104 protein-coding genes, 3 tRNA genes and 2 pseudogenes (1 of these 109 running past the window's edge) are annotated in these 115,343 nt (G+C 68.5%); 53 read left to right on the forward strand and 56 right to left on the reverse strand.

Going from position 1 to position 115,343, the window contains the following annotated elements:
• Nucleotides 1–235: 235 nt before the first annotated feature.
• From ACWCO2_RS10975 to ACWCO2_RS11000, 6 genes are read right to left on the reverse strand one after another with little or no spacing between them, the layout of a single operon-like run.
• Nucleotides 236–673, reverse strand: coding sequence for a hypothetical protein (locus tag ACWCO2_RS10975; protein ID WP_450127548.1), 438 nt, complete (start codon nt 671–673; stop codon nt 236–238).
• A complete protein-coding gene (locus tag ACWCO2_RS10980; protein WP_450127549.1) occupies nt 670–1,932 on the reverse strand; it encodes an RAMP superfamily CRISPR-associated protein in 1,263 nt (420 codons plus the stop codon). The genes ACWCO2_RS10975 and ACWCO2_RS10980 overlap by 4 nt, the downstream gene beginning before the upstream one ends.
• Entirely contained in the window at nt 1,929–3,137 is a 1,209-nt protein-coding gene (locus ACWCO2_RS10985) for a type III-B CRISPR module-associated Cmr3 family protein (protein WP_450127550.1), read from the reverse strand. Before ACWCO2_RS10985 ends, ACWCO2_RS10980 begins: the two co-directional genes overlap by 4 nt.
• Complete coding sequence (locus tag ACWCO2_RS10990) at nt 3,134–3,709, reverse strand: RAMP superfamily CRISPR-associated protein (RefSeq protein WP_450127551.1); 576 nt, start codon at nt 3,707–3,709, stop codon at nt 3,134–3,136. The genes ACWCO2_RS10985 and ACWCO2_RS10990 overlap by 4 nt, the downstream gene beginning before the upstream one ends.
• A complete protein-coding gene (locus ACWCO2_RS10995) occupies nt 3,700–5,043 on the reverse strand; it encodes a Cas10/Cmr2 second palm domain-containing protein (protein WP_450127552.1) in 1,344 nt (447 codons plus the stop codon). Before ACWCO2_RS10995 ends, ACWCO2_RS10990 begins: the two co-directional genes overlap by 10 nt.
• Complete coding sequence (locus ACWCO2_RS11000) at nt 5,040–6,995, reverse strand: TIGR03986 family type III CRISPR-associated RAMP protein (protein WP_450127553.1); 1,956 nt, start codon at nt 6,993–6,995, stop codon at nt 5,040–5,042. Before ACWCO2_RS11000 ends, ACWCO2_RS10995 begins: the two co-directional genes overlap by 4 nt.
• A 111-nt stretch (nt 6,996–7,106) precedes the next feature.
• Between ACWCO2_RS11000 and ACWCO2_RS11005 the strand changes: the two genes are divergently transcribed.
• Both ACWCO2_RS11005 and csb2 read left to right on the forward strand, forming a co-directional pair.
• Nucleotides 7,107–8,141, forward strand: coding sequence for a hypothetical protein (locus tag ACWCO2_RS11005; RefSeq protein ID WP_450127554.1), 1,035 nt, complete (start codon nt 7,107–7,109; stop codon nt 8,139–8,141).
• The gene (gene csb2 / locus ACWCO2_RS11010; RefSeq protein ID WP_450127654.1) at nt 8,141–8,812 is read left to right on the forward strand and encodes a type I-G CRISPR-associated protein Csb2; all 672 of its coding nucleotides are present in this window, start codon (nt 8,141–8,143) and stop codon (nt 8,810–8,812) included. Before ACWCO2_RS11005 ends, csb2 begins: the two co-directional genes overlap by 1 nt.
• Nucleotides 8,813–8,932: 120 nt before the next feature.
• Here the strand turns inward: csb2 and ACWCO2_RS11015 are convergent, their stop codons facing one another.
• From ACWCO2_RS11015 to ACWCO2_RS11050, 8 genes are all read right to left on the reverse strand, one after another.
• Nucleotides 8,933–9,283, reverse strand: coding sequence for a hypothetical protein (locus tag ACWCO2_RS11015; protein ID WP_450127555.1), 351 nt, complete (start codon nt 9,281–9,283; stop codon nt 8,933–8,935).
• A gap of 35 nt (nt 9,284–9,318) precedes the next feature.
• On the reverse strand, nt 9,319–10,245 hold the full coding sequence (locus ACWCO2_RS11020) for a LysR substrate-binding domain-containing protein (RefSeq protein ID WP_450127556.1): 927 nt from the start codon (nt 10,243–10,245) through the stop codon (nt 9,319–9,321).
• 414 nt (nt 10,246–10,659) lie between these two features.
• On the reverse strand, nt 10,660–11,628 hold the full coding sequence (locus tag ACWCO2_RS11025) for a phosphatidylinositol-specific phospholipase C/glycerophosphodiester phosphodiesterase family protein (protein ID WP_450127557.1): 969 nt from the start codon (nt 11,626–11,628) through the stop codon (nt 10,660–10,662).
• Nucleotides 11,629–12,005: 377 nt separating this feature from the next.
• Nucleotides 12,006–12,797 (reverse strand): HpcH/HpaI aldolase/citrate lyase family protein, encoded by a 792-nt coding sequence (locus ACWCO2_RS11030; protein WP_450127558.1) that lies wholly within the window; start codon nt 12,795–12,797, stop codon nt 12,006–12,008.
• A complete protein-coding gene (locus tag ACWCO2_RS11035; protein ID WP_450127559.1) occupies nt 12,797–13,972 on the reverse strand; it encodes a CaiB/BaiF CoA transferase family protein in 1,176 nt (391 codons plus the stop codon). Before ACWCO2_RS11035 ends, ACWCO2_RS11030 begins: the two co-directional genes overlap by 1 nt.
• A 14-nt stretch (nt 13,973–13,986) precedes the next feature.
• Nucleotides 13,987–15,315 (reverse strand): 2-hydroxycarboxylate transporter family protein, encoded by a 1,329-nt coding sequence (locus tag ACWCO2_RS11040; protein WP_450127560.1) that lies wholly within the window; start codon nt 15,313–15,315, stop codon nt 13,987–13,989.
• A gap of 362 nt (nt 15,316–15,677) precedes the next feature.
• Nucleotides 15,678–15,751, reverse strand: a tRNA-Arg gene (locus ACWCO2_RS11045).
• A 150-nt stretch (nt 15,752–15,901) separates the two neighbouring features.
• Complete coding sequence (locus tag ACWCO2_RS11050) at nt 15,902–16,468, reverse strand: DUF3558 family protein (protein ID WP_450127561.1); 567 nt, start codon at nt 16,466–16,468, stop codon at nt 15,902–15,904.
• Between the two features lie 94 nt (nt 16,469–16,562).
• Between ACWCO2_RS11050 and ACWCO2_RS11055 the strand changes: the two genes are divergently transcribed.
• The 7 genes from ACWCO2_RS11055 (at nt 16,563) to ACWCO2_RS11085 (ending at nt 29,798) form a co-directional block, all read left to right on the forward strand.
• The gene (locus ACWCO2_RS11055) at nt 16,563–18,590 is read left to right on the forward strand and encodes a cytochrome c oxidase assembly protein (protein WP_450127562.1); all 2,028 of its coding nucleotides are present in this window, start codon (nt 16,563–16,565) and stop codon (nt 18,588–18,590) included.
• Nucleotides 18,591–18,662: 72 nt separating this feature from the next.
• Complete coding sequence (locus ACWCO2_RS11060; RefSeq protein ID WP_450127563.1) at nt 18,663–19,142, forward strand: single-stranded DNA-binding protein; 480 nt, start codon at nt 18,663–18,665, stop codon at nt 19,140–19,142.
• A 131-nt stretch (nt 19,143–19,273) separates the two neighbouring features.
• Nucleotides 19,274–20,947 (forward strand): energy-dependent translational throttle protein EttA, encoded by a 1,674-nt coding sequence (gene ettA, locus ACWCO2_RS11065; protein ID WP_450127564.1) that lies wholly within the window; start codon nt 19,274–19,276, stop codon nt 20,945–20,947.
• A 131-nt stretch (nt 20,948–21,078) separates the two neighbouring features.
• The gene (locus ACWCO2_RS11070; protein WP_450127565.1) at nt 21,079–23,565 is read left to right on the forward strand and encodes a hypothetical protein; all 2,487 of its coding nucleotides are present in this window, start codon (nt 21,079–21,081) and stop codon (nt 23,563–23,565) included.
• 140 nt (nt 23,566–23,705) lie between these two features.
• A complete protein-coding gene (locus tag ACWCO2_RS11075; protein WP_450127566.1) occupies nt 23,706–28,673 on the forward strand; it encodes an NAD-glutamate dehydrogenase in 4,968 nt (1,655 codons plus the stop codon).
• Nucleotides 28,674–28,732: 59 nt separating this feature from the next.
• Complete coding sequence (locus tag ACWCO2_RS11080; protein WP_450127567.1) at nt 28,733–29,164, forward strand: acyl-CoA thioesterase; 432 nt, start codon at nt 28,733–28,735, stop codon at nt 29,162–29,164.
• Nucleotides 29,157–29,798 (forward strand): hypothetical protein, encoded by a 642-nt coding sequence (locus tag ACWCO2_RS11085; RefSeq protein WP_450127568.1) that lies wholly within the window; start codon nt 29,157–29,159, stop codon nt 29,796–29,798. The genes ACWCO2_RS11080 and ACWCO2_RS11085 overlap by 8 nt, the downstream gene beginning before the upstream one ends.
• A 213-nt stretch (nt 29,799–30,011) precedes the next feature.
• On the opposite strand, the gene ACWCO2_RS11090 is transcribed toward ACWCO2_RS11085, so the two are convergent.
• A complete protein-coding gene (locus ACWCO2_RS11090) occupies nt 30,012–30,218 on the reverse strand; it encodes a hypothetical protein (protein ID WP_450127569.1) in 207 nt (68 codons plus the stop codon).
• A gap of 34 nt (nt 30,219–30,252) precedes the next feature.
• Entirely contained in the window at nt 30,253–30,477 is a 225-nt protein-coding gene (locus tag ACWCO2_RS11095) for a zinc finger protein (protein WP_450127570.1), read from the reverse strand.
• A 138-nt stretch (nt 30,478–30,615) separates the two neighbouring features.
• On the opposite strand from ACWCO2_RS11095, the gene ACWCO2_RS11100 reads away from it, so the two are divergent.
• Entirely contained in the window at nt 30,616–31,458 is an 843-nt protein-coding gene (locus tag ACWCO2_RS11100; RefSeq protein ID WP_450127571.1) for a helix-turn-helix domain-containing protein, read from the forward strand.
• A 17-nt stretch (nt 31,459–31,475) separates the two neighbouring features.
• Entirely contained in the window at nt 31,476–31,679 is a 204-nt protein-coding gene (locus ACWCO2_RS11105; RefSeq protein WP_450127572.1) for a DUF397 domain-containing protein, read from the forward strand.
• 60 nt (nt 31,680–31,739) lie between these two features.
• On the opposite strand, the gene ACWCO2_RS11110 is transcribed toward ACWCO2_RS11105, so the two are convergent.
• Nucleotides 31,740–32,168 (reverse strand): nitroreductase family protein, encoded by a 429-nt coding sequence (locus tag ACWCO2_RS11110; protein WP_450127573.1) that lies wholly within the window; start codon nt 32,166–32,168, stop codon nt 31,740–31,742.
• A gap of 8 nt (nt 32,169–32,176) precedes the next feature.
• Between ACWCO2_RS11110 and ACWCO2_RS11115 the strand changes: the two genes are divergently transcribed.
• Entirely contained in the window at nt 32,177–32,845 is a 669-nt protein-coding gene (locus ACWCO2_RS11115) for a sigma factor-like helix-turn-helix DNA-binding protein (protein WP_450127574.1), read from the forward strand.
• A gap of 42 nt (nt 32,846–32,887) precedes the next feature.
• Here the strand turns inward: ACWCO2_RS11115 and ACWCO2_RS11120 are convergent, their stop codons facing one another.
• A complete protein-coding gene (locus tag ACWCO2_RS11120) occupies nt 32,888–33,211 on the reverse strand; it encodes an antibiotic biosynthesis monooxygenase family protein (protein ID WP_450127575.1) in 324 nt (107 codons plus the stop codon).
• Between the two features lie 56 nt (nt 33,212–33,267).
• On the opposite strand from ACWCO2_RS11120, the gene ACWCO2_RS11125 reads away from it, so the two are divergent.
• Nucleotides 33,268–33,696, forward strand: a complete 429-nt coding sequence (locus tag ACWCO2_RS11125) for a MarR family winged helix-turn-helix transcriptional regulator (RefSeq protein WP_450127576.1) — start codon at nt 33,268–33,270, stop codon at nt 33,694–33,696.
• A 4-nt stretch (nt 33,697–33,700) separates the two neighbouring features.
• Here the strand turns inward: ACWCO2_RS11125 and ACWCO2_RS11130 are convergent, their stop codons facing one another.
• The 9 genes and pseudogenes from ACWCO2_RS11130 to ACWCO2_RS11170 all read right to left on the reverse strand — a co-directional run bounded on the left by ACWCO2_RS11130 (nt 33,701) and on the right by ACWCO2_RS11170 (nt 43,065).
• On the reverse strand, nt 33,701–34,948 hold the full coding sequence (locus ACWCO2_RS11130; RefSeq protein WP_450127655.1) for an RNA polymerase sigma factor: 1,248 nt from the start codon (nt 34,946–34,948) through the stop codon (nt 33,701–33,703).
• On the reverse strand, nt 34,945–35,364 hold the full coding sequence (locus ACWCO2_RS11135; protein ID WP_450127577.1) for a YciI family protein: 420 nt from the start codon (nt 35,362–35,364) through the stop codon (nt 34,945–34,947). Before ACWCO2_RS11135 ends, ACWCO2_RS11130 begins: the two co-directional genes overlap by 4 nt.
• Nucleotides 35,365–35,521: 157 nt before the next feature.
• Nucleotides 35,522–36,472 carry a hypothetical protein gene (locus tag ACWCO2_RS11140; RefSeq protein ID WP_450127578.1) on the reverse strand — a complete coding sequence of 317 codons (951 nt, stop codon included), beginning with the start codon at nt 36,470–36,472 and terminating at the stop codon, nt 35,522–35,524.
• Between the two features lie 4 nt (nt 36,473–36,476).
• On the reverse strand, nt 36,477–36,740 hold the full coding sequence (locus ACWCO2_RS11145; RefSeq protein WP_450127579.1) for a hypothetical protein: 264 nt from the start codon (nt 36,738–36,740) through the stop codon (nt 36,477–36,479).
• Nucleotides 36,741–36,842: 102 nt separating this feature from the next.
• Nucleotides 36,843–38,144 (reverse strand): heparan-alpha-glucosaminide N-acetyltransferase domain-containing protein, encoded by a 1,302-nt coding sequence (locus ACWCO2_RS11150; RefSeq protein WP_450127580.1) that lies wholly within the window; start codon nt 38,142–38,144, stop codon nt 36,843–36,845.
• A gap of 91 nt (nt 38,145–38,235) precedes the next feature.
• Nucleotides 38,236–38,694 (reverse strand): annotated as a pseudogene (locus ACWCO2_RS11155) (DUF3459 domain-containing protein); the annotation flags it as partial.
• A gap of 642 nt (nt 38,695–39,336) precedes the next feature.
• Nucleotides 39,337–39,720: a globin gene (locus tag ACWCO2_RS11160; protein ID WP_450127581.1), complete on the reverse strand. Its 384-nt coding sequence runs from the start codon at nt 39,718–39,720 to the stop codon at nt 39,337–39,339.
• 97 nt (nt 39,721–39,817) lie between these two features.
• Entirely contained in the window at nt 39,818–40,795 is a 978-nt protein-coding gene (locus tag ACWCO2_RS11165; protein ID WP_450127582.1) for a mechanosensitive ion channel family protein, read from the reverse strand.
• A 152-nt stretch (nt 40,796–40,947) separates the two neighbouring features.
• Nucleotides 40,948–43,065 (reverse strand): prolyl oligopeptidase family serine peptidase, encoded by a 2,118-nt coding sequence (locus ACWCO2_RS11170; RefSeq protein WP_450127583.1) that lies wholly within the window; start codon nt 43,063–43,065, stop codon nt 40,948–40,950.
• Nucleotides 43,066–43,287: 222 nt separating this feature from the next.
• Here ACWCO2_RS11170 and ACWCO2_RS11175 point away from each other — a divergent pair, with 222 nt between their 5' ends.
• Nucleotides 43,288–43,932: an HNH endonuclease gene (locus ACWCO2_RS11175; RefSeq protein WP_450127584.1), complete on the forward strand. Its 645-nt coding sequence runs from the start codon at nt 43,288–43,290 to the stop codon at nt 43,930–43,932.
• Nucleotides 43,933–43,983: 51 nt separating this feature from the next.
• Here the strand turns inward: ACWCO2_RS11175 and ACWCO2_RS11180 are convergent, their stop codons facing one another.
• Entirely contained in the window at nt 43,984–44,409 is a 426-nt protein-coding gene (locus ACWCO2_RS11180) for a hypothetical protein (protein ID WP_450127585.1), read from the reverse strand.
• A 266-nt stretch (nt 44,410–44,675) separates the two neighbouring features.
• Here ACWCO2_RS11180 and ctaJ point away from each other — a divergent pair, with 266 nt between their 5' ends.
• On the forward strand, nt 44,676–45,068 hold the full coding sequence (ctaJ, locus tag ACWCO2_RS11185; protein WP_450127586.1) for an aa3-type cytochrome oxidase subunit CtaJ: 393 nt from the start codon (nt 44,676–44,678) through the stop codon (nt 45,066–45,068).
• Complete coding sequence (locus ACWCO2_RS11190) at nt 45,055–45,555, forward strand: DUF5130 family protein (protein ID WP_450127587.1); 501 nt, start codon at nt 45,055–45,057, stop codon at nt 45,553–45,555. The genes ctaJ and ACWCO2_RS11190 overlap by 14 nt, the downstream gene beginning before the upstream one ends.
• 78 nt (nt 45,556–45,633) lie before the next feature.
• On the opposite strand, the gene ACWCO2_RS11195 is transcribed toward ACWCO2_RS11190, so the two are convergent.
• Both ACWCO2_RS11195 and pepN read right to left on the reverse strand, forming a co-directional pair.
• On the reverse strand, nt 45,634–46,446 hold the full coding sequence (locus tag ACWCO2_RS11195) for a response regulator (protein WP_450127588.1): 813 nt from the start codon (nt 46,444–46,446) through the stop codon (nt 45,634–45,636).
• A 384-nt stretch (nt 46,447–46,830) separates the two neighbouring features.
• A complete protein-coding gene (gene pepN, locus ACWCO2_RS11200) occupies nt 46,831–49,407 on the reverse strand; it encodes an aminopeptidase N (RefSeq protein WP_450127589.1) in 2,577 nt (858 codons plus the stop codon).
• Nucleotides 49,408–49,625: 218 nt separating this feature from the next.
• Between pepN and ACWCO2_RS11205 the strand changes: the two genes are divergently transcribed.
• The 3 genes and pseudogenes from ACWCO2_RS11205 (at nt 49,626) to ACWCO2_RS11215 (ending at nt 51,400) form a co-directional block, all read left to right on the forward strand.
• Nucleotides 49,626–50,240, forward strand: a complete 615-nt coding sequence (locus ACWCO2_RS11205) for a mycothiol-dependent nitroreductase Rv2466c family protein (RefSeq protein ID WP_450127590.1) — start codon at nt 49,626–49,628, stop codon at nt 50,238–50,240.
• 177 nt (nt 50,241–50,417) lie between these two features.
• Nucleotides 50,418–50,684: pseudogene (locus tag ACWCO2_RS11210) on the forward strand (aldehyde dehydrogenase family protein); the annotation flags it as partial.
• A gap of 62 nt (nt 50,685–50,746) precedes the next feature.
• Entirely contained in the window at nt 50,747–51,400 is a 654-nt protein-coding gene (locus tag ACWCO2_RS11215; RefSeq protein ID WP_450127591.1) for an endonuclease V, read from the forward strand.
• 25 nt (nt 51,401–51,425) lie between these two features.
• Here the strand turns inward: ACWCO2_RS11215 and ACWCO2_RS11220 are convergent, their stop codons facing one another.
• The 10 genes from ACWCO2_RS11220 to ACWCO2_RS11265 all read right to left on the reverse strand — a co-directional run bounded on the left by ACWCO2_RS11220 (nt 51,426) and on the right by ACWCO2_RS11265 (nt 60,957).
• On the reverse strand, nt 51,426–52,013 hold the full coding sequence (locus tag ACWCO2_RS11220; protein ID WP_450127592.1) for a hypothetical protein: 588 nt from the start codon (nt 52,011–52,013) through the stop codon (nt 51,426–51,428).
• 189 nt (nt 52,014–52,202) lie between these two features.
• The gene (locus tag ACWCO2_RS11225) at nt 52,203–52,400 is read right to left on the reverse strand and encodes a hypothetical protein (protein WP_450127593.1); all 198 of its coding nucleotides are present in this window, start codon (nt 52,398–52,400) and stop codon (nt 52,203–52,205) included.
• A gap of 72 nt (nt 52,401–52,472) precedes the next feature.
• Nucleotides 52,473–52,631 carry a hypothetical protein gene (locus ACWCO2_RS11230; protein ID WP_450127594.1) on the reverse strand — a complete coding sequence of 53 codons (159 nt, stop codon included), beginning with the start codon at nt 52,629–52,631 and terminating at the stop codon, nt 52,473–52,475.
• Between the two features lie 150 nt (nt 52,632–52,781).
• Complete coding sequence (locus ACWCO2_RS11235; protein ID WP_450127595.1) at nt 52,782–53,228, reverse strand: hypothetical protein; 447 nt, start codon at nt 53,226–53,228, stop codon at nt 52,782–52,784.
• 58 nt (nt 53,229–53,286) lie between these two features.
• A complete protein-coding gene (locus tag ACWCO2_RS11240) occupies nt 53,287–53,598 on the reverse strand; it encodes a hypothetical protein (RefSeq protein ID WP_450127596.1) in 312 nt (103 codons plus the stop codon).
• Nucleotides 53,599–53,704: 106 nt separating this feature from the next.
• Nucleotides 53,705–58,408 (reverse strand): WXG100-like domain-containing protein, encoded by a 4,704-nt coding sequence (locus tag ACWCO2_RS11245; protein ID WP_450127597.1) that lies wholly within the window; start codon nt 58,406–58,408, stop codon nt 53,705–53,707.
• A 14-nt stretch (nt 58,409–58,422) separates the two neighbouring features.
• Complete coding sequence (locus tag ACWCO2_RS11250) at nt 58,423–58,752, reverse strand: WXG100 family type VII secretion target (protein WP_450127598.1); 330 nt, start codon at nt 58,750–58,752, stop codon at nt 58,423–58,425.
• Complete coding sequence (locus ACWCO2_RS11255; RefSeq protein ID WP_450127599.1) at nt 58,749–59,324, reverse strand: YbaB/EbfC family nucleoid-associated protein; 576 nt, start codon at nt 59,322–59,324, stop codon at nt 58,749–58,751. Before ACWCO2_RS11255 ends, ACWCO2_RS11250 begins: the two co-directional genes overlap by 4 nt.
• Nucleotides 59,325–59,573: 249 nt before the next feature.
• Complete coding sequence (locus tag ACWCO2_RS11260; RefSeq protein WP_450127600.1) at nt 59,574–60,377, reverse strand: MBL fold metallo-hydrolase; 804 nt, start codon at nt 60,375–60,377, stop codon at nt 59,574–59,576.
• 112 nt (nt 60,378–60,489) lie between these two features.
• Nucleotides 60,490–60,957: a hypothetical protein gene (locus ACWCO2_RS11265; RefSeq protein ID WP_450127601.1), complete on the reverse strand. Its 468-nt coding sequence runs from the start codon at nt 60,955–60,957 to the stop codon at nt 60,490–60,492.
• Nucleotides 60,958–61,071: 114 nt separating this feature from the next.
• On the opposite strand from ACWCO2_RS11265, the gene ACWCO2_RS11270 reads away from it, so the two are divergent.
• The 3 genes from ACWCO2_RS11270 (at nt 61,072) to ACWCO2_RS11280 (ending at nt 62,937) form a co-directional block, all read left to right on the forward strand.
• Nucleotides 61,072–61,542 carry a ribose-5-phosphate isomerase gene (locus tag ACWCO2_RS11270; protein WP_450127602.1) on the forward strand — a complete coding sequence of 157 codons (471 nt, stop codon included), beginning with the start codon at nt 61,072–61,074 and terminating at the stop codon, nt 61,540–61,542.
• 3 nt (nt 61,543–61,545) lie between these two features.
• Nucleotides 61,546–61,860, forward strand: a complete 315-nt coding sequence (locus ACWCO2_RS11275; RefSeq protein ID WP_450127603.1) for a hypothetical protein — start codon at nt 61,546–61,548, stop codon at nt 61,858–61,860.
• Between the two features lie 267 nt (nt 61,861–62,127).
• Nucleotides 62,128–62,937, forward strand: a complete 810-nt coding sequence (locus ACWCO2_RS11280) for an Fpg/Nei family DNA glycosylase (RefSeq protein WP_450127604.1) — start codon at nt 62,128–62,130, stop codon at nt 62,935–62,937.
• Between the two features lie 234 nt (nt 62,938–63,171).
• Here the strand turns inward: ACWCO2_RS11280 and ACWCO2_RS11285 are convergent, their stop codons facing one another.
• The 4 genes from ACWCO2_RS11285 to ACWCO2_RS11300 form a co-directional block, all read right to left on the reverse strand.
• The gene (locus ACWCO2_RS11285) at nt 63,172–63,915 is read right to left on the reverse strand and encodes a hypothetical protein (RefSeq protein WP_450127605.1); all 744 of its coding nucleotides are present in this window, start codon (nt 63,913–63,915) and stop codon (nt 63,172–63,174) included.
• Nucleotides 63,916–63,982: 67 nt separating this feature from the next.
• Nucleotides 63,983–65,197 carry a GNAT family N-acetyltransferase gene (locus ACWCO2_RS11290; protein WP_450127606.1) on the reverse strand — a complete coding sequence of 405 codons (1,215 nt, stop codon included), beginning with the start codon at nt 65,195–65,197 and terminating at the stop codon, nt 63,983–63,985.
• 156 nt (nt 65,198–65,353) lie between these two features.
• A complete protein-coding gene (locus ACWCO2_RS11295) occupies nt 65,354–65,980 on the reverse strand; it encodes a 2'-5' RNA ligase family protein (RefSeq protein ID WP_450127656.1) in 627 nt (208 codons plus the stop codon).
• A gap of 55 nt (nt 65,981–66,035) precedes the next feature.
• A complete protein-coding gene (locus ACWCO2_RS11300; RefSeq protein WP_450127607.1) occupies nt 66,036–67,499 on the reverse strand; it encodes an MDR family MFS transporter in 1,464 nt (487 codons plus the stop codon).
• Nucleotides 67,500–68,348: 849 nt separating this feature from the next.
• Between ACWCO2_RS11300 and ACWCO2_RS11305 the strand changes: the two genes are divergently transcribed.
• Nucleotides 68,349–68,777: a hypothetical protein gene (locus tag ACWCO2_RS11305; RefSeq protein WP_450127608.1), complete on the forward strand. Its 429-nt coding sequence runs from the start codon at nt 68,349–68,351 to the stop codon at nt 68,775–68,777.
• Between the two features lie 452 nt (nt 68,778–69,229).
• Nucleotides 69,230–69,793, forward strand: a complete 564-nt coding sequence (locus ACWCO2_RS11310) for a tyrosine-type recombinase/integrase (protein ID WP_450127657.1) — start codon at nt 69,230–69,232, stop codon at nt 69,791–69,793.
• Between the two features lie 50 nt (nt 69,794–69,843).
• Here ACWCO2_RS11310 and ACWCO2_RS11315 read toward each other — a convergent pair.
• Nucleotides 69,844–69,917, reverse strand: a tRNA-Gly gene (locus ACWCO2_RS11315).
• Nucleotides 69,918–70,044: 127 nt separating this feature from the next.
• Between ACWCO2_RS11315 and ACWCO2_RS11320 the strand changes: the two genes are divergently transcribed.
• Nucleotides 70,045–70,118, forward strand: a tRNA-Pro gene (locus ACWCO2_RS11320).
• Nucleotides 70,119–70,203: 85 nt separating this feature from the next.
• Nucleotides 70,204–70,461, forward strand: a complete 258-nt coding sequence (locus ACWCO2_RS11325) for a hypothetical protein (protein ID WP_450127609.1) — start codon at nt 70,204–70,206, stop codon at nt 70,459–70,461.
• Here ACWCO2_RS11325 and ACWCO2_RS11330 read toward each other — a convergent pair.
• Nucleotides 70,448–71,356 carry a sucrase ferredoxin gene (locus ACWCO2_RS11330; protein ID WP_450127610.1) on the reverse strand — a complete coding sequence of 303 codons (909 nt, stop codon included), beginning with the start codon at nt 71,354–71,356 and terminating at the stop codon, nt 70,448–70,450. The two genes, ACWCO2_RS11325 and ACWCO2_RS11330, sit on opposite strands and share 14 nt — an antisense overlap.
• Before the next feature lie 188 nt (nt 71,357–71,544).
• Here ACWCO2_RS11330 and tig point away from each other — a divergent pair, with 188 nt between their 5' ends.
• From tig to ACWCO2_RS11355, 5 genes are all read left to right on the forward strand, one after another.
• A complete protein-coding gene (gene tig, locus ACWCO2_RS11335) occupies nt 71,545–72,903 on the forward strand; it encodes a trigger factor (RefSeq protein ID WP_450127611.1) in 1,359 nt (452 codons plus the stop codon).
• A gap of 238 nt (nt 72,904–73,141) precedes the next feature.
• Nucleotides 73,142–73,765 (forward strand): ATP-dependent Clp protease proteolytic subunit, encoded by a 624-nt coding sequence (locus ACWCO2_RS11340; RefSeq protein ID WP_450127612.1) that lies wholly within the window; start codon nt 73,142–73,144, stop codon nt 73,763–73,765.
• Nucleotides 73,766–73,804: 39 nt separating this feature from the next.
• Nucleotides 73,805–74,437 (forward strand): ATP-dependent Clp protease proteolytic subunit, encoded by a 633-nt coding sequence (locus tag ACWCO2_RS11345; RefSeq protein WP_450127613.1) that lies wholly within the window; start codon nt 73,805–73,807, stop codon nt 74,435–74,437.
• A gap of 547 nt (nt 74,438–74,984) precedes the next feature.
• Nucleotides 74,985–76,265, forward strand: coding sequence for an ATP-dependent Clp protease ATP-binding subunit ClpX (gene clpX, locus ACWCO2_RS11350; protein WP_450127614.1), 1,281 nt, complete (start codon nt 74,985–74,987; stop codon nt 76,263–76,265).
• A 203-nt stretch (nt 76,266–76,468) separates the two neighbouring features.
• Nucleotides 76,469–77,101: an RBBP9/YdeN family alpha/beta hydrolase gene (locus ACWCO2_RS11355; protein WP_450127615.1), complete on the forward strand. Its 633-nt coding sequence runs from the start codon at nt 76,469–76,471 to the stop codon at nt 77,099–77,101.
• Between the two features lie 61 nt (nt 77,102–77,162).
• Here ACWCO2_RS11355 and ACWCO2_RS11360 read toward each other — a convergent pair whose 3' ends face one another.
• On the reverse strand, nt 77,163–78,041 hold the full coding sequence (locus tag ACWCO2_RS11360) for an alpha/beta hydrolase (RefSeq protein ID WP_450127616.1): 879 nt from the start codon (nt 78,039–78,041) through the stop codon (nt 77,163–77,165).
• 58 nt (nt 78,042–78,099) lie between these two features.
• Nucleotides 78,100–78,939 (reverse strand): formate dehydrogenase accessory sulfurtransferase FdhD, encoded by an 840-nt coding sequence (gene fdhD / locus ACWCO2_RS11365; protein WP_450127617.1) that lies wholly within the window; start codon nt 78,937–78,939, stop codon nt 78,100–78,102.
• A 108-nt stretch (nt 78,940–79,047) separates the two neighbouring features.
• On the opposite strand from fdhD, the gene ACWCO2_RS11370 reads away from it, so the two are divergent.
• The 3 genes from ACWCO2_RS11370 (at nt 79,048) to ACWCO2_RS11380 (ending at nt 80,948) form a co-directional block, all read left to right on the forward strand.
• Nucleotides 79,048–80,376 carry an OFA family MFS transporter gene (locus ACWCO2_RS11370; protein ID WP_450127618.1) on the forward strand — a complete coding sequence of 443 codons (1,329 nt, stop codon included), beginning with the start codon at nt 79,048–79,050 and terminating at the stop codon, nt 80,374–80,376.
• A complete protein-coding gene (locus ACWCO2_RS11375; protein ID WP_450127619.1) occupies nt 80,373–80,480 on the forward strand; it encodes an MFS transporter small subunit in 108 nt (35 codons plus the stop codon). The genes ACWCO2_RS11370 and ACWCO2_RS11375 overlap by 4 nt, the downstream gene beginning before the upstream one ends.
• A 177-nt stretch (nt 80,481–80,657) precedes the next feature.
• The gene (locus tag ACWCO2_RS11380) at nt 80,658–80,948 is read left to right on the forward strand and encodes a hypothetical protein (protein WP_450127620.1); all 291 of its coding nucleotides are present in this window, start codon (nt 80,658–80,660) and stop codon (nt 80,946–80,948) included.
• 19 nt (nt 80,949–80,967) lie between these two features.
• Here ACWCO2_RS11380 and ACWCO2_RS11385 read toward each other — a convergent pair whose 3' ends face one another.
• A complete protein-coding gene (locus ACWCO2_RS11385; RefSeq protein ID WP_450127621.1) occupies nt 80,968–83,262 on the reverse strand; it encodes an FdhF/YdeP family oxidoreductase in 2,295 nt (764 codons plus the stop codon).
• Nucleotides 83,263–83,388: 126 nt separating this feature from the next.
• Between ACWCO2_RS11385 and ACWCO2_RS11390 the strand changes: the two genes are divergently transcribed.
• Entirely contained in the window at nt 83,389–86,022 is a 2,634-nt protein-coding gene (locus ACWCO2_RS11390) for a valine--tRNA ligase (protein ID WP_450127622.1), read from the forward strand.
• 74 nt (nt 86,023–86,096) lie between these two features.
• On the opposite strand, the gene ACWCO2_RS11395 is transcribed toward ACWCO2_RS11390, so the two are convergent.
• Nucleotides 86,097–86,723, reverse strand: a complete 627-nt coding sequence (locus ACWCO2_RS11395; RefSeq protein ID WP_450127658.1) for a methyltransferase domain-containing protein — start codon at nt 86,721–86,723, stop codon at nt 86,097–86,099.
• A 124-nt stretch (nt 86,724–86,847) separates the two neighbouring features.
• Here ACWCO2_RS11395 and folC point away from each other — a divergent pair, with 124 nt between their 5' ends.
• Together folC and ACWCO2_RS11405 are read left to right on the forward strand one after the other, a co-directional pair.
• Nucleotides 86,848–88,215, forward strand: a complete 1,368-nt coding sequence (gene folC, locus ACWCO2_RS11400) for a bifunctional tetrahydrofolate synthase/dihydrofolate synthase (protein ID WP_450127623.1) — start codon at nt 86,848–86,850, stop codon at nt 88,213–88,215.
• A gap of 168 nt (nt 88,216–88,383) precedes the next feature.
• Nucleotides 88,384–88,839, forward strand: coding sequence for a DUF4233 domain-containing protein (locus ACWCO2_RS11405; RefSeq protein WP_450127659.1), 456 nt, complete (start codon nt 88,384–88,386; stop codon nt 88,837–88,839).
• A gap of 95 nt (nt 88,840–88,934) precedes the next feature.
• On the opposite strand, the gene ACWCO2_RS11410 is transcribed toward ACWCO2_RS11405, so the two are convergent.
• Complete coding sequence (locus ACWCO2_RS11410) at nt 88,935–90,035, reverse strand: zinc-binding dehydrogenase (RefSeq protein ID WP_450127624.1); 1,101 nt, start codon at nt 90,033–90,035, stop codon at nt 88,935–88,937.
• 153 nt (nt 90,036–90,188) lie between these two features.
• Between ACWCO2_RS11410 and ACWCO2_RS11415 the strand changes: the two genes are divergently transcribed.
• From ACWCO2_RS11415 to ACWCO2_RS11450, 8 genes are all read left to right on the forward strand, one after another.
• Complete coding sequence (locus tag ACWCO2_RS11415; RefSeq protein WP_450127625.1) at nt 90,189–91,721, forward strand: alkaline phosphatase D family protein; 1,533 nt, start codon at nt 90,189–90,191, stop codon at nt 91,719–91,721.
• 60 nt (nt 91,722–91,781) lie between these two features.
• The gene (locus ACWCO2_RS11420) at nt 91,782–92,009 is read left to right on the forward strand and encodes an AbrB/MazE/SpoVT family DNA-binding domain-containing protein (RefSeq protein WP_450127626.1); all 228 of its coding nucleotides are present in this window, start codon (nt 91,782–91,784) and stop codon (nt 92,007–92,009) included.
• A complete protein-coding gene (locus ACWCO2_RS11425; protein ID WP_450127627.1) occupies nt 91,999–92,430 on the forward strand; it encodes a type II toxin-antitoxin system VapC family toxin in 432 nt (143 codons plus the stop codon). The genes ACWCO2_RS11420 and ACWCO2_RS11425 overlap by 11 nt, the downstream gene beginning before the upstream one ends.
• A 105-nt stretch (nt 92,431–92,535) precedes the next feature.
• Nucleotides 92,536–92,946 (forward strand): nucleoside-diphosphate kinase, encoded by a 411-nt coding sequence (gene ndk / locus ACWCO2_RS11430; RefSeq protein ID WP_450127628.1) that lies wholly within the window; start codon nt 92,536–92,538, stop codon nt 92,944–92,946.
• A 164-nt stretch (nt 92,947–93,110) separates the two neighbouring features.
• Entirely contained in the window at nt 93,111–93,488 is a 378-nt protein-coding gene (locus ACWCO2_RS11435; RefSeq protein WP_450127629.1) for a GNAT family N-acetyltransferase, read from the forward strand.
• A gap of 255 nt (nt 93,489–93,743) precedes the next feature.
• Nucleotides 93,744–95,708, forward strand: coding sequence for a TIGR03960 family B12-binding radical SAM protein (locus tag ACWCO2_RS11440; protein WP_450127630.1), 1,965 nt, complete (start codon nt 93,744–93,746; stop codon nt 95,706–95,708).
• Nucleotides 95,709–95,970: 262 nt separating this feature from the next.
• A complete protein-coding gene (locus tag ACWCO2_RS11445; RefSeq protein WP_450127631.1) occupies nt 95,971–96,765 on the forward strand; it encodes a TIGR03936 family radical SAM-associated protein in 795 nt (264 codons plus the stop codon).
• 167 nt (nt 96,766–96,932) lie between these two features.
• On the forward strand, nt 96,933–99,842 hold the full coding sequence (locus ACWCO2_RS11450; RefSeq protein ID WP_450127632.1) for a translation initiation factor IF-2 N-terminal domain-containing protein: 2,910 nt from the start codon (nt 96,933–96,935) through the stop codon (nt 99,840–99,842).
• A 557-nt stretch (nt 99,843–100,399) separates the two neighbouring features.
• Here ACWCO2_RS11450 and ACWCO2_RS11455 read toward each other — a convergent pair.
• From ACWCO2_RS11455 to ACWCO2_RS11465, 3 genes are all read right to left on the reverse strand, one after another.
• Complete coding sequence (locus ACWCO2_RS11455; protein ID WP_450127633.1) at nt 100,400–103,624, reverse strand: arabinosyltransferase domain-containing protein; 3,225 nt, start codon at nt 103,622–103,624, stop codon at nt 100,400–100,402.
• 277 nt (nt 103,625–103,901) lie between these two features.
• Complete coding sequence (locus ACWCO2_RS11460; protein WP_450127634.1) at nt 103,902–104,870, reverse strand: glycosyltransferase family 2 protein; 969 nt, start codon at nt 104,868–104,870, stop codon at nt 103,902–103,904.
• Nucleotides 104,867–106,573 carry a hypothetical protein gene (locus ACWCO2_RS11465; protein WP_450127635.1) on the reverse strand — a complete coding sequence of 569 codons (1,707 nt, stop codon included), beginning with the start codon at nt 106,571–106,573 and terminating at the stop codon, nt 104,867–104,869. The genes ACWCO2_RS11460 and ACWCO2_RS11465 overlap by 4 nt, the downstream gene beginning before the upstream one ends.
• Nucleotides 106,574–106,982: 409 nt before the next feature.
• Here ACWCO2_RS11465 and rplU point away from each other — a divergent pair, with 409 nt between their 5' ends.
• From rplU to proB, 4 genes are all read left to right on the forward strand, one after another.
• Complete coding sequence (gene rplU / locus ACWCO2_RS11470) at nt 106,983–107,291, forward strand: 50S ribosomal protein L21 (protein ID WP_270949341.1); 309 nt, start codon at nt 106,983–106,985, stop codon at nt 107,289–107,291.
• A 14-nt stretch (nt 107,292–107,305) separates the two neighbouring features.
• Nucleotides 107,306–107,563 carry a 50S ribosomal protein L27 gene (gene rpmA, locus ACWCO2_RS11475; protein ID WP_450127636.1) on the forward strand — a complete coding sequence of 86 codons (258 nt, stop codon included), beginning with the start codon at nt 107,306–107,308 and terminating at the stop codon, nt 107,561–107,563.
• 140 nt (nt 107,564–107,703) lie between these two features.
• Nucleotides 107,704–109,200, forward strand: coding sequence for a GTPase ObgE (gene obgE, locus ACWCO2_RS11480; protein ID WP_450127660.1), 1,497 nt, complete (start codon nt 107,704–107,706; stop codon nt 109,198–109,200).
• Entirely contained in the window at nt 109,197–110,318 is a 1,122-nt protein-coding gene (gene proB / locus ACWCO2_RS11485; protein WP_450127637.1) for a glutamate 5-kinase, read from the forward strand. The genes obgE and proB overlap by 4 nt, the downstream gene beginning before the upstream one ends.
• 125 nt (nt 110,319–110,443) lie before the next feature.
• Here proB and ACWCO2_RS11490 read toward each other — a convergent pair whose 3' ends face one another.
• Nucleotides 110,444–111,721: an MFS transporter gene (locus ACWCO2_RS11490; RefSeq protein WP_450127638.1), complete on the reverse strand. Its 1,278-nt coding sequence runs from the start codon at nt 111,719–111,721 to the stop codon at nt 110,444–110,446.
• A 240-nt stretch (nt 111,722–111,961) separates the two neighbouring features.
• A complete protein-coding gene (locus ACWCO2_RS11495; protein WP_450127639.1) occupies nt 111,962–112,180 on the reverse strand; it encodes a zinc finger protein in 219 nt (72 codons plus the stop codon).
• Between the two features lie 276 nt (nt 112,181–112,456).
• Here ACWCO2_RS11495 and ACWCO2_RS11500 point away from each other — a divergent pair, with 276 nt between their 5' ends.
• From ACWCO2_RS11500 to ACWCO2_RS11515, 4 genes are all read left to right on the forward strand, one after another.
• Entirely contained in the window at nt 112,457–113,308 is an 852-nt protein-coding gene (locus ACWCO2_RS11500) for a helix-turn-helix domain-containing protein (RefSeq protein WP_450127640.1), read from the forward strand.
• Nucleotides 113,305–113,502: a DUF397 domain-containing protein gene (locus ACWCO2_RS11505; protein WP_450127641.1), complete on the forward strand. Its 198-nt coding sequence runs from the start codon at nt 113,305–113,307 to the stop codon at nt 113,500–113,502. The genes ACWCO2_RS11500 and ACWCO2_RS11505 overlap by 4 nt, the downstream gene beginning before the upstream one ends.
• Nucleotides 113,503–113,617: 115 nt before the next feature.
• Nucleotides 113,618–115,249, forward strand: a complete 1,632-nt coding sequence (locus tag ACWCO2_RS11510; RefSeq protein WP_450127642.1) for a DUF885 domain-containing protein — start codon at nt 113,618–113,620, stop codon at nt 115,247–115,249.
• Between the two features lie 63 nt (nt 115,250–115,312).
• Nucleotides 115,313–115,343, forward strand: the 5' end (the start) of a protein-coding gene (locus ACWCO2_RS11515; protein WP_450127643.1) for a MerR family transcriptional regulator. 353 nt of this gene lie beyond the right edge of the window; only the first 31 of its 384 coding nucleotides appear in the window; the start codon lies at nt 115,313–115,315; the stop codon falls past the right edge of the window.

Raw genomic sequence — 115,343 nt, forward strand, 5'->3', positions numbered from 1 at the left:
TGAAAACTTCCGACGCCGTTGCGACACTCACTTACTCCGTTCCAGACAACCCCATTCTAGTGGGGCCACTGTCCGGAAACTCCGGGGCGGGCCAGTTCTCGTTGATCTTACATTTCGTTGATCTGGTTTTTGACCTGGGGTTTTGGGTTGCGAGCGGTTCGTGCCTGGAGGCGTTCGCATTGGACCGCTCGCATTTGGATGACCAGCACCAGCGGTGCTGGTGGTGTGCAAGTGGTCAGGTAAGTGTTGAGTTGTGGCCGATGAAGGCGGCCGTGGTGGGGCGTAGCGGGGTCAGTTGGATGAAGTCCTGTCGGTTCAGGATTTCCTTGTCTCCCTTGAACTGGTGGACTTGGCCTTCGTCCGGGTTCCAGTGCCGCAGCTTGGTGCTTGGCGGTTTCGGCACCCCTTCGTGCTTGGTCCACAGGTCTTCGACCGGTGCTTCGCCGCTGGTCAGCAGGGCTGCCCACCAGTTGGTGCCGTCGATGCGAACGCGTAGCCAGCGTTGCGCGGTCCATGCCCACAGGTGGGTTGCGACCGGTGGCCGGCCGGGCATGGGTTCGAGGTGGAAGCCGTTCATATCGGCCCAGCCCGCATCCCAGGCCGCCGCAACCGAATGGAGCCTTGGCCAGTTGTCGGCCGTTCGGCGGCCGGTGCCGTACAGGTGCCAGGTCATGCCGCATCCTTCCGGAGCGTCGAGGCGAGCGAGGCCAGGTTGGGCTCCTGCCAACCAGAATCGGCGACGCGGACCGTTCCGTAGCCGCGCGTGGTGCTCTGGCCGATGCCGATCAGCCCTTCGTCCAGGTCGGCGATGACAGCCTTGAGCAGCTGCACATCGCCGTCTTCCAGCTTCCCGATCTGCTCGACGTGCAGCCGGAACTGCCCGGCTACCACGACTTTGTCCTTGTACAGCGCGCCGTCCTTGTAGCCGCCGGAGAACCGGTCGATCGCCACGTGCGGACGCTCCTGCTCCACCGGGTTCTCGATGACGGCCGTGTGCACAACGATCGCCCCGCGCCGCGCGGACTCGTGGCCACCAGACCCGAAGATCCGGCACGGCCGGCACTCGTCGGGGCTCTGGCCGTCGCAGGCCGGAACACCGACCGCACGGCAGATGTACTCCGCGCGAGACCGCAAAACACCCTTGAGCGTCGAGCCTGGAATCGCTGGAACACCATCCAGGCGGAAGATCTCGCGCGGCGCCTCCTCGGGTTTGTCCTCGTCGCCGACGCCGCAGTGCAGTCCGTCCACAATGGTCATCTGCACGTTCAGCAGCGGCTCGGCATCAGGCGCCGGCACCGGCTGGTTGGTCGGGTCGGGGTAGGAGTCCAGGCCCGTGCGGCGGACCCAGGTGAGCAGGCCTTCGGGCGTGGTCAGGTCGTAGTCGGCGGCGCCCCAGCCGATGAGTCGGCACTGCCCGGCCCCGGTGGTGACACCTCGCCCCAGCCTCGGATGCCAGGACTTCAGCTTGGTCAGGAACTCCTCGCGCCGCCGATCCGGGTTGTTCCAGCGGAACATGATGTCGAACTCGGTCCCGCGCGGCAGCTGCTCCACCCTGTGCAAGGCGTTGTTCTTGGCCGCCCCGCGAGACCGGTCGATCGCAGTGCGAACGTGGTGCCCGGTCTCCTGCGTCTTGGGATCGTCGACTGCCGGACGATAGCGGGTGCCGAGGACCTGGATCGCGGACGGCGTCAGGGCAAAGTCGTCGGAATCCTGGGTTTTCCGCTCCTCCGGCTGGCTCCCGAACAGGTCATCCAGCTCCTCGCCGCAGTGCTCGCGCAGGCTGCCCGCGACGGTCGTGCCAGGCAAGTGGATTCCGCCAGCCGGGTCGCGGCGCAGCTGCAGGTCGCTGCCCCGTTCGGTCGGTACCTCGGTGCCGACCACGCCGCCCTCCGTTTCCAGGCGAATCCTGGCCGTCAGCAGCAGCACCTTCACTTTCCGCTCTCCAACCTCGCCACCAGGCGGCCGTAAAGCACCGGATCCGTGACGTCCAGCAGCTTCCGCAGCGCGATGGCGTACTCGTCGTCGCGGGCCAGCTGATCCTGGAACGGCGCGTCGTTCTCGATCCCGCTACGCAGCTCCCTGGTGCGTTCGTGCAGCTGAGGCAAGGTCTTTTCGACGGCGGCGATGTCTACCTGCAACCTCACGAGCACGTCGTCCCACTCGTAGAAGGAAAGCGGCGGAACCGGTCGGCACAGCGCGCCGAAACCCTCCCTCCGCCGCAACCCCACCCCGCGAACCATGAGCGCACGCCGGGCAGCTTCGCTCGGCGGCTCCGCGCAGCGGATGCGGTAGGTCGAACCTGCCTGAACAGCGCGCTCGGTTGGCTTCGGCAGGCCGCTGGCCAGGTGCCAGCCGCCGACTTCGGTCCAGCGCCCCCACGGCCCCTCAACCGGCGCGACCTCCACGCCCAGAACATCCGACAGCTCGCCCGGGTCCGGCTTGTCGGCGGGCAAGCCCAGCTTGTCGACGAAGATCCCCGGCGCGGCCAGCCGCAGGATCACGTCCTTGCCGACCATCTCCACCGGCTCCGGCTCGGCGTCGAAATCGATCGCGACCTCGGCATTGCCCTGAACGGTGCGTTTTCCACCCAGGGAGAGCGTTCGTACCGGTTCACCGTCGATGCGCAGCGAGCGCAACGCCGACCCGGACAGCCAGCCCTCGAACACGTTGCCCGCAGCGATGCTGCTCTGGTTGAACAGATTTCCGCTGCGCGCGCCGCCTTCTACGTCGAGCGCGTTGCGGGTGCGCGGCGTCCGCCGGACCTTGCCGACCGGGCCGCCCTTGCTGAATTCAAGCTTCTGCTCGCACCATTTGCACACGTCCACCTCTTCGCGGATCGCGTCCCACCAGAGGACTCGGCAGTCGTCGCCCGCCCGGTACTTGTGCACCTTGACGCTGAGCGGCACCGGCAGGCTCGCCGCGGAATGCAACGGGCCGAAAACACCGTCGCCCTCAAAGATTTCGAGGAAATCGTCATCGGGATCGCCGTGCGCGAGCAGCCACTGCGCGGCCAACGCGCCCCGCACGGCGGTGCCGGGGATGTGGTCGTAGGACTCCTGGCGGAAGTCGTTGCGCAGGTGGCGGACCACCGCTACGGGCTCGGTAAGGGTGACGGTCAGCTTCACGAAATCGGTCATGGCTGCTTCAACTCAAGGAATCGGCGGACGGTGGCTTCGTCGGGTTCGTGGCTCGTGCAGGCGATGCCGACCCAGCCCAGGCCGCGCCGCCGCAGCGCACCCAGCGACCGAGTCGCTTGCGCGGCGACGAGCAGCACGTCCTGGTGCTTGGCCAGATCATCGATGCGGGCAGTCTGCGTCACCGCGAAGGTCGCGCTCTCCGCGCCGGTCTGCTCGGCGATGGCGAGCATGTCCTCGGCCGCGGTGTGGGTCTCGCGGTCGATGCGCACACGTGCGGTCGGCATCGGCGCATACCAGGAGGCTCGTGCCTGATCGTCTTCCCGGATACTCGGCTGCGGCGAGCTCCAGTGCCACGGGCACGGTCGTCGGCTGGAGCCGAAGACCTCGGCTACCGCCGGGTTGTCCGGGCCGAGCAGGAGTGCGGCTGTGGCGCGCACGACTCCCTTGAGGCTGGAGGCTGGCAGCGCGTCCCGTCGGCTGATGGTGTTGTGCACGCCGGGACCACCCTGCCCGAGGGCGACGCGGAACGGGCCGTGGAAAAGGATCTCGAATTCGAGTCGGGTTACCGCCACCAGCGCACCATCCCCAGCGCGTCCGCCAACAGAATCGGGTCCTCCCGGAAGGGAGCGACCTTGCCCGCCAGATCGAGCCGCCGGAGGTGCTGCTCCACCGGCTTCGACCCGAGCTCGTGGGAGCGCAGCAGTTCGGCGAGCCGCTGCCGCGCGGCGTTGGGGAGCTCGGCGAGCTCTTTCAGCTTGGGGAACTCGTCCTCCAACTTGGAGTGGCGGAACGGAGTTCGGCCGATCGATTCCTGACCGTCGTGCGTCGCGTCCTGCCAGGCGATGGCGGCTTCGGCGCCGAGGTACTGTCTCTTAGCGCTGCGCAGCATCGAGGAGACGAGATCGTGCATCACGTGCAGCGGCTTGGTGTGGTGGTGGAAGACGATCCCGGCCGACAGCGACGGCGCATTGACTCCCGTTCCGTTCGTCTCGTGCTCGATCCGGCGCTTGAACTCCGATTGCAGCTTCCGGACGAAATCCCAGGCCCGGTCCGCCGGGACGCTGACCAGCACGTCATCGCCGCCGACCAGGTGCGGGATCACTGGCAGCACAGCGCCGGGGGCCCAGATCTCCCGGACGGCCGTGACCAGGGCACCCCAGGTGGAGTCGTCGATCGCTTTCGTGACCTTGTCAAGCAGGTTTCGGGCCGACTTGTTCTTCGGCATCCCGTGGAGGTCGGAGATGAACTTCCCGATGGCGTTGCCGTCGGCGTAGATCAACGCCACGTGCGTGCCGCCGCGATCCAGCTGCGCGAGGTCCTTCATCATGTCCGGAACCGGCGCGGCCGTGCCGAGCTTGTCCCGTAGCTTCTGCTCTTGGCGCGGGATCCGCTCGCCGTTCTCGTTATCGATCGCCGCTTTCTTGCGCAGCGCGCATTCGTGGCAGAGGCGGTTGTTCTCCTCGTCGGTATCGTTCGGCGTGGCCGGCCAGACGTGGCACCACCCGCACGGTTTGCCCGGCGGCCAGTCGCTCACCGCAGGTGCCCACGTGTTCTTCCACAGGGCGGGGTTCAGCTTGGCGTCGGCGTAGGTCTCGCCGACGTACTTTCCGGCGCTGAGGGTGGCGGTCGGCAGCTCTTGTCGAAGATGGCTGACCACGGTCTTTTCGACCTGCCTCGCGATTGCGTCGTCGTCAGTATGCAGCCGTAGCGCGACGACGCCGTCGATGTCGCCGACCTCGGAATTGGGCTCGACCTTATCCCGCAGTTCTTCGAGCACACCGGCGATGGCCTCGGGTAAGGTCGCATCGCTGATCATGGTCGAGCCGCCGCGTCGGCCGCGCAGCTTCGGCGTTCGGGTCAGCCAGGACTGGATGCGCACGACGCCGATGTCGAGATAGACGCTCACGAGCGGCCCTTCTGCTCAGAATTCTCGACGATGACTGGCAATTCGTGGCTCTGCTTCGACCCCGGGTCCACGTGCGGCAGCGACGTGAGCTGATGATCGCCGTAGCCCGAGGTCTGCTTCCAGAACTCGAAACCGGTGTCGAACTTCTCCGATTCGCGCTGCTTCCACAGCGCGCCCGGCGGGTACCAGACCTTCTCCGGATCGACGGAGTCCTGACGCAGCACCTCGGAGATCTGCGGCCAGATCGTCCCCCGCAGCCGCTCGGGCTGCGAGTCGCGGAAGCTGGTCAGCAGCGCGTCGACGGCGAAGGTCTGCTCCGCCGAGTCGCATCCGTAGCGGGAGCCGTTCGCCCACATCTTCCCCTCGACCAGCGTGATTCGGCTGCTGCCGAAGCCGAGCGGGCGACCGCCGCCGATGTGCTGCAGCGCCTTGTCCTCCCCCAGCGCCCGGCCCGGGAGCAGGGCCGCGAGCAGGCCGCCGAGCTGTGCGTGGTCGATGTCGGTGAAGGTGATCGTTGCGGTGAACTTCGACCCGCCTGGGAACGCCACCGCCTCCGAGACCATCTCGCTGTCCTTCTGGTGCGGGCGGGCCTTCTGGCGACCGTTGAACTCCGATGTGTGCCAGTAGTACTTGCGCCCGCGCAGCTCCCGTGGCTTCCGGTCCGCCCTGGAGCCCCACTCCCGAAGCGGCTGCTGCTTCCCGCGTGCGGCCTTCCCCTCGAAACCGTCGTTGTGCAGGTAGAACTGCCCGGAGCCCGGACGCGGCACGCCCAACGGCGGCAGGGTGTGCGATTCGGGCTCCACCGGCGCGTCTGCCAGTGCATCGCCGAACCGCACGTGACCTCGATAGGAGCGCTGCATCGCCAGGTCGGCCAGCTCCGGATCGTCCGGCTTGCCGGACAGGTCCGCCGAACCGAACAGGCGGCAGCTCGGGCACAACTCGCTGTCTGAGGTGCACGGACCGAACTCCCTGACGCGTTCGCCAGCGGGTGTCGCGCCGTGGTGCCGCCAGGCCATCGCCAGCCCCAGGTCCGTGATCTCATCCTGGTCGTTCAACTCGACCCAGACCGGCTGGTTCGGCAGCAGCACGGCGCTCGCGATGAACCGGTGACCGGTCATGAAGTCCTCGCCGGCGCCGTCCTTTTTCGGCCGGGGAACGGTTACGTCAATGACGGGCTTGCCGCAGGCTTCCCGCAGGCCCGTGCGGTCGTCATCGGTGTCCTCGACCAGTTTTCTGAAGCGGTCCCACACCGGTTGCGGCACGAGCTTTCCTTGGTCGCCCGCCTTCGCGTTCCTGAGCATGCGGAGGTGTCCGTGGTAGGCGTCGTCGTCTTCGCGCCTGTTGCTGAGGAACAGCACCCATTCGCCGTCGTTCTTCGGCTCGAATTGCCCGTTCTTCCTGGTGAACCGTGAGCCTGAGAGGAGGCGGCGGCGTTGGTATATCTCGTGCAGCTGCTTCGCGCTGAGCCGTTCCTTGGGCTTGGCCTTGCAAAGCCGCACCTGCGGCGGCTCGTCGCCCTGCGGTGGGACGGTCACGACCGCCAACACCCTGTCCTTGCTCCACTCGACGGGATCCCGGTAGCGCGGCACGAACTCGTCGTCGAACACCCGGAGGCAGCTGCCGGTCATCGTCTCGTGCAGCGACCGGATCGCGCCCTTCAGCGACGAGCCGGGAATGAACGGGGTGCCGTCCGGGCGCGTCGGCAGTTGGGGGCTGGTGTCGCTGCCGAAACCGCGGATGAGCAGCGGCGTCACCGTCTCGATCGAGACGGTGAGGGTTCCGGACAGCCGCTTGGCGTTGCCCAGGTGCCCATGCGGTGCCTCGCGTTGCGGCCGTCCCTTTGGGAGCGGGACGAACGTGTACGGGTTGACGAATGCATCGCCCAAAACACTGCCTCCTGGGTGACCCTGCCCTTGAGGTATAGAACACTGAGCGTAATCGTTCGGTGACACGGTAGGTTACATGCCGTCCCTCGATCGACGTGGAGCGACATGCGAGTCTTCTCGAATCTCCGACGTGGAAACGTCTCGAAGCGCGTACGAACAGCCTCGATAGGGGTAGGCGTGTTCAGTGCGGGTGCCACCGCGCTGCTGTCGTTGTTCCTCGAAGACCTGCTGCCGAAGGACGATCCGCAGGCCCGCTTCGATTTTTGGCGGGTGCTCTTCCTGTGCTTCTCGCTGTTCCTGGTCTGGTTCCTGGTGCGGCGGCGCTACAAGGTGCGCCAGGCGTCGGCGACGCTGTTCAGCGTGCAGGTCCTCGACGAGGCGATGCGCGATCGAACGCAGGAACAGGGCCAGAATTCCCGTGCTGTTGCGGCAGAACAACACATGTCGATCCGCGTGCTGCACCGGTGGCTCGACCTCGAAACGAGCACTTCGAACGACGTCATCGACGTGGAAGAAGCCTGCCGCGAGGCCGGCGCGCAGTTGCAGCTGCTGGTCAACACCACCCCGGACGACGGCAAGCACTCCGTCGCGCCGAACATGCCGTGGCCGATCGCGATGGCCATCGGTGGTTATCTCCCGGCGCGCACCCACGACTTCCAGATGGTCGAGTTGGCGACCCAGAAGGGAAAGCCGGAGCGGAAGTTCGATCTGCAGTACCTGTCGGAAGTCGGTTTGGCGAAGTTGGACATCCAGGAGGAATCCATCGAGGACCCGTTGGGGGAACGCATCGGCGTGCACATCGGTTTGGCCGGACATGCGCACGAGTTCCACAAACACCGGATCCGGCATTTCCGGGCCGCGGGGGTTTCGTCCTGCTACACGACTGGACCGGAGGAGGTCCTCAACGGCGAGGACCGGAGCTCCGACTACACGGGTGAGGAACTGAACGAGCTCAGCAAGATGGTTACGGCACAGTTGTTTCGCATCAAGGAGAAGCATCCCGACGACGAGCTCGTCGTGTTCGCCAACATGCCGAAAACCGTTTCGTTAGCCGTTGGTTGGCAGCTCATGCACTATCGCGGCTCCTTCTACCGGAAGACCTACCTGATGCACTACGGCACCGAGAACGAGACATACATCCCGATGCGGGTTCGCTCGTCGCAGCCGACGGCCGGGTTCAGCGTGCGGCAGATTCGAGGTGCCGACGCGTGATGCTCACATATGCCTTTCCGCGGGGCATTCGGATCAGCGGGAAGATGGCCGGTGCCGTTACCGGGTGCCTGCGCAAGACCGTCATGAGCAGGGTGCCCGATCCGATTCCGCCAGAGATCAACGGGCACGGCGCGGACAACCAGCCGCACCTCGCCTACCTGCCGCTGCTCGATTCTGGGCATCCCGATGCGGACGGCGATGTGATCGGTGTCGGGGTGCTGGTTCCCGACGGGCGGACGGATCTCGTTGCGGCCGTTGACATCGCGCTGGCGGAGAGCTTCGAGCTCCGCCTGCCGGGCGCGCACCTGCGCCTTCGTCGACGCGCCACCGCGGGGACGCCGCTGGAGCCGGAGTGGTGGAGCCGGCGGTCGCGTCGGTGGGCCACGGTGACGCCGATGGTGCTCGACCGGTTCTCCGGAAGAGACAACGAGGAAGCCGAAGTCAGCCGCGCTTGCCAGCGTGTAGGGCTACCCGAACCGACGGTCGTGACCACCGGGCGCGACCCGCTGGTGCGCGGTGGCGCGTTCCTCGGGCGCGGCGACCTCGCTCGCCAGGAGAAAGCACCGCGTCCCTTCCTGCATGTTCTCCTGGAGTTCCCGACCCCGGTGTCGGGCCCGGTTCTGCTCGGCGCCCAGCGGTATCTCGGTATGGGGCTCTGCGTGCCGCGCTAGGTGGGCCCGGCATTCCACAGTTTCAATTGAAACTGTGGGTCACCAGACGGCAGCATCACGCATCCCGCCAGGCTGGCGAAAATCGCCGCCGGGCACATCTGCCGGAAGGGACAAGCGTCGCTAGAAGAGCCAGGTGACGACGCCGAGCACGACCGACACGGCGAGTAGCACCAGGCCGGTGACCAGGACCATTCGGCGCGGCGACGCCGGCGATGGGGGCTCCCGACGCATCATCTGCTCGCCCGACCAGCCTCCGGGCGGGAGGTATTTCGACGGCGGCACCCAGTCCGCGCGTTCCGGGACCCCCAGCCGGGCCTGATCGGACTCGGCGAGACCGGTTGGCATCGGTGGAAGCTGGGCGGCCCGTGTCGCTCGGCGTTGCAGCCGCAGGCCGTACACGGTCAGGACCAGCCCGATGAGCCCGATCAGGGCCGACAGCACCGAGCCCAGCTTGTCCGCGATCTCCAGCACCCGAACAGAGTGCCAGAACACCGCCCGGAAAAGCGCTAGGCCAAAAGAATTCCGGGCCAGTCGCCGGCGGCGGCCATCTGCCTGGTCACCACCGAGATGCCCTCCCGCACCGCCGCCACCGCGTCCCGGGGCGGGTAGTACTCGACGGCGTCGCAGACCGCGACGCTCCGCGAGATGACCGGGTTGCGGATCCGCCGCACCCCGAGCTCCCGGTGGTTCGCCTGGTCCGCGACGCTGGACAGCGGCAGGATCGTGCACGCCTGTCCACCGGCCGCGATGCGGATCATGGCGCCCAGTGAGTCCACGTCCGCGACGATCGACGGCACCAGGCCTTGCGCGGCGAAGGCCTGATCGATCAGCGCCCGCAGGTTGCTGCGGCCGCCCGGCACCACCAGCGGCGTGTTCTGCAGGTCCACCAGCCCGATCTCGTCCTCGTCGGCCGCGGGCGGTTTCGGTTGCCCGATGAGGAAAAGGTCTTCCGAGTACAGCAGGGTCTCGGCCGGGCGGCCGGTGTCGCCGTCGCGGTAGAGCACGGCCAGATCGAGGCGGCCGAGGGCGAGCAACTCCTGGATGTAGCCGCTCATCGACTCGAAGAGCTGGAGGTGGATGCCGGGGTGGTTGGCCTTCGTCCAGGAGAACAGCGCCGGTGCCAGGCGCACCGCGACGGTCGTCGGCAGCCCGACGGCGACCGGGCCGTGGATGTGGTCGCCGCTGAGCACGTCACCCGCGATCCGGTCGAACTGCCGCACCAGCTGCTGGGCATCGCGGTAGAGGGCGCGGCCCGCCGCGGTGGGCGTCACGCCGCGCGGCCCGCGTTCGAGCAGCCGGACCCCGAGCTCGGCTTCCAGATTGGCAATCCGCTGGCTCAGGGCCGGTTGCGAGACGTACAGCTGGGCGGCGGCGCGGGTCAGGCTGCCGGAGTCGACGACGGTGATGAAGTCGCGCAGGTGGGCGATGTCCACGTCGACCCCGTTCTAGGTGCAGGTGCTTCGGCTAGGAACCTCGGTCGGGATTCAACCACGCATCGTCCGGGGTCCGGTTGGGCGATTTCGAGCGTTAATGGACACCGTAGGGCGCGACCTGGCGAAATGATCGTCATCGGCTGCTCACCAGCGGTGATGATGGCCTGAGCCTGTACCCACAGCCACACCACGGACCAGCCGGAAATTGGCGTGAGTACGGGCTAGTGAGCCAAGGGCGTCCGGATCCACGCGTCCAGGCGAAAGCTGTACCGTCCTTTTCGGACAGACCTACGCGGGCAAGCCGCCGGTGAGAACCCTTACAACCTCCAGACAACGTTGGTGCCTCAGTGCGGCACGCTCCCCGAGGCACCGTGCCGCACTGAGGCACCTCGGGGAGCATCCAGGGGAAGGGGATCAAGCCGCGTCGCGATCGTCCTGGCGCGGCGGCCACCACTCGACCGCTGGTGTCGAGGGCGTGCGGTTTTCGGTCAGCAGGAACTGCTGGAGATCGGCGAGGTGGTCGGTGTTGAAGAAGTCGACGCCTGCGTCGAGTTCCTCGCGCCAGACGTTGTCCCGCGCAGGTCCGGGCATGTCCGGGGTGGCCCAGAACCGCACCCGCTGGCCGTGCGCGTGCGCGGTGGCCACGATTCGGCGGAGATTGTCACGTTCGGCCGCAGGCATCGGGCCCACACCCTGCCAGGTGAACGTCTTGGTCCAGTTGTCACTGATCAGCGGGATCAGATCGGCACGCGCGCTGCTGCCGAGGTCGGCTAGCCGGCCGTCGTAAGCGGCGTGGCGCATGGGCTGCGAAGCCATCAGCGACAGGTTCCGGTTTCCGGAAATGGTGGCCGTGATGGCACCGCCGTGGACCTCATGCGGCGTGAACTGGGTGAGCATGTCCTGGTAGCGGCGCAACACGGCGTCGATCGCCTGGTAAGTCGGGGTGGCGTCCGACTTGACATCGATGAGCAGGTGGAAGGTGTGCGGCCATCCCGCGTAGACGCTGCCGTTGTTGGCCCGGACCCGGTCGAGCAACGGCTGGAGGTACAGGCTCTCCAGGGTGCGATCGGGCTTCACCTGGTCACGGTCATGGGCGATGAGCAGCTTGCCGTCCACCAGCCAGACGTCGGCCTCGACGCTCGTGAAGCCGTGGTCCAAGGCGTCGAAAAGCGGCCTGGGGTGTTCGTAGTCGTTGTGGGCGTGCGCCTGCGCCAGCGGTGTCGGTCCGGCTTCCGCACCGCTGGCCGAGGCGGTCTGCGGTGCGACCATGCCGCGCGCGAATGCGGGGGCGCCGGACAGGAACATGCCGGTGGCGGCGATTCCGGTGGCAGCGGCACCGCGAAGGAGGGCGCGCCGGTTGAGCTGGGAGGGTTCGGGACTCATACCGCCGGTTCTATCCAGGCCAGGAAGCTGCTGGCCCACCGCTGGTCGACGCCCAGGTGAAAAGTTCGCGCCGATCGGCCGCGAGTTATCGCCGGTACTTTTGCGCTCACGCCTGGTGTCAGGCGAGTCGGCGCGATAGCTTCACTGGCTGGCTGATCTGTGCGGTCATCCTTAGGGAAATCGCGCCGTGCCATCCGTCATACGGACATGCACGATCCGCAAGTGGGCAACAACCTGTTGATCTTGTGGGTATCAGCGACACCCACACCCCGCACAAATGGCCACAGTGGACCACCACCTCGCAAGGGCTGAACTGCACAAATGCTCTAGCTCAACCTAGCCCGGCCGTATGCCATCAACGCGCGAAATCGCCCACACTAGTCCGCCGCCCGTAGCAACCGCCTTGCGCGTTCGACCACGGGCCGGTCAATCATCGCACCGTCCAGCGACACCGCAGCTCCGCGCGCCTGCTCGTCCGCTTCGACCACGCGTCGCGACCACGCGACCTCCTCGGGGCTCGGTCGCATGGCGTCGCGGACGACCGGCAGCTGCGCGGGGTGGATGCACAGCTTCCCTCCGAAACCCCACTCCTTGGCGCGGCGCGAATCCCGCTCGATGGCTTCTGTGTCGTTGATCGACGGCGTGACACCGTCGAGCGGTGCGGGCAGCCCGCACGCCGCGGACCACCGGACCAGGTCGCTGCGCGAGGAATCCAACGCCGCGTCGGCTGTTACGCCGAGATCCAGTGCTAGGTCGATGCTGCCGAAAACCAGCCGGGCAAGCCCCGAGGCGGCACAGATCTCGCCGAGGTTGACGAATCCCCGCGCCGTTTCGACGAGACCGAGCACCGGGCGACAGGTACCGTCGGCCGTTACCTGGATTTCCTGCGCGCTTTCGGTTTTCGGCAGCATGACCGCGGCTGGGCTGAGTTCCCGGCAAAGCGCCACGTCGGCGTCGAATTCCGGGCTGCTGCGCGCATTGATGCGCACCGCCACGCTAGAACCGATCGGCCACGCGCCGCGCAGGTTCTCCCGCGCCGCTGCCTTGGCCTCCGCCGGGACGGCATCCTCCAGATCGACGATGACGGCATCCGCGCCCGCCCCGGCAGCCTTGGCGAACCGTTCCGGCCGGGAACCGGGAACGAACAGCCAGGTCACCGCGTCCCGCATCAGACCACTCCATCCGCGATCAGATCGTCCACATAGGACTCTGTATGACCGAGCTCGGCCAGGATCTTCCTGGTGTGCTCGCCGACGTCCGGGATCGGATCCATCCGCGGCTCGGGGTTGACCGGCCCGGGAGGAGCCAGCGCGGGCACCGGGCCACGCGGCGTCTGTACCTCGTGCCACCGGCCGCGCGCCGCCAGCTGCGGGTGTTCCCACACGTCGGCGAGGGTGTTGACGCGGGCGCAGGCGACCGGCACGGCGGTCAGCAGCGCGGTCGCTTCGTCGCCGGTCAGAGCTGCGAAGCGGGCGGCGATGATCCGGCCCAGGTCCTCGCGGTTGGCGTTGCGGTTCGCGTTGCCCGCATAGTCAGGGTGCTCGGCGAGCTCCGGCTGCCCCAGGAACCGGTCGCAGAACGCCCGCCATTCCCGCTCGTTCTGGATGCTCATCATGATGACCTTGCCGTCGCCCGCGGTGAACGGGCCGTACGGGTAGATCGTCGCGTGGGCCGCGCCCGCGCGCGGCGGCGGCTCGGCACCATCGTAGGTGTAGTAGAGCGGGAAACCCATCCACTCCACAGTGGACTCCAGCATCGAGACGTCGATGTGCGCGCCCTTGCCGGTGTTCGCGCGTTCCAGCAGCGCCGCGAGGATCGAGCTGTAGGCGTACATCCCGGCGGAGATGTCGGAGACGGAGATGCCGACCTTGGCCATGTCGTCGCCGGAGCCGGTGACCGACAGCAGGCCGGCCTCGCTCTGCACCATCAGGTCGTAGGCCTTCATCGACTCGTACGGGCCGCCCTGGCCGTAGCCGGAGATGTCGCATACAACCAGCCCGGGGTTGTCGGCCTGCAGCTCCTCGGCGCCCAGCCCCATGCGCGCTGCGGCACCGGGTGCGAGGTTCTGGATGAACACGTCCGCAGTGCTGAGCAGCTCGCGAAGCACCGCCATGCCGCGCGGGTCCTTGATGTCCAGCGTCAGCGACTCCTTGCTGCGGTTGACCCACACGAAGTGCGAGCTCAAGCCGTTGACGCGGGAGTCGTACTGACGCGCGAAGTCGCCGGAACCCGGTCTTTCCACCTTGATCACCCGCGCGCCCAGGTCCGCGAGCTGCCTGCTGGCATAAGGCGCGGCGATGGCCTGTTCGAGGGCCACCACGGTCACGCCGCGAAGCGGTTGCACTTGCTTTCCACCTCTCAGTACAGGTTGGCGTAAACGATGAGCGCGACGGTCACCGTGATCGCGCCGCCGATGCGGGTGGCGATCTGCGCGAACGGCATCAGGGCCATCCGGCGGGTGGCGCTGAGGATCGCGACGTCACCGGTGCCGCCCATGCCGGTGTGGGTGCCGACGACGATCGCGGTGTCCACCGGGTACATGCCGATCCAGCGGCCCGCCAGGAACGCGGTGGCCATCATGGTGACGACGGTGGCCACGATGGTGATCACGGTGCCGAAGGTGAACGCCTTGAGCAGCTCGTTCCACGGCGTGGACGACACCCCGATGGCGAACAGCAGCGGATAGGTCACGGCGGTGGACATGAAGTCGTAGACCAGGCCCGAGTGGTGCTCAAGGCTGCGCGGCAGCCACCGGCTCAGCTTCAGCGCAATCGCGGCCACCAGCATCACGATCGGCGCGGGCCACCCGAACAGCGCGTGCGTCGCCTCGCCGACCAGGTACAGCGCGACGGCCATGAAACCGGCTGCGGCCAGCTGGCGGATGTCGAAGGAAACCGGCCCGCGCTCGGCGAGGTCGAGCTCGTCGTCCGAAGCGGGCTGGATCTTGCCGTTGCCGGTGGTCTGCGGGAAGCGCTGCCCGATCATGGACAGCACGCTGGAGAACACGATCGCGCAAACATTGGCCAGCAGTACCACCGGAAGTACCTGTGCCAGCAGCGTTTCCGCCTGTCCGGCCCCGGACTGCGCGTACCCGAGGGTCAGCGGGATCGCGCCCTCGCCGAGGCCGCCGCCCATCACCGGCACGACGATGAAGAACACGGTCCGGTGCAGGTCGCCGGTGATCGCCCAGCCGACCAGCGAACCGACGACCAGCGCGGCCACCGAACCAGCGGCCAGCGGCACGAAGATCTTGAGGAAACCCCTGATCAGCACCGTGCGGTTCATGCTCAGGATGGATCCGACGATGATCCCGGCGATGAACACGTACAGGAAGTTCGTGGACTTGTAGAACGTCGTGATGTGCTCGGCGAGGTCGGCCGGAATCCACTCCGCGGCCACCAGGAACGCGGGCAGGAACGTCACCAGCACGACCGGCCCGCCGATCGACCGGAAGCCGGGAATCCGCCGCCCGACCTCGTAGCAGGTGTAGCTGCAGACGCCGAGTAGCGCGACCATCGTCGGGATGTCGGCCTTGAGATCGTCCTGCCAGGCCAGCGCGGCGAGCACGACGACCAGCAGCGCGTAGAACGGCAGCGGGATGACACCGACCCGAACCGACCAGATGGAGCGGGACCGCTCGGCGGAACCGAGCTGCTCAGCAGACGCCGCGTCCGGGACTGATTCCATCACTACCTCCTCGTAGAGATAGCAGGCATCAAACAACCACGGCCGCACCTCGAGAAGAGGCCGATTCCCGAGGTGGGCATAAGAAGCGCTTATATCCAGCAGGCCGAGGCCGACCGTAGGCTGGAACGCTATCTGCGCGACGCAATGCACATCCGGTGCCCAGCCGGGACCGCGGACATCCAGCGGAAGCGGCTGGCTCAGATCGGGCGCGGCGACTACCAGGGCCAGTGGTCGCAGCGACGGGCAGCTCGGCAGCCAAGGCGCTCGGAAAGGTGGAGCGGAGTGCTTGATACAAATGTGGGGATAAAGTGGGGGTTGATCTTGAACGAGATCAACCCCCACTTCGTTCACCAGGGCGTTTGCGCCCCCAGCAGGACTCGAACCTGCGACCTAAGGATTAGAAGTCCTTTGCTCTATCCAGCTGAGCTATGGGGGCTCTTTCGGCGCACAACTCCTCTGAGCTGCAAGCATGCAGGGTAGCGGCACGTGGCTGTCCCCGTGGCATCGACGCCGCACCGTTGCCTACCCGGTACCGAACGGCAAGCTGATCGACAGCTGCAACCGTAACGGTGCGCGTTGCTGCTGGTCAGGCAGGGGGCAGCTTGTGCAGGGCCGCAGTGGTGAGACCGAACAGGTGGTCGGTGGTGTCCGCGGCGGAGGCGTCCCGCAGGGACAGCATGGTCAGCAGGGAGCGGTCCGGGCCGAGCTCGGTGGCCGCCGTGCAGGTCTGGTGGGTGTCGACCAGCTCGCAGTACAACCAGGCCGAACGGCCCTCGACCTCCACTGCCACACCGTGCGGCTGGTGCTGGGCGACCACCGGCACCGGGTCGTAGAACCCCGCGCCGGCGGCGTTGTCCGGGCCGCTGGTCAGCAGGTGCGTGCACGCGCCCGGAACCGGTTGGTCCGGATGAGGCTGTCCGGCCGGGCCGCCGAGCGCCGCCAGGTCTTCGGGAACCAGCAGGCTGCACGGGTCGATCCCGGCGCCGTCACGCGGGGTGGGCGACTCGCTCTGCTGAACGGCGGTGGAGGTCTGCGGTTCGTCGCGGAACCCAGCAGCGGGCACCGGCTCGCCCGGAACCGGCGGGGTGCATGCGGTGGTTGCGCACAGGAGCAACATCGGCACCACGAGCGCACGGCGACGGACAACGGTCACTCGGTAACCGTAGCGGTCCGCCTGGGCGGAGATCACCTGCTGACCCGGCATCCTGCAAGTTGAATGATTCAAATCGACGGCTACGCTCGGTTTCGTGCCATCCGAGACCGTGCTGGAAAAAGAACCGGAACGGCGCGGCACGTCCAGCTCCGTGGGCGTGCTGATCGTCACCGCTGCTGTGCTCGCAGCCCTCGTCGCCGCTGCGCTGACCGCGCTTTCCGCAGGGGCGTCCTACGAGCTGCTGGGCCTGCCGGATCCGGGGCCGATCACGCAGTACGGGTTGCCGGTGGTCCGCGTGATCGCCGAGTCCGGCGCGGTCGTGTGCATCGGCTCACTGCTGTTCGCCGCCTTCGCCATCCCCGCCAAACGCTCGGGGGCGCTGGCTGCTGACGGTTACGCCGCGGTCCGCACGGCCGGCTGGGCTGCCGCCGTCTGGTGCGTGGGCGCGGTCCTGATGGTGCCGTTCATCGCCGCGGACGCCACCGGGCGCCCGGTGGGCGACGTGCTCAACGCCGAGGTCCTGTTCGGCCTGGTGGATGCCTTGGAGCAGGCCCAGGCGTGGCTGCTGACCGCGGTGATCGCGTTCGTGGTCGTGCTGGCCTGCCGGATCGTGCTGTCGTGGGGCTGGACGGTCGTCACCTTCGGGCTGAGCCTGCTGGCGCTGTTCCCGGTGATCGCCACCGGCCACTCCGCCAGCGGTGGTGCGCACGACATCGCCACCAACAGCCTGCTGTTCCACCTCTTCGGCGCGGCTCTGTGGGTGGGCGGCCTGGTAGCGCTGCTGGCACACGCCGCCCGCCGCGGTGCCCACCTGCCGCTGGTCGCGAGGCGGTACTCGCTGATCGCGCTGGTGTGCTGGGTGGCGCTGGCGCTGTCCGGCGTGATCAACGCGTTCGTGCGGATGACTCCGGAGCAGCTGTTCACCAGCACTTACGGGCTGCTGGTCATCGTCAAGACCGTCGGGCTCGTGGTGCTCGGCGTGTTCGGGTACTTCCAGCGGCGCAGTGCCGTGCGGCGCATCGAGGAGAGCGCTGGCGTGGCCGCGCTGCTGCGCCTCGGCGCGGTCGAGGTGCTGGTCATGTTCGCCACGGTCGGCGTCGCCGTCGCGCTCGGTCGCACCCCGCCGCCGGACGGTCTCGCGACCGTCCCGAACCGGGCCGAGCTGCTGATCGGCTACCCGCTCGACTCGCCGCCGACCGCGTTCCGGTTGATGTTCGACTGGCGGTTCGACCTGGTCTACGGCACTCTCGCGCTGGCCATGGCCGCGCTGTACCTGTTGGGTGTGCGGCGGTTGCGGCAGCGCGGCGACCGCTGGCCGATCGGGCGGACCGTCGTCTGGCTGTGCGGCTGCGCGACGCTGCTGGTGGCCACCTCGTCCGGCATCGGCAAGTACGCGCCCGCGGTGTTCAGCGTGCACATGGGCCAGCACATGTTGCTGTCCATGCTGGCCCCGGTGTTCCTGGTGATGGCCGGTCCGACGTCGCTTGCGCTGCGCGTCTTCAAGCCCGCAGGCAAGGAGCAGCCGCCGGGACCGCGGGAGTGGCTGCTGGCCTTCGTGCACTCGCCGATCACGCGGGTGCTGACCAACCCGATCGTCGCGCTGGTGCTGTTCGTCGGCTCGTTCTACGCGCTGTACTTCAGCGGCCTGTTCGACGTGGCGCTGACGCAGCACTGGGCGCACCTGGCGATGAACGCGCACTTCGTGCTGGTCGGCTACGTCTTCTACTGGCCGGTGATCGGCATCGACCCGGCGCCGCGCCCGCTGCCGCCGATGGGCAAGGTCGGGCTGGTCTTCGCGTCCATGCCGTTCCACGCCTTCTTCGGCATCGCGCTGATGATGTCCACGAACGTGATCGGCGGGGACTTCTACCGCGGCCTCGACCTGCCGTGGTTCACCGACCTGCTCGCCGACCAGCGGCTGGGCGGCGGTCTGGCGTGGGCGTCCGGCGAGATCCCGCTGGTGGTGGTGATGCTCGCGCTGCTGATCCAGTGGTCGCGGGCGGATGACCGAGCGGCGCGCCGAATCGACCGGAAGGCCGATGCGGACGGCGACGCGGATCTGGTGGCGTACAACGAAATGTTCAAGAGACTCGCCGAAAAGGACGACCAGCGGAGCAGCTGACCTGACCGATCGGCCGGAATCCGCACGGAGAGTGCTAAATCCGTCGCGCTGAGTGGTGATCCTCCGGCAGTCTTGGGTGGCGAGCCGGAGATCGGCCGCGAAATTCCCGAGACAGCAGCGCTGGCCGAGCGCTGCGCGGAGAGGAGCGCGACGGACATGTACGAGACCCAGGTGACCGTGGTCGGCTACGTCATCACCGAACCGGTCGTCCGCGAGACCGCGGGCGGCAACAAGCTGGTCAGCTTCCGTGTGGCGGCGAACTCGCGTCGGCTCGACCCGGGCACGGGTCAGTGGGTGGACGGTGATCGCGTCCTCGCCACGGTGAGTTGTTGGAAGCGCCTCGCCGAAGGCGTGGCCGGCGCGCTGACCAAGGGTGATCCTGTGGTGATCATCGGTCGATTGCGCACCCGCGACTACGAGTCGAGCGGGCAGTGGCGCACCACCGTCGAAGTGGAGGCGAGCGCGGTCGGGCTGGATCTCGCGCGCGCAACTCCACCATCCCGGGCCGAGGTGCGGGCGCTGGAAACGGTCGGCGCTCCGCCACCCGGCTGACCTTCGCGGACCAGGACGAACACCGATCGGGAGGAGGTGGTGGCAGCCGGTGCCGCGGGTGCGGAGGTCGGCCGCCGGATGCTGGGGGACCGCGTGCGCGGGCCGACACGGGGCGCAACTACGATTCGAGCATGGCCGAGTTCATTTACACCATGAAAAACGTGCGCAAGTCGCATGGTGACAAGGTCATCCTCGACAACGCGACGATCCAGTTCTACCCGGGCGCCAAGATCGGCGTCGTCGGGCCGAACGGCGCTGGCAAGTCGACCGTGCTGCGCATCATGGCGGGACTCGACCAGCCGAACAACGGTGAAGCGTTCCTGTCGCCCGGCTACACGGTCGGCATCATGCAGCAGGAGCCCCCGCTCAACGAGGAGAAGACGGTCCTCGGCAACGTCGAGGAGGGCGTCGGCGAGATCAAGGTGAAGCTCAACCGCTTCAACGAGATCGCTGAGCTGCTCGCGACCGACTACTCCGACGAGCTGATGGAGGAGATGGGCAAGCTCCAGGAGGACCTGGACCACGCCGACGCGTGGGAACTGGACTCGCAGCTGGAGCAGGCCATGGACGCGCTGCGGTGCCCGCCGCCGGACGCCGAGGTCAAGAACCTCTCCGGTGGTGAGCGGCGCCGGGTCGCCCTGTGCAAGCTGCTGCTGAGCAAGCCGGACCTGCTGCTGCTGGACGAGCCGACCAACCACCTGGACGCCGAGAGCGTGCTGTGGCTGGAGCAGTACCTGGCCAACTACCCGGGCGCTGTGCTCGCCGTGACCCACGACCGGTACTTCCTGGACAACGTCGCCGGCTGGATCCTGGAGCTGGACCGCGGTCGGACCTTCCCGTACGAGGGCAACTACTCGACCTACCTGGAGAAGAAGGCCGAGCGCCTGGCGGTCCAGGGCAAGCGGGACGTCAAGCTGCAGAAGCGCCTGAAGGACGAGCTGGACTGGGTCCGCTCCAACGCCAAGGCCCGTCAGACCAAGTCGCGGTCCCGTCTGAACCGCTACGAAGAAATGGCCGCCGAGGCGGAGAAGACCCGCAAGCTCGACTTCGAGGAGATCCAGATCCCGCCGGGCCCACGCTTGGGCAACGTCGTGGTCGACGTGGAGAACCTGAAGAAGGGCTTCGACGAGCTGCTCATCGACGACCTGTCGTTCACCCTGCCGCGCAACGGCATCGTGGGCGTCATCGGTCCGAACGGTGTCGGCAAGACGACGCTGTTCAAGACCATCGTGGGTCTGGAGGAGCCGGACTCCGGCACGGTCAAGGTCGGCGACACCGTCAAGCTGTCCTACGTGGACCAGAACCGGGCGAACATCGACCCGGCCAAGAACGTGTGGGAGGTCGTCTCCGACGGGCTGGACTACATCCAGGTCGGCCAGGTCGAGATGCCGTCGCGCGCCTACGTCAGCGCGTTCGGCTTCAAGGGCCCGGACCAGCAGAAGCCGGCGGGCGTGCTCTCCGGTGGTGAGCGCAACCGGCTGAACCTGGCGTTGACGCTCAAGCGGGGCGGCAACCTGATCCTGCTGGACGAGCCGACCAACGACCTGGACGTGGAGACCCTGAGCTCGCTGGAGAACGCGCTCGAGCAGTTCCCCGGCTGCGCCGTGGTGATCTCCCACGATCGCTGGTTCCTGGACCGCGTCGCCACCCACATCCTCGCGTGGGAGGGCGACGACGAGAATTCGGCGAAGTGGTTCTGGTTCGAGGGCAACTTCGAGGGCTACGAGCAGAACAAGATCGATAGGCTGGGCGCGGAAGCGGCTCGTCCGCACCGAGTGACGCACCGCAAACTGACCCGGGGCTGATGAACGGAGGCGCCTTGGCGAGCGTGTCCGGTCCACCTAACTCGAGCTCGGCGCAAGGGCTCCTCGAACCCGCGCACCAGATGCGGTGGAGGGTTCCCGAGCTCGCGTTGGTGCTCAGTGATCGTGCCAGCGTGCTCGCCAGGCACTCCGGTGATCAGGCGGCGCGACTGCGCGCAGAAGCGCTCGCCCTGTTCGCCTCGAACCGGTTGGGGCGAGGTGTCCCGGCCACCGGCCGGGCCCTCGCCGCGGTCCGCGATGCGGAAGCCGCAGGCGATGCCGAAGTGACGGCCGAGCTGCGCGTCGAGCTGGCGTGGTGCGCATGCGCCGCGGGCAGCTCGGAGGTCGCAGCTCGGATCCTGTTTCCCGTGCTGGAGCAGGAGCGGATCGAACCTTCGCTGCGGGCGCATGCGTTGCTGGCGTCGGCTGCCTCGATGCCGGTGCACCAGCAGGACGGCGCTCGGACCGAAGTTCTCGACGAGGCCGAGCGGCTGTGCGGGGTGGGGGAGAGCAACCGGGACACTGCCCGGCTGCTCAAGGCCCGTGTCTGTGCGGCTCGTGCTGGTCACCACCGCCGGATCGGTAAGTTCGCCGAGGCGACGACGGTCGCCGACGCGGGTTTGGAGCTGCTCGGCCGGCTCGGTGATCCGGCGGCCGACAGCGGTGAGATCCGGACCTGGCTGGTGCTGGAGCGGGTCCAGTCGCTGCTGGAGCTCGGTCACCGGCCAGAGGCCGTCCAGGCCGCTGAACGAGTGCTGGCCGAGCCGGTGCGCGCCGCGGCGGCGGGACCTGTCGGCTGGTTGGGTCTGGCGCTGGCCACGCGGGTGCACCTGCCCAACGGTGACCACGCGGCGGCGCTGCGGGTGCTCAGCGACACGGCAGCCATTTCCGAGCGGCACAAGCTCGACGGCCTGCTCGCCGAGTCCCTCAACACCCTGTCCCAGGTGCACGAACAAGGGGCGGAGATCGCCGAAGCGTTGCGCGCCGTGCGCGGCGCGTACGCGGCCGATCGGCGGTGGCGTGCTGCGGTGCACCACGCGCGGATGCGGCTGCTGGCCGAATACCCGGAGCTCACCGAGGACGTCGAAGTGTCCCGCCAGTCGCGGGGATCGCACTCGGCGGTGATCGAACCAGGTCTGGATGTTTTTCCGCCTGTCCCGCAGATCGGGTACGAGGAGCCGGAGATCCAGTTCCCGGAGGCCGACCCGGTGGACGAGCAACTGCTCGATGCGGAGCCATCTGAAGTCCCTCCCGTCGAGACTCAGTTCCCCGAGTCCGATGAGGCTCTTGGGGCTGAAGTTCAAGCTGCTGAGGTCGGACCGACTGAATCCGAGCCCGTCGCGGACTCGCTGCTGGACGCCGTTGCGCCGGAGATGCCGCGGCCTCGGTCGGACTCCGACGATGCGGCGGACGTGGCTCGCCGATTGATGGACTCGCTCACCATCCGGGCCGTTGAGCTGCGCGAAGAGCGCCGCCACCGGCAGGAGGCGAGCGAATCGCGGACGTCCGACGAGCCGACCGTGGTGCTCGACTCCGCGTTGCTCGACGATCTGAAGACCAGCGCGCGCCAGCCGGCCGAAGAACACCCACCTGTCACAGCGGACGTCACCGACCAGGCCTTCAGCGATCAAGAACCGGCTGAGGAGAGCCTCGGTCAGTCCGATTGGTGGCCCTCGGAGGGCTGGGACCAGCCAGCCGGCGGTGAAGCCACGATCCCGGGGGTGCGGTTCGTCCCGGAGACGTTGCTTGAGCGGCAGGACGAAGCGGAGCCGGAGTCGGACAGCGCGTTTGCGCTGGATCCGTCGGAGGCAGCGGCCATCCTGGACGCATGGCCCTCGCTCAGCGCGGACCGACCCGCCGCCGACGCCACGGCGATCCTGCCGGTGATCGAGCCGGAACCGACTCCGGAACCAGCTCCGGAACTCACCGACGACCGGCAGCCTGCCGCCCCCGCAGTGTCCAGGCACGGTGCCCCGGAGCCGGTCGCCACCGAAGCACGGGACGAAGATCACCAGCGCAGCGAGGCTGTACCGAGCCAGCCCACCGACGACGCGGACCAGGGCCGGAGCGAGACCGGCGGCCGACGCTCGCGAGGTCGGTCGTTGGCCGAGATCAGGGCGAGCCTGCAGCTGTCAGAGCGGCCCCGCGGCGGTCGCCGCCGGGCCCGCCACGCCGAGCCGGAGGAGCCAGCCCCGCTCGCAGCGGTGGTCGCACGGCACCGCCAACCGGACCAGACCGCTGAAGACCCCCAGCCAGAGCTCCCCGCCGAGTCCCAGCCGCCGCCGCAGGAGGAAGGTCCGAGCCAGGAGACCTGGCCGAACCTCCAGGTCGTGGAGCCGCCGCCCGAGCCCGCGGCTGATCCGGGACCAGCCGAGAAGGTCGGCCTGGCCGAGCTGCTCACCGAGGCGCTGCTGGCCTACGAGACCGGTCGCCGCGGTCAGGAGGAGGCCGAGACGGCCCGAGCCGGGCGGCACAGCGAAGCACGTGTGTCTGGTATCACCGAGCGTTCCCAGCTCGCCCAAACCGCCTTCGCGTCCACATCGGACGATTGCGGAACCGGTGCGGTGGCCAGGCATCGGAGGCCCGGAATCGATGCTGCGGCGAGAGATCCGCTGCTCTGAAACCTCCAGGTCATCGATCATTGTGCTGGTTTTCACGCACAAGACCCCGGCACCGCCCTCCGGCCGTCGCCGGAACTGGCAGTCTTATGGTGGAACCTGTGGGCACAAAGAGGTGCCGTCAAGCGTGGAGCTGCCTGAAGATGACCTCGAATCCCGGACAGTTGAAGACCGGACGACCGCAGACCGATGGGGACTCGGCTGGGGATCGATCCGAAAACCCCGAAATCGTCAAGACCCGCCTGCTCAACCGAGCAGCGGAGAGCGCGCCGGAGCTGGCTGAGCTGTTGCGCGCCTACTACCGGCACGTCCCGGCGGAGGAGCTCGTCGACGACGAGCCCGCCGACCTGGTCGGGGCGCTCCGGTCGCACCACCGGCTGGCCGCCTCGCGCGTCGCCGGCCGTCCGCTGGTGCAGATCTTCAACCCGGACCGAGCTAACGACGGCTGGCAGAGCCAGGCCACCGTGGTGCAGATCGTCACCGACGACTCCCCGTACCTCGTGGACTCGGTGATCGCCGAACTCGGCCGCGACGGCGCCGAGGTGCAGCGCATCATCCACCCGATCATCGCGGTCCGCCGCGACCTCGCCGGTGAGCTGCAGGGCGTGCTGCCCGGGGCCGACCCGGCCGCGCCGCCCGCCGACGCGATGTGCGAGAGCTGGATGTTCGTCGAGGTGGGTCGGGTCACCGACGAGGAGCGCCTGGACGCCATCAAGCACCACTTGACCGACGTGCTCAACGATGTGCGCGAGGTCGTCGAGGACACCGAGCGGATGCACGCCGCCGCCCGCGCGCTGGCCGACGAGCTGGAGAAGACCCCGCCGCCGCTGTCCGCCGCGGAAGTCCACGACGGAGCCAGTCTGCTGCGCTGGCTGGCCAACGGTCACTTCACCTTCCTCGGCTACCGGCACTACGAGCTGGTCGACGACAACGGCTCCGACCCCGCGCTGCAGGCCGTGCTGGCCTCCGGCCTCGGCGTTCTGCGCGGCGACAACGTCGCGGCCCGCAGCCTCGCCACCTGGCCGGACGGCCGCGCCAGCGCGCTGTCGCCGGACCTGCTGGTGCTGACCCAGGCCAGCGAACCGTCCACTGTGCACCGTCCGGTGCACCCGTTCTACGTCGGCGTCAAGACCTTCGACGAGTCGGGTTCGGTCACCGGCGAGCACCGCTTCCTCGGCCTGTTCACCACCACGGCGCTGCACGAGAACGTGCTGGACATCCCGTTCATCGAGCGCCGGGTGCACGACGTCATCCACCGCGCCGGATTCCCGCTTGAGTCCTACTCCGGTCAGCGGATGCTGGAGGAGATCCAGAACTACCCGCGCGCCGAGCTGTTCTCCACCGACTCGGACACGCTGCAGGAGACCATCACCGGCGTGCTGGCGCTGGCCGAGCGCCGCAAGCTCAAGCCGTTCCTGCGCCGCGACCCTTACGGCCGCTTCTACTCGGTCCTGGTCTACCTGCCGCGCGATCGCTACACGACGAGCTCGCGGCTGGCCATGCAGGAGGTCCTGCTGGCCGAGCTGGGCGGCACCAGCCTGGAGTACAGCACTCGAGTCGGCGAGTCCACCCTGGCCCGGGTGGCCTTCGTGGTGCACACCGACCCGGAGAACCAGGTCGAGCCGGACCTGGCGCGCATCCAGCGGCGGCTGGAAGAGGCCATCCACACCTGGGACGACCGGATGGTGGAGGAGGTCGACGCCGAGCAGTCCGGCGCCAGCCGCGACGGGCACGTGGCGCGCAGCCTCTCCGAGGCCATGAGCCAGCTCGGCCAGCGCTACGCGGCGAGCTTCCCGGAGGCCTACAAGGAGGACTTCACCGCCGCCGAGGGCCTTACTGACCTGCGGCGACTGGAGTCCCTGTCCGGCCCGAACGACCTGAAGATGTCGTTCTACGTGCCGCGCGACTCCAGCGGCGGGCAGCGCCGGTTCAAGATCTACGTCGGCGGCCGGGTCACCCTGTCCCGCGTGTTGCCGGTGCTGCAGAGCATGGGCGTCGAGGTCGTCGACGAGCGTCCGTACGAGATCTCGATCGACGGCGCCGACCGGCAGTACTGGATCTACGACTTCGGTCTGCGGCTCGACCCCGAGCTGCTGAGCGCAGTGGATTCGCGGTGGCTGGACACGCTCCGCGAGCGGTTCGAGGACGCCTTCCGCGCGTCCTGGCTGGGTGCTGCCGAGGTCGACCGGTTCAACGCGCTGGTGCTGCAGGCCGGGCTGACCTGGCGGCAGGCCTCGGTGCTGCGGGCCTACGCCAAGTACCTGCGCCAGGTCGGCATCGCCTACAGCCAGGACTACATCGAGGACGCGATCCTGGCGCACCGCACCACCACGACCACGCTGGTCCGGTTGTTCGAGGCGCGCTTCGACCCGGCGCTGGCGGGCGAGGACCGCGAGTCCCGCGAAGCGGACCTGGTGGACGAGGTCACCAAGCTGATCGACGAGGTCACCAGCCTCGACGCGGACAAGATCCTGCGCAACTACCTCAGCCTGATCCGGGCCACCCTGCGCACCAACTACTTCTCCGCCGACCCGGGCCGCGAGCGCCCGTACCTGGCGTTCAAGTTGGAGCCCAAGGAGATCCCGGGCCTGCCCGAGCCGCGGCCGCAGTTCGAGATCTTCGTGTACTCGCCGTGGGTGGAGGGCGTGCACCTGCGCTACGGCTCGGTCGCCCGCGGTGGCCTGCGCTGGTCGGACCGCAGGGAGGACTTCCGCACCGAGATCCTGGGCCTGGTCAAGGCGCAGGCGGTGAAGAACGCGGTGATCGTGCCGGTCGGCGCGAAGGGCGGGTTCGTCGTCAAGCGGCCGCCGGTGGCCATCGGTGACCCGGCCGCGGACCGCAAGGCGACCCTGGACGAGGGCATCGCCTGCTACCGGATGTTCATCTCCGGCCTGCTGGACCTGACCGACAACCTGGTTGGTGGCGAGGTCACCCCGCCGAGCGACGTGGTCCGCCACGACGGTGACGACAGCTACCTGGTGGTGGCCGCGGACAAGGGCACCGCGAGCTTCTCCGACATCGCCAACGACGTGGCCAAGTCCTACGGCTTCTGGCTGGGCGACGCGTTCGCCTCGGGCGGTTCGGTCGGCTACGACCACAAGGCGATGGGCATCACTGCCAGGGGTGCGTGGGAGAGCGTCAAGCGCCACTTCCGCGAGCTGGACGTGGACACCCAGAGCCAGGACTTCACCGTGGTCGGCATCGGCGACATGGCCGGTGACGTGTTCGGCAACGGCATGCTGCTCTCCGAGCACATCCGGCTGGTCGCCGCGTTCAACCACATGCACGTGTTCATCGACCCGGACCCGAACTCGGAGGTCTCCTTCGCGGAGCGCCGCCGGCTGTTCGAGCTGCCGCGGTCGACCTGGGACGACTACGACCGCAGCAAGATCAGCGCCGGTGGTGGCGTGTGGTCGCGTTCGCTGAAGTCGATCCCGCTGAACCCGCAGATCCGGCAGGCGCTGGGCATCGACGATTCGGTGCGGCAGCTGGCCCCGGCCGAGCTGATCAAGAAGATCCTGCAGGCCCCGACCGACCTGCTGTGGAACGGTGGCATCGGCACCTACGTCAAGGCCGCGAGCGAGACGCACGCCGCGGTCGGCGACAAGGCCAACGACGCGGTCCGCGTCAACGGCGGGGACCTGCGGGTCCAGGTCGTCGGCGAGGGCGGCAACCTGGGTATGACCCAGCTGGGCCGCATCGAGTTCGCCCGCGCGGGCGGCAAGGTCAACACCGACGCGCTGGACAACTCGGCCGGTGTGGACTGCTCCGACCACGAGGTCAACATCAAGATCCTGCTGGACCACCTGGTGGCCGACGGGAAGCTGACCGGCGAGCAGCGCAACGAGCTGCTGGCCGACATGACCGACGAGGTCGGCCAGCTGGTGCTGTCCGACAACCACCAGCAGAACGCGGTGCTGGGCATTTCCCGCTCGCACGCCGGGCCGATGCTGTCGGTGCACGCCCGCCAGGTCGCGGCGCTGGAGAAGAACGCCGGACTGGACCGCAAGCTGGAGTCGCTGCCCACCGCCAAGGAGTTCCGCGAGCGGGAGAAGAACGGCGAAGGCCTCAGCTCGCCCGAGCTGGCGACGCTGATGGCGCACGTCAAGCTGTCGCTGAAGCGGGACGTGCTGGCCAGCGGCCTGCCGGATACCGAGGCGTTCAGCAGCCGGCTGCCGGAGTACTTCCCGAAGCCGCTGCAGGAGCGCTACGGCGACGCGATCGCCTCGCACCCGCTGCGCCGCGAGATCATCACGACCTTGCTGGTCAACGAGATGGTCGATGGTGGCGGTGTTTCCTTCGCCTACCGCTTGGCCGAGGAGCTCAGCGCCTCCACCACCGATGCGGTGCGCGCCTTCGCGGTGGTCACCAGCGTCTACGACCTGCACTCGCTGTGGCAGCAGATCGACCAGATGGGCCGTTCGGTGCCGAGTTCGGTGGCCGACGAGCTGGTGCTGGAGAGCCGTCGCCTGCTGGACCGGGCGGCGCGCTGGATGCTGAACAACCGGCCGCAGCCGCTGGCCATCGGTGCCGAGATCACCCGCTTCAAGCCGGTGGTCGAGGAACTGTCCGGCTCGGTTCGCGGGCTGCTGCGCGGCCGCGCGGCCGAGGGTTCCAACGAGCTGATCGAGCGCTGGATGGCGGCCGGGGTTCCGGCGGAGCTGGCCGAACGGGTCGGCACGCTGCTGGATTCCTTCGCACTGCTGGACATCCGCGAGGTCGCCGAGCTGGCCGAGCGCGATGCCGGGGTGAGCGCCGAGCGCAGTCCGCGGGAGAGCGCGGACCTGTACTACGAGCTCGCCGAGCACCTCGACGTCGAGCGGATGCTGCTGGCCGTCAACGAGTTGGAGCGCGGGAACCGGTGGCACTCGCTGGCCCGGTTGGCGTTGCGGGATGATCTCTACGCAACGCTGCGCGCGATCACCATCGACGTCCTGCGGACCAGCGACCCGGGCGACGACGCGGAGCAGAAGATCGCTCACTGGGAGTCGGCCAACGAGTCGCGACTGGCTCGGGCCAACTCGTCGCTCGAGCAGATCGTGAGCTCCGGTCGGCTCGACCTGGCCACGCTGTCGGTGGCCGCGCGCCAGCTGCGCAGCATGGTCCGGTGAGTGCCGGGTGGCTCGCGGGCGACCGCGAGCCACCCGAACGGCAGGAAGGGAGCTCCCCAGTGGGCGCGTTCGTAGCAGAGGTTTCCCTGCGCTGGTCCGACATGGACGCGTTCGGGCACGTCAACCACGCCCGGACGATCACGCTGCTGGAGGAGGCGCGCGCCGACCTGCTGTTCACCGAAGCCGAGCGGCAGGGACTGCTCGGCATGGCCGACGGCATGGTGGTCGCGCGAGTCGTGATCGACTACCACAGCCCGCTGGTCTACGCGTCGAAGTCGCTGCAGGTCCAGATGTCGGTGCGCGATCTGAAGGCGGCGTCGTTCATCGTCGACTACACGGCCTACGCGCAGGAAGCGGTGGCGACCGCGGAAACCCTGATGGTGCCCTACGACCTGAGGGCCGGGCGCCCGCGGCGGCTGACCGCGGAGGAACGCGACTTCCTCGCCGAGTGGCAGCTCGACCCGGCGAAGTCGGAGTCCCACCGTGCCTGAACTGCGAATGCCCGATGCGGTCGAACGCGAGGACTTGGGCGCGTTCGTGGCCCGAGCGGTCCGCCTGGACGGCCAGGCTCTGGTGCGCCTGCGCAACCGCGCGGACACCGGCCGGGTGGACGTCTGGGCGGCAACGCCGTTCGACGCCCTGTGCACCAGATCCGTTGCGGCGGAAGTGGATCCGGCGGATCTGACGGTCTCCGGCAACGAACTGCTGGCAACCCTGACGGTCGCGGGCGGCCCGGTGATGGACCCGGGCCCGCCCCGCGACCTGATGTGGCGATCGGAACTGCCCCCGGCCACGGGCTGGCAGCGGGTGGATGACCTCCCGGCCAAGCTCGTCGGCGAGGTCGCGGAGCGAGGAATCGACGTGGCCAAGGACAACGTCGGTCCAAAGGGGACACCGCCGGCATCGCTGCTGGACCAGGAGGTCTTCACGGTGTCCGGCTCGGGCTACGAGGTGAAGGTCCCCCTCCGCTGCCTGTTCGTACTGTCCGGCATGGGTTTCCTGGTCACCAAACCCCAGGAATCCGAAATCGTCCGAGTAAGCGCCACAGACGCCTGGCTCCGCCTGGACTCCCGCTACGGCGCAGTAGTCCGCCGCCGCCACGCCCTGCTCCCCCTCCTCCTCTGACCCGCCACATCGCCGCGCTGCCAGCGCAGGGGATCGGGTTGGTGCGCGGGGAGAAGGCGTACCAACCCGACCTGGACAGCTCGGTGGAGGCCGGGGGAGCGGCACCGAGCTGCGCTTTACCGGGGTGGCCGGGCGCGAGGGAGGGGACACGCCCGACCACCGGGTGGACCGGTGCGGGGTCGGGGAATCACCGCACCGGTCCGGCTTCAAGGGCTAGGTCGGTTCGCGCAGGCGATGTCGACCGCCGCCGGAATCCTCTTGGTCTGCTTGGTTTTCTGCTTCTACCTGCGAGATCAGCTGCCACACCGTGTAGTCGCCTTCGCCGCCGCCGCTGTGACGTGCTCGCGGTAACCGGAAGAAGACCGCTGCGTAGATGAACACGTTGATCAGCACGAGCGTCGAGGCTTGAAGCCAGAACATGGTGAAACCTTTCGCCTCTGGTTCGGATTCGCCGTCACTGCTGGCGGGATTTGAGGATCTCCCAGCACTTCATGCACGTCTTCTCGCGTATCCAGTCGACTTCCGGTGCGATCTGTTGCAGCTCATCGCTGCTGACCTCGACCCCGCACAAGGTGTTGACGACCAGCCCCGGCTCGGCTCGCCGCGCAGCCATGTCGAAGGCGTGCCGCCCACCGGAAACCGGCTGCCACCGAACGATTTTCGCGCCACCAGGCAACATTCGCGTTCCTCCTGTCCGTCGGTTCCTGGCTTTAATGATCCACGTAGGAATTTACTGATGTCTATACTTCGATCAGGTGCAATGACTGAGAGTGCCTGCGTGCACACTGTTCGTGCTCGCGGCGAGAGGGGTGGAGCGATGGCCAAGTGGACTGATCCTGCTGCTCAGCGGTGGCTCATCGGGGTCGAGCTCCGGCACTACCGGCAGCTTGCGAATCAGGCCGCTGTTGCTGCAGCTGAAGCGATCGGGTGTACGCCGGGCAAGATCAACCATTTGGAGAGCGGCCGAAATCGCCAGCAGCCGAAAGAGGTTGCTGACCTGCTGAAGTTCTACGGCGCGCCGGACGATGTCGTGGATCGGCTATCAGAGCTGGCGGAACGCGATGACCAGCGCGCTTGGTGGTCACCGTGGGCCGATGTGGCGGCGAACTGGTTTCAGTCTTTTGTCGGCCTCGAAGGGCAAGCGGCGCACGAGTTCTTGTACGAGCCGGTGTTCGTGCCGGGCTTGCTCCAGACGGAGGCGTACGCGCGTGCGGTCACTGCGGCAACGCCTCGAGTGCGAACGGATCACGTCGAGAGGTTCGTGGAGTTTCGACAGGCCAGGTCGGCGCTGTTGATCGATCCGGATCCGCTCGTACTCGCTGTGGTGGTTGGTGAAGCAGCGCTCCGGCTCGATGTTGGTGATCCGGAGATCCTGCAAGATCAGTACTGGCACTTGGTCCGGCTTGCGGCGCTACCGAACGTGGAGCTCCAGGTCCTGAGGCCGGAGGATGGGATTCACAGTGGGTTCACCGGCGCTTTCGCGGTGCTGAGCTTCGAGCACGCGCATTCCGTTGGTTATGTCGAGCTGCAGGACGACGCCGTATACATTCATGATCAAGAACGTATGCGTGGATATAGCATGGCAGCCGACAACCTGCGGAAAGTCGCGCTGTCACCAGCTGAATCGGTGCGCTTCATCGAGTCGCTGGTGCGCGACTGATCGGAAGAGGGAGCGCCATGTCAGCGGCGGACTTAGCTGGGGCGAGCTGGACGACGAGCAGCTACAGCGGGGGTAACGGCAACTGCGTCGAGGTGGCTGTGGGAGTTGGCCGGACCGGCGTTCGGGACACGAAGGATCGCGCCGGTGGTGTTCTGGTTGTTTCTGCGTCGCGGTGGGAGGACTTCCTCGCTGCGGCCAAGTCCGGTTGCTACGACCGGTGACATGCTGAGGTCCGCAGTTTCCGGTGGAGCTGCGGACCTCAGCGCTCAGGGTGTCTGCGGTTAGTCCAGGAACGTGATGGTTTCCGCGAGGGCTGCGCGGGTGGTGCGGATGGGCTCGGCCGTCGTGTCTTCGAAGCCGATCGACACTCCGCAGAACAGCACGAGGTCGTCAGGTGGGGACACGACTTCCGCGACGGTTCTCCGGTACACCGACCACGCCATCTGCGGGCAGCTGTGCAGGTCCTCGGCGCGGAGCAGCAGCATGAGCGTTTGCAGGTAGAGGCCGACGTCGACCGATTGGGCCGACCCCATCTCCCGTGGGATGTAGCAGAACAGGGCGGCCGGCGCGCCGAAGCGGTCCCAGTTGGCGGCGACGGCTTCCCGGCGTCCCAGTTCGTCCTCGCGTGGAACTCCGAGCGCGGCGTAGCGCCGTTCGGCAGCGGCCGCTCGGCGCTCGCGGTACGGAGATCCCAGCGCGGACGGGTACATCTCTCGACATGCTGCGCTCTCGCCAGGCCAGGCGGGAGGAACTCGTCGGTCGGCAGATGCCGGAGATCGAGCACGACGTCGATCCGGAGCAGGAGGTGCTGCTCGCCGACGAGGTCGGGCGTGCGCTGCTCGTGGTGCTCGACGCGTTGGCTCCAGCGGAGCGAGTCGCGTTCGTGCTGCACGACTCGTCCGCCATGCCGTTCAACGAGATCGCGGCCATCTTGGGGCGATCGGTGGTCGTCACGAAGAAACTCGCCAGCCGCGCCCGCCAGAAGGTGCGGGGCACTGCCTCAGCAGGTGACGCGGACATGGCCCACCGCCGGCGGTTGGTCGAGGCGTTCCTCGCTGCTTCGCGCTCGGGCGATGTTGCTGCGGTTCTCGAGGTGTTGGCCCCCGATGTCGTTCGACTGGCCGACCGGGCTGCGCTGTCGGCGGGCAGGGCGACCGAGATCCGGGGTGCGCAGGCCGTGGCCGAGGAGATCGCCGGGTTCGGGCGCAATGCTCGATTCGCGGAGTTGGTGCTGGTCAACGGGGCTGTGGGCGTTGTGATCGCGCCGCGGGGGAGGCTGCTGCTGGCTATCGCGATCACCGTTGAGCACGGGAAGGTCGCCCAGTACGAACTCATCGCCGACCTCGTCCGCCTGCGGTCGCTCGACCTGTCCCTCCTCGCGGCGTGACCGACCTTGTCCACTTTGGACTCACTTTCCAGTGTTGAAAGTTCAGTGGTGGTGCACCGATTCCACTGTGTACAGGTGTGGCTCGTAGTGATCCGCTAGTTCGGCGGCTTGGTGCATGTGGACTTGGGCGGTCGGGTTGCTGAGCATGGCGTGGAAGTCTTCGGCCGACCTCCACTGGGCGTAGTTGACGACCTTGGTCCCGTCGGTGCTGGCGTGGATGTTGGCGGAGATGAAGCCGGGCAGGTGCTGCATGACTTCCTCGGTGGCGTGCGCCAGCAGGTCGGCCAGGGCTCGCTGTTCGTCGGGCTGGACGGTGAACACGTTGATCAGCGTGGCGATCGGGGCGTCGGTGGAGATGGTGGTCATGACTGCCTCTCGTTGTCAGGTTCCTTACATGAATGATTATGTGTAAGGTTCCTGACATGAGTCAAGGGGACGTGCGCGAGCGGGTCGGTTACCTGATCAAGCAGGCGCAGCAGTCGTTCCGCCGCTCGTGCGAGGAACGCCTCCGCCCGCTTGGCCTGTCGATGTCCCAGTACGCGGTGCTGCGCGCGTTGGCCGACGCACCAGGGGAGCCGGCCGCCGAGCTCGCCCGCCGCACCTTCGTCACCCGCCAGTCCCTGCGCGACGTGCTGAACGGACTCCGAGCAGCAGGGCTGGCCAGCGTCGCGGATCGACCCACTTCTGGTCGAGCCCGACCCGTGAGCCTCACCGACCGAGGCCGCGCTCTGCTGGACGAGGCGAACGGCATCGTGCTCGCCGTCGAAGACCGCATGACGGCCGATCTCGCGCCCGACGACGTGCGCCAACTCGCCGCGCTGCTGTCCACCTGCGTGGCGAGCCTGGACTGAACGCTCAGCCGAGGTCGGCGAGTTTGCGTTCGAGGACTGTCCGTTCGCGGTCGTTGGCGCACAGGTGGATGGCTCGTCGCAGTTCGGTGCGGGCTTGGTCGGTGTGGCCGAGGCGGGTGAGCAGTTCGGCTCGGACGCTGGGTAGTTGGTGGGAGTTCTGCAGGGCTTTGGTTGCTGCCGACTCGTCCACGATCTGCAGGGCGGCGGCTGGGCCGTGGGCCATGCAGACCGCGACCGCTCGGTTGAGGTCGACCACCGGTGACGGCGCGAGTCGGCTGAGTGCTTCGTAGACGAGCACGATTCGCTCCCAGTTCGTCTCGTCGACCGACGCTGCGACGGCGTGGCATTCGGCGATGGAGGCTTGCAGACCGTAGGCGCCCAGGCCTCGGCCGATCCCTGTCGCTCGGGCCAGTGCGGCTCGTCCTCGGCGGATTGCGGCGTGGTCCCAGCGGCGGCGGTCCTGGTGTTCCAGCAGCACCGGCTCGCCGTCGGGGCCGGTTCGGGCGGGGAAGCGCGCTGCGGTCAGCTCCAGCAGCGCCAGCAAGCCGTGGACCTCGGGTTCTCCCGGCATCAGACGGCTCAGCACCCGTGCGAGGCGCTGCGCTTCGCTTGCGAGGTCCATCCGGATCAGGTCTGCGCCGGAGCTGGCTGACGAGCCTTCGGTGAAGATCACGTAGACCGCGCTGAGCACCGAGGTGAGCCGCTCGGTCCGTTCCGCCGCTGAGGGCACGGCGAACGGCACCTGGGCCGCGGCGAGGGCCTTCTTCGCCCGGGTGATCCGGGCTTGCACGGTGGCGGTCGGGACCAGGAACGCCTTGGCGATCTCGTCGCTGGTCAGACCGCCGATCACCCGCAGCGTGAGCGCGATCCTCGCCTTCGGCGACAGCACGGGGTGGCAGGCGGTGAACATCAGCGCCAGCACGTCGTCGTCGATCTGGTCCGGATCCCACAGCGGGTCGCCGGAGCCGTCCTCGCCCATGTCGCGGGCGAGGACGGCGTAGCGCTCGTCGAGGGCGGCCCGTCGGCGAAACGCGTCGATCGCGCGACGGCGCCCGACGGCGAGCAACCACCCCGCCGGGTTGGTCGGGACGCCGTCGCGCGGCCAGGTCACCAGCGCTTCCGCGAACGCCTCCTGGGCGAGGTCCTCGGCGAGGGCGAAGTCGCCGGTGTAGCGGGCGAGGGCGCCGACGATCTTGGCGGACTCGATCCGCCACACCGCCGCGACCGCGTCACGACCGGTGCCGGGGTTCAGAGCTGACCCGTCGCCTCGCGCCAAGCCCGCTCCTTCTTGATCCACTCGTTGTCCTGCGGGAACTCGTCGATGCTGGTCACCCGGCGGATCTCGCACTTGGTGCCGGGCCCGGCCAGCGGCGCTCGCTTCGCCCACGCCACGGCCTCCTCCTTGGAGGCGACGTCGACGGTCCAGAAGCCGCCGAACAGCTCCTTGGTCTCCCCGTAGGGGCCGTCGGTGACCACCGGCGGCTGGGACGAGTAGTCGACGACCACGCTGTCCGCGGCGTCGTCCAGTCCTTCGGTGGCGACGAGGACTCCTGCCTGGATCATCTCCTCGGTGAACCGGCCCATCGACTCCATGATCACCTCGAAGTCGATGTTCTGGAACGCCTCGAACGACTCGTCGGTGGCCCGCATGATCAGCATGTACTTCACGGCTCCGCCTCCCTGGGCTGTCCGGGGTCCCGCTCGGACCCCCTCGCCCCTGGGTCGAACGGCATAGCCGCGGATCGACACACCCGCGGAAAAAGTTCCTGGCAGCTTACGACGCTCCACCCGCTTCAGCCGAGAGAAACCTTCCGCGATTTGCGGACTACGAGGTGCCGGTCTCCGGCGGGTTCGTCGTGGTGGGTTCCGTTGGTGATGTCACCGTGGTCGGAGCGGTTTCGGTTGGTGCGGTCTCCGTCGGTTCGCCGGTCGTGCTGGTTGGCGTCGGGGTTGTCGTGGGTGTTTGCGTTGCCGTTGTGGTCGGGTCCGTCGTCGTGGTCGGGACCGTTGTTGTTGTGGTCGGGACCGTTGTTGTTGTCGGGTCGGTGGTTGGCGGTGTTGTGGTCGTCACCGGTGGAGCCGTCGTGGTGGTCGTCGGGTCCTGCGTCGGTGGTGTCGAGGACTGGACCGGCGGGGGCGGGGACTGCGCTGGCGGTTGCGGCGAGGTTCCTCCGCCGGTGCCGCTGCTCTGCGGCACCGGGTGTGTCTGAGCGTCTAGAGAACCCGGTGTGCCCGCGGGTGTGCCCGGCTCTGGTGCCGGCGCGGGTGCGGCTGGAGCTGGGAGCCTCGCGACCACCGGGGAACCGGGCGCCGTTTCGACCTCCGGCGCGGGGCCGCCCGGGCCGTTGTCCATCGGGCGCTGCGAGATCGGGGGTAGCCGGTTGAAGATGTCCGGTGGGATCAGCCCGAAGAACGGGTCCGCCAGCGGCGCCGTCAGCACGTAGCAGCCTGCGGCCACCGAGGCGCCGAAGAACGCCGTGGCCAGCGCGACGCGGAACTGCTTGCGCAGCGGCAGCCGCTGGTCCGACGGTGGGACCGGCGAGCCCAGCGGCTCATCGGTCAACCAGCGCCGCACCGCCGGGCCGCCGCGCGCGTGGGACGACCACACCCGGCCCAGCCACGTCGTGGCGTTGTGCAGGCGGCTTCGCAGCGTTGCGATCGGCAGCGGGTGCACCGACAGCGGTGTGCGCACCCAGCCCGACTCGGTGTCTTGGGCGTCGCGGATGACGCTGCTGAGGCGCTCCTGCAGGAGCACCGGATCGGTCGGGGCGGACATGGCCTCACCCCTCGGCGTCGCTGAACCGGAGGCTGGACAGCGCCACGCCGTCGTAGCGCCACCACCGCTCGGTCGACAGGTCCAGGATCCAGGCATCCCGTTCGCGCAGGACCAACCCCACGCGCAGCGCCCGGTGCCGGAACGTCGATTCGTCGATGGTGCCGCGCTCCAGCTCGTCGAGCAGAGCCCGGTAGTCCGCCATCGCCTTGCCCAGCGCCGGCGGTATGTCGACCGCCCCATCCCCACCGGTCCGATGCCGGATGTTCATCGAGCCACCCCCCAGAGGCACATGGAATCCATCCGTCCACGCGACCCCAGGATGGCCCGGTTCGGGCAGGGGCGAAAGTCCTCGGAGCGGTAAAAAGACTGATCAGGAGCGTCGGGAGAAACGGTCCGCGAGCAAGCGGACCGACTCGCTGACCGCGCCTTCCAGCGGGCCGCGGCGGAAGAAGTACTTCCAGGCCAGCGGGAACAGGATCGCGAAGATCAGGAACACCTCGGGCATGAAGGTGCAGATGAACGCCACCACGCCGTCGGGCGTGTGGCCGTCGCGCGGGAACGCGGGCATGTCCGGTGTGTCGGGCAGGTCCGGACCCATCGTCGACAGCTGCGCCAGCGGCTCCGGCACCCCGCTGAGCGAGTAGCCGCCGACGACGATCAGCCAGGCCATCGTCGCCGCGTGGATCGCGTACAGGGTCAGCGCCATCGATCCGGCGGCGGCCAGCGGTTTGAACAGCTTGCCCACCCGGTCGGTCAGCATCAGGCAGACCGCCAGGATCACCAGCGAGATACCGCCGGAGTTGAGCAGCTCGAAGGTGGTGCCGCTGTGCGCGGTGGTGGCCAGCAGCCAGTGCGGGTGCTCGATCGGCACGGTGCCCTCGGTGGGCCCCGGCGGCTCGCCAACGATCGCCTGCAGCAGCCACTCCGACACCCGCCAGCTGGCGATCGACACGGCCAAACCGGCCGCCGCCAGCCCGCAGCGGACCTTCGTCGAGCGCAGGTCCAGGCGTCCGACGGCCATGCCGAGCAGCACCAGCGGCAGGTAGGAGAAGGCCGGGTAGAAGCCGAGCAGCAGCAGGTCGAAGACCCCTGCCTTGGCGATCAGGTGCCCCGGGTCGACGGTGTTGACCGCGGTGACCAGCCAGGCCATCGGGGTGTCCCCGGCGATCCAGGTGCGCAGCACGAACGACACCTGCGGACCCACCAGGGCCGTGACCGTCGCGGCGATCAGCAGACCTCGGGTGCGCAGCCGGACGAACGGCACCGCGAGCAGGAAGTATAGGCCGTAGAACGGGATGATCACGGTGAGCAGGAAGCCGGTCGCCTCGGTGGCCTTGGCCAGCAGGATGCCGAGCACCAGCAGCAGCACCGCGCGCAACGTGATCCGCAGGCGGGCTTGGCGCAGCGCATCGCCGGTCGGGGGAGTGCCGCGCCCGGACAGCAGCGCCAGCGACACCCCGGCCAGCAGCGTGAACAGCACCGTGGACCGGCCGCTGGAGAACTGCGCGACCCACACCTCCGCGTTACCGGTCAGGAACGGCACCCCGAAGTGGATGCAGAACATGCCGAACACGGCGAAGAACCGTGCGACGTCGACCCCGACCAGTCGGCCGGTGCGTGGTTGCGGCCGAGCAGTGCTCGTCTCGGGCGCAGTAGCCGCAATAGCAGTCATGGCATCCAGCGGGGTCTCGAGGTCAATTCCAACAACGTTACTCAGGTTAGAACGAGCTCCCGCACGGCCCGTGACGCCGGAGAGTGCAGGCTCACACCAGCCAGGCGGCGGTACCGGGCGGCAGCTCCTCGCCTTCCACCGGGCGGGAGGACAGCAGCACCTCGCCGGGCGGCAGCGGCACCGGGGCCGTCGAGGTGTTCAGCGCGCAGATCAGGTCGCTGCCGACCCGGCGGAATGCGAAGCAGCCCTCCGGTGCGCCGAACCACTCGACCTCGTCACCGGTGAACGCCGGGTGACTGATCCGGGTTTCCAGCGCGTGCCGGTACAGCGACAGGGTGGACTGCTCGTCCTCCAACTGCGCTTCGACGGTGAACGCGGCCCAGTCCGCCGGGATCGACGACCAGTCGCCGCTCGCTTCGGAGAACCCGAACGGCGGCTTCTCGCCCTCCCACGGCATCGGGATCCGCTCGGTGCCCGGCAACCCCAGCTCCTCGCCGTGCCGCAGGCACACCGCGCCGGGCAGCGCCAGCTGCACCAGGGCCATCGAGCGCACCGGGGTCAGCGCGGCGGCGTCCCGGCTGCGCTGGGTGTCGCGGCTGGCCATCGCCCACGCCGTGCGCCGCCCGGGCGTCGCCAGCGCGCCGGTGATGACCTTGCGCAGCGGTTCGGTGGCGAACCCGGCGATCGCCAGGTCGAGGTTGAACGACAGGTGCCAGTCGCCGGCCCCGATCACCACGCGGTCCGGGTACTCGGCCAGCACCGACTCGACCGCACGGGTCGGGTCCTCGCGGGGCGCCAGGTGGAACCCGTCCACGCCGTGCGCGAGCCAGGGCTCGAGCACCGCGGCGGGGTTGCCGCGCGCCGGATCCACGTCGAGCGCGAGCATCACCCGCATCCCGGATCTGCGCGCCTCGGCGAGCAGTTCGGCGAAGTCCTGCGCAGCTGGATCCAGCCCGGCGGCACCGGCCAGCACGACCGCGTCCACGCCGAGCAGCTCCAGGTAGCCGAGCCGACCGCGCAGCCCTTCGAAGTCGCCGACACCGTCACCGTCGGCATCGGCGAACGCGCCGACGTCGACCTGGTAGCACACCGCGTCCCACCACCACGGCCGTTCGCTGTGGCCCGCCCCCGCGTCCGCCGCCCGCATCACCGGATCCTTCTCTCGGAGCTGTTCACCGACCTATGAGTCCCGTCAGAACCACGAGTTGACCATGCTCTCGGCCGCCATCTCCATGTACTGCCAGAGCTGCTCGCGGTGCTGCGGCGCGAGCTGCGCCTCGTCCACCGCGATCCGCATGCAGCGCAGCCACGCGTCCCGCTCGGTCGGGCCGATCTTGAACGGGGCGTGGCGCATCCGCAACCGCGGGTGTCCGCGCCGGTCGGAGTAGGTGTGCGGGCCGCCCCAGTACTGGATGAGGAACAACCGGAGCCGCTCCTCGGCTGGTCCCAGGTCCTCCTCGGGGTAGAGCGGTCGCAGCAGCTCGTCCTTGGCCACCTCTTCGTAGAACTTCGCCACGATTCGGTGGAAGGTCGCTTCGCCGCCGACCTGCTCGTAAAAGCTCTCCACGGAAGTCACGGGCCCCATCCTCTCAAGAGCGGTCCGCCGAACTCCTCTTGCGTGGCGGTGCAGGCGGAACCTATGCGTCCGCCTGCACCGCGGTAAAGCGCCGGTGTCACAGCTCCACTGGGCTCGACGGCGGAATCGGCCGGCCGTAGGGGTATGGCGGCTCGATGTCCTTCTCGTCGTAGGCGCGCTTGATCTCCGCCCGCAGCCTGCGCTGCACCGACCACTGGCGGCCGGGGCGGACCTTGACGGTCAGCCGCAGCGTGATGGTATCGGCGGTGATCTTGTCGACGCCCAGCATCTCCGGTTTGTCCAGGACGTCCTTGGACAGCGGCTCGCGCGAGGTGGCGTCGGTGGCCACCTCGGTGGCGACCGCGATGGCCTTCTCCACCTCACTGGTGTGCGAGATCGGGAAGTCCACCACCGCGTAGGCGAAGCCCTGGCTGGAGTTGCCGACCCGCAGGATCTCGCCGTTGCGGACGTACCAGACGGTTCCGTTGATGTCGCGCAGCGTGGTCACGCGCAGGCCGACGGACTCCACGGTGCCGCTGGCCTCGCCGAGGTCGACCACGTCACCGACCCCGTACTGGTCCTCGACCAGCATGAACATGCCGGACAGGAAGTCCCGCACCAGGTTCTGAGCACCGAAGGCGACCGCGACACCGACCACACCGGCCGAGGCCAGCACCGGCCCTACCTGGATGCCCAGCTCCTGCAGCACGTAGACCGCGGCCAAGCTGAAGATCAGCAGCGAGGCGATCGACTTGAGCACCGAGCCGATCGTGCGGGCGCGCTGCAGCCGCCGCTCCGAGAGGAGCTCGGCGGTCAGCGCGTCCGCACGGCGTTCCCGCAGCGGGTTCAGCAACTTCGGGGGTTTGCCGTTGCCCTGGGTCAGCTTGGTGATCGTGCGGTGCACCAACCAGCGCAGGAAGAACGCGACGATCAGGATCATCACGATGTGCAGCGGTTTTGCGATGAGCAGGTCGGAGTACGAGGCCAGCCATTCGTTGCCGGTCCAGCGGTAGATCGTGCTGCACCAGCCCGGCTCGCTGGCACACTCCGGTTGGGGCAAAAGCGGCAGTTCCATGGGTTCGGGGGGTCTCCATGCTGTCGTTCAGATGCCGCGACGTCGGTGATCGCACCGTCGCGCGAGGGCGCGCCGGACCAACCTCGAGCATCGTGCGCGCCCCGCCGCGCACGAGACTCGACCAGCCGCGGCACCCGGACCGAGTTCGGGGCTCAGTCCAAGGGCAGCCCGGTGGCCTCCGCGAGGAAGGCGAGCTGGTCGGAAGCGAGCCCCACAGTACGTGAAACCGAGCGCGCGGCATGGCCCACCTCGGTCTCGCGGCGCAGCAAAATCGGACGTTTCGCCGGGTCAGAGGCCGTGGCGTGCTGCAATGCCGCGCACATCTTGCGAGCGTGATTCGGGTCAACCCGGGTGTCGGACTCGAAGACGGTGAACAGAACCGACGGGAAGTCGGTCTGCTCGGCCACGTTGTGGTACGGCGAGTAGGACAGCAGCCAACCCAGCTCCTCCGGGTCGTCGGCGGTGCCGTACTCGTCGTTCCAGGTGCGGCCCAGCAGGAACTGCTCGTAGCGGACCATGTCCAGCAGCGGCGCCGAGCACACGACGGCCTGGTAGAGGTCCGGGCGCTGGGTGAGCGCCGCGCCGACCAGCAGACCGCCGTTGGAGCCGCCGGAGATCGCCAGCTGGTCCGAGGTGGTCCAGCCCTGGTCGATCAGGTGCTGCGCGGCGGCGTGGAAGTCGTCGAAGGTGTGCTGCTTCTGCTCGCGCATGCCGGCTTCGTGCCACTGCTCGCCCTCTTCACCACCGCCGCGCAGCGACGGCAGCGCCCACACGCCACCGGCGGCCACCCAGGCCAGCGCGGACGGCGTGTAACCGGGCTCGCGGGACAGCGAGAACCCGCCGTAACCGGTCATGAACACCGGTCGCGGGCGGTCCGGCTCGGCCGCCGGGCTGAGCAGGAACATCCGCACCGAGGTGCCGTCCAGCGACTGGTAGGTGACCTGCTGGGTGTGCACCTCGGGCAGCTCGACGGCACCCGGCGCGCGCTGTTCCAGCGCGACCTGACCGGTGCTGTGCGCGTAGGCGTGCACGCACGGCGGGGTGGCGAAGTCGGTCCAGCCGATCCACAGCTTGTCGCGGTCGTGGTCGGTGTCCTCGTCGACCACGGTCAGCGCGGTGACCTGACCGGTGCCGGGCAGCGGCACCTCGCCGGTCCGGCGTCCGGTGGCCGGGTCGTGCAGCGTCACCTCCGACACCGCGTGCCGGGTGCGGAGCACGACCAGCTGCGGGTCGCCGTCGCCGGTGTCGAACCAGCGCACCGCCTCCAGCACCGAGTCCGGCTGCTCGCCGATCAGTTCCGTCCAGTGCTCCGGCTCCGGCTGCTGCGGGTCGGCCACGCACAGTCGCCAGCGCGGCGCGTTCAGCGTCGTCATCACGTACAGCCGACCGTCGCGCTCCACCCAGGCGCCGACCCGGTAGCCGTCGGTGGTGTCCACGATCTGCCGCAGTTCGGGCACGTCGCCGTCGGCGGTCAGGTCGGCGATCCACACCGAGTCCCGCCGGGCGGTGCCGGGGCTACCCTCGATCACCAGCCAGCGGCCGTCGCGGGAAACCCGGGTGCCGTAGTAGAAGGTGGGGTCCTGGCCCTCGCCGTGCACCAGCACGTCGCCCTGGTTCGGGTCGGTGCCCACGCGGTGCCGCCACACCCGCCGGTGGAACTGCTCCTCGCCCTCGGGCACCAGCTCCGGGGCCAGCCGCCGGACGTAGAAGTACTCCTCGCCGCCGGGCAGCCAGGAGATCGTCGAGTAGCGGCAGCGGTCGATCGGTCCCTCGACCAGCTCGCCGGTGGACACGTCCAGCACGTGCAGCAGCGACTCCTCGTCACCGCCGACCGAGATCTGGTACGCCAGCCGGTCGCCCTCCAGGCTCGGCGACCAGCTGTCCAGCGTGGTCAGCCCGGACGGGTCCAGCGCTGTGACGTCCAGCAGCACCCGCTCGCTGCCGTCGCGGTCGCGCACGTAGAGGACCGGGAACTCCTGGTCGGGTTCGCGGCGGGTGAAGAACGCACGCCCGGCGCGCCACGCGGGTGCCGACACCGAACCGGACGCCAGCAGCGAGCGCATCCGCTCGGCGACCGCTTCCCGCCCCGGCAGCGCATCCAGCCAGGTGCGGGCGAGCTGGTCCTGCGTCGCCGACCACGCCTCGGTGCGCGGATCGGTCGGGTCCTCCAACCACCGGTAGGGATCGGCCACCTGGCGGCCGTGCAGGTCTTCGACGATGTCGTCGCGGTCGGCGGTGGGGTAGCGCAGCTGGGCTTGAGCGTCTGTCACGCCCGCGACGATACGTGGCGGACGGGTGCCGGAGTTGATCTCGACATGCCGGTTTCACCGGAAACGAGCAGCGCCGACGGCGCGCATCGTTGCCGGACAGGGCCTTTGATCCAGAATGATTGAGGGCGGTTCACCGCCGCACCGACGCGGCGTGGCGAATCACACGTGCGTTCGGACGGGGTTCTGTGCTGAACTTTGCCCGACACCGGTGGAGGTGGTCGCGTGCCCGACCGACAACCGACCCGACAACCGGCGCTGAAGGCCACGAGCCTCGCGTCGCGGGCCTCGCTGTGCCCGCCGAACCGCGGCTCCACGCCGCAGGCGGACCGGCCACCTGGCCATGCGCCGTCCTGGCGCAAACGGCGGGTTCTGCTGCTCAACACCACGTTCGAGCCGCTGACGGCGCTCCCGCTGCGCCGCGCGATAGTGCTGCTCGTCTGCGGCAAGGCCGAAGTGGTGCACGGTGACTCGGCTGGCATGGTGCTGCACTCGGCAACCGCCGCCGTCGAAATCCCGTCCGTTATCCGGTTGAGCAACTTCGTGCGAGTCCCGTACCGCGGCCGGGTCCCGCTGACCCGAGCGGCCTTGATGCTGCGGGACAACTACCGGTGCGTGTACTGCGGATCTCGCGCCGAAACCATAGATCATGTCGTGCCGCGCAGTCGAAGCGGCCCCCACACCTGGGAGAACTGCGTCGCCTGCTGCACCAAGTGCAACCACCGGAAGGCGGACAAGATGCTGAGCGAGCTGGGCTGGCGCTTGCCGGTGGCGCCGTGCGCGCCGCGGGGTCGGCACTGGCGGCTGCTCGCGGGCCTGTCCGAGACGGACCCCCTCTGGTTGCCGTACCTGGGCGAACCGGCGGCCTGATGCCGACGTCGACGGCCGGGTGTGACGCCGTCCGAACTGCGCCACGCCCGGTCAGCTGATCCGAACACCGCGCTGTCCGCTGATCCGAACACCCCGGCTGATCCGAACACCGCTGGAGATCCGAACCCCGCTCCGGCCGCTGATCCGGACGCCCTGCCGTCCGCTGATCCGGACTCCGCTCTGCCCGCTGATGCGAACCCCGTGCTGTCCGCTGATCCGCACGCCCTGCTGGCCGCTGATGCGGACACCTCGCTCGCCACTTATGCGGACGCCGTGCTGCCGATCGCTGATCCGCACACCCTCCGCGAGGCCGCTGATCCGCACGCCGCTCCGGCCGCTGATCCGGACGCCCCGCTGGCCGCTGATGCGGACTCCGCTGGTCTGGCCGCTGATGCGGACGCCGTGTTCGCGCAGTGGTTGACGAATGCCCGGAAGAGTGACAACGCTGCTCTGATTGGCGGTTTCGAAGATCGACATTGTGTGCCTCCCGCATTCAAAAGACGTTTTGATTGCATGTGATCAAATATGCAAGACCCATACAGGTGAAAAACTAGGTTCAGAGATCGCCAGGAACAAGCCGCCAAGTCGCCGCGCATTGCAACCGTCTGGTGCGACTCCATTCGGTGGTAGCTATTACGCCAAACGAGTTACAGGATGTAATCTGCATCACGCTTGACTAGTGACCGAACGTAGTTTTTCGGATTGGCGGTCGGCCTCGACCAGCGGAAACCCGAACCGGGGAAATGCGGAACCCCGGCGTCGCGGCGGCAGGCCTGCGGGAAATGCGGGCGAGCGCGGCGGTGATCTTCGACGTCGATCATGCACCGTTCGAGGTCGTAGCGCATGAAGCGGTGGTCATCGGATACCGTACTGGCGTGACTGTCGTGGAGACTGTGCTCGCTCTGGCGGTGATCCCAGCGGCCATCTACGGCCTGATCGTGCTCATCGCGATGTGGCCGAAGCTCACCCGCCCGCGTTATCGCGCGGGCCAGAAGTGGGACTTCGCGCCGGTGCTGTGGGTGGCCAACCCGGCGGGTGTGAACAACTCCGTCCCGGTGACGGACGTGGAATCCGAGGTCGCGCCGGAGGGTGCGCGGCCCAGCACTGCTCGGGGAGGCGCACGTGGCAACTGGTGAGATCGCGGGGCAGGCTGCGGACGTGCGGGAGCTCGGCGAGGGTGAGGCGCTGACGGCCACCGGTCGGCTGTCCATCGCTCGCCGCGTGGAGCCCGACCACCCGGCGCTGCCGTTCAGCCCCAACCAGCTCGCGCGGCTCGACGAGGCGCTGACCCTGTCCAGCCGCAGCACCGGCCTGGAGTTCGGGGTCTACCTCGGCGACCTCGGCGAGGAGACCCGTGAGCAGGCCGAGGAGCTGCACGCCAACCTCGGTTCGGGCGCGGGCGAAGGCGTGCTGATCGCCGTTTCGCCGGGGCAGAAGAAGTTCGAGATCGTCACCGGTGAAGAGGCGTACCGGCGGATCCCGGACCGCAGCTGCCAGCTGGCCGCGATGAGCATGGTGGCTTCCTTCAAGGAAGGCGAGCTGATCGACGGACTGATCAGCGCGCTCCGCATGCTCTCCGATGCCGCCGGCAATTCCTACCAGGAGTCCCGCGCGCACCACTGACCTGTCCATCGCTTTGCAGCGAACGGCCCGTTTGTTTCGAGAGACGAGATGAACGGGCCGTTCGCCTTTGCCGGGCGTTCACAGCAGGCCGAAGCTCTGGAAGTTCTGGAACATCTCGTAGGTCGACGAGGTGGTGCCGACCGCGCCGGAGCGGCGGGCTTGATCGCCGTACTGCTGCTGGAGCTGCTGACTGCTGAACACGATCACCGGGGTGTCCACGCCGAGGTCGCGGAGTTCACGCAGCAGAGCGAGCCCGGCGTCGGGGCGCCACCGGCCGTTCTCCTTGCGCCCCATGTCCTCCACGATCAGCCGGTAGGGGCGTTGCGAGAGCTCGGCGAGCGCAGCGTCGGTGGTCGTCACCATCGTGACCCGCACTCCGTTCTCGCGGAGCTGCTCGGCCAGGATCGCGTGCGCCTGCGGTTTCTCGGCGACCCACAGCACGGCGAACGGCTCCGGGCCTACCGGTTCATCGAGCACCGGCTCCTCGACCAGCGGCATCTCGACGTGGCTGCCACCGTGGCCATCGCCGTTGCCGGATGGTTCGCCATTGGTGGGCAGATCGTCGTGTCCGCCGACGGGGAGGTCCAGTCCGTCGGGCAGTGCGGGGATCGGGGTGGGCGACTTCGCGGGTTCCTGGGTGATCGCCCCGCGCTCGCGTTCGGCCAGCTCCCTGCCGAGGATGCTGAGCTGCCGCTGCAGGTCTTGGATCATCTCGTTCTGCTGGTCGTTGACCTGGTGCATGGTGAGCTTCTGGCCGCCGATCTCGAACTCCAGCTCGCGCTTCTCAGCGGTGCGCAGCACGCGTCCGATGGCGCGCCGGAACACGATGATCGCCGCCAGGGCCATCAATGGCCACATCAACTCGGCGACCGCAGAGATCAACTCGGGCATCGCTGCTCTCACCCCTCACGCCGCGAATCACCAGCACCTAATGCGGTGCACCTGATTGATTACGATGCGTGTTCGAGCTGAGACTTGCAAAGAGCCCTCGCCCAGCCGGGTGGTCGGAGACGACGGTTCACCGAGGTTCCATCCCGCACAGGACCCGGTTGCAGGGTCGCCCGGCCTCGGCCTGCGGGACCACAGTTTCAATTGAAACTGTAAATCTCACCCACGGCCGATCACAGTTTCAATTGAAACTGTAGTTCCCGGCGGCTTGCGCCCGGAACGGCTGAAGGGCACCTCCGGCCGGTTCCACGCCATGGCGCGAAGCGCCTCCCTGAGGGGCGGTCAGGCGACGGGTGGGCGGTCGGAGGTGCCCTTCACCGGATCAGGTCAGGAGCGGTCGAACTCCCGGGCAGCCAAAGCCCGGACGATGCCCGCGCGGCCTTCCGAGACCAGACGGTGCAGCGCCGGGGCGTGCTCCTCTGCCAGCCATGCGTCCGCAGCCGAGACGGTTCCGTCCGTCACCGCCCACGACGGGAACAGGCCGATCACCGTCGGCTGCGCGCGCTCGCTGGACCGGCGCTGCCAAACCTCGTCGATCTCCTCGAAGTAGCGCTGCACGTAGGGCGCCAGCAGCTCTCGCTGGGCCGGGTGCTGGAAGCCCGCGATGATCGCGTCGCTGACCGCGTTCGGCAGCTGGTCGTCGTGGACCGCGCGCTGCCACGCCTTCTCCTTGGACTCCGCCGTCGGGATCAGCGCCCGAGCCCGCTCCGCGCGACGCCGACCGGTCGCGGTCTGGTCCTGCTCCAGCTCCGCGTCGATCTCGGCCTCGCCGGCCGCGCCGTGCGCGACCAGCGCCTGCAGCAGCGCCCAGCGCAGGTCGGTGTCGACGGTCAGACCGGCCAGCGGCGCCGACCCGTCCAGCCAGCCGCGCAGCTCGCCGACCTGATCCTCGGACAGCACCGAACCGGCCAGCGAGTTGACGAACGCCAGCTGGTGGTCCGAACCGGGCGCGGCGGCGCGGGCCAGTTCGAACAGCCGCGAGCTGAACCGGCGCCAGCCCTCCTCCTGCCACGACGGGTCCACATAGGACGCCAGCGCGGTCTGGGTCTGCAGCAGAACCCGCTGCACCACACCGATCTGGCTCTCCGCGCCGATGCCGCCCGCCACGGAGGCACCGAGCACCAGCGTCACGAAGTCGCGGGCCTTCAGCTCGGCCTCGCGGGTCATCTCCCACGCGGTCGACCAGCACAGCGCGCGCGGCAGCGACTCGTCGACGTCGCCGATCCGGTCGATCAGCGAGGCCAGCGACTCGGGGTCGAAGCGCAGCGAGCAGTAGGTCAGGTCGTCGTCGTTGACCAGAACCAGCTTGCCGCGGTGCACGCCGATCAGGTCCGGCACCTCGGTGACCTCACCGATCACGTCGAGCTCGACGCGGTGCTTGCGCACCAGCTTGCCGCCCTCGTCGTCGTAGATGCCGATGGCCAGCCGGTGCGTGCGCAGCTCCCCGGCACCGGGCCGGGCGCCGCTCTGCACCACCGAGAACGAGGTGAACCGGCCCCCGTCGTCGGTGCTGAACCGCGGCCGCAGCATGTTCAGGCCGGTGGTCTCCAGCCACTGCGCGCTCCACCACGACAGGTCGCGGCCGGAGGCCTCCTCCAGCGCCTTCAGCAGGTCGTCGAGGGTCGCGTTGCCCCAGGCGTGCCGGTCGAAGTAGACCCGCAGCCCGGCCAGGAAGTTCTCCAGCCCGACGTAGGCGACCAGCTGCTTGAGCACCGAGGCGCCCTTGGCGTAGGTGATGCCGTCGAAGTTGACCTCCACGGCCTGCAGGTCCGGGATGTCGGCGGCCACCGGGTGGGTGGAGGGCAGCTGGTCCTGCCGGTAGGCCCAGGACTTCTCGACGCTGGCGAACGTCGTCCACGCGCTGTCGTACTCGGTGGCGCCGACCTGCGCGAGCACGCTGGCCCAGGTCGCGAACGACTCGTTGAGCCACAGGTCGTTCCACCAGCGCATGGTCACCAGGTCGCCGAACCACATGTGCGCCATCTCGTGCAGCACCGTCTCGCAGCGCCGCTCGTAGAGGTAGCCGGTGACCTTCGATCGGAAGACGTAGTCCTCCAGGAACGTCACGCAGCCGGCGTTCTCCATCGCGCCCGCGTTGAACTCCGGCACGAAGCACTGGTCGTACTTGCCGAACGGGTATGCGACCCCGAACGCCTTGTGGAAGAAGCTGAAACCCTGCTTGGTCTCGGTGAACAGCCGCTCCGCGTCGAGGTGCTCGGCCAGCGAGGCGCGGCAGTAGATGCCCAGCGGGATCTCGGCCTGGCCGTCCCCGCCCGGGAAGACGTCGCGCCACTCGGCGTAGGGACCGGCCACCAGCGCGACCAGGTAGGTCGACATCTTCTCGGTGGTGGCGAAGGTGTGCCGTTTGACGCCGTCGGTCGCGTCGCCGACCTCGGCGGTGGCGTTGGAGATGACCTTCCAGGATTCCGGGGCGTCCACCGTGATCTGGTAGGTGGCCTTCAGGTCCGGCTGGTCGAAGCAGGTGAACATCCGCTTGGCGTCAGCGGTTTCGAACTGGCTGTAGAGGTAGACGCTGCCGTCGACCGGGTCGATGAAGCGGTGCAGGCCCTCTCCGGTGTTGGTGTAGGCGCAGTCGGCGCGCACCACGAGTTCGTTGTCGGCGGCCAGGTTCGGCAGTCGGATGCCGGTGGACTCGTCGTAGTCGGAGACGTCGAGTTCGACGCCGTTGAGCACGGCGCTGCGCACCCGGTCGGCGACCAGGTCGATCCAGCTGTCGACCCCCGCCTGCGTGCTGCGGAACCGCACCGTGGTGGTGGACCCGAACGTCTCCACGTCCGGCCCACCCGCGCCCGCGGACAGATCCAGTTCGATGTCGTATGACTGGACTTCCAGCAACGCCGCACGCTGCTCGGCCTGCTCGCGGGTGAGGTTCGGCGGGGCCACGGATCACCTCTTGCTCGTCGGGACTGGGTTGATCCAGGTTCGCCGGGCGGCGACCTGGCGCAGGGAATCAAATCACGTCCGCGCGCGGGCGCGCGTCCTGGTGGGTGCGGCGCGGGCGCTCGGCGTGTCGGGAAGATAATCGCTCTCACCGGGGTTCATACCCAAGGCGGGGCGCGTCCGAACGTGCCCGCGAACGAACCACCCGATCTGGAGGCTGGATGTCTTCCGCTTCTCGTCCCCGCGTCGACTTCTACTTCGACCCCGCGTGCCCGTTCGCCTGGGTTTCTTCGCGCTGGATCCTGGAGGTGGAGAAGGTCCGCGACATCGACCTGCACTTCCGCGTGATGAGCCTGTCCGTGCTCAACGAGGGCCGCGACCTGCCGGAGGACTACCGGGAGCTGATGAACAAGGCGTGGGGTCCGGTGCGGGTGGCGGTCGCCGCTGCCAAGCACCACGGCGACGAGGTGCTCTCGCCGCTCTACACGGCGATGGGCACCCGGCTGCACGACCGCGGCGAGACGGACTTCGCGCAGGTCATCCGCGGCTCGCTGGCCGAGGCGGGGTTGCCGGCATCGCTGGCCGAGGCGGCGGAGAGCACCGACTACGACGAGGAGTTGAAGGCCAGCCACCACGGGGGCATGGACCCGGTCGGAGACGAGGTCGGCACCCCGACCATCCACGTCGACGGGGTGGCGTTCTTCGGCCCGGTGATCACCCGCATTCCGCGAGGTGAGGATGCCGCGAAGCTGTTCGACGGTGCGGTGGCGATGGCCGGCTTCCCGTACTTCTTCGAGCTGAAGCGGGCCCGCACCGAGTCGCCCCAGTTCGACTGATCAGGCGGCCGAAAATCGGCCGATCGGGTTTTTCCCGGTGTTCCCAGAACTTCCGGTTTCGGCTGGTTCGATTCACCGGTTCGGGGTGCCCTGCGACGTGACAGGCTCGGTGCGACGTCTGCTGTGTCGGATCAGGGAGGGTTCATGACAGCACCGAACACCGGCCACGTCATCGCGGTGCTGTCGATCCTGCCGTACCGCGACGAGAACGAGGCGGTGCGCATCGCCAACGCCACCGACTACGGCCTGGCGGGCGCGGTGTTCGGCTCGGAGGAGCGCGCGCTGGCGGTGGCCAAGCGCCTCCGAACCGGCCAGGTCGACGTCAACGGCGGCCGCTTCAACCCGAACGCCCCGTTCGGCGGCTACAAGCAGTCCGGCAACGGCCGCGAGTTCGGCCGCCACGGCATCGAGGAGTTCCTCGAAACCAAGTCGATCCAGCGCTGAGAGGTCGTGAGTGCGAAAGCCGGTGGGAGCCGGTTTTCGCACTCACGACTACGATCGACGACGTGATCCGCGACCTGCACGAGTGGCCGAAGACGGAGGCCGAAGCCGTCGCGATCCAGGAGCGACTCCGCCCACTGGTCCGCCTCGACGAACCACCGGAGATCCGCAGGGCAGCGGGCCTGGACGTGGCGTACCGCGACGAGGACGAGATCGTCGCAACGGTGACGGTGCTGGACGTCGCGACGTTGTCTGTTGTGGACAGTTCGGTCGTGCGCGGCAAGGTGGATTTCCCTTACATTCCAGGCCTGTTCGCCTTCCGCGAGGCGCCATCCTTGTTGGCCGCATTGGCGGAGCTGTCGGTGCTACCGGACGTCCTGGTCTGCGACGGCCAAGGCCTGGCCCACCCGCGCCGCTTCGGCCTCGCCTGCCACTTGGGTGTCCTGACCGACCTCCCGTCGATCGGAGTGGGCAAGACGGCCATGGGCCGCTACGAACCCCCAGCCGAAGACCGAGGCGCCTGGTCACCCCTCCACCAAAACGACGAAGTCGTCGGCAGAGCCCTCCGCACGCAACGCGGGGTGAAACCGGTATTCGTCTCGGTAGGCCACCGCTACACCCTCAACGGCGCCTGTGACCTGGTCCTCCGCTTGACCCCCAAGTACCGCCTCCCAGAAACAACCAGAACAGCAGACCACCTCGGCCGAATGCAGCCCTGAGCCCACCAGGGAGCTGCGGCTGGCCTCACTGGACTCGGCGTTGCGCCTCGTACCGGTCGTAGATCGACTGCTGATGGTCGTCGATCTTCATCTGCAGCCACTCCGGGACGTGCGCTCGATCTCGTGGGAACGCGTCCAGGTCCTTGATGATCGCGATATCGGTGAACTCCGGACCGTAATCTGGTTCGAGATCGAAGTTGAAGCTGGCGGAGTACTCGCCAGGTGGGGCGATGGTGATCCGAGCGGACAGCCAGGTTCCCCGGCCTCTCTGGTACATCTCCGCCCGCAAATCGACGAGCGCGCGGTCCACTCCCGGTGGCAGCTCGATGTTCGGCGCCGACCTGTCTTGCACGGCGACGGTGAACCGGATGTCGACCGCGTCGGCGGCGATGACGGCTGCGAGCTCGAGACGACACCATTCAGCCGGAGCTGCCCCGATCAACTGTGCGCCGACCCATTCGGTGATCAGATCATCTCGCGAGACCCACCCAACCGCGGGGCTGGGGACGTCGCCGTGGTTGGTGGTCAGGCTGTACGCCGGTCGGATGGAGATCTCCTCGCTCGGCTCATCGACCTGAGCATGATCCGGCGGAATGTGATCCGGGGTGGACATCAGCGCTTCTCCTCACGTCGTCAATGCCTTCGAGGTGTGGCATCTCCGGTCATGCGGGTCGATCATCCCGCGGTTTCCCACGTCACGTTGCCGACGGCGTCGAAGCCGCGACGGCGGAGGATGCGGCGACGTCGCTGAAAATTCCCTTTGCCGGCCCGGCCATCGATGCGTTCCGGTCGTTTCGTTCCGCTAGCTGAGTTCTTCGCGGAACCACTCGGGGATGTCGTCTTCCGAGCGGGGGTACCGCTCCAAGTCCAGTTTGAAGTCCGCGGCGGGCGCTTCGCCCCAGTCGGGGAGGTTCCGGTAGTTGTACTGGACCTGGAAGTTGTGGGGCGGGTCGATGATGAACCGCATGGAGAACCAAGTGCCCCGTCCTTCGCTGTACATCCCGTGACGGAGCTTCTGGAAGAAGAACCACACATCCTGCGGCGGATCCCAGAGCTTGAGGGTGCCGTTCGGTTAGCGGACCCCGACCGCGACCAGGACGTGATCCCCGACCTGGCGGTAATCGATGATCAGCTGCTGCCAGCCCGTCGGCAGCACCTCGATCAAGAGCAGCGTCAGATCGCCCAACAGCGCGTTCTGCTCTTCCGGGCTGAGTTGTAGGCGAGCGGTCACGGTTCCAGATCTCCTGCCATCGCAGGGTCTTTCCGACAGCTGATCTCCATCAACACTGAAGGGGGCGCTTGGGAGGTTGACGTGGTTCGAGCCGATCGCTTTCGATGGTGTCTCATCCCTCGCATTGCGATCGGCCGCGACTGCGTGCGGTTAGCTCGACTTGGCTTGCGCGAGCTTTTCTTTGAACCACTCCGGCATGTGTTCGTCGTCGCGGGGGAAGAAGCGCTGTTCATCCGCGAATTCGGAAGCCGGGCGCGGCTGGAGCCAGTTCGGTTCCTGCTCGCGGTCGTACCTGATCGCGTACCGGTTCGGTTGGGCGAGCTGGTACGTGCACGAGAGCCAGGTGCCGAGATTCTCCTGGTACATGCCTCCGCGGAGTTTGATGAGGAGCTGCCAGATCGAGCCAGGGGTTTCCCACTGCTGATGGCTACCGTCGGGCAGGACGACAGCGGCACCACCCTCGATGTGGTTGCCAACGCCCATGTACTCGATGACGATCCGCTGCCAGTTCGCCGGTGGTGCAGCGAGGATGATGTTGGTGATTTCTTGCAGGATCTCTTCTTGCTCGACGGGGCCGAGCTGCTGGGGCTGAGTCATGGCTCGGTGGTTCCTCTGCTCGTTGGCGTTGGTCGGGGCGTCCTGCTGCCGGCGTAGCCTAACTGGCGCCCTGACCGCCGGAGTGCTCTCCGGTTTCCTGCTGGAGGATCCGTTCCGCTTCGGTGAGCTCGTCCCGAAGCCAGGGGCGGATGTACTCGTCGGATCGAGGGAACACGTTCAGGTCTGCCAGGAAAACGGTTGGTGGGACGCTCGGCCACCATTCGGGATCATCGTCGAAGTTGAACTCGATCTCAGCCGAGTTCGGCTTCGAAATGCTGAGTACGGCTGAGAACCAGGTTCCGCGGTCTTGTTCGTACATCATTTCCCGCAACTGCGTGAAGGCGCTGTCGACACCATTGGGGTTGGACATCCGGAGTCCCTTCCCGTCGGCGCCTCGCACGCTTATGTTGAACTGGTTCATCATCGTCGACATCAGCGCTTTTACCCGAATTGAAGCCCAGCCTTCGGGGGCGTTCTCAGCTAGCAGGTCGATTATCCGGGTGCAGATGCCTTCGGTCCTTGAATGGAGTTTGTTCCCCGTAGTTGATAGGTGGAACATTTGGGAACGTCCTTTCAAAGGTTTCCGAGGATCCGTCGGCCTTTTCGATGGTCCACTGGAAGGTTACCTTGTCGGGTACCCCGTGCCCGCCACGCTGCATTCCGACCTGGACTTGGCTGACGATGCTGTCTGGTGGGTTCTGGGCCTGTCCGAGTTCTCTCTCCACCCTGCGCCAAGACGCCGGGTAGGTGTAGCCGTCGCGAGCGTTCCCGCTGTTGGACGCTGCCATCTGCGGGAACATGTTGATGAACTCGCCGGGGCCGCCCATCTCGTTGGCGGCCAGGTGGCCGCCTGCCCACTTGACGTACTCGTACGGGCCGACCTCGCCGTCCTCGCCCTTGAACCGGGTGTACCCCTGTTCACGAGCTCGCTTCTGCGCGTCCTCGTGATCGGCACGGCTCGTGTCGTCTCGGCGATCATTAACGGACTTGAACTTCTCGTTCGGCGTGCCCGTCATGGACGTGGAGTAGCCGTCCTTGTCGGTGTTGAAGATCCACCGATTATCGACCTTGTATTGCGCATTCGGTGCAGGGTGGTTGAGGTCGGGGTTGAAACCGTCCGTCTTGTTCCCGGAATTGGCCTCGACCCATTTGATATTGCCATGGCCGTCGGTGTAGAAGTCACCTCGGCCAGGAATGCTGTAGTGCGCGTTCGCTGCGAGCGGCTGGCGGTTGACCAGGGGTTCCTTGTCGCCCAGCGGATCCCTTAGGTGTTCTGGTCCGCGAGGGTCTGGGAAGGGCGTGTCAGAGAACGGGCCGTGGTCATCGCGATCGAACCGGGCGAAGCTGTTCGGGTCCGTTCCAGCGTGGGTGGTGCGTTCTTCGACTGTTGGGCGAGTGAAGTCCTCGGGTGGGTCTACGTGCCGAACTTGCATCGCATTCGGCGTCGGATCGTATGGCGGCCCAACTCGCGGGCTTTGAGAGTCATCGGCCGTGTCCGGCTCGCCGTTTCCGTTGTTGTCGCCCCGTGCCTCGGCGTCGTCGGGGCGTTGGCCTGGGTCTTCTCCGTCTCGGGAGGGGTGGAAGCCGTCGTTGCTGGCTGGGGTTTGGGTTCCGTCGGGGTTGTGGGTGTCCCAGCCTCCGTTCGGGGGCCAGCCCGGGCGGCCGTCGGGGCCTCTGTCGGAGGAAAAGACCCGGCCGTTGCCGTCTGTCCAGGCCAGGCCCCGGGGGGCCGTTACCGGGACGCCGAGCTCTCGGGAGAGGTCTCGGGCGAGGCCGCTGGTCCCTGCGTCGCAGGAGAGGAGACGGATCGGCTTGCCGTCCCAGTTCGGGTCTCGGCGGAGCATGTCCGCGAATTCCTGGGGGCTGAACGTGCGGTCGCCGATTCGGACTCGGCCGTCGGGCAGGGCGTGCGCGTCGACCGTGTGGTGGACGCCGTCGTCCGGCACGCGCTGCGCGAGGTCGCGCATGTTCGGGTCGGTGTGGAACGACGAGCCGCCCGGGGTGGTGTCGCGGTGGGCTTCGGCTTCGTCGATCTGCTGCTGGCGTTCCGGCGTGCCGGGCTCGGCGTCGCCGTCGCGGTGCTGGTCGGTGTCCTGGTGCTTGTCCGGAGCGTCCGAGTCCGGCCGGTGCTCGGGGCTGTCCGGCCCGTCCTTCGGGCGCGTCGCTTCCGGGCCGTCCTGGTGGGGGCGCTTCGGGTCGTGAGTGCCACCTGGGGCGTCCGGGCGCGTGCCCGTCGGACGGGTGCTCTGCGGGTCGGGCGTGCGTTGGTTGCCCGCGGACGTTGCGTCGGGGCGGGACGTGGTGTCCGGTTTCGGAGTCGTGCCGTCTGGACGCGGCGTGGCCGAGTCGGGTCGAGGCGTGTTGGTGTCCGGTCGCGTGCCGTCCGGACGGGGTGTGGCCGAGTCCGGGCGCGTGCTGTCGGGGCGTGTTGATCCGTCCGGGCGGGGTGCTGCTCCGTCGGGACGTGTTGGGTCCGGTCGAGTGCTGGTCCCGTCGGGCCTCGACGTGCCTTCCGGCCGGGATCCGGGGCCGTCGCGGTGCGGCGGTCCGTCCGGACGTGCCGGGGCGCCATCAGGACGGGGAGTGGATCCGTCGGGCCGGGACGGGCCGTCTGGACGTGGTGCCGTTCCGTCCGGCCGTGTCGGACCGTCTGGACGGGGCGATGCGCCGTCGGGGCGTTGGGGGCCTGGGCGTGGTTGTCCGCCATCCGGTCGGGCGCCAGGGCCGTTCGGGTTTTGCGACGGGCCTGCGCCCGGGGTGCGCTGGGGCGGGACGCCCTGGCCTCCCGTTGGCGCGTCGTGCGGACGGGTCGGGGCGTTCTGCGGGGCCGCTCCGCCGCGGGGCGCTGCAGTGGTCGGACGCTCCGGGGTGCGGGAACCGTCGGGGCCCGTCGGGCGGCCTCCGTCCGGGCGGGAGCTCGGGCGACCGGAGTCCGGTCGTGCTCCGGTGTCGCCGCCGGCCGGGCGGCTTGGTGCGCCTGCTGCGCCGGGCGTGCCGGAGGTGCCGGTCCAGCCGCCTCCCGATCCTGGGCGGTTGCTTCCGCCGCCCGGTGCGCCGCCGGCTGCACCTCCAGCCATGCCGCCACCGCCCATGGCGCCGCCACCCATGGCTCCGCCGCCGCTGCCTGCGGAGCTCGACTGGTCGCCGCGCGGTGCGCCGCCCGTCGGCATCGGCCCGGCCATAGTGGGAGCTCCACCCGCCGGTGCATCCACATTGGACGAAGAAGTGCTGGCGGGTGTGCTTGGGGAACGTTCCGCGTCGAGGTGCGAGCCGGTTCCTCCGCCGCCTCCCTGCGGGATTCCGCTGCCTGCGCCGCCACCGCCGTGTGGGGCTCCGCCGCCTGCGCCGCCACCGCCTTGCGGGATACCGCCGGCTCCGCCGCCACCCTGGGGCGTTCCGCCGCCGCCCTGCGAGGTTCCGCTGTCCGTGCCGCCGTGCGTGGCTCCGCCGGCCGGCGTGGTGGAACCTCCGCCGTTGGGCGAGGAATCGCCCCCTCCGCCGCTCGAATGGCTGCTGCTCGGGGTCTCGCTGCTGGACGTGTGGCTCACGCCGCCGGTGTCCGGTGTGCTGCTGCGCGGCGTTGCGCCGCTGTCGCCGGATCCGTGGGAGCTGCCTCCGGAGTCCACATGGGACTGTCCGGAACCGACTGGTGTGCTGTGGGAATCCGGCGAACTGCTCGACACCGTGTCCGGTCGGGACGAACTGCCGTGCGAGGAGCCGGAATCGCCTCCGCCACCGGACGTGCTGTGCGACGAACTGGAATCGCCTCCGCCACCCGGGGATCCGTCGCCGTGCGAGCCCGATCCGCCGGATGCCGAGACGGGCGGACCGCCGTCGGAGTGCGAGCCCGAACCACCGGAGCCGCCGTCGCCTGACACAGCGCTGGAGCGACCGGACGGGCCGCCGTCCGAGCCGGTGCCGCCCTCGCTGGAATGCGTGCCCGACGGGTTCGTGCTGGTGGGCCCGCCTTCACTGCCGAAGCCACCGCCGCCGTCACCGCCGGATCCCGAGCCACCTTCGCCACCGGACCCGCTGCCGTCTTCGCCGCCGGAGCCGTGGCCGCCAGAACCACCACCGTCTCCGCCGCCCGACCCGGACCCGGAGCCGCCTTCGCCGCCGCCGGAGCCGGGCCCGCCGCCTTCACCGCCGCCACCGGAGCCATTTCCGCCGGACCCGCCGCCGCTGGTGTCGGGGACGTCGACGTCGCCTCCTCGGCCGAGGGCTTCGCCGCCCGCGCCCATCCCGGCGCCGGTCACGCCGCCGGAGAGCGCGCCCTTGCCGACGTCTCCCCAGTCGATCTTGCCCTCGGTGATCAGCTGCTCCGCCGCACTGCCGACCGCGCCTTCGGCGGCGCCGAGGGCGCCTTCCTTCAGCGCCGTCTTGCCGAGCGTCTTCGCGGCGCTCTCCGCCGCTTCGCCGGCGGCGTCGCCCACCGCGTCGCCCGCTGCGCGGCCCGCGGTGGTCGCCGCGTTGCCCGCGGCATCGCCGACGGCTTCGCCTGCCTGCTTGCCGACCGACTTGCCCACGCCCTCGAACACGCCGCCGACGGCGCCGCCGATGGCGCCGGAGATCGCCGCTTCCTTGAACTTGCCGCCGTCGAGGCCGTCGCGCTCGCCGGAGGCGATCTGCACGCCCTGCACCGCGAACTCGATCGCGACCGAGGTGGCGATCTCGATGGCGACGTTCTTCAGGATGCTCATGACGAGCTGCTTGAAGATCTGCATCACCACAGTGCGGGTGACCGCTTGCGCGGCGGCGACGCCCGCGGTCGAGGCGCCGAACGTGACCGGGGCGGCCGCGATCATCGCCGCGATCTGGATGGCCAGCGCGATCAGCGAGGCGATGATGGTCAGCTTGGTGTGCTCGACGTCCAGAGCCGCGTCGTCGCAGGCCTTTGCCAGCTTCTCGCAGGCTTCCTTCAGCTTCGGCAGCGCTGCTTCGCCGCCGTCGCCGATGTCCTTCCACAGCTCGGCGAACGCGTCGGAGGTCTGCCCCTCCATCGCGCCTTTGGCCTGCTCAGCGCCACGGTTGGCGGCGGTGTTGACGCCTTCGATCCCGTCTGCGGCGGCGCGCCAGGCGTCGGCCATGCGGCGCATCGCGTCTTCGTCGCCTTCCGGCCAGGACTCGCCGACCACGATCGGCAGCAGCCACTTGACCTCGTCGGGCATTTCGATGCTCACGAAACATCCACTCCCTACGAGGGCATGTTGGAGCCGGACTTGCCGATGTCCGCGGCCGAACCGGAATCGCTGGACTCGGTGTCATCGGCGGTGGCTTTGAGGTTGTCGTCGATGTCGCCGAGGGCTTTGACGACCTTCTTCAGACTTTCGAAAACGCTGTCGCGACCCTTGGTGTAGTCCCCGGCGAACTTCTGCCCGGCTTCGTCGTCGCCCCAGCACTCGCCTTCGCCGTCGAGCGCGGACCTGAGGGTGTTCACCACCTGCTCGAGGTCGTTGCCGGAGTCGCCGATCTTCTTGCCACCCGAGCGGATCTCCTCGGGCTCCATCCGCATCTGGTCGCTCATCGGCGGCCCCCTCGCCGGCTGTTCTCCCACTCCCAGTCGTCCCACTCGTCATCGGGCTTGGTGCGCACCTGCGGCGGCGGCGCACTGTTGCTCGCCGGGGTGGTGGAGTCCTCGGCGCGCCGCTGCTGGCGTTCGACGTCGGGGTTGGGCGGCTCGACCAGCGGTCCCTGGCGCAGCAGACCGGCCAGGGACGGGACGCCGGGGACTTCCGGAACGTTCGAAACGTCGGCCAGCGGCGCGAATTCGGACTGCAGCTGCCGCTGGGCGGTGCCCGCGGCCTCCCGGATCACGCTGGTGATGCTGCGCGCGAGCTTCTCGGGGGTGGTGCGTTCGAACGCCTTCGGTGACAGGGCCAGTTCCTGCACGGTTCCGGTCGCGTCCACCCGGACGGTGACCATGCCGTCATCTGAGGCGACCTCGAAGGTCTGCTGCGCGGCGCTGGACTGCTTCTCCTGGATCTCGGCGGTGCGGCGCCGCAGATCGGAGAGCATGTTGTCGATCTGGTCCCGAAGCACGGCGTTGCGCGCGGCCAGGTCCTGGCGACCCGCGTCGAAGTCGTCCCGTCCGGACATGCTCGATCTTCACCTGTCCTTCGCCCGTCGAACCCCCGCGAACCGGGGGAGCGGTTTGCTGGCGCGTTTAGAGAAGAATGACGTTCGCGTTATCGGATTCGTGCCCCGGGATCCCGAAATGACGCCGAATGGCCCAGCGAAATGTCCTGTTGGCCTAGCGTTTTCGGTGCTTCTGCGCGCTCTGCCGGTTCTTCGGCGGCCGCGAATGTGATCTATGGAACAGTCGTTTTGCGGGCGGACTGTCGCGTTTCAGGTTCGGCTCAGCGCAGTGCGCGTGGTGTCGGCAGGGTAGGGCGAGAGGCGGAGGGCCTGTTCCTCGGGGAGTTCGCCGGCTCGGTGCTCGCGGCAGAGCTCGGCGATGGTGGCGAGTTCGTCGCGTTGGGTGCGGACGAAGTCCGGGGCGACCGGATTTCCGTGGCCCGGCACGACCGCGGTGGGGGAGATCGCCAGGATCCCGTCCACTGTAGAGGGCCAGTGCTCTGGGTGGGCGTCGCCGAAGTCTGGCGGAGCGCCCTGCTCGACGAGATCTCCCGCGAACACGACTCCGGCGTCGGGAACTGCGATGACCAGGTCGTGATCGGTGTGCCCGAGGCCGAGGTAGCGCAGTTGCGCGGTTCGGCCGCCCAGGTCCAGGTCGGCCCGCTCGGACACCAGGTGGTCGGGCTCGGTCGGTGTCGATTCGGCGAGCGCATCGGCGATGTCGTCGGAGCCTTCGCCGCGGTAGTGCGCGACCCACTCGGCGCGCTGCTGGTTAGCGGTCGCGGCGAGGAAGCCGGGGCAGCGCTCATGAGCCCACACCGGGGCGGGCAGGAAAGCGCTGGTGCCGAAGCAGTGGTCGAAGTGGGCGTGCGTGATCGCCACCTGCCACGGCAGCGCGGTGATCTCGCGGACCGCAGCGGCCAGCTCGGAGCCCTGCGCGTGGTCCCCGCGGGTGTCGATCACCAGGACGGACTCGGCCCCGACCACCAGACCGATGGACAGATCGAGCTCGGCGTAGCGCCGCACGAACACGTCCGGGCCGACTTCTCGCAGTACCGCCTCTCCGCGATTCACAGCGGTGGTTCCGTGGGGGATTGATCTTGCGTTTTCGGGGTTTCTTGTGGCCGGTCTGCGTCACGGTCCCCTGAGGTGCGGTTGAGCACGGCTTGGGTTGTGACAGGACTGCTCATGCCGCCTCCAGAAAACCGTCGCGCAGCACCGGTGCGGTCCGGCTGCTGTTCACCGCCGCGGCCACGGCGTCAGCATTGCGCAGACAACCTGTGAAAACGGTCGCGCCCGTCGCGGATGCCTCGGCGCACAGCGTCTCACTGTTCGGCGACGGCAACCCCAGTTTGACGTCTGCGATGGTGCGCAGCGACGACAGGCTCAACGACCAGCGATCGCGGCTGCGCGGCCCGGCCAGCACTGTTCCTTCCGGAACCGCGGTGTCGTGCGAGCGAAGGGGCAGCACACGTGCCCCGTTGGCAGTGGCGACTTCGGCGGAAGTGGAGAACGAGAGCACGTCGACGACCACCAGAACCGGAAAACCGAACATTGCGCGCAGGCCTGGCAAACCCCAATCCATGTGCACATCAACGCTGGTCATAGCCGGAAGCGTAGCCAGTGTCACAACCCCAGCCGTGATCAACCGCACCTCAGGGGACCGTGATGCAACTCAGCCACAAGAAACCCCGAAAACGCAAGATCGATCCCCCCCACGGAACCACCACTGTGAATCGCGGGGAGGCGGGTCTGTCAGACTGCCGACGTGCGCGTCTACATCGGCTCCGATCACGCCGGATACGAACTCAAGAACCACCTCGTCAAGTGGCTGACCGACAAGGGTCACGAAGTGACCGACATCGGTCCCGCGGAATACGACGCCCTGGACGACTACCCGCCGTTCTGCGTCGAGACCGCCCGCCGCGTCGTCGCCGACGAGGGCAGCCTCGGACTGGTCCTCGGCGGCTCGGGCAACGGCGAGCAGATCGCTGCGAACAAGGTCCCCGGCGCCCGCGCCGCGCTGGCCTGGAGCGTCGAGACTGCCAAGCTCGCCCGTCAGCACAACAACGCGCTGCTGGCTGGCGTCGGTGCGCGGATGCACACCGTCGAGGAGGCCGAGCAGATCGTCGAGGCGTTCCTGACCACCGAGTTCGAGGGTGGCCGCCACCAGCGGCGCATCGACCTGCTCTCCGACTACGAGAAGACCGGCCAGCCCCCGGCCCTGCCCGGCAACTGACCGATGGCACCAGCACGTCCCGCAGTGCTGACACCCCTGGTGGCGGTGACAGCGACGGTGGTCGGCGTGCTGGTGCTCTTCTTCGGGCAGCAAGCGCTCTCGCCCAAGCTCGTGGCGGCGCTCTGCCCCGCGCCGGACTGCGTGCTCGGCGTCGGCCTGTGGCTGACCGCCGGAGCAGCCCTCGCGCCGCTCGTCTCCCTGTTCGCCGGATTCGCGTTCCCGCGCCGCGACCGACCGATTCTCCGGGGGCTGCACATCGCCCTGTGGTGCGTGGGGGCCTACCTCGTCGAGTCCCTCGCGCTGTGGATCATCGTCTGAACCGGTCTGGCGAACTCGTTTTGCGTGGCGGTGCAGGTGGCGGAACCTCAGCGCCCGCCTGGACTGCGGGTGGCCAATGCACGGCGGATGGGCCGTCCTCCCCAGGCGAACGCTGAGAACCCGCGGCGGTGCAAGCGCCGAGGGCAGGCTATGCGCATTCGGCGCATCAAAGACAAAAGACCAAAACCAGGTTCAAAGGCAGGCTCTGAGAACTGTCTCCGCGCGGGTGCGGAACCAGGATCGAAGACAAGCTCTGAGGACGTTCGAATGCCCGAAGGCCACACCCTGCACCGGCTCGCCGGAGTGCACGACGACCTGTTCGCCGGGATGAAGGTCCGGGTGGCCAGTCCGCAGGGGCGCTTCGCCTCGAGCGCTTCGCTGCTCGACGGCACCGTGCTGGAGCGCGCCGAGGCGCACGGAAAGCACCTGTTCCACCACTACGGCCCCGACCGGATCGTCCACGTGCACCTCGGGCTGTACGGGACGTTCAGCGAGTCCGAGCTCCCGGTGGCCGAACCGCGCGGCCAGGTGCGGATGCGCATCGTCGGCAAAACGCACTGGACCGATCTGCGCGGCCCGACCGCCTGCGAACTGCTCACCGGTGATGAAGTCGAGGCGGTGCGAGCCCGGCTCGGCCCGGATCCGTTGCGCGAGGACGCCGACCCGGAGCTGGCGTGGTTGAAGATCTCCCGGTCCCGCACGAGCATCGCGGCGCTGCTGCTGGACCAGAAGGTGCTGGCCGGGGTGGGCAACGTCTACCGGGCTGAAGTGCTGTTCCGGCACGGCATCCAGCCCTACACGCCGGGCCGCGCTCTCGCCCGCGAGCAGTGGGACCTGATCTGGGCGGACCTGGTCGAGCTGATGGCCGACGGGGTCCGGGTGGGGCGCATCGACACCGTGCGACCGGAGCACATGCCCGAGGCCACCGGCCGAGCCCCGCGCCAGGACCGCCACGGCGGCGAGGTCTACGTCTACCGCCGCGCGGCCATGCCCTGCCTGTTCTGCGGCACACCCGTCGCCATGGCGGACCTCTCCGGCCGCAAGCTCTACTGGTGCCCCACCTGCCAACCCGAGTAACCCGACACGCCGACGGTGTGTCGGGCATCGGACCCCCTCGGACTCCGATGCCCGGAGCGTCAACCGAGGCGAACACGACTCATCTGGACCGGTCGGGATGGGGGGCTTGGTGGGTCCGTGCCCGGCGTGTCGACCACAGTTTCAATTGAAACTGTAAATCCCAGGCACGGGTGACCACAGTTTCAATTGAAACTGTGGTTGGGCTGAACCGGATCGGGTGTGCGGTCGGTGGGGTCAGAAGTCGAAGTCTCCGAAGCCGCCGAAGTCCCCTCCGACGTCACCACCGAAGTCCCCTCCGACGTCGCCGCCTGCGTCGTCGGCTGCCATGCCGTCCTGGAAGCCGTCCGCGTAGGCCGCTTCGGCCGGGACTCCGGACATTCCGCTGAACAGGGCGCTCATCAGGACGAACGAGCCCACGCCCCAGGCACCCGCGACCAGCGCGGGCTTCCACCACGGCTCGCTGTACCAGCCCTGCGGCACCGGACGGCCTGCGACCGTTCCGCCGGGGTAGTAGTGCGGCGTCTGCTCGCTCGGGTCCGGCGAGGCCATCTGCTGGCGGCCTTCCACCTCGACCTCGCGCAGCTCGGTGACCTTGCCCGCGCCGCTCTGGCCGGACAGGTCGGGCAGCTCGGGGCCCGGGTCCATGTCCATGGCGATCCGCGCCGCCCGCACGTAGTAGAGCCCTTCGAGGGCGGATTCGGTGGTCAGCCGGGCCTGCTGCTCCGTGGTGGCCTGCTCCAGCTGGGAGACCGCGGCGGCGTGCCGCTCGGAGGCATCGGCCAGCGCCTGCTTGGCGGCTTCGTTGGTGCCGATCAGGTTGAGCACCTGGCCGCCCAGCCGTTCCACCCAGCGGCGCGCTTCGGCCTTGGCGTCGTCCAGTTGTTTCTGCTGGTGTTCCACGGCTTTCTTGCGCGACCACCAGACGGCGGCGCCGATCGCCACGAGTGCGACCACGATGATCAAGATGGCGGTGGACACCCAGGACCTCCCGAAGCGGACGAATCCGTCCTCATCGACAGTACCTGGATGCCGCACGAACGGGTGATCAGAATCCTTCCTGGCAGTGCGGCGCGAAGTCGGTCGCGAATGCCCGCGAGGCGGCGAGCAGCGCGCCCCGCTCGTGCTCGACGACCCGACCGCAGCGCGCCAGCGCGGCCAGCGTGCTGCCGCCCAGATAAGCGGCCGCCAAGTCCGTGACGTCCAGCGAGAGCTCCCCGGCGTGCTCAGTGCGGGTGGCGGTGGCGGATCCCGCCCCGTCGGCGCGCAGCCGCCAGCGGCCCTCGTTCCACGGGCAGAAGCGGTCGGTGACGTCGAAGACCACGTCGACCGGGGCGGCGTAGCGGCGGGCCATCAGCGCGCGGTCCAGGTCGACCAGCCGCACCCACAACCCGTCGAGCACCTTGCGGTCGACGGCGCGCGGGTTGACCAGCATGCCCAGCACCGGCTCGTCGATCGCGGCCTTGTGCCAGACCACCTCGGCGACCAGGTCGATGTCCAGGAGATATCGCCACAGCGCGGCGTAGGCCTGCGGCGTCGCGGCCACGAGTTCGGCCACGTTCAGCTCGTAGGCGGGGCCGCGGGTGGTCCACTCCCGTTTGGGCCGGTAGATCGCGTATCCGTCGGGGTGCACTGCGAACCGGGGAGCGCTGACGTCGCCGCGCGCATTGGGGCTGTCGAGAATGCGGGCTTCCCAGGAGCCGTCGCTCCGGGACAGCCAACCGGTCCGAGTCGACGCGACGGCCGGGTAGAGGGCTCGCGCCACCGCCAGCGCCTGCTCCCGGTCGACTTCGCGGACCCGCCGGTCGTCGACCTCCACAGTGGACAGAAAGGCGCCGCCGCGCGGAACCGTCAGATGGCTTTCGAAACTGGCCAGCCCGTATCCGAACCGGCCGTAGATGCCGGCCTCCGACGCGTACAGCGCCGCGACCGGCATGCCGTCGTCGTGCAGCGAATCCAGCTGTTCGCGCATCAGGGAGGTCAGCACGCCGCGTCGTCGATGCCCGGGCTTGACGCCCACCGCCGTGATCGCCGCGAGCGGGCACTGCATCGGCCCCGGCACGGTGATCTCCTGCTCGAGCCGTCCGGCCCCGCCGATCATCTCGTCGCCGTCGAAGACGCCGTGCGCGAGTTCCGCGCGGAACGCGGTTCCGTACAGCTCGCGCGTGGACTCCAGCGAATCGTCGAGGAACGCGGCGGAGAAAACGCCGAAGAAGTCGTCGTATTCGTCGGCCCGGAGGCTTCGCGCGCTGAGCTCACCCATGTGGTCTTGATACCGAGCACGCCACCCCAGCGCGACCCGGTTCCCCCGCACGGCCGCAGCCGAGAGGACTCCCAAATTTAGGGAAATTTGGAACTCCACGAACGCCGAGCCGGTGCCCTGCCGACACGCCGGTGTGCGTCGGCAGGGGAGCGGGGATCAGGCGCCCAGGGGGACTTCGGTGACCTTCTCCCACTCGGGGCTCGAGTGGTCGCGGTTGAGCTTGACCAGCGACAGCGACGGGATCTTCGCCGTGGTCGGATCCACCGCGGTGCCGCTGAGCGTGGCCACGGCGAAGATCGCCGGGCCGTCGGTGGTGGAGTGGGCGAGGCTGACGTGCTTGTCGACGTCCTCGGGCTCCGGCAGCACCGCCGATTCGCCGAGCACGTCCGCCAGCGCTTCGCGCACCGCGTTGCGCAGCTCGATGACCGTCGACTGCGGTTCGGCCGGCAGCGACAGCGATTCCGGCTGCACCACGGCGTGGTGGAAGGCCAGGGTGAGCGGCAGCACCGCCTCGAGCCGCTTGCGGGTGGCCGCGACCAGCGGCTCGATCCGCGCCTCGTCGATCTCGTCGGCGAACCCGACCTCCTGGATCAGGATGTGCATCCACTCCAGCGGGACCAGGTCGAAGCCCGGCAGGTCGCGCAGCGCGTACTGGTAGTCGTTCACCAGCTTGCGCAGCCCCGGTTGGTCGGCCAGCGGCAGCAGCCAGGCGTAGCCGGTGCGCCCGGCGCGCCAGCCCGGACGCCAGCGGTCGTGGTTGCGGACCTGGTCGACGTGCGGCATATCGGTCACCCCTCACATCCTGCCCGGAGCTTTCCGGCAGCGGGGCGCCCTTGACCTATCTCACGGTCTCGGCCGCTTCGCGGTCGCCTGTTCGGGGCGGTTCGCTGGGGCGGTCGAGGCTGGCCGCGGCATCGGCGTCGCGCACCCGCAGAGCCAGCAGGATACCCAGCGCGGCGAAAGCCGCGGAGACCAGGAAGGCCCCGTGGTAGGCACCCATCTCGACCTCGGCGAACGAGGTGGTCTGGTCCATCGTGGACTGGCCGTGCTCGGTGAGCACCACCAGCACGGTGGCGACGATGGCGGTGCCGAGCGCGGTGGCGACCTGCCGGCTGACGTTGAACAGCGAGCTCGCCTGCCCCATGGATGGCCCGGAGATGCTCGCGAAGGTCGCCGTCTGCACCGGCGTCATCAGCAACCCCATCGCCACGCCCTGCACCACGAGCAGCCCGACGAGGAAGCCCAGCGGTGTGGTCAGTCCCTGCAGCTGCAGCCCGGCGCAGATCGCCAGCTGGACTGTGTACCCGGCCAGGATCAGCCGCTTCGGCCCGATCCGGCCGTAGAACCGGCTGACGATCTGGGTGGTCAGCAGCATGGCCACGGCCTGCGGCATGAGCACCAGCCCGGCGTGCATCGGCGATACGCCGCGCAGGTTCTGCAGGTACAGCGGGAGCAGGAAGAGGATGCCGAACATCGACCCGGTCTGACACACCAGCAGCAGGTTGCCGGTGCCGAACATCCGATCGGTCAGCAGTCGCAGGTCCAGCATCGGTTCGCGAACGGTCAGCTCCCGCCAGATCAACCCGGCGATGAGCAACCCCGAGATCAGCAGGCTCGCCCAAACCTGAACCGCGCCCCAACCGAGCTGAGCCCCCTGCTCGAGCCCGTACAGCAGCGTCGCCAACCCGACCCCGGCGAGCAGGAAGCCGGGAAAGTCGAACCGCCCGGGATCGCGGCGCTCCTCCTCGCGCAGGTACAGCACGGTGAACAGCAGCGCGAGCGCCCCGACGGGCACGTTGATGAAGAAAACCCACCGCCAGCTGGCGTACTCGACGAGCACGCCACCGAGAACCGGTCCGAGCATCGGCGCAACGGTGATCGGAATGGACAGCACGGCCCCGGCCTTGGCCCGCTCGTTGGCCGGGAAGGCCCGGAACAGCATGGCCTGCCCGACGGGAACCAACATCCCGCCACCAACACCCTGCAACACCCGAGCCGCGATGAGCATCCACAACTCGCTGGACATCCCGCACAGCACGGAGGCGAAGGTAAAGATGATCACGGCAGCCTGAAAGGTCCGTTTGCTCCCGAACCGATCGGCGATCCAACCGGAAGCCGGGATGAACACGGCCAAACTGATCATGTACCCGGTCAGCACCCACTGAAGCGCCGCCGGATCGACCTGGAATTCCCGCCCCAGCGTGGCGAGCGCCACGTTCAGGATTGTGACGTCGAGGATCTGCATGATCAGCGCCAGCACAAAGGTGATGCCAACCAACCACTTGTACTCAAGCCGCCGCACAAAACCCCCAAGAGATCAATAAGAGCCGGGAAGGGCTGGAGTCGCCTCAAGCCCAACCGCAAGCCTCGCGCAACCCCCTGACAAAACCCAAAGGCCTTTTATTCCCAAAAGCCCTTCCCAATAACCTAACAGCCGCGAAGCGGCAGGAACCGCCAAACACCAAGCCGCACGCGAGAGACGCGACACAGCGGACGCCGTGAACCAGGTCGCGGCCCAGCGCGCCGCGCTGCAGGACGAGACTGGATGGTCACGAACACAGCGAGCCCCACGGGGAAGGACCAAGCGACGATTTCGAGCGAAATCGCCACCACGAGACGGCGCACCAAACTAAAACCCAGGCCAGGAACGAACGACGAGCAAGGCGCGCTCAAAAAAGCAACCCCCGCACTGTGGGGTGTGTGGGGGCTCGGCCCCCACGGCAAAGCCGAAGAGTAAAGGTCTAGTGGGCTAAAGGCACACTAGACACAAAACGCCCAACTCGGAGCGGGCGACGGGTCTTCGGGCCGCAAACTTGTGAACTGCTCCTGCCCAGGTCGGGACGGGTGCGTGGCTGCCCATGTCTGCCCGTGAGTCCCCCTTGATCACTGTCCTGGCGGGCACGCAGCGGGCACGCACTGTCCGCTGTCCAGCCCTTGACCGGGTGGCCTCATCTTTATCAGTTCGATCATGGTCCAGGTGATCAAGCGTGGCCCGAGATCGATCCGTCTCCCGGTGATCACGATCATCTGCGTCCGTCTGCCGGTGTTGCCGTCACCGTTGCCGTCACTGCCGTCAGCGCACCCGGCTCCGGAAACTGGCACTGCATCTTCATGCAAGATCTAAACTCCGTCTATGGCTTGGAACATAGAGGTGGCTGCTATCCGAACGGATGAGCTTGCCGATGCGGTGCCGGACGTGTTCGCCCCGACAGATAGCACGATGGGCTTCGAGGACGCGACTTCTGGGAGACGGTACGGAGACCTGTGCGCCGCAAAGGTCGGTGACTGGGTCATCGTGATCGACGTTGCCTGCAGGATGTCAGGGAATTTCGACTATCTGGTCGAGGCGTCGACATCGACCGACCTGCACCTGGTACGGATCGCAGATCAGCCGATCGCCCTGCACTACCGCAACGGTCAGCCGATGACCCAGATGCGGGGCCGCGAGATGATGCCCAGCGAGGACTACGACGGCGAATCCTGCGCCATGGACCACCTGCACGAGACCACCGGCGTGCACTTCGGTGAGGGCCTGGGGGGCCTGTGGGACGCGAAGTTCACACTCTTCGTCCTTGACTGATCCGGCCGGTCTCGATCCACCCGCCAGCGCGGGCAAGGACAGAGATCCACGGGACACGCCCTAGCTCCCGGCGTCCTTACGCCACAGGTCCCCCGGCTTCCACCTCAACCACTGACCACCGTGCGCCGCGTGCGAGGTGGGGGCCATCCCCGAGCCGGAGCGCCCCCGCCGGAGGCAGGTTGTGAGAGCGCCCCGTGACATGGGGCTGACTGATGCCGTATTTCTGGGCGAGCGCAGCAGCCGTACTGGGACGCACGCGCCAAGGCATACCTCGACCCCGACACCCACACACCACTCACAACCTGGGATGACGCGCTCAAATTGGACGAGGACGGCGCCGAATCCCTGCACGTCGGACGGTTCGGGCGGCAGATCGACGCACAAGGCGTCATGGCAGTCTCACCAGACTCCAACCGCTGCATCGGCTACCCACCAAATACCTCGTCAAGGACATCGCCGAATGCCACGACACTGAGACCCCGGCCCAGGCTGACCATCTCGATCTTGACGGGGGAGTGGTCCACATCGTCGGCTCGGTGGCTGAGCTAGACGGCGGCAAGCTCCTGGAGGACACCCCCAAGTCTCGGGCCGGTTGGCGAACGGTCGCACTTCCAGCGGAGATCATCCCCGACCTGCGGACGCGCCTCGACAAGTTCGCAGAGAAGGGGGAGAACGGGCGGGGCTTCGTCGGTCCCAAGGGCGGGCCGCTGCGACGCTCGGGCTTCCGGCGCACCTGGAACACGGTTCGTACTGAGGTCGGCCTGCCAGATCTCCACTTTCATTATCTGCGGCACGTCGGCAACACCCTCGCCGCGACGACGGCTGCAAGCCTCAAAGAGCTGATGGCGCGCATGGGTCACGCTTCCACCCGTGCGGCGCTGATCTATCAGCACGCGAGCGAGGACCGAGACAAGGTGATCACCAAAGCACTGGGGGATGCCTTCAGGGCCGCTCGGAGGGGCACGAAGAAGCGATCGGGCACGCAACGGGCACGGAAACGAAAGAAGGCCAGTTGAAGATCAAAGACCCAGGCTCCGGAATACCGGATTACCTGGGCCTTTGTCGTTGGAGCGGGCGACGGGAATCGAACCCGCGTAGCCAGTTTGGAAGACTGGGGCTCTACCATTGAGCTACGCCCGCGTGCTGGTTTCGCCTGTTCCTCCGGGTGGTGCCCGGCGGGTTTGGTGACCTTGCGTGCCACAGCTTAGCGGGTCGCGATAGGCTCTTCGCAACGCACCCGGGGTTCTCGGGTGCGTCGCACGTCGGACGGGGTGTGGCGCAGTTTGGTAGCGCACTCGCTTTGGGTGCGAGGGGTCGTGGGTTCAAATCCCGCCACCCCGACGTTGCGGCCGGCCGCTCGCTTCTCGCGGGCGGCCGGTTTTGCTTTCCTGGCGGGTCTCGCCGGTGATGTGGGTCGCAGCCGTGCGTGACGCTTGGTAACGGCCGGGCGTGGAGCGCCGATTTCCTGGTCATGCGCGAGGGGATTCCGGGGTTGCGCGTGCACTTGCCCGCGGTGGTCGTGTGCGCGGTGCTGGGTGCCGCGTTGGTGCTGCTGGTCGTGGTGTCGTTCGTCGTTCCGGGGCCGCAGGGTGTGGCTGAGCTGACGCCTGCGGACGGGATCGTCACGGCGGTCACGCCCACCGAGTTGAGTGCCGCGGTCAGCTCGATGTTCAGCAGTCAGTGATGTCGACCGCGACGGTCGAGGTGGGGTGGACTGCCGCTTTGCCGCAGCTGTTGGGGCGGGGCGGGTCGAGTTCGCGGGTTTGCACGGTCACCTGCCAGCGGCGGCCGTCCTGGTGGGCCACTTCCACCTGGTCGTCGGTGCGGCCGGTGATGAGCAGCGCGTCGGTGAGGTGTTCGCCGAGGTGCTCGCGGACGGCCAGTTCGGCGGCTTGTCCGGCGCGGTCCCAGGTCGATCGGCCGCGGCAGTGCTCGAGCGAGACCTTTCCGGAGGTGGCCGCGGACAGGACCGCTTCGACGGCGTGCGCGGTGAGGCGTCCGTAGGTGTATCCGCTGGGCAGCAGCACTGCGGCGGGGGCGAAGCGGTGCCCGCCGGTGTGCGTGGTCTCCCAGATCGCGTTCTCGTGGCGTCCGGCCAGGTCGGTGATCAGCTCGCGGCCGAGCAACGCGCAGCACCGGTCGCGGCGGCCGTTGGTGCACACCAGGAGCAGCGGGTCGGCTATCGGTCGTCCCCAGCCGTCGTGGTGTCCGGCGGCGATGCGCTCGAAGTCGAGGTCGAGCAGCTCGGCCGGGTCGGTGGTGGTGTGCTCGCGCAGCCAGCCGGTGCCGGGCTCGGTGTTCGCGAGCAGGACCTGCCGGGTGGCATCGCCCGGGGTGTCCGCGTGGCGTCCTGGGCGACGGATCAGCTGCACCCGCACGCCGTGCTCGCTCGCCTTCGCCTCCAGCGCCCGGCCGAGGTTCGGATCCAGGTGGCTCTGCACCAGCGCGTTGTGCCCCCACGGCCCGCGCTGCTCCAGGCACAGCCAGCCGCGCGCGACCGCGGCGGTCCCGGTCAGCGGTTCGGCGAAACCGGTGGACAGCGCCGCGCAAGTGGCGTGATCGGCGGTAGTGTGCTGCACGATTCCACTCAAGCACGGATAGCCGCTCGGTGTTAGGTGAGGCTGCCCAACTTCGCTTCTCGCAACCCCGGCCCGTGGCTCCGGGTGGGAAGCAATAGACTCAGAGGTCAGCCCGGCATTGGACGTGGTGTTGCACCGCGCCCGCTGGTAGCGCCGGGAATCAAAGCACGTTCGCACTAGGAGACCACGTGAAGAGCACCGTCGAGCACCTGAGCCCGACGCGCGTCCGGATCAACGTCGAGGTGCCGTTCGACGAGCTCAAGCCGGACTTCGATCGCGCGTACAAGGCACTGTCCCAGCAGGTTCGCATCCCTGGCTTCCGCCCGGGCAAGGTTCCGGCGCGGGTGCTGGAGAGCCGCATCGGCCGCGCCCCCGTGCTCGACGAGGTCGTCAACGAGGCGGTTCCGGCCAAGTACCTGGAAGCGGTCAACAGCAGCGAGGTGCGCACCCTCGGTCGCCCGGACATCGAGGTGACCAAGATCGAGGACGGCGCCGAGATCGCTTTCACCGCTGAGGTCGACGTCCGCCCGGAGATCACCGTGCCCGCCTTCGGCGAGCTCGCGGTGAGCGTGGACGACGTCGAGGTCACCGAGGACGAGGTGACCGAGCAGCTGGATTCGCTGCGCGCTCGCTTCGGCACCCTCGCCGGCGTCGACCGGGCCGCGCAGGAGGGCGACTTCGTCAGCATCGACCTGTCGGCCACCGTCGACGGCGAAGAGGTCGAGGACGCCAATACCAGCGGTCTGTCCTACGAGATCGGCTCCGGCCAGCTGATCGAGGGCATCGACGACGCGCTGATCGGCGCGAGCGAGGGCGACACCAAGACCTTCACCACCAACCTGGTCGCCGGCGATTTCGCCGGCAAGGACGCCGAGGTGACGGTCAAGCTGAACTCCGTCAAGGAGCGCCAGCTGCCCGAGGCCGACGACGAGTTCGCCCAGATGGCCAGCGAGTTCGACACCGCTGAGGAGCTCATCGCCGACCTGCGCGAGCGCATGGGCAAGGTCAAGAAGATGCAGCAGGGCATGCAGGCCCGGGACAAGGTCCTGGACGCGCTGCTGGAGACCGTCGAGGTGCCGCTGCCGGAGAAGGTCGTCGAGTCCGAGGTCGAGGCGCGCCAGCACGACGCGGTGCACCCGTTCGACCACGACGAGAAGCGCCTCGAGGAGTGGCTCGAGCAGCAGGGCAAGAACCGCGAGCAGTTCGACGCGGAAACCCGCGAAGAGGCTGAGAAGGCGGTCCGGACCCAGCTGATCCTGGACACCATCGCCGACGAAGAGAGCGTCTCGGTCTCCGACGAGGAGCTGACCCAGCGGATCATCTACCAGGCGCAGCGCTACGGCGTGAGCCCGGACCAGTTCGTCCAGCAGGCCCAGCAGTCGGGTCAGCTCGGCGCGCTGTTCGCCGACGTCCGGCGCAGCAAGGCGCTGTTCTCGGTGGTGCGCCAGGCCAAGGTCACCGACTCCGAGGGCAACGAGCTGGACATGGACGAGCTGTTCGGTCCGCAGCAGGGCGAGGAGAGCTCCGAGGCCGAGAAGGCGGAGTGACCCGTCTCTCGCTCGACAACTCGATAAACATGCTCTAAGCGAACGTGGGCGGTACTGGGAAGCTGGTGCCGCCCACTTTCGTTAGGGTCGGTTGTAGCGGATCACCCGAGAGGGAAGCAGGGCCGTCGAAGTCGCCCGCCGACCGGCTCGGTCCACTGTGGAAGTGGACCGGAAGCGGCGCGAGTGAACGGAGTGGCCCACGAGTAAGAGCCCCAATGTGGGAGAAGGCAGGGGAGACGTGACGCAGCACCTGACTCCGGCGTCCGACGCGCAGGCGCCGTCCATGCGGACGGGTACCAACGGACTCTCGCTCAACGACTCGGTTTACGAGCGGCTGCTGCGGGAGCGCATCATCGTCCTCGGCTCCCAGGTCGAGGACTCGATCTCGAACCAGATCTGCTCGCAGCTGCTGCTGCTGGCGGCCGAGGACCCGGACCGCGACATCTCGCTGTACATCAACTCGCCGGGTGGTTCGGTGACGGCGGGCATGGCGATCTACGACACCATGCAGCTGATCAAGCCGGACGTGGCGACCGTGGCGATGGGCATGGCGGCCTCGATGGGGCAGTTCCTGCTGTCCGCGGGTGCCAAGAGCAAGCGGTTCGCGCTGCCGCACGCGCGGATCATGATGCACCAGCCGTCGGCCGGTCTCGGTGGTACGGCTTCGGACATCGAGATCCAGGCCAAGATGTTCTCCAGGCACAAGAAGGAGATGGCCCAGCTGATCGCGGAGCAGACCGGTCAGACGGTGGAGCGGATCACCCAGGACTCCGACCGCGACCGGTGGTTCACCGCGGAGGAGGCCCGCGAGTACGGGTTCGTGGACCACGTGGCGAGTGCCGCGAACCTGCCGCGCAGCTGATCATCCCGCCCGGACCTAGCAACTGAGGAGTCACCCGCCGTGAACCCTTACCAGTCTCTGCAGTCCCGGTACGTGCTGCCCTCGTTCGTCGAGCGCACCGCGTACGGGGTCAAGGAGTCCAACCCGTACAACAAGCTGTTCGAGGAACGCATCGTGTTTCTCGGCGTCCAGGTCGACGATGCCTCCGCCAACGACGTTATGGCGCAGCTGCTCTTCCTGGAGTCGGACGACCCGGACCGCGAGATCCAGATGTACATCAACTCTCCGGGCGGCTCGTTCACCGCGATGATGGCCATCTACGACACCATCCAGTACGTGCGTCCCGACGTGCGCACGATCTGCCTCGGGCAGGCGGCGTCGGCGGCGGCCGTGCTGCTGGCGGCGGGCACCAAGGGCAAGCGCCAGGCGCTGCCGAACTCGCGGGTGCTGATCCACCAGCCGTCCGTCGAAGGCATCTACGGCCAGGTCTCGGACCTCGAGATCCAGGCCGCCGAGGTCCAGCGGATGCGCGACCTGATGGAGTCGACGCTGGCCAAGCACACCAGCCGCTCCCAGGAGCAGGTCCGCCAGGACGTCGACCGCGACAAGATCCTGACCGCGGAGCAGTCGGTGGAGTACGGGATCATCGACGAGGTCGTGCCTTACCGCAAGCTCTCCGAGCAGCGGTCGTAAGACGCGAGGGCTGCTCGTTTTGCTTGGCGGTGCGAGCAGCGCAACCTCGGAGACCGCCTCAACCGGGCTGGGGTGTCCGCGAGGCGGTCTCCGAGGCCTGCAGCGGTGCGCATTGCCCGCTCGCGGGTCGATCATTCAGCGGCCGTCGGCCACGAGGACAACTGGGGCTGCAGCGACGCCTTCGGCGCCGTTCGAGTCGTGCGTCACATCGTGTTTCCGCCGGTAGCGGCCGTGCCGTCCGGCAGGTATCAACCCATTAGTGGTCATGCGTTTCCGGCTGCGGTCGTGCGCAGCTGCGGTGCTTTCAGCAGTCGGAGAAAACAGCTGCTGCGGCCAGCGGGAACGCGTAGCCTCCCGGCAAAGCAGTCGGGCGGCACGCCCGGCAGCGGGGATCACGACACGCCGAGCGCTGTGCTGGTCACATCACGCTTGGCCATGGCGGACACTGTGAGTCTCCCCGAACCCGGGGAACGCCAGGTACCGTCGGAAGCACATACGGTCAGGCGCGCTACCGGACGGCGCGCCGGAGGGGACGGGGTCAGCGGTCATGGCACGTATCGGTGACGGCGGCGACCTGCTGAAGTGCTCCTTCTGCGGGAAGAGCCAGAAGCAGGTGAAGAAACTCATCGCCGGCCCCGGCGTGTACATCTGCGATGAGTGCATCGATCTCTGCAACGAGATCATCGAGGAGGAGCTGGCCGAGGCCGGCGAGGTCAAGCTCGACGAGCTGCCCAAGCCCGCGGAGATCCACGAGTTCCTCGACCAGTACGTCATCGGGCAGGACCCGGCGAAGCGGAACCTGTCGGTCGCGGTCTACAACCACTACAAGCGCATCCAGGCCGGTGAGCGCCGGGAGAGCCGTGGTGAAGAGGCCGTCGAGCTGGCCAAGTCGAACATCCTGATGCTCGGCCCGACCGGGTGCGGCAAGACCTACCTCGCGCAGACGCTGGCGAAGATGCTGAACGTTCCGTTCGCGATCGCCGACGCCACCGCGCTGACCGAGGCCGGGTACGTGGGCGAGGACGTCGAGAACATCCTGCTCAAGTTGATCCAGGCGGCCGACTACGACGTCAAGCGCGCCGAGACCGGCATCATCTACATCGACGAGGTCGACAAGATCGCCCGCAAGAGCGAGAACCCGTCGATCACTCGCGACGTCTCCGGCGAGGGCGTGCAGCAGGCCCTGCTGAAGATCCTGGAGGGCACCACCGCCAGCGTGCCGCCGCAGGGCGGCCGCAAGCACCCGCACCAGGAGTTCATCCAGATCGACACCACGAACGTGCTGTTCATCGTGGCGGGCGCGTTCGCCGGGCTGGAGAAGATCGTCGAGGATCGGGTCGGCAAGCACAGCGTCGGGTTCGGTGCGGAGCTGCGCTCCAAGGCCGAGATCGACACCGCAGACCACTTCTCCGACGTGATGCCCGAGGACCTGATCAAGTACGGCTTGATCCCGGAGTTCATCGGCCGGCTGCCCACGGTGGCCAGCGTGACGAACCTGGACAAGGCGTCGCTGGTGCAGATCCTCACCGAGCCGCGCAACGCCCTGGTGAAGCAGTACAAGCGCTTGTTCGAGATGGACAACGTGGAGCTGGAGTTCACCAAGACGGCGCTGGAAGCGATCGCCGACCAGGCGATCCTGCGCGGCACGGGCGCCCGCGGTTTGCGCGCGATCCTGGAAGAGGTTCTGCTCCCGGTGATGTACGACATCCCGAGCCGGTCGGACGTCGCCAAGGTCGTGATCACCGAGCAGACGGTCCGCGAGAATGTGAATCCAACGATCGTGGCACGCCAGGCAACTCGTCGAGAGCGCCGGGAGAAGTCGGCCTGATTAGGCCCGTTTCCGTGCTTCCGGTGCGGAACTGGCTTCAGGGCCAGTGGTTTTCGAGTTCGTGATGTTGAAACACTGCAGCCCGCGACGGCTTCCCGTCGCGGGCTGTTTCGTGTTTGCCCCCGGGCGTTTCCGCTGCGGACCGCGGCGGGTTAGATGATCCTTGGGTACTGACCAGATCATCTCTCCGGGGAGCGGCTGCCATGAGCGAGATGCACGTCCTGCTGATTCACGGGATGACGGGATCCGGCCCTTGGCACTGGCAGCAGTGGCTCGCCGGTCAGCTCCGCGAACAAGACGTCGACGTGGAACTGCCCTCGTTTCCCGGCCCGGGTCGGCCGGTGCTGGAGGACTGGCTGCCGGTGCTGCGCGAGCGGCTGGAGGCAGTGCCGAAGGAAGCCGAACTCGTGGTGGCGGCCCACTCCTGCGGCGTGGCGCTGTGGCTGCACCACGCGGCGACGATCGAGGGGCGATCTCGGCGCGCGGACCGGGTGCTCCTGGTGTCCCCGCCGGCCCTGGACTGGCAGCACCCGGACGCCCAGGACATCACGCCGTACCCGACGGACTCGACAGCGCTGCGCCGCGCAGCGGGCATCACGCGGCTGGTGGTCGGCACCGGCGATCCGTACTTGTCCATGTACCAGGCCCACGGCCTCGCGGAATCCCTCCAGGTGGAGATGGACGTGATACTGGACGGCGAACACCTCGACACCGACGCCGGCTACGGACCCTGGCCGGCGATCCTGCGCTGGACCCTCTACGGCACGGTTCCCCTCAACGACCGCTTCGAAGCCGACACCTACACCGCAGAACCGACCAAGCTCCGCCTGGCGTGAATTGTCGGATTCCAGTGGCTGAGATCAAAGACAGGTGCTCAGGGGCATTTTCGGCTGCGGGTTACTTGGTGCCTGCGTTGGGAAGTTCCCCGCCGATGAAGTTCACCAGTTCGGGGAGGGCTTTTCGGTAGTAGTGGCTGTTGTGGCCACCCGGCGTGGTGGAGGCGTAGTCGGGTTCGGCCAGCCGGATGAAGCGGCGGGTGCCTTCGATGAAGCGGTCCTCGGTGCCGCACCACACGCCCAGCGGCAGATCGCCGAGCGACTTGATGTGGCGCAGCGGGTCGATCGCCGCCCACTCCGCCTCGTTGGCGAACGCCTTGCGCTTGCGCATCTCCGGCCAGCTGGTGATCAGCGCCGGGGACACCACTGCGGCCGCCGACAGCGGGTCGCCCATCTCACGCCTGCGCCGGGCGTAGAGCAGCGTGCCGAAGCCGCCCATCGAGATGCCAGCCGAGGCGAACGGTTGGTGGCGCGTTCCACCCAGGTTGCGTTCAGCCAGCCAGCGCGGCACCTCGCCGAGCAGCATCCACATCGGATCGTCGTTCGGACGCCGGTGCCAGTAGCTGTTCCCGCCGCCGTCCACCGCCAGGAACGCGAACGGCGGAATGCGGCCCGCCGCGACGGAACCCGACAGCCAGTCCGGCAGGCTGAACACGGACTTGCGCGCGTCGCCGAACCGGCCGTGCAGCATCAGGCACACCGGGAGTCCTTGGCGCGCAACGCCTTTCGGGAACATCAGGACGAAGTCGATGAAGCAGTTCCGAGCGTGGGAGTAGAGCCGCTCCACGGACACGTTCGACTGGGTGGACATCGCCACCGGAGTCTCGGGCGGAGTGGATCCCATCCGGCCGCCCAGGCCCAGACCGAGAGCGGCGGCGCCGGTGATCCCGGCGGCCAGAACACTGCGGCGCGGTAGCGGGGGGCCCTGCGAATCACGCATGCATCCCTCCCGTGGCGGTCGTGCTCCCCATCGTGCCAACGCCGGGCGCGCTCCGCCGCTAGTCGGTGATGGCGTTGGTCACGATGCGCCCGGCCCCGGTGTAGACGTTCATGGACTGTCCGCGCAGGAACCCGATCAAGGTCATGCCCTGTTCATCGGCGAGCTCTGCGGCCAGGGACGACGGCGCGGAGACCGCGGCGAGCACCGGCACGCCCGCCATCGCGGCCTTCTGCACCAGCTCGAACGACGCGCGCCCGGACACCATCAGCACGCACCCGGACAGCGGCACGCGCTGCGCCAGCAACGCCCAGCCGAGCACCTTGTCGACGGCGTTGTGCCGCCCCACGTCCTCCCGCACCGCGAGCAGCTTGCCGTCACCGGTGAACAGGCCGGCCGCGTGCAGGCCGCCGGTCGTGTCGAAGACGCGCTGGGCGGTGCGCAGCTGGCCGGGGAGGCCGAGGAGGGTGTCCGCGGTCACGGTGAGCGGGTCGGCGGCGGGGGAGTGGCGGGTGCTCAGCCGGACCGAGTCGAGCGCGGCCTTGCCGCACACGCCGCACGACGAGGTGGTGTAGAAGTTGCGGGTCACCGACGAGTCGGGCGGCTGCACGCCGGGGGCGAGCGCGATGTCCAGCACGTTGTAGGTGTTGCGCCCGTCCGGTCCGGGGCTGTCGCAGTAGCGCGCGGTGGACAGCTGCTCGCGGTCGTGGATGACGCCTTCGGTCAGCAGGAACCCGTGCGCGAGCTCGACGTCGTGACCGGGCGTGCGCATGGTCACCGAGAGCGGGCTGCCGTCGACGCGGATCTCCAGCGGCTCTTCGGCAGCGAGCGTGTCCGGTCTGCTCCTGGTGCCATCGGCGGCGATCTTCAGCACCGGTCGGCGCACTGTGACGCGTCCCATCAGTCCCTCACTCACACGTTCGCTCGGCGGAAGTCAACTCTCGATCGAACCGCCGCTCCACAAGTATCCTCAGCCCGCCGTGATCAACTGCACGTGGCCGGAGGCCTGATGGTCGCAGATCTGCTCTCTCCCACTCGCATCGTCGCGCCCGCCGACTGGAACCGCTGGCTGGTGCCGCCCGCCGCGCTGGCGGTGCACCTGGCCATCGGGCAGGTCTACGCCTGGAGCGTCTTCAAACCGCCGCTGGAGGACGCGCTCGACCTGAACGGCACCCTGAGCGCGCTGCCGTTCCAGCTGGGGATCGTGATGCTCGGGTTGTCCGCCGCGCTGGGCGGGACGATGGTGGAGCGCCGCGGGCCGAGGTGGGCGATGGCGGTGGCCACCACCTGCTTCTCGCTGGGGTTCCTGATCTCGTCGGCGGGCGTCGCGCTCGGCCAGTACTGGCTGGTGGTGCTCGGCTACGGGTTCGTCGGCGGCATCGGGCTCGGCATCGGCTACATCTCCCCGGTGTCGACCCTGATCAAGTGGTTCCCGGACCGGCCGGGCATGGCCACCGGGATCGCGATCATGGGCTTCGGCGGCGGCGCGCTGATCGCCTCGCCGTGGTCGACGCAGATGCTGGAGTCCTTCGGCAGCGGGCAGTCCGGCATCGCGCTGACCTTCCTGATCCACGGCGTGGTCTACGCGGTGTTCATGTCGCTGGGCGTGCTGCTGATCCGGACACCGCCGAAGGACTGGAACCCGGGATCGACCGCGCGACCGGTGTCGAAGCCGATGATCACCACCGCGAACGTGACGGCCCGCAACGCGGTGCGCACCCCGCAGTTCTGGCTGCTGTGGGTGGTCCTGTGCTGCAACGTCACCGCGGGCATCGGCATCCTGGAGAAGGCGGCGCCGATGATCAGCGGCTTCTTCGCGCACAGCTCGACGCCGGTGGTGACCGGCGCGGCGGCCGGATTCGTCGCGCTGCTGTCGCTGACCAACATGGCGGGCCGGTTCATCTGGTCGTCCACATCGGACATCGTGGGGCGCAAGAACATCTACCGCGTCTACCTGGGCGGCGGTGTGCTGCTGTACCTGGGAATCCTGTTGGCGGGCTCATCCGGGGTCCCGGTGTTCGTGCTGTGCGCGATGCTGATCCTGTCCTTCTACGGCGGCGGTTTCGCGACCATCCCGGCCTACCTGAAGGACCTGTTCGGCACCGCGCAGGTCGGCGCGATCCACGGTCGACTGCTCACCGCGTGGTCGGCGGCCGGTGTGCTGGGACCGCTGATCGTCAACGCCATCGCCGACGCCCGCGAAGCGGCCGGTGCGACGGGACCGGACCTGTACACGACCTCGCTGGTGATCATGATCGGCCTGCTGGTGGTCGGCTTCGCGGCCAACGAACTGGTCCGCCCGGTCAACCCGAAGTTCCACGAACCGGAGGCCCGATGAACCGCCGAGCAGTCCTGACGGTGTCCTGGGCCTGGGTGGGCCTGCCCTTCGCCTACGGCGTGTACGAGCTGGTCCAGAAGGTCACCCAACTCTTCACCGGCTGATCGCGACGGCCACCTCAATCCACCATGAGGCGGCGGCGGACGTGGTCGGGGAAGACCGCGGCCGGCAGATCGCCCCATCAGGTAAAGGATTTGTAGGACCTTAATAAGGTGGGGGTAAAAGGAAACCGGTTCGGCGCTGGATGCGCGGGAGAGCATGTGGCAATGGAGGAAGTCCGAATGCCTGCGGACCCCGTGACGACGCCGGGCAACCTCCCGTTGTGCTGCACGGCTCATGGGAAGCCCGCGGTGCGGCAGGTCGACTTCGCGTTGCAGTCCCGTGTTCGGGTGGAAGGCAACCGGTTGCTGAGTTCGAACCCGCTCGGCGGGTTCTTCTCGGCTCTCGTTTCGGCGGTCCCCTTCGTCGCGGGTTCGCTGGCACGGATCACCCGAGCTCGGACCTCCGACGACGGGCAGTTCGTGGTCGTCGAGGACCCGCATCCGGGTTTCGCCGCTCAGATCCGGCCCTGAGCGGCGAAACCGGGGGCCGTCAGGCCCGTTCGAGGCGAATGATGATCGCCTTGGAGACCGGGGTGTTGGACTTCTCCGCCACCGAGTTCAGCGGGACCAGCGGGTTCGCCTCCGGGTAGTAGGCCGCCGCGCAGCCGCGGGCGGTGGGGTAGGAGACGATGCGGAAGCGGTCCGCTCGGCGTTCTTCCAGGCCTTCTTCGCCCGTCCACTCGGAGATCACGTTGACCAGATCTCCTGCTGCGAAGCCGAGTTCTGCGATGTCGTCCGGGTGGACCAGGACCACTCGGCGGCCGTCTTCGACGCCTCGGTAGCGGTCGGACAGGCCGTAGATCGTGGTGTTGTACTGGTCGTGGCTGCGCAGGGTTTGCAGCAGCAGGCGTCCGGGCGGGATCTCGATGGGTTCCGGGACGTTCACCGAGAAGTTCGCCTTGCCCGTCGCGGTGGGGAAGGTGCGGCTGTCGCGCGGCGGGTGCGGCAGCACGAAGCCGTCCGGTTCGCGGACCTTGCGGTTGTAGTCGGTGCAGCCCGGCACCACGTTCGCGATGTGGTCGCGGATCACGTCGTAGTCGCGCTCGAAGGACTCCCAGCGCACTGGGTGCTGCGGGCCGAGCAGTTCGCGGGCCAGCCGGCAGATGATCGCCACCTCGGAGACCAGCTCGTCCGAGGCCGGGTCGAGCCGACCGCGCGAGCGGTGCACCACCGACATCGAGTCCTCGACGCTCACGAACTGCTCGCGGCCGGCCTGCACGTCGCGCTCGGTGCGGCCGAGCGTCGGCAGGATCAGCGCGGTGCGGCCCGGTGTCACGTGCGAGCGGTTGAGCTTGGTCGACACCTGCACCGTCAGGGCGCAGTCGCGCAGGGCCTGGATCGTGGCGTCGGTGTCCGGTGTCGCCGAGACGAAGTTGCCGCCCATCCCGACGAAAGCCTTGACCCGCCCGGATTGCATGGCGCGGATGGTGTCCACTGTGTCCAGACCGTGCTGCCGCGGTACCGGCACGCCGAACTCGGATTCCAGCGCGGCCAGGAACTCTTCCGGCATCTTCTCCCAGATGCCCATCGTGCGGTCGCCTTGCACGTTGGAGTGGCCGCGCACCGGGCACACCCCGGCGCCGGGCTTGCCGATCATTCCGCGCAGCAGCAGGAGGTTGACGATCTCGCGGATCGTCGCCACGCCCTGCTTGTGCTGGGTCAGGCCCATCGCCCAGCAGGCCACGGTGCGCTGCGAGCAGATCACCATCTCGGCGATCCGCTCGATCTGCTCCTGCTCCATCCCGGTGGCCAGCGCGGTGGCCTCCCAGTCGACCTCGGTGGCCTGCTCGGCGAACTCGTCGAAGCCGTGCGTCCAGCCGTCGATGAAGTCCTGGTCCACCGCGCCGGCCTTGAGCACCAGCGCGTTGAGCGCCTTGAACAGCGCCAGGTCGCCGCCGATGCGGATCTGCGCGAACTCGTCGGCCAGCCGGGTGCCGTCACCGACCACGCCGCGCGCGTTCTGCGGGTTCTTGAACCGCATCAGCCCGGTCTCCGGCAGCGGGTTGACCGCGATGATCCGCCCGCCGCGCTTCTTGACCTTCTCCAGCGACGACAGCATCCGCGGGTGGTTGGTGCCCGGGTTCTGGCCGACCACCAGCACCAGATCGGAGTGCTCCACATCGGACAGCGACACCGAGCCCTTGCCGATGCCGATGGTCTCGGTCAGCGCCGACCCGGACGACTCGTGGCACATGTTCGAGCAGTCCGGCAGGTTGTTCGTGCCGAAGCTGCGCACCAGCAGCTGGTAGAGGAACGCAGCCTCGTTGCTGGTGCGGCCCGAGGTGTAGAACGCCGCCTCGTCCGGCGAGTCGAGCCCGCGCAGGCCCTCGGCGATCACCTCGAACGCCTCGGACCACTCGATCGGGCGGTAATGGGTGTCACCGTCGCGCAGGATCATCGGGTGCGTGAGCCGCCCCTGCTGGCCCAGCCAGTAGTCGGTGCGCTCGGTCAGCTCGGCCACCGAGTGCCGGGCGAAGAACTCCGGCCCGACCCGACGCTTGGTGGCCTCCTCGGCGACTGCCTTCGCGCCGTTCTCGCAGAACTCGGCGATCTTGCGCTTGTCGCCCTCGTCCGCGCGCGGGTCCGGCCACGCGCAGCCCGGGCAGTCGAAACCGTCCCGCTGGTTGAGCAGCGGCAACGTGCGCGCCGTGCGGGCCACGCCCATCTGCTCCACGCTGCGTTGCAGCGAGACCAGCACTCCCTTGACCCCGGCCGCGGCATGGCCGGGGTCGCCGACCCGGAGGGCGTTTTCGTCGATGTCCTGCTCAGGGGCTCCACGCGACATGTGCCTAAGCCTGCGACATCGCGCGCGGTGAGGCAACGATCAGGGGTCCAGCTTCACAGCGGAGCCGGTCGCGGCCGGGGTGATGCCCGGAAAAACCGCTGAACAGGGCCTCGTAGAATTCGGCCTGTGACACAGACCCATGCCGCTCAGCACCGTGAACTTCCGTCGTCCTGGAATCCGGCCGACGTAGAGGCCGAGCTGTACCAGCGCTGGGTAGACGCCGAGTACTTCACCGCTGACGTCAACAGCGACAAGCCGCCGTTCTCCATCGTCATCCCGCCGCCGAACGTCACCGGCAGCCTGCACATCGGGCACGCCTACGAGCACACCCAGATCGACATCATCACCCGCCGCCGCCGGATGCAGGGCTACGAGGCGCTGTGGCTGCCGGGCATGGACCACGCCAGCATCGCGGTGCAGGCGCTGGTCGAGCGGCAGCTCCGCGACGAGGGCATCGACCACCGCGACCTCGGCCGGGAGGGCTTCCTGGACCGGGTGTGGGAGTGGAAGGGCAAGCACGGCGGCGCGATCCTGGACCAGATGAAGCGCCTCGGCGAGAGCGTCGACTGGACGCGCGAGCGCTTCACCATGGACGAGGGCCTGTCCCGCGCGGTGCAGACGATCTTCAAGAAGCTCTACGACGACGGCCTGATCTACCGGGCCGAGCGCCTGGTGAACTGGTCGCCGGAGATGCGTTCGGCGATCAGCGACATCGAGGTGGAGCACAAGGAGGTCGACGGCGAGCTCGTCTCCATGCGCTACGGCGACGGCGAGAACTCGATCGTGGTGGCCACCACCCGCGTCGAGACCATGCTCGGCGACACCGCCATCGCGGTGCACCCGGACGACAAGCGCTACCGGCACCTGGTCGGCACCGAGGTCGAGCTGCCGCTGACCGGCCGCAAGATCCGGGTCGTGGCCGACGAGCACGTCGACCCGGAGTTCGGCACCGGTGCGGTCAAGGTGACTCCGGCGCACGATCCGAACGACTTCGAGATCGGCAAGCGGCACGACCTGCCGATGCTGACGGTCATGGACGAGCAGGGCCGCATCGCCAACACCGGCACGCAGTTCGACGGCATGGACCGCTTCGAAGCGCGCGTCGCCGTTCGCGAGGCCCTGCGCGAGCAGGACCGCATCGTGGAGGAGAAGCGCCCGTACCTGCACAGCGTCGGGCACAGCTCGCGGTCGAAGGAGCCGATCGAGCCGCGGCTGTCGCTGCAGTGGTTCGTCAAGGTCGGCCCGCTGGCCAAGGCGGCAGGCGACGCGGTCCGCGACGGCCGGGTGGCCATCCACCCGCCGGAGATGTCCAAGCGCTACTTCGACTGGGTCGACAACCTGCACGACTGGGCCATCTCGCGGCAGCTGTGGTGGGGGCACCGGATCCCGATCTGGTACGGCCCCAACGGCGAGGTCGTCTGCGTCGGCCCGGACGAGGAGCCGCCGTCGGGCGAGGGCTGGCACCAGGACGAGGACGTGCTGGACACCTGGTTCTCCTCGGGCCTGTGGCCGTTCTCCACGTTGGGCTGGCCGGACGACACCCCGGACCTGCGCAAGTTCTACCCGACCAGCGTGCTGGTGACGGGCTACGACATCCTCTTCTTCTGGGTCGCCCGGATGATGATGCTGGGCCTGTACGCGATGGACGACGTCGAGCCGTTCAAGACCATCGTCCTGCACGGCATGGTCCGCGACGCGCACGGCAAGAAGATGTCGAAGTCGACCGGCAACACCGTCGACCCGATCGCGTGGATGGACGCCTACGGAACCGACGCGCTGCGCTTCACGCTGGCCCGCGGCGCCAACCCGGGCACCGACTCGCCGATCAGCGAGGAGTGGGTGGCGGCGTCCCGCAGCTTCTGCACGAAGCTGTTCAACGCCACCAAGTTCGCCATGATGAACGGCGCCAAGGTGCCGCAGCGGTTGGCCGACCGCGCCGAGCTCACCGACGCCGACCGGTGGATCCTGGACCGCGCCGACCAGCTTGTGTCCGATGTGGACGCGCTGCTGGAGGACTTCCAGTTCGCCAAGGCCACCGAAGCGCTCTACCACTTCACCTGGGACGAGTTCTGCGACTGGTACCTGGAGCTGTCCAAGGTCCAGCTGGACGCCGACGGCGACCGGGCGGAGCGGACCCGCGAGGTCCTCGGCTACGTCCTCGACGTGCTGCTGCGCCTGCTGCACCCGACGATCCCGTTCATCACCGAGACGCTGTGGACCGCGCTGACCGGCCGCGAGTCGGTGGTCATCGCGGAGTGGCCGCAGCCGTCCGGTGCGGAGGCCGACGAGGCGGCCGCCCAGCGGATCACCGCGGTGCAGAAGCTGATCACCGAGATCCGGCGGTTCCGGTCCGACCAGGGCCTCAAGCCGGGGCAGCGGGTGGCGGCCAAGCTCGGCGGCGTCGCCGAGCTCGGGCTGGCCGACCACGTGCCTGCGGTGCGGTCGCTGGCCCGGATCACCGAGCCGGCCGACGGCTTCACCTCCTCGGCGTCCATCGAGGTCGGTCTGACCGGCGGCAACGTGGCGGTGGAGCTGGACCTCTCCGGTGCGGTGGACATCGCCGCCGAGCGCAAGCGCCTGGAGAAGGACCTCGCGGCGGCGGAGAAGGAACTGACCGGCACGGACAAGAAGCTGAACAACCCGGCGTTCCTGGACAAGGCCCCGGCCGAGGTGGTCGACAAGATCAAGGCCCGTCGTGAGACGGCGCAGGCCGAGATCGACCGCATCAAGGCCCGCTTGGAGGCCCTCCCGCAGGCCTGATCACCAGATCGAGTGCTGAGTGAAGGGCACCTTTGACCGACGACTAACCCGGTCAAAGGTGCCCTTCACCTCGTTCAGGGCTTGGTCGCGGTTGTTAGGAAGATCGGCAATGCGCAGAACAGGCGCCCGGTTTCCGCCCGGCGCTGTTGGTCGGCGGTCCAGGCTTCGGCCTCGTCCGCGGTGATCGCACCGGTGCTGCGGGCCGCCTCGGCCAGGCCGACGAGCACCGGGAGGATCATCGCATCGGTGAAGACTCCGGTGTGGACTTCCACCTCGACATCGACGAATTCGTTGTCCAGCAACAGGTTCCGGTACCGGCGTGCGGCGTGCGGGCTCGGGATGGTGGCCGCGCGTGCCTGCACAGCAGCGCTGGTGGTCGTCATGTCGGCGGAGTCGATCACGATTGCCTCCCAGTCCTGGCCGGCCAGCACGATGCGACCACCGGGCGCCAGGACCCGCCGGGCCTCGGTCAACGCCAGTCCCGGATCGGGCACCGCGTGCAGGACCTTCTCCGCCCGGTATCCGCTCAGCTCGCCGTCGGCGAAGGGCAGTGCGTTCCAGCGCGCCCTCGACGAAACCGCCTCCGGCTCCGGGCACAATTTCCATTGAAATTGGACGTGCGATTTCAATGGGCATACGTAAAGTCGGGCTCCCGCAGTCCAGGCGGGCGCCGAGGTTCCGCCACCCGCACCGCCACGCAGAACGAGGTTGAAAAAACCTCAATGGAAATTGCGTAGGGGTGCGCTCGAACGGGGCTTCGGTGGGTGACGCGGGTCGAGACGTAGACTGACCTCGACATTTCGTCGTTCGCAGGGGAGTGGGCACTTGTCCGGCACCGATCCCGCCGCGCTGCAGGAGTTGCGCGCCGTGGAGGCCGAGCTCAACGAACGCTGGCCGGAGACCAAGATCGAACCGTCCTTGGGCCGGATCCAGGCGCTCACCGATCTGCTCGCCGACCCGCAGCGGAGCTACCCGGTGGTGCACATCGCCGGGACCAACGGGAAGTCGTCCACCTCGCGGATGACCGACGCCCTGCTGGCCGGTCTCGGCCTGCGCACCGGCCGCTACACCAGCCCGCACCTGCAGCTGGCCACCGAGCGGATCGGCATCGACGGCAAGCCGATCAGCCCGGAGGCCTATGTCGAGGCCTACCGCGACGTCGCGCCGTACGTGTCCATCGTGGACTCTCGCAGCGACGTGAGGATGAGCAAGTTCGAGGTGCTCACCGGGATGGCCTTCGCGGCCTTCGCCGACGCTCCGGTGGAAGCGGCGGTGGTCGAGGTCGGGTTGGGCGGCAGCTGGGACGCCACCAACGTCGCCGACGCCAAGATCGCGGTGGTCTGCCCGATCGCGCTGGACCACGCGGAGTACCTCGGTGACGACATCGCCGGGATCGCCGCGGAGAAGGCCGGGATCATCAAGCCCGGTTCGATCGCCGTGGTCGCCGCGCAGCCCGCGGCGGCGCAGCAGGTGATCATGGACCGCATCGCGGAGGTCGACGCCACGGTGGCCCGAGAGGGCCAGGAGTTCGGCGTGCTGGCCCGGACCGTCGCGGTCGGCGGGCAGATGCTGCGCCTGCAAGGCCTCGGCGGCGTCTACGACGAGATCTTCCTGCCGCTGCACGGCGAACACCAGGCGCGCAACGCCGCCCTCGCGCTCGCCGCGACCGAAGCGTTCTTCGGTGCCGGCGCTGATCGCCAGCTCGACGTGGAGCGGGTCCGCGAGGCCTTCGCCGGCGTCATCACACCCGGTCGCTTGGAGCGGGTGCGCTCTGCGCCGACCGTGCTGGTCGACGCCGCGCACAACCCGCACGGCGCCCGCGCCCTGGCCGATGCGCTCAGCTCGGAGTTCTCCTTCCGCCGCCTGGTTGCCGTGGTCGGCGTGCTCAACGACAAGGACGCGCGCGGCATCCTGGCCGAGCTGGAGCCGGTGGTCGAGGAGATCGTGCTGACCAAGACCTCCTCGCCGCGCGCGATGGACCCCGACGCGCTGGCGGCGGTGGCCAAGGACATCTTCGGCCCGGACCGCATCGTCGTCGAACCGCGGCTGGACGACGCCGTCGAGACCGCGATCCAGCTCGCCGAAGAGACCGAAGACCCCGGTGAGGCCGTGTCCGGTGGCGGTGTGGTGATCACCGGCTCGGTGGTCACCGCGGGCGAGGCCCGTGCCCTGTTCGGCAAGGAACCGGCATGAGCAGCCCTGTGGCACACAGTCCCGAGCCCCGCGCAACCGCACCTAAGGGGACCGTGATTCAACCCGGCCACAAGAAACCGCGAAACGCAAGATTGCTCCCAAACGCAACCACCAATGTGAATCGCGGAGAGGCGGAACTGTGAATCGCGGAGAGGCGGGACCGTGACCATGACCGACGAGCAGAAGCCCGAACCGGGCAAGGGGCTGCCCGAGGCGCCGCCCGGCGTGCGCGACCCGTGGAAGGGACTGCGCGGGATCATGGCCGGCACACTGGTGCTGGAGTTCATCACCTTCCTGCTCGCGCTGCCGGTGGTCTGGCGCTTCGGCGGCGGCGTGTCCGGCGCCGGGTTCGCCATCGTCGCGGTGCTGTCGGTGTTGATGCTGGTGGCGGCGTTCGTGCAGCGCCGCCCGTGGGGTCTCGCCGTGGCGCTCGTGCTGCAGGTGGCGATGATGGCGTGCTACTTCGTGCACCCGTCGGTCGGCATCATGGGCGCGATCTTCGCGGCAATCTGGGGCTACATCCTGTACCTCCGCAACGACGTCGCCCGCCGCATGCGCGAAGGCCAGCTTTACGACCAGCTCGGTCACCCGCCCGGCTACCCGCCGGAGGAGAAGACCGACTGAGAGTTCCGGTGCTCGTCTTGCGTGGCGGGTGTCAGGTCCATTTCGCGGGAGTTCGGCGGTCACCCGTCGAGTTCCCGCGAAATCGCATTCGGACCTCAGCTGATGTCGACGACGGCTCGACCGATGATCTCTCCTCGGTTGAGGGCGTCGTAGGCCTCTTGGACCTGGTCGAAGGTGTAGCGGCGGCTGATCGCGTCCTGGGGGCGGAGGAGGCCTCGGGCCACCAGGTCGAGCAGGACCGGCATGTCGCGGCGGGGCTTCGCGCCGTAGGAACCCTTGATCTGCAGCTTGCGCCGGGCCATGGTCGCCAGGTCGAACTCGCCCGTGGTGCCGCGGGCGGCTATGCCGACCACCACGACCTGCCCGCCTTCGACCACCGAGTCGCGAGCCACGTTGAACGTCGGCACCGCGCCGAGCGCCTCGAAAGCGACGTCGACCCCTCGCCCACCGGTGAGCTCGCGGATCGCGGCCGGCGCGTCCACCTCCGCCGAGTTGACCACGTGCGTCGCGCCGAGTTCGCGGGCGCTGGCCAGCTTCTCGTCGCTGATGTCGACCGCGATGATCATCGACGCGCCGAACACCGACGCCAGCTGGATCAGCGCCGAACCGACACCGCCCGCCGCGACGACCGCGACGGTGTCGCCGACGCGCAGGTCAGCGACGTGGCGCAGCGCGCCGTAGGCGGTCATGGTCGAGCAGCCCACCGAGGAGACGTCGGCCAGCTCAACGCCGTCGGGCACCTTGTACACCGAGGTCGCCGGGGTGACGCACCGCTCGGCGAGCCCGCCCTGGGAGTACATCCACACCGGGTCGCCGTCCGGCCGGAACAGCCTGGTCTCGTCGTCGTAGAGCCGTCCCTTGGCCCGGTTGAACTGGAAGAACTCCAGGCAGATCTCCTCGTTCCCAGCAGCGCACTGCGCGCACTGGCCGCACGGCATGATGAAGCTGGTGACCACCGGGTCGCCCACCGCGAGCCCGGTGACACCGGGACCGACCTCGGAGATCACGCCCGCGACCTCGTGCCCCAGCACCGCCGGGGCCGGGAACGGCAGCTCGCCCTTGAGCACGTGCAGGTCGGAGTGACAGGCGCCGCAGGAACGCACGTCGATGGCGACCTCACCGGCCTTCGGTGTCGGATCGGCGAGATCCTCGATCCGCATCGGCTGGTTGCTAGCGGTGTGCACGGCGGCGCGCATCCGGGCCCTCCTCGTCAGACCGGCCAGTCGGTTTGCAGGTGAAGCTATCGCGCCGGACCGCCGCGCACCAGGCTTGAGATTCGGTACGAACTCTTCATCTGGACGTCGATCAGCGGTGATCCACGAACCGTTTCGTCCGGATAGAACCAGCGCATGAGCTCCAATCCCGCGCTGAACCGGCGCACGCTGCTGAAGGGCGCCGCCACCGGCCTCGCCACCTCCGGTCTGCTGCTGTCCGGCGCCCCGGCCTTCGCCCGCTCCGGACGCCCCGAGCTGACCCACGGCGTGCAGCTCGGTGACCCGCGACCAGACGGTGCAGTGGTGTGGACCCGCGCCGACCGACCGTCCCGGATGTTCGTCGAGGTCTCCCAGCACGCCGATTTCCGCAACGCGCGGCGGATCCCCGGGCCGCTGCTCACCCCAGAGACCGACGGCACCGGCGAACTCCTGCTGGGCGGGCTGCCGCCGGGGCAGCGGCTGCACTACCGCGTCGTCGCCCAGGACCTGGACGGCCGGGTCGACAGCGAGCCGCTGACCGGCACCTTCCGCACCGTGCCGAGCGGTCGCCGCGACGTGCGGTTCCTGTGGTCCGGTGACGTCGTCGGGCAGGGCTGGGGCATCAACCCGGACCTCGGCGGCATGACGATCTACAACGCGATGGCCGCCCGGAACCCGGACTTCTTCCTGCACAGCGGCGACACGGTGTACGCCGACGGTCCGCTGCAGGAGTCGGTGACGCTGCCCGACGGGCGGGTATGGCGCAACATCGTGACCCCGGAGAAGTCCAAGGTCGCCGAAACGCTGGCCGAGTACCGCGGGCAGTTCGCCTACAACCTGCTCGACGAGAACTTCCGCCGCTTCACCGCGCAGGTGCCGCAGCTCGTGCAGTGGGACGACCACGAGGTCACCAACAACTGGTACCCCGGAGAGATCCTGGACCTGGACCAGTACACCGAGAAGCGCGTCGACGTGCTCGCCGAGCGGGCGTTCCAGGCGTTCCACGAGTGGCAGCCGGTCCGCCGCCAGGACGCGGTGGACGGCAGGGTGTACCGCAAGGTCTCGCACGGCCCGCTGCTCGACGTGTTCGTGCTCGACATGCGCAGCTACCGCGACCCGAACTCGCCGGGCACCAGCCCGGAACGGATCCTCGGCGAGCGCCAGGCCCGCTGGCTGGTGGAGGAGCTGGGCCGGTCGCGGGCGACCTGGAAGGTGATCGCTTCGGACATGCCGATCGGCATCGTGGTCCCCGACGGCGACGCGATCGAGGCGGTGGCCAACGGCCTGCCTGGTGTGCCCAACGGCCGCGAAGCCGAGCTGGCCTGGGTGCTGCAGGAGATCAGCCGCCGCTCGGTGCGCAACACGGTCTGGCTGACCGCAGACGTGCACTACTCGGCGGCGATCGAGTACTCCCCGGAGCGCGCCGCCTTCGAGGGCTTCGACCCGTTCTGGGAGTTCGTCTCCGGCCCGCTGCACGCCGGCGCGTTCGGCCCGAACAAGCTTGACCCGACGTTCGGTCCTGACCAGGTGTTCCTCAGCGCCCCGCCCCGTCAGGGCGCCTCACCGCTCGAGGGCTTCCAGCACTTCGGCGAGGTCAACATCGACGCCCGAACCGGCCAACTCCGAGTCGACCTCCGAGACCAAACCGGCCGCTCCCTCTGGGCCAAAACCCTCGACCCCCAACGCTGACCAGCCACGATCGGGTTATTCGGTGGAAGTGGAAGTAGGAAAAGTCGTATTCTTACTTCCATGAAGATGACGGAGAAGGGGCAGGTAACCATCCCGGTTGACCTGCGCCGTGAACTGGGATTGCGCCCAGGGGATCAGATCGAGATCAGATTGGAGGGAGATGCGCTGATCCTCACCCGCGATCACTCGGTGCCGAGTCGCGGACAACGGATGGTCGATCTGCTGCGGGGCAGCGGACACGGCGAGATGACGACCGACGAGATCATGGAGCTGACCCGTGGCGAGTGAGGCAGGTGTTCGCCCGCCCGTCACGCTGGTCGATTCCAACGTCTTTCTGGATGTGATCACCGATTGCCCGCAGTGGGCGGCGTGGTCTGGACAGAAGCTGAAGGAGGTGGGCGAGCAGGGGGCCGTCGTGATCAACCCGATCGTCTACTCCGAAGTATCGGTCGGTTATTCGACGTTGGACGAGCTTGATGCCGTGCTTCCAGGCGACCTCTACGTACGAACACCGTTGCCATGGTCGGCGGCGTTCCTCGCTGGGAAGTGCTTCCAGCAGTACCGGAAGCGGGGAGGCGAGAAGCGATCGCCGCTTCCGGACTTCTACATCGGTGCCCACGCGGCGGTCAGCCGCCTTCGACTCCTGACGCGCGACGCGCGCCGGTACCGCGCGTACTTCCCGACGGTGGAGCTGATCGCCCCGGAGTGATGGGCGCCCCCGTGTCGGGCGTGTCACTGCATCGATACGCTGGCGGGCAAACCGGGCGCCGTGGGTAGCAGCACTTGGCGCCGAAGGCGACGAAGGAGGAGAACCGTGAGCGAGCGCACCCTGGTCCTGGTCAAGCCCGACGGTGTCGAGCGCGGCCTGGTCGGCGAGGTGATCAGCCGGATCGAGCGCAAGGGCCTGAAGCTGGTCGCGCTGGAGCTGAAGAACGTCGACCGCGAGCTGGCCGAGCAGCACTACGCCGAGCACGACGGCAAGCCGTTCTTCGGTTCGCTGATCGAGTTCATCACCTCCGGCCCGGTTGTGGCCGCGTGCGTCGAGGGCCCGCGCGCCATTTCCGCGTTCCGCCAGCTGGCGGGCGGCACCGACCCGGTCGAGAAGGCGGCGCCGGGCAGCATCCGCGGCGACTTCGGCCTGGAGGTCCAGTTCAACCTGGTGCACGGCTCGGACTCCACCGAGTCCGCCGAGCGCGAGCTCAAGCTCTGGTTCCCGGAGCTCTGACCCCGGTGACCGCCGACCCGGAGGGCATCGTCACCGGGCCGCAGCGCGCGGACATCTCGCACCCGGATCTGGTGGACGGGCTGGCCGAGCTGTAGGGCCGGGTCACGGCGGCCGGTGGGGCGGCTGGGTTCAGCTCGACCGACTCCCCGGACGAGCTGCGTGCCGTGGCCACCAAGCTGGTCGACGAGGTGCGCGGCGAGAAGGCGCACCTGATCATCATCGGCCAGCAGGATCTGCTGGTCGGGATCGCGGTGCTGCGATCGCGCCAGCTGCCGGTCCGCAAGCACACCGGTGAGCTCGCCTGGCTCGCGGTCGACCCGGTGCTGCAGGGCAAGGGTTGGGGCAAGCAGCTGCACGACGCGGTGCTGGCGCAAGCGCGGGCGATCGGTCTGGAGATGCTTGACCTGGTCACCCGCAGCGGCCACGACCTGGAGCGCTTCTACGAGGGGCTCGGTTGGGTCGGGCGGGGCTGGTGGCCGGGTGCGGTGCGCGTCACCGCCGGCGACGACCGCGACGAGATCTGGTTCACCCGGGACGTCTGATCCTGGTGCTCGGCGATCCTTTCGGACTCGTTGTGCGCGGTGGAACCTCTCAGGCGCTTCCTGGCTATGGGCGCCCCTAGAACAGGGCCTCGCCGGGAAGCGCCTGACCACCCGCGACAGGGTCCTGAAACGCCTCCGGTGGCTTCGCCGAGATGAAGACTTGGGCACCGCGCGGGCGGTCGCCGAACAGAAGCAAGACCTCATTCGAATTCGCCCCGGGCCCTTCGGCTGAACCGGGGCCTTTACCCTGGTTGGGTGCGTGTGGAGTCCGTTTTCGACAGGTTGGAACCGCTGCTCTCGCGGGTCTCCAAACCCGTGCAGTACGTGGGTGGGGAGCTCAACGCGACGGTGAAGGCGTGGGACGACACCGCCATCCGGTGGTGCCTGATGTACCCCGACGCCTACGAAGTCGGGCTGCCCAACCAGGGCGTCCAGATCCTCTACGAGATCCTCAACGAGCAGCCGGACGTGCTGGCCGAGCGCACCTACGCGGTGTGGCCGGACCTCGAGGAGCTGATGCGGGAGAACGACATCCCGCAGTTCACCGTGGACGCGCACCGCCCGGTCGGTGCCTTCGACGTGCTGGGCATCAGCTTCGCCACCGAACTGGGCTACACGAACCTGCTCGGCGCGCTGGACCTTGCGGGGATCCCGATCCACGCCGTCGACCGCACCGACGACCACCCGATCGTGCTGGCCGGCGGGCACGCGGCGTTCAACCCGGAGCCGATCGCGGACTTCCTGGACGCGGCGGTGCTCGGTGACGGCGAGGAAGCCGTCCTGGAGGTCACCGAGGCCATCCGCCGCTGGAAGGCGGAGGGTCAGCCGGGCGGCCGCGACGAGCTGCTGCTGCGCCTGGCCGAGTCGGGTGGCGTGTACGTCCCGAAGTTCTACGACGTCAGCTACCGCGCCGACGGTGCCATCGACCAGATCGTGCCCAACCAGGAGCGCGCCCCGTACCGGGTCTTCAAGCGCACCACCATGGAGCTCGACGATTGGCCGTACCCGAAGCAGCCACTGGTCCCGCTGGCCGAGAGCGTGCACGAGCGGATGAGCGTGGAGATCTTCCGCGGCTGCACCCGCGGTTGCCGGTTCTGCCAGGCCGGGATGATCACCCGGCCGGTGCGCGAGCGCTCCATCGAGGGCATCGGCGAGATGGTGCAGCAGGGTCTGCAGGCCACCGGCTTCGAGGAGGTCGGGCTGCTGTCGCTGAGCTCGGCCGACCACTCCGAGATCGCCGAGATCACCAAGGGACTGGCCGACCGCTACGAGGGCACCAACACCGGCCTGTCGCTGCCGTCGACCCGGGTGGACGCGTTCAACATCGACCTAGCCAACGAGCTGTCCCGCAACGGTCGCCGCTCCGGTCTGACGTTCGCCCCGGAGGGCGGCAGCGAGCGGATCCGCCGCGTGATCAACAAGATGGTGTCGGAGGAGGACCTGATCCGCACCGTCTCGGCGGCCTTCGCCAACGGCTGGCGGCAGGTCAAGCTGTACTTCATGTGCGGTCTGCCCACCGAGACCGACGACGACGTGCTGCAGATCGCCGAGATGGCCAAGGAGGTCATCCGTGCTGGTCGCGAGGCCTCCGGGCGCAAGGACATCCGGTGCACGATCTCCATCGGCGGGTTCGTGCCCAAGCCGCACACCCCGTTCCAGTGGGCTTCGCAGACCGACCCGGACACCGTCGACTCGCGGCTGCGCAAGCTGCGCGAGGCGATCAACTCCGATCGCAAGATCGGCCGCAACATCGGCATGCGCTACCACGACGGCAAGCCGTCGATGATCGAAGGCCTGCTCTCTCGCGGTGACCGGCGGATCGGGCGGGTCGTCGAGCGGGTGTGGCGCGAGGGCGGCCGGTTCGACGGCTGGAACGAGCACTTCTCGTACGAGCGTTGGGTCTCCTGCGCCGCGGCCGAGCTGGAGCCGCTGGGGGTGGACCTGGACTGGTACACCACCCGGGAGCGGACCGAGGGCGAGGTCCTGCCGTGGGACCACCTCGACTCCGGCCTGGACAAGGAATGGCTGTGGGCGGACTGGCAGGACGCGCTGGACGCCCGCGAGCAGGACGACTGCCGCTGGACCCCGTGCTTCGACTGCGGCGTGTGCCCGACCATGGGCACCGACATCGAGGTCGGTCCGACGGGCCGCAAGCTGCTGCCGATCTCCCCGGTCGGGCAAGGCTCCCCGGTCCGCAACCCGGCCTTCACCCAGGGCTGACACCGGCTGGAAGCGCTGGTCAGAGCCTTCCGCTCGGAGTGGTCGCCGGTTCTCGACGGGCCGGCGACCACCCGAGCAGCGGCTCGGTGCGGGGGCGCTCCGCGCGGTACGGTCCTTCGAAAACTGGCCCGCAGGTGTTGTCACACTGCGGTTGAGCAAGCAAGCATCGGCATTGGAGCGGTCGTCGAGGACCGCCGATGACGATCATGGTCGGGAGGGCATCCTGAGTCGGCGAGATCACCCCAATCCCTCGGCTCCGCCGGTGCAGAAGCTGCGGCTTCGCTACGCCAAGCGGGGGCGGCTGCGGTTCACCTCGCACCGCGACGTGGCGCGCACCTTCGAGCGCGCGCTGCGACGGGCCGGGGTACCGATGGCGTATTCCCAGGGCTTCAGCCCGCACCCGAAGGTGTCCTGGGCGGGCGCGGTGCCCACCGGGGTGTCCAGCATTGCCGAGTACGTCGAGCTCCAGCTGGTGGAGCAGGTCGAGCCGGCCGCGCTGCGCGTCGAGCTCAACGCCGCGCTGCCCGAGGGCATCGACGTGCTCGACGCGGTGGTGGCCCAGCCGGGCCCGCTGGCGGATAAGCTCGACGTCAGCAGGTGGCGGATCGACCTGCCCGGCACGGACGTCGCGGAGCTGCGCGACGCCGTCACCGCGCTGATGGCGGCCGACACCGCGCTCGTGGAGCGGATGACCAAGGACGGTCGCCGCACCATCGACGCGCGTGCGGCGCTGCTCAGCGCGGAGGTCCAGGAGTCCGGTGGAGCGGTCGCGCAGAGTGATCAAAATTCGGTCGCAACCGCCCGAGTGGACGATTGGCCGAAGGCATCGGAACCGTATGGGATACTTGTAACGGTCGTGCGGCAGACAACACCCGTCGTGCGGCCCGACGACGTACTGAGCGCCCTGCGTGTCGTCGCCGGTCTGGCACCGTCGGCCGCCGCGAGCGCGACCCGGCTGGAACAGGGTCGGCTCGACGACGGAGGCGGTATCGCCGACCCGTTGGCCCAGGACTCAGTCGCCGACCGGAGTCCGGCGGGGGAGCCCACGGCCGGGTGACGGACGGCGCGGACGTCGCCGACCCGCCGTGTGACTTCCCGGCCTGAAGGCTGGGGGCGGAGGGACCACGAAGAATTGCCGTCGCCCGCGGGTGGCGGAGACCGAAGAACGCACATGCCTCTGTGCGGCCGCGTCCACCCGGACGCGCCCGGGGGCGGAGGAGCTGGATGTTGAACACGGATACGCCCGCTGGAAGCACCAGCGGGCAGTCGCCCACACCTACCGGGGCAGAGCAGAGCAGCATCGAGCTGCCCGCCAAGCTCCGCGTGCACGCACTGGCCAAGCTGCTGGGTTCTAGCAGCCGGGAGATCATCAACACGCTGGAGTCGATCGGCGAATCGGTTCGCAGCGCTCAGTCGAACATCACCCGTGAGGTGGCGCTGCAGGTCGTGCAGGCCCTGAACCCGGAGCTGGTGGAGTCGGAAGCCCCGGCCGCCGCTCCGGAGGAGAAGGCCGAGCCCGAGCAGCCCGCTGTCGAGGAGCCTGCTGAGGAAGCCGTTCCGGAGTCCGAGTCGGCCCCGGCGGTGCCTGCGGCGCACTTCGCGTCGGCTGGCCGGGAAGCGGCCCCGGAGGGCGGCGCGTCCGCCGGGTTGACGCCGATGTTCGCCGCGCCGGAGGCCATGTTCCTGGCCCCGTCGCCGCAGGAGTCGCGTCCCGAGCAGAAGGCCGCGCTGGAGCCCGTTGCTGCGGAGGAACCGGCCGAGACCAAGACCGAAGCACCGGCCGAGACCGAGGCTGAGGCCGAGTCCGAGGAGGACTCCGAGGGCACCGGTCGTCGCCGCCGTCGTCGCGGTCGCCGTGGCCGCGGTCGTGGCCGCGGTGCCGACGGCGAGATCAGCGGTGAAGGCGAGTCGGAGGCCACCGAGGAGACTGCCGAGGAGACTGCCGCCGCTGAGGCCGCCGAGCAGCCCGCGGAGTCGGAGGCCACCGAGGAGCAGCCGGACGCCGAGTCTGAGGGCTCGGGCGAGTCGAACCGCCGTCGCCGTCGCCGCCGTCGCCGCAAGGGCACGTCCGACGACGAGAGCGGCGCCCGCGAGGACGACCCGCCGAACACCGTCGTGCACGTCCGAGAGCCGGCCGCCGCCGAGACCCGCCAGGACAGCAGCGACGACGAGGTCCGCGCGGTCAAGGGCTCGACCCGTCTGGAGGCCAAGCGCCAGCGCCGCCGGGACGGCCGCGAGGCCGGACGCCGCCGCGCCCCGGTGCTCTCCGAGGCCGAGTTCCTGGCTCGCCGCGAGTCGGTGGACCGCAAGATGGCGGTCCGGCAGAACGGCGACCAGACGCAGATCGCGGTGCTCGAGGACAACGTCCTCGTCGAGAACTTCGTGACCTCGTCGGGCACCGGCTCGCTGGTCGGCAACGTCTACCTGGGTCGCGTGCAGAACGTGCTGCCCAGCATGGAAGCCGCCTTCGTCGACATCGGCCGCGGCCGCAACGCTGTGCTCTACGCCGGTGAGGTCGACTGGGACGCCGCCGGACTGGCCGGCAAGGCGCGCCGCATCGAGCAGGCGCTGTCGACGGGGGACAGCGTCCTGGTGCAGGTCACCAAGGACCCGGTCGGTCACAAGGGCGCCCGGCTGACCACCCAGATCAGCCTGCCCGGTCGCTTCCTGGTGTACGTGCCGGGCGGCGGCGCCACCGGCATCAGCCGCAAGCTGCCCGACACCGAGCGCAAGCGGCTCAAGGAGATCCTCAAGCGGATCGTCCCGGACAACGCCGGGGTGATCATCCGCACCGCGTCGGAGGGCACCAGCGAAGAGGCGCTGGACCGTGACGTGCGCCGCCTGCAGGCGCAGTGGGAGGTCATCAAGGAGAAGGCCGAGATCCCCGGCGCGCAGGCCCCGCAGCTGCTCTACGAGGAGCCGGACCTGCTGATCAAGGTCGTCCGCGACCTGTTCACCGAGGACTTCTCGCAGATGACGGTCCAGGGCAACGACGCCTGGGACACCATCGAGGCCTACGTCCAGCACGTCGCGCCCGACCTGGCGCAGCGGCTGGTCAAGCACGTCGGCAAGAACGACGTGTTCACTGAGCAGCGGATCAACGAGCAGATCGCCAAGGCCCTGGACCGCAAGGTCTGGCTGCCCTCCGGCGGCTACCTGGTGATCGACCGCACCGAGGCCATGACGGTCATCGACGTCAACACCGGCAAGTTCACCGGCTCGGGCGGCAACCTCGAGGAGACCGTCACCCGCAACAACCTGGAAGCGGCCGAGGAGATCGTCCGCCAGCTCCGGCTGCGCGACATCGGCGGCATCATCGTCATCGACTTCATCGACATGGTGCTGGAGTCGAACCGCGACCTGGTGCTGCGCCGCCTCACCGAGTGCCTGGGCCGGGACCGCACCCGCCACCAGGTCGCCGAAGTGACCTCGCTGGGTTTGGTGCAGATGACCCGCAAGCGGGTCGGCACCGGCCTGCTCGAGGCCTACAGCAGCACCTGCGAGCACTGCCGCGGCCGCGGCCTGCTGGTCTCCACCGAGCCGACCCAGCACCATAACGGCCACGGCAGTGGCGGCGGTGGGAACAACAACAACGGCTCCCGCCGCAACCGCAACCGCGGCAAGCAGCAGGACGAGCAGCCGGAGCGCACCGAGGCGAAGACCCCGGAGCCGGTGAAGGAGGCGCCGGAGGCGGAGTCGGCGAAGCCGGTCGAGGCGAAGCCCGCTGAGAAGCGCGAGGTGGAGCCGAAGCCCGCGGAAGCGGCGAAGGCCGAGCCGAAGGCGGAGGCTCCGAAGGAGCGCCCGGCGAAGAAGCCGGAAGCGGCGAAGCCCGCTGAGGCTGCGAAGCCGGTGGAGAAGGCGAAGCCGGCCGAGAAGGCCGCTGAGCCGGCCGCGGCGGAGCCGAAGGCCGAAGCCGCCCCGGCGGCGAAGGCCGGAGCGAACGGCCGTCGCCGCAAGGCGACGCGAGCGACCGCGAGCGCTGGCGCGCCGGTGGCGCCGCTGGTGATCACCAAGCCTGCCGAGCCGGCCCAGCCGACCGACAACGGCATGTCCGAGGTCGCACCGGCAGCCCCGGTCCGCCGGGTCCGCCGCCGGTCGTCGTCGCGCCCCGCCGGCCCGCCCGTCGAGGGCTGACCGAACAACCAGGAATGGCCGATCCGTTCACCAACGGATCGGCCATTCCGCTTTTCCGCCCCGCTGCACGTGCCCCAAGGGGACACCCGCGTTCGGTCAGCTTGTATCGCCTGATTCAAGCGGCGGTGACCTCCGTCGGTTCTGCCCAAAACTGATCCTCACCTCACCGCAGGGCTGCGTCGAGAACGCTGTCAGTTTTAGAACCTGTTTTTGAACTCGTTTTGCTTTGCGGTGCGGGTGGCGGAACGTCAGCGTCCGCCTGGTCTGCGGGTGCCCTGACTTATGTATGCCAATCCAGGCGAATGCTGAGAACCCGCGGCGGTGCGAGCTGCGAGGGTGGGCTATACGCCTGGCGGCGCATCAAAAGCAAAGGATCAAAAACAGGCACTTAGGCAAACTGCCTCGCAATCCTGGCGACCACACAGGTCTTCGAACCCGAAGCAACCTCGTCCCAAAGCCGAACGCTCACGGATGCGGCAAGAGGGTGTCGGCCGATCCCGGACGTGAAAGAAGGGCCCCTCCAACCGCTGGTCGGAGGGGCCCTTCTGCTGGTTCCGTCAGTTCTGCTGGTTCGCGTCGAACGTGGGGATGTCGGTCCGGTCGTCCGAGCTCGGCACGTCACCCGGCAGCTGGACCGCCTGGGTCAGCTCTCCTGGTGACCACGTGCCCCAGTGGGTTTCCGGGTGGATCTCCAACGCTGCCTTCGCCGGGAGCGCGTCCGCGTCGTACGGGTGCACGACGTACAGCGAGCCCCAGTCCTGCTGCGGGGCGCCGCGCAGGTAGGTCGGCAGTTCCCGCACGCTCGATGCCACGTTCAGCCAGCCGAACGGTCCACCCGCGTCCGGCGAGGACCAGCCCTCGCCGACGTCGCGGACCAGCTCACCGGCCGAAACCCGGAACCGCGGCATCTCGGCGATGCCGTCGTAAAGGCCCGAGATCTGCAGGCACGGGTGTACCAGCGCGGCAGGCCACTCCACGAACGTCGGAGCGTTGCCCACGAGCTGGGTCATGTTGGTCAGCTTCGGCACGCGCGGCGTGCTCACCGCCAGCCAGCCGTCCACACCGAGGGCCTGGTCGACCGCGACGAGCCGCATCTTCGTGGCGCCTTCGGCCTCGGCGCCGAGGGTGTAGCGGTGATCGCGCCAGCCGGGCGGCGGGCCCTGCTCGGCCTTGTAGCGGCCGGTGATCTCGAAGCCGTGGTCGGTGTCCCGGCCGAACTCCAGCACCACCGAGTTCGCCCCGGTCTCCGCGCCGGCCATGCTCACCACGACCGGCACCTTGCCGCTGAGCGCCTCCTCGGGCAGGTCGTACCAAGGCGTGCGCAGCTCGCCGGTGCCGAGGCCGGCCTCGTCGTAGCTGCCCCACACCGGGGCGTCGTCCCCACCGAACTGGTTCGGCGGCCGATAGTTCGGCTCCTCCGGGTCGTTGGGGTTGTCGACCGGCACGCCGGGTCGGTTGAAACCGACTTCCTTGGGCTTCAGGTACTCCTCGGCGGTCTCGTGGCCGACCAGTCGCTTCGGCGGAACCGGCATGGCCTTGTCGGTCACCGGAGCGGCCGCCTCGGGCTGCTCAGGCGACACCGGCAGCACACCGGCCCGCGGATCGGTCTCGACTTCGATGTAGTCGGACAACCCGCAGCTGGATCCGGTCAGCTGCTTGATGTTGTCCACACCGAGGTTGTAGGTGTCGTCCTGCTTCTGGATGGCCTTGCCGAAGCTCGCCAGTTCGAAGAGCACCAACAACGCGCACACCACCGACAGCGGCGCGGTGCCCAGTCGCAGCGCACGGCTGCGCTTCTCCGGGCTGTCCCAGCTCTCGTCGACGACCTTCGGGTTGTTCTCGTCGATGCGCAGGTGCTCGATCAGCGCGATGATGCCCGCGACCGCGGCGAAGAACAGGAACAGCGTGCTGAAGTTGTAGCCCTTGATCGACGGCGGCTTGTCGAACCACGGGATGCCCCAGCCCGAGACGTACCACCAGGCGTTGGGGCCGGTGGCGGCGAAGGCCAGGATCACCATCAGCCCGGCGATGAACGCCGCCCGGTTGCGGCGGGAGCGCAGCACCGTGGTGCTGGTCGCCAAGGCCGTCAGCGCGGCCAGCGCGCCGCCGAACGCAGCGAAGATGCCGAAGTGGTGGGTGTGCTTGGTGGGGGTGAGGGCCAGCACCGCGAAGCACATCGCGGTGATCGCCAGCAGCCGTCGGCTCGGGCCCAGCGCCGCGCCCCGGATGCGGTTGCGGCGCAGCAGCACGACCGCGCACATCACCAGGCACAGGATGACCAGCAGCACCGGGAAGCGCCGGGTCATCGAGCCGTCCGGGCTCTGGCTGAACAGCAGGGCGTAGCGGCTGAGCTCCTCGTACCACCGGCCGTTGGGGCCGAAGGTGGTCTTGAGCTCCATCGAGTCCAGGACCGACCGGAAGGTCTGGTCGTAGAACACCAAGGTCAGGATCACGAACCCGGATGCGGAGATCGGCGCGAGCACCGGCAGCCAGCCGAACTCCTGCGCCCGCTTGCGCACCAGCCGGTACAGCGGCTTGATCGCAGCGATGTAGGGAAGCACTGCGACCAACCCGTGCGGGTTGACGCCGACCGACAGCGCCGCGCCCACCAGGCCCAGCGCGGCCGGAACCAGTCGCCCGGTGGCCACGGCGCGCTCGACGGCGCACAGCGCCAGCAGCGAGAACAGCACCACGACCGGCTCAGCGCGGAGGCCGTTGTTGTACGGCAGCCAGAAGGCCAGGAACACCGCGGCGGCGGCCCAGCCGGCGGCGTTGGAGCGCCGCACCTGCTGGCCGAGGCGCGGCAGCACCTCGCGGCTGATCAGCAGCCAGGACACGATGCCCATCAGCAGCGCGGGCAACCGCACCCACGGCGTCGCCGTCGAGACCTGCACCCAGAGCGCGTAGAGCTCGTAGAACCAGCCGAACGGCGATTCGGGGTTGGCGAACCAGCGGTAGTAGTTGCTGACGTACCCGGCGCTCTGCTCGGAGCGCACCATGCTGAGCACGTAGCCGTCGTCGGAGGTCATCGCCCCGATCAGCCACCACACGCCCAGCGTGATGAACACCGATGCGTCGCGCAGCGTCGGCTTCCACCACCCGATCGGGGCCAGCTTCGGCGCGCGTCGTCCGGCGCGCATGTCCAGTCGCCGCAGGCAGATCACGGAGCCGATGAACGCGGCGACGGTCAGCGCTATCACGGTCAGCTTGAGTGCCGTGGCTTCGGTGCTGAACCGGTTGTCCACGCGGGCCTCGAAGGACAGGCCGTGGACGTCGTCGACGGCGCTGTCGAGCGCGGAGTAGATGCCGGTCAGCTGGGGCCGCTGGTCGCCGAGGACGCTCGCCCACTGCTTGCCGCCGACGGTGGCGGTGGTGCCCCCGGCGTCGGCACGCAGCTTGATCGTGCAGTCACCGGGAGGCAGGTCGACCGTGCCGACCTGCTGTCCCTTGGAGAACAGCGCGGCCTGGCCGTTGTCGACCTGCAGGACCAGACCGGTCAGCTTGCCGAAGTCCGAGGACGGGGGATTGGTGCTGAGCAGCATGCCCGGCCCGGCCGTGCGCTCGTCCAGACTCCGGACGGCAGCGCAGGGCACCTCCGCGTTCAACCACAGCGGTGAATAGGAGACCAGCGGTGCCGACACCGATCTGGTGCCTTCCGCGGTCGGCCACTTCAGCGTGGTGATGTTGTGATTGACCGGGAGGAACGGGATCAGGAGCGCAAGCACCGTCCCGACGATTCCGAGGATTGCGGCAGACAGCCGAAGTCGCTTCGCCGAGTGCACGCGCAGCACCTTACGGGGGTGCGCTCGCGCGCAGGCGAGTGCACCCCCCGGCGGTGAGCGCGCCGTTATCGCCCGGACCTCGCGCCGTTACCCACTGGAAGTAAAAATCTGCTCGGGCGTCCGGCCAACTACAGTTTCAATTGAAACTGTGAATCCCACGCACGGCGCACCGCAGCTTCCATCGAGGGTTTTTCATCCTGTCCGGCCCATGACCGCGAAGCGCGACCCGCGCCGCCACGCAAAACGAGGATGGAAAAACCTCATTGAAACTGCGGGATCAGGCGGCGGGGGCCGTGACCGATGTCTGGTCGGCCACGAGGACGTCGATGTCCCGGTCCCGGCCCGTGTGGTGCAGCACGAGCTCGGCGAGCAGGCCCACCGAGATCATCTGCACAGCGAAGATCTCCAGCAGGATGCCCAGCGTCAGCAGCGGCCTGGTGCCGATCGGCTGGTCGGTGAACATCCACACCCCGGTCAGGTACAGCAGGATCAGCGTGCCGATCGTCCCGGCCAGCATCCCCAACCCGCCGAACAGGTGCGCCGGACGCCGCCCGTAGCGGGTCAATGCGACGACTGTGAGCAGGTCCAGCGCACCGCGCAGGTAGCGCTCGAGGCCGTACTTGGACTTGCCGTGCAGGCGGGCCCGGTGGTGCACGGCCTGCTCGACGACCCGGTAGCCGAGCTGGTGCGCCAGCGCCGGGATGTAGCGGTGCAGCTCCCCGTACAGCGGAACCCGTCGGTAGACCTCGGTTCGCGCGGCCTTGAGCCCGCAGTTGTGGTCGGACAACTTCAGGCCGGTGATCAGCCCGGTGAACCAGTTGAACACCTTCGACGGCAGCCGCTTGCCCAGCGGGTCCTGGCGGTTCGCCTTGTGCCCGCTGACCAGGTCGGCCCCGGCGTCCAGCTCGGCCAGCAGCCGGGGGATCTCGGCCGGATCGTCCTGCAGGTCGGCGTCCAGCGTGACCAGCAGCTCACCGCGGACCTCGGCGACCCCGGCGGCCAGCGCGGCGGCCTTGCCGAAGTTGCGACGCAGCCGGATGCCGCGGATCCGCGGATCCCGTGCCGCGTGTTCGCTGATCACCTGCCAACTGTCGTCGGTGCTGCCGTCGTCGACGACCAGCAGCTCCCAGCTGCGGTCCTGCTGCTCCATGGCCTCGCTGATCTCGGCGAACAGCCGGGGCAGGTTGTCCTGCTCGTTCTTCGCCGGGGTGAGCAGCGACACCTGCGGTGACGGGGTTTGCGTCATGACGCGACCTGCGGACTTTCGGTGAGGGGCCGGATCCACCAGCCGTCGGGGAAGTGGAAGGCGACGCGCAGCAGACCCGGCTGGGCCGGCGCGACTGCTTCGAAGCCGAGCCCGATCTCGATGCCCGGGGTCTGCGATTCGGCGTCCGAGCGCGGAATGTCGACGACACCGCCGCCGATCACCGTGCCGCTCTGGTCGAGCACCGCGACGCAGCTGGCGCGCTCGATGCCGGAGATCGCCCAGCCCTTGAGCATCCGTGCCCCGCCCTGGACCTCGTCGGTCTCGACGTTGAGGATCACGTCCCGGCCGTCCGGGCGGGGTTCCCGGAACGCGCCTTCGCTGGGCTGGCGCCAGTTCGCGGTGCTGACCCGGTCGCCGAGCTCCAGGCCGTCGGGGCAGTTCAGGGTGAACTCGGGGGAGAACGGGTAGTGGCCCAGCGCCTGCAAGCGCGGCAGCAGGCGGTCCGGCTCCGGGAACCGGTCGGCGAAGGCGTCCGGGTGCCCGATGCGCGCGGCGATGGCCAGCAGGTCCTGGTTCGGCGCGTCGGAGCGGACGCTCTGCGCCATCGGCGCTCCCAGCGCCACGGTGGCCAGCACGGTGCCCGCGACGGTGACGGTGCGCAGCCTCGGCAGCTTGGGCCAGGCAACCACGATCACCAGCAGTGCGATCCACAGCGCGGCGGTCATGCTGTTGTACCGGCTTTGCAGCCCGGCCGTTTCGCCGAACGCGGCGCGCGAGCCGGAGATCATCACCGCGCACCCGGCGGCGTAAACCGCCAGGCCCCACCAGGGTGCGGCGTTGCGCCGCTGCTCCGGTGTCTGCTGTTGGGCGTGCACCACCAGCGTTGCCAGTCCGGCAACGCCCGCGATCAGCGCGATCGCCGGTTCGGTGCCGGTCCACACCATGCCGAGCATGCTCAGCCCGGCCAGCAGCGCCTGCGCCGGGTCATCGGTGGGAGAAGCGCCCCCGCCGCCCTGCGGTCCGCGCAGCACCAGCCAGGAAGCAACCACGACCAGGCCGACCGCCATCGGGGCAGCCACCCACTTGCGCCGGTCGCCGCGCAGCCACGCCATCAGGGCCAGAGCCGGCCACACCGCGAACGAGGTGCCGTAGCTGATCGAGGCCAGCAGGCCGAAGACGATCGCCCACAGCCGGTGATAGCGCTGCATCGCCAGCAGCGCCGCGAGCACCAGCATCAGGGCGAGGATCCAGGACGCGCCGCTCATCGAGCGCACGTAGTTGTGGATGCCGTGCGGGTTGAACACCAGCGTCGAGGTGGCCGCGACCAGCCCGGCGCGTTGCCAGCGGTTGAGCTCCTTGGGCAGCATCGCCCACACCAGCAGCACGCTGATCACGCCGAAAGCGATGATCACCAGGCCCAGCGGCTGGTTCAGGCCATGGCCGTACCGGGCGCTGAGCCAGAACAGCAGGCTGGGCAGCACGAACGGGTGCTCGTTGCGGAAACCCAGCAGCGCCTCCGGGCGCAGCGTGCCGTCGTCGTTGGTGAGGTCCAGCAGCACCCACCAGTAGTCGTAGAAGTGCATCTGCGGGTAGCGCAGGACTTCCCGGAGCATCAGCAGCGGCGGCACGATCGCCGACAGCCCGAGCAGGAGCGGTCCGAATCGCTGCAACGGCCTCGGGCGCGGCGAGGTTCCGGAGTCGGAGCGATCGTCCAGCTCCGCCCCCGGTGCGATGTCAGTCACGAGGTGTTTCCCCAGATCAAGTAGAACGGCGACCTACCGTAGCAAGAGACCGGACAAGTCCGGCACCTTCTTTCGGAGGGGTCGATTTGACCCCGTTCGGAGGCCCGTCTTACGCTGTCGCGGCTCGCCTGTCGCCGACTTCCAGTCGTGCGCCCCGCGTGGTGCGGCCCCGCCCGATCGGGACCCGGAACGCGGACTGTATGATGGGTGAGAACTTCTCGCCGCCGGACGGGCGGAGAGGTTAAACGCCTGTTTCGAGTGGTGCTCCGCGCTGCCTGGGACGGGAACCCCACCGAGGCGCTGCACCAGCGGCGTGGTAGGAATCCTCGATCCGATTCGGGTCGGGGTGGACGTCCGCCGCAGACCTGGTGAAAGTAGCGAGAACCGAGCAGCAGGAGACTTCCGACTCATGTACGCGATCGTCAAGACCGGCGGCAAGCAGTACAAGGTGGCTGTCGGGGACGTCGTCGAGGTCGAGAAGCTCGAGGGCGAGCTGGGCTCCGAGGTCAGTTTCCCGGCACTGATGGTCGTCGACGGTACCGACGTCACGACCGACGCCGATGCGCTGGCCAAGGTGTCGGTGACCGGCAAGCTGGTCGAGCAGACCAAGGGCCCCAAGATCCGCATCCACAAGTTCAAGAACAAGACCGGATACCACAAGCGACAGGGTCACCGTCAGAAGCTGACCCGTGTCGAGGTCACCGGCATCAACAAGTGAGGACCTGAGTAGTCATGGCACACAAGAAGGGCGCATCCAGCTCTCGGAACGGCCGCGACTCTAACCCCCAGTACCTCGGGGTGAAGCGCTACGGCGGCCAGGTCGTCAAGGCCGGTGAGATCCTGATCCGTCAGCGTGGCACCAAGTTCCACCCGGGTCTGAACGTGGGTCGCGGCAAGGACGACACCCTGTTCGCGCTGTCCGCCGGCACCGTCGAGTTCGGACGGTACCGCGGCCGCAAGGCCGTCAGCGTGAAGTCGGCCGAGGCCTGATCCGGCTCTCGGCTGCGAGCACTTCCCGACGAGGGGCGGGTCCGGCTAGTCCGGTCCGCCCCTCGTTGCTGTTTTCCCAGACCTGATTCCTGATCAGGTTCGGAGCGTTCTACCGCCGGGCGCCGCTCGGCTTGATCTTCCTGGAGGCATTCGTGTCGCGGTTCGTTGACCGCGTGACCATCCACGTCGCGGCTGGCGACGGAGGGAATGGCTGCGCCTCGGTGCACCGGGAGAAGTTCAAGCCGCTGGGCGGGCCGGACGGCGGCAACGGTGGCAAGGGCGGCGACGTGCAGCTCGTCGTCGACCCCAACGCGCACACCCTGCTGGACTTCCACTACCGGCCCAACGCGCGTGCGACCAACGGCAAGCCGGGGCAGGGCGGCATGCGCAACGGCGCCCATGGCGAGGACCTGATCCTGGCGGTCCCGGACGGCACCGTGGTGCTGACCCCGGACGGCGAGGTGCTGGCCGACCTGGTCGGCAACGGCACCACGTTCGTCGCCGCCGCCGGTGGTCGCGGTGGCCTGGGCAACGCGGCGCTGGCCTCCAAAGCGCGCAAGGCCCCGGGCTTCGCCCTGCTCGGCGAGCCGGGCGACGAGGCCGAACTGGTGCTGGAGCTCAAGTCGGTCGCCGACGTGGGCCTGGTCGGCTTCCCGTCGGCGGGCAAGTCGTCGCTGATCTCGGTGCTGTCCGCAGCGCGTCCGAAGATCGCCGACTACCCGTTCACCACGCTGGTGCCCAACCTCGGCGTGGTCACCGCGGGCGAGACCGTGTTCACCGTGGCCGACGTGCCCGGACTCATCCCGGGGGCCAGCGAGGGCCGAGGCCTGGGCCTGGACTTCCTGCGCCACATCGAGCGCTGCGCCGTCCTGGTGCACGTCGTCGACTGCGCCACCCTCGAGCCGGGCCGCGACCCGATGTCCGATGTGGACGCGCTGGAGAACGAGCTCGCCCAGTACACGCCGGCGCTGAAAGCCGAACAGGGCGGCGTCGACCTGGCCGAACGCCCGCGCATGGTCGTGCTCAACAAGATGGACGTGCCGGACGCCCGCGATCTGGCCGACCTGGTGCGCGCCGAAGTCGAGGAGCGCGGCTGGCCGGTGTTCGAGGTGTCCACCGCGTCCCGCGAGGGCCTGCGCGAGCTGAGCTTCGCGATGGCCGCCGAGGTCGTGCGCTACCGCGAGCAGCTTCCGGAGCCGGAGGCGGCGCGCGTGGTGGTGCGCCCGACCGCGGTCGACGACGGCGGGTTCACCGTCGAAGAGGACCCCGAGTTCGAGGACGCCTACGTGGTGCGCGGCGAGAAGCCCGAGCGCTGGGTGCGGCAGACTGACTTCGCCAACAACGAGGCCGTCGGCTTCCTGGCCGACCGCCTGGCCAAGCTGGGTGTCGAGGACGCGCTGGCCAAGAAGGGCGCGGAGCCCGGCAGCCAGGTGACCATCGGCAACATGACCTTCGACTGGGAGCCGACGACCCCGGCAGGCGTGGCCGGTGTGCTCGGCCGCCGCGGCACCGACCTGCGCGTGGACCAGGACGACCGGATCTCCGCCCACGAGCGCAAGGCCGCGAAGAAGGCCCGGCGCAGCTCGCTGGACGAGTTCGGCCAGTTCCGCGAGGGGGCCGGCGGGGAGGACGCGTGAGCGACGAGCTCTCGGCCACCCGGCAGGCGGTCGCGACCGCGCAGCGGGTCGTGGTGAAGGTCGGCTCTTCGTCGCTGACCACCACCGAAGGCGGCCTGGACACCGATCGGCTGGCGGCGCTGGTCGACTCGGTGGCCAAGCGCGTGGCGTCCGGCTGCCAGGTGGTGCTGGTGTCCTCGGGTGCGATCGCCGCTGGCCTCGCCCCGCTGGGATTGCGTCGCAGGCCGCGGGATCTCGCGACTCAGCAGGCTGCCGCGAGCGTCGGTCAGCAGGCCCTCGCGCACGCCTACATCGAATCCTTCTCGCGCTACCAGCTGACGGTCGGCCAGGTCCTGCTGACCGCGGAAGACGTGATGCGCCGAGGGCACTACCGCAACGCCCAGCGCACCCTGCACCGCCTGCTGGGACTCGGCGCGGTGCCGGTGGTCAACGAGAACGACACGGTGGCCACCACCGAGATCCGCTTCGGTGACAACGACCGGCTCGCCGCGCTCGTCTCGCACTTGGTCGGTGCCGACGCGCTGATCCTGCTGTCCGATGTGGACGCCCTGTACGACGGGGATCCCCGTCGCGGCGGCGCTTCGGTGATCCGGGAGGTCAACGGGGACGCGGACATGGTCGGCGTGCGTGCGGGCAGCACCGGCGCGTCCGGGCTCGGCACCGGTGGCATGGCGTCCAAAGTGGGGGCGGCCAGGGTCGCTTGCTCGTCGGGCATCCCGGTCCTGCTGACCTCGTCCGCGAACGCCGAGCGCGCGCTGGGACCTGCCGACGTCGGCACCGCCTTCGCGGCGACCGGCAGCAGGCTGTCGGCCCGCCGCTTCTGGCTCGCGCACGCGGCCGACGCGAACGGACGCCTGTGGTTGGACGACGGTGCGGTCACGGCAGTGGTGAAGAAGCGCCGCTCCCTGCTGGCCGCGGGAGTCACCGCGGTGGAGGGCGCCTTCGACGGCGGCGACGTGGTGGAACTGGTCAACCCGACGGGCGACGTGGTGGCTCGAGGAGTAGTCGCCTACGACGCCGCGGAACTCCCAGACCTCATCGGCCGTTCCAGCCACCAACTACCCACGGAACAACGCCGAGAGGTGGTCCACGCGGACGACCTCGTTCCCCTCCGCTGATTTTCCAAAAGGTGAAGGGCACCTTCGACCGTCCCGCCCGCCGCCCGACCGCCACCCTCAAGGAGGCGCTTCGCGCCGCGGTCTTGAAGGGGTCGAAGGGGCCCTTCACTCTTCGCTAGATCGAGTTAGCGGAGTTCGGTGCCCTTGGTTTCCGGGAGGGTGCGGATGACGAAGAACGCGATCGCCGCTCCGACCGCGATGTACCAGAAGAACAGCGACGACAGCTCGTAGCGGGCCAGGGTCTGGATGACCAGCGGTGCCGTGCCGCCGAAGATCGCGACGGTCAGGTTGTACCAGGCACCGATGCCCAGGCCGCGCAGTTCGGTCGGGAACAGCTCGGACATGATCGCCGGGGCGATCGAGGTCATCGCGGTGTAGAGCGCGATTCCGACGCAGAAGACCACTAGCAGGTTGCCGAAACCGGGGCGGACCAGGCTCGACAGCGGCACGATGAGGATCGCCGTGGCCCCCGACCAGATCAGCAGCTGCGGCTTGCGGCCGAAGCGGTCCGACAGCGCGCCGACCGGGTACTGCAGAGCGATGAACAACGCGGTGGCGATCGACAGCGCCAAGAACACGTCCGTCGCGCTGGCACCGCGGCTGTCCACTGCGAACGGAGTCAGCGCGCTGAAGAACGTGTAGTAGCAGAGCGTCGAGAGCATGCTGAAGCCGACGAGCTGCGCGACCGCCTTCGGGTGCCCGGTCAGCGTTATCCACAGTGGATTCTTCAGCGCCTTGGCCTTGGCCTGGTTCTCCTCGAACTGCTCGGTCTCCTCGAGCGTTCGGCGCAACCAGATGCCCGCCAGGCCGAGCACACCGCCGATCAGGAACGGGATGCGCCAGCCGAAGTCGACGAGCTGTTCCTTGGTCAGCAGCGCGGTCAGCGCGTAGCCCAGAAGCGACGCGATGAGCAGTGCGGAACCGGTCGAGATGTAGAAGAACGCTGAGTACCGACCGCGTTTGGCCGCCGGGGCGATCTCCGCGAGGTACGCCGAGGCGTTGGACACCTCACCGCCCAGCGAAAGCCCTTGACCGATGCGGGCGAGGATGAGCAGGATCGCCGCCGCCCAACCGATCGTGTCGAACGTCGGCAGCAACCCGATCACCAGCGATCCGCCGGCCATCAGCGAGATGGTCACCAGCATCGCGGTCTTGCGGCCGCGCAGGTCGGCGAACCGGCCGAGCAACCAGCCGCCCAGCGGGCGGAAGAAGAACGCCAGCGCGAAGGTGGCCAGGGTGTTGATCAGCGCGAGGTCGCCGGGGAAGAACGCACGCGCGAAGTAGACGCTGAACGCGGTGTAGACCGTCCAGTCGTACCACTCCACGGCGTTGCCGATGCTCGCTGCGACCAAAGTGCGCAAGGGGAGCCGGGATTCGCCGGTCGTCGCCGTGCCTTGGGACATCGCATCCTCCGGTGTCGTGGCAGGACGCCCGTGCCCGGAAGACATGTCGATGCGCTCCGGACCTCGAACGGGTGAACGACACAGTACGGTCTGGATCGCCCGTTCGGAAGATCCGAATTCAATCAGTGAGAAGGCCTTGTCGCCGGTGGCCGGTTTGCGTGGCGGTGCCAGCGTCGAGGGTGCGCTGAACGCCTTCGGCGTTTCAAAGATGAAGGCGTTGTCTCCGGTGACCTACGGCGGTCAGCCGGGGACTATGGGGGTTCCGGCCAGTTCGTGGGCGCCCTTGTTGCACTCCGGGCAGGTCGTCCAGAGCCAGGCCACGTCGGAGTTGTCCGCAGTGATCTGCGTGCCGCACAACGTTTCGATCTGGACGTCGTCCGGAAATCCGCCCCTCGGGCGCGGTTTCAGCGTGGCGTGCCGCTGACCTTCGCCGGGTTGCCAGCGAAACGGGTGTGGCATGTGCGATCACCGCCTGTTCCAAGTCGACCGGAGGCGACCGCCGAGAGCGGAGTGCCTCCTGGCAGCCGGAGACGGCGGTAGGACCGCGGAACCGGATTGCCGCGCGCCTCGCGCCACCGAGGATGCGGCGCTGGTCGCTGCGGCATCGGGTGGTGTCCGCATCTCGTGCTCCTGACCGCTCGTCGTCGCACGTACCATTCTGCTGGTACTGAAACGGGGGGCAATTACCTGAACAGGTAGTAGTTACCGGCGCGGAATTCTGTTTCGCTGTGTTTCATGACCCGTACCACTGGCGGTACGCCGAAGGCCCGCGCGCTCGGCGCTGAGCTGCGCGAAGCCCGCGAAGCGGTCGGTCGGAGCCTGCGTGCGCTGGCACACGAGCTCGACACCAACCACGTCAAACTGATGAGGTACGAGACCGGACGCTCCGTACCGTCACCGGAAGTGGTTGCTGCTTTCGTGACCACGCTGGGCGTTTCGGCTACTGAACGTGATCGACTCGTGGAGATGGCGCGCGACGCCGACGCACCCAACTGGCTCACCGCGGACCGGGCCGGGGTGCGCCAGGAGCTGACCGCGCTGATCGAGTTCGAGCGCACCGCTACCCGCATCACCAACGTCGCCACCGGACTGATCCCCGGCCTCCTGCAGACCTCCGACTACGCGCGGGCGGTGATGCGCGGAAAGCCGCTCGGAGAGGTCGAGAAGCTGGTGCTCATGCGCCTCGGTCGTCGCGAGGTGCTGGCCGCCCGCGATGCTCCGAAGTTGACCACGATCATCAGCGAGAATGCACTGCGCGAGCCGATCGGCGGGCACGCGGTGATGGCCGAGCAGCTCCGCAAGGTGGCCGAGCTCGGGGAGTGGTCCAACATCGACGTCCGGGTGGTGCCCAGCGGCCTCACGACCTGGCATCCCGGGCACGTCGGACCGTTCGTGGTGTTCGAATTCCCCAAGGCCCAGCCGATCGTCCACTTGGAGCACTACCGCTCGTCGGCGTTCCTCTACAACCGTGGACTCGCGCAGGAATACCTCGACGCGATCACTACCCTGCTCTCGTTCGCGATGGACGACGTCGAGTCGATCGCGTTCATCACGAAGTGTGCGAACGAGATGGAGGCTCTTGCGTGATTACGGCACAACCGGTCGGTTGGCGGAAGTCGAGCAGGTCGGCGCAGGAAACCGACTGCGTCGAGGTAGGCCGCTGCGGTGACGGTGCGGCGGTTCGCGACTCCAAGTACCGGGCGGGCGGGTACTTCACCGCTTCCGGTGCGCAGTGGCGATCCTTCGTCGCGGGAATCCGCGCAGGCCGGTTCGACGGCTGACCACCGCGGTGCCCCGCGGGGAGGGGGCACCGCTGGACCGGCGAAGATGCGAAGAAATGTGCGTTTTCCGGCCCGATCGGGCGAAATGTTGTGTCCCCGAAGGCAGACTGCCACTGTGACGACAGTGCGCGAACTCGCCGATGAAGCCCTGGAACTGCTCACCGCCGCTGATCCGCTAAACGAACTGTTCGTGGGATTGCCGGGCACCGGAGACCGCCTCAACGATCTGTCCGAAGCAGCCGAACAATCGATTCGCGACCGCGCGGTCCGCGTTCTCGACGCGGCGAGTCGGGTCGAGGCGACCGGGCAGGACCGGATCACGCTCGGCGTGCTGGTGGAGCAGACCGAATCCCTCATCACCCGGATCGACGCCAGGCTCGTCGAGCACACCGTGCACGACGGTCAGACCGCTCCGCTGGGGAAGTTGCTGGAACTGCTCGCCAGCTCGCGGCCGATCGGCGCGCAGCAGGAGCAGGACTTCCTGACCAGGCTCGCGGCGGTGCCGGAGTTCCTGGCCCAAGGCGCTGATCGCCTCCGGCTGGGGCTGTCGGCCGGTCGACTGCCGATCGCCGGCCGCGTGCGGGCCGCCGTCGACTACCTGGATGCGCACCTGGCCGCACCGGAAGCGGACCCGCTGCACCTGGTTCCGGTGAGCGCCGCAGCAGAACGGGACGAGCTGCTGGCGAAGGCGGTTCGCCCGGCCTTCGCCGCGTACCGCGAGGTCCTGCGCGCGGAAGTCCAGGAGCGCGGGCGGCCGGACGAGCGCGCGGGGCTGTGCTGGTTGCCGGACGGCGAGGCGACGTACGCGGCGTTGGCCCGGATGCACACGACGACCGGCCACACCCCGGAAGACCTGCACCGGACCGGAATCGAGCTGCTCGCGGAGCTGGCCGAGGAGTACGCGGAGATCGGCTCGCGGATCTTCGGGCCGAGCACGGCCGCCGAGGTCCAGCAGCGGATGCGCACCGAGCCTGCCCTGCGCTGGTCGGGCGGGCGGGAACTGCTGGATGCGGCCAGGACGGCGATCGAGCGGGCCGAGCGCGGTGCGCCGGAGTGGTTCGGTCGGCTGCCCGCTCAGCGCTGCCAGGTGGAACCGACCCCGGCCGACCGGGCACCGAACGCCTCCGCGGCGTACTACCTGCCCGGCCCGGTCGACGGTTCGCGGCCCGGCACCTACTACGCGAACACCCACCTGGCCGAGCAGCGCCCGCGCTTCCTCGCCGAGGCCACCGCGTTCCACGAAGCCGTGCCCGGGCACCACTTCCAGATCACCCTCGCTCAGGAACTGACCGGCGTTCCGAAGATCCGGCAGTTCGCCTGGGTCAACTCCTACATGGAGGGCTGGGGCCTGTACTCGGAGCGCTTCGCCGACGAGGCCGGCTGGTACACCGACGACGTGGCCCGCCTGGGCATGCTCGCGATGGACTCGAACCGCGCGGCGCGGTTGGTGGTCGACACCGGCCTGCACGCCTTCGGCTGGACCCGGCAACGAGCCGTGGACTACCTGCGCGAGAACACGCTGATGCCCGAGGTCGAGGTCCAGTCCGAGACCGACCGCTACCTGGAGATGCCGGGGCAGGCGCTGTCCTACATGGTCGGCAGGCTGGAGATCGAGCGGCTGCGCGATCGCGCCAGGGCGGCTCTGGGCGCGGCCTTCGACCTGCGCGCGTTCCACGACCTGGTGCTGGGCAGCGGCCCGCTGCCGATGCCGGTGCTGGACCTCGTCGTCGCGGACTGGACCGGCTAGCCGACGAACAGCGCGAAACGAGATGGCGGCTGTTGCCCGATCACGGCACGTAAGCTCGCGGACATGCGGATCGGCGAACTGTCCAAGCGCACGG

Source organism: Saccharopolyspora sp. NPDC002376 (assembly GCF_053593195.1).

Excerpts from the sequence above, each read along its gene's own strand:
- ctaJ (WP_450127586.1), top strand. The coding sequence starts at position 44,676 with ATGCGGAACCCCGGCGTCGCGGCGGCAGGCCTGCGGGAAATGCGGGCG.
- ACWCO2_RS11090 (WP_450127569.1), bottom strand. The coding sequence starts at position 30,218 with ATGTTCTGGCTTCAAGCCTCGACGCTCGTGCTGATCAACGTGTTCATC.
- ACWCO2_RS11095 (WP_450127570.1), bottom strand. The coding sequence starts at position 30,477 with ATGTTGCCTGGTGGCGCGAAAATCGTTCGGTGGCAGCCGGTTTCCGGT.
- clpX (WP_450127614.1), top strand. The coding sequence starts at position 74,985 with ATGGCACGTATCGGTGACGGCGGCGACCTGCTGAAGTGCTCCTTCTGC.
- ACWCO2_RS11235 (WP_450127595.1), bottom strand. The coding sequence starts at position 53,228 with ATGACTCAGCCCCAGCAGCTCGGCCCCGTCGAGCAAGAAGAGATCCTG.
- ACWCO2_RS11415 (WP_450127625.1), top strand. The coding sequence starts at position 90,189 with ATGAGCTCCAATCCCGCGCTGAACCGGCGCACGCTGCTGAAGGGCGCC.
- ACWCO2_RS11105 (WP_450127572.1), top strand. The coding sequence starts at position 31,476 with ATGTCAGCGGCGGACTTAGCTGGGGCGAGCTGGACGACGAGCAGCTAC.
- ACWCO2_RS11225 (WP_450127593.1), bottom strand. The coding sequence starts at position 52,400 with ATGTACAGCGAAGGACGGGGCACTTGGTTCTCCATGCGGTTCATCATC.
- ACWCO2_RS11040 (WP_450127560.1), bottom strand. The coding sequence starts at position 15,315 with ATGGAATCAGTCCCGGACGCGGCGTCTGCTGAGCAGCTCGGTTCCGCC.
- rplU (WP_270949341.1), top strand. The coding sequence starts at position 106,983 with ATGTACGCGATCGTCAAGACCGGCGGCAAGCAGTACAAGGTGGCTGTC.
- ACWCO2_RS11290 (WP_450127606.1), bottom strand. The coding sequence starts at position 65,197 with ATGGGTGAGCTCAGCGCGCGAAGCCTCCGGGCCGACGAATACGACGAC.
- ACWCO2_RS11275 (WP_450127603.1), top strand. The coding sequence starts at position 61,546 with ATGGCACCAGCACGTCCCGCAGTGCTGACACCCCTGGTGGCGGTGACA.
- ACWCO2_RS11180 (WP_450127585.1), bottom strand. The coding sequence starts at position 44,409 with ATGTCGATCTTCGAAACCGCCAATCAGAGCAGCGTTGTCACTCTTCCG.
- ACWCO2_RS11375 (WP_450127619.1), top strand. The coding sequence starts at position 80,373 with ATGAACCGCCGAGCAGTCCTGACGGTGTCCTGGGCCTGGGTGGGCCTG.
- ACWCO2_RS11495 (WP_450127639.1), bottom strand. The coding sequence starts at position 112,180 with ATGCCACACCCGTTTCGCTGGCAACCCGGCGAAGGTCAGCGGCACGCC.
- ACWCO2_RS11255 (WP_450127599.1), bottom strand. The coding sequence starts at position 59,324 with ATGTCCGGACGGGACGACTTCGACGCGGGTCGCCAGGACCTGGCCGCG.
- ACWCO2_RS11145 (WP_450127579.1), bottom strand. The coding sequence starts at position 36,740 with ATGAACATCCGGCATCGGACCGGTGGGGATGGGGCGGTCGACATACCG.
- ACWCO2_RS11280 (WP_450127604.1), top strand. The coding sequence starts at position 62,128 with ATGCCCGAAGGCCACACCCTGCACCGGCTCGCCGGAGTGCACGACGAC.
- ACWCO2_RS11405 (WP_450127659.1), top strand. The coding sequence starts at position 88,384 with ATGACCGACGAGCAGAAGCCCGAACCGGGCAAGGGGCTGCCCGAGGCG.
- ACWCO2_RS11110 (WP_450127573.1), bottom strand. The coding sequence starts at position 32,168 with ATGTACCCGTCCGCGCTGGGATCTCCGTACCGCGAGCGCCGAGCGGCC.
- ACWCO2_RS11360 (WP_450127616.1), bottom strand. The coding sequence starts at position 78,041 with ATGCGTGATTCGCAGGGCCCCCCGCTACCGCGCCGCAGTGTTCTGGCC.
- ACWCO2_RS11030 (WP_450127558.1), bottom strand. The coding sequence starts at position 12,797 with ATGCGGGACGCGGTGACCTGGCTGTTCGTTCCCGGTTCCCGGCCGGAA.
- csb2 (WP_450127654.1), top strand. The coding sequence starts at position 8,141 with ATGCTCACATATGCCTTTCCGCGGGGCATTCGGATCAGCGGGAAGATG.
- ACWCO2_RS11500 (WP_450127640.1), top strand. The coding sequence starts at position 112,457 with ATGACCCGTACCACTGGCGGTACGCCGAAGGCCCGCGCGCTCGGCGCT.
- ACWCO2_RS11025 (WP_450127557.1), bottom strand. The coding sequence starts at position 11,628 with ATGAGTCCCGAACCCTCCCAGCTCAACCGGCGCGCCCTCCTTCGCGGT.
- ACWCO2_RS11385 (WP_450127621.1), bottom strand. The coding sequence starts at position 83,262 with ATGTCGCGTGGAGCCCCTGAGCAGGACATCGACGAAAACGCCCTCCGG.
- ACWCO2_RS11120 (WP_450127575.1), bottom strand. The coding sequence starts at position 33,211 with ATGACCACCATCTCCACCGACGCCCCGATCGCCACGCTGATCAACGTG.
- ACWCO2_RS10975 (WP_450127548.1), bottom strand. The coding sequence starts at position 673 with ATGACCTGGCACCTGTACGGCACCGGCCGCCGAACGGCCGACAACTGG.
- ACWCO2_RS11140 (WP_450127578.1), bottom strand. The coding sequence starts at position 36,472 with ATGTCCGCCCCGACCGATCCGGTGCTCCTGCAGGAGCGCCTCAGCAGC.
- ACWCO2_RS10985 (WP_450127550.1), bottom strand. The coding sequence starts at position 3,137 with ATGACCGATTTCGTGAAGCTGACCGTCACCCTTACCGAGCCCGTAGCG.
- ACWCO2_RS11115 (WP_450127574.1), top strand. The coding sequence starts at position 32,177 with ATGCTGCGCTCTCGCCAGGCCAGGCGGGAGGAACTCGTCGGTCGGCAG.
- ACWCO2_RS11220 (WP_450127592.1), bottom strand. The coding sequence starts at position 52,013 with ATGTCCACCCCGGATCACATTCCGCCGGATCATGCTCAGGTCGATGAG.
- ettA (WP_450127564.1), top strand. The coding sequence starts at position 19,274 with ATGGCCGAGTTCATTTACACCATGAAAAACGTGCGCAAGTCGCATGGT.
- ACWCO2_RS11420 (WP_450127626.1), top strand. The coding sequence starts at position 91,782 with ATGAAGATGACGGAGAAGGGGCAGGTAACCATCCCGGTTGACCTGCGC.
- ACWCO2_RS11205 (WP_450127590.1), top strand. The coding sequence starts at position 49,626 with ATGTCTTCCGCTTCTCGTCCCCGCGTCGACTTCTACTTCGACCCCGCG.
- ACWCO2_RS11355 (WP_450127615.1), top strand. The coding sequence starts at position 76,469 with ATGAGCGAGATGCACGTCCTGCTGATTCACGGGATGACGGGATCCGGC.
- rpmA (WP_450127636.1), top strand. The coding sequence starts at position 107,306 with ATGGCACACAAGAAGGGCGCATCCAGCTCTCGGAACGGCCGCGACTCT.
- ACWCO2_RS11165 (WP_450127582.1), bottom strand. The coding sequence starts at position 40,795 with ATGGAACTGCCGCTTTTGCCCCAACCGGAGTGTGCCAGCGAGCCGGGC.
- ACWCO2_RS11150 (WP_450127580.1), bottom strand. The coding sequence starts at position 38,144 with ATGACTGCTATTGCGGCTACTGCGCCCGAGACGAGCACTGCTCGGCCG.
- ACWCO2_RS11195 (WP_450127588.1), bottom strand. The coding sequence starts at position 46,446 with ATGCCCGAGTTGATCTCTGCGGTCGCCGAGTTGATGTGGCCATTGATG.
- fdhD (WP_450127617.1), bottom strand. The coding sequence starts at position 78,939 with ATGGGACGCGTCACAGTGCGCCGACCGGTGCTGAAGATCGCCGCCGAT.
- ACWCO2_RS11240 (WP_450127596.1), bottom strand. The coding sequence starts at position 53,598 with ATGTCCAACCCCAATGGTGTCGACAGCGCCTTCACGCAGTTGCGGGAA.
- ACWCO2_RS11450 (WP_450127632.1), top strand. The coding sequence starts at position 96,933 with ATGTTGAACACGGATACGCCCGCTGGAAGCACCAGCGGGCAGTCGCCC.
- ACWCO2_RS11075 (WP_450127566.1), top strand. The coding sequence starts at position 23,706 with ATGACCTCGAATCCCGGACAGTTGAAGACCGGACGACCGCAGACCGAT.
- ACWCO2_RS11460 (WP_450127634.1), bottom strand. The coding sequence starts at position 104,870 with ATGACGCAAACCCCGTCACCGCAGGTGTCGCTGCTCACCCCGGCGAAG.
- ACWCO2_RS11410 (WP_450127624.1), bottom strand. The coding sequence starts at position 90,035 with ATGCGCGCCGCCGTGCACACCGCTAGCAACCAGCCGATGCGGATCGAG.
- ACWCO2_RS11380 (WP_450127620.1), top strand. The coding sequence starts at position 80,658 with ATGCCTGCGGACCCCGTGACGACGCCGGGCAACCTCCCGTTGTGCTGC.
- ACWCO2_RS11370 (WP_450127618.1), top strand. The coding sequence starts at position 79,048 with ATGGTCGCAGATCTGCTCTCTCCCACTCGCATCGTCGCGCCCGCCGAC.
- ACWCO2_RS11250 (WP_450127598.1), bottom strand. The coding sequence starts at position 58,752 with ATGAGCGACCAGATGCGGATGGAGCCCGAGGAGATCCGCTCGGGTGGC.
- ACWCO2_RS11490 (WP_450127638.1), bottom strand. The coding sequence starts at position 111,721 with ATGTCCCAAGGCACGGCGACGACCGGCGAATCCCGGCTCCCCTTGCGC.
- ACWCO2_RS11100 (WP_450127571.1), top strand. The coding sequence starts at position 30,616 with ATGGCCAAGTGGACTGATCCTGCTGCTCAGCGGTGGCTCATCGGGGTC.
- ACWCO2_RS11125 (WP_450127576.1), top strand. The coding sequence starts at position 33,268 with ATGAGTCAAGGGGACGTGCGCGAGCGGGTCGGTTACCTGATCAAGCAG.
- ACWCO2_RS11295 (WP_450127656.1), bottom strand. The coding sequence starts at position 65,980 with ATGCCGCACGTCGACCAGGTCCGCAACCACGACCGCTGGCGTCCGGGC.